Genomic DNA, 115,343 nt, shown 5'->3' on the forward strand with positions numbered 1-115,343 from the left:
AACCCCGGCAAGATCATCCTCGAAATGATCGAGGTCCAGACCGGCTCCTATCTCGGAGAAGACGACATCATCCGTATAACCGACGAATTCGGGAGAAGTTAGCGAATTACCGAACTGGCGACGCAATTCGATCGGTGCCGTCGTTTCCCGCATGGACGAAATTTCGGCAGTATTCCACATACGGAGCGCTGTTGGGACCGCCAAATCGCAACAGTCGGAAGTCTGGCTGAAACGCTTCGGCAGCCCCCAGTCAGACTTCCGCTTATCAGCCGCTATAGATGATCATCGCGCCTCGGAAACATGCGTCAGTCTCAAGACAGCCGAAACGACCGCGCTGATTGGGAGACGACACCTGCATGGTGAGTGTCGAGGTCATCGTTGAACTGCAGGAACGTGGTGCAGAAGCTCGTGCTCGGGGGGCTGGTTGGGAAGAGAACCCTTTTTTGAGAATAGTGGCTCTGCTCGGGACTTTCGATCAAACCAATCACTGGGAAGAAAAAAGGCAGGCCTGGCAGTTCGGATGGGCCATCGAAAATGCCTACCGGATCGCTTATTTCGACGATCGGGTTTCCTGAGAGGTTATTTGCGGACTATGCAACTCTGGATTCGAATTCACTCGCTGACATGAAGGCCCGCTGCTGTGGCCGAGCTGTATAGAATCTGTCTCACAGCATTGGGCGAAATGCGATCGTTGATCCCATCGATGCAGGCTTGAAGCGCATTTTCGTACGCTTCCCCAGCTCGAACTGGCCAAGAATCAGCCACAAATTCGATCGCATCTTCCACTGAACCTATAAAGATACACCCGTTACCCTCCCGATCAAATCGTAGAGGTCGGAACACTCTTTTGATAGAACTCGTCACATTACTGCTCCTCCATCCTATTAAATTGAAATTTGAACCGTTTGTTCCGCTCTCCACGCCTGAAAGATCGGCGATGGATCTTCATTGACGGATGATTGCCTTAATTTCTTTGTCGCTTTGTAAGGGGCTCAGCACCAAATCGACTAATATTTATTGTCATTTTTTCGAATCGGGCGGGACATGGCCTCTGGTTCAACGCGCGTTGTCGCTCGGGCGCTGTGGGGAACTGCTGTCGACCTGCTTTTTGATCCTCATTCAGAGGAGCATGAGAATTGTAGGGCGGTGCCGGAATTTGGGTGAACAGGCTATGGATGAGGCGGTGATTTTCACAGAGGCATATCCCTTTGAAATTGACAAGCAGGAGACGACAACGGTTATCGCGGGGACCGAAATCCATCGACATCGCATGAGACGCCCACCATGTCTTCAGTTCCGCGTCGGGCTGAAAGACGCAGGCCCGATGGTGTAGCGTCGGGTTCAGATGTCATCGACCATAATGCTGGGTGAATTTCATGGTGTCCTGCAGGTCGTCATCGGATGAGAGATATCCCCTTTATCAATTCATCATTCACGCGGGGGGTATGGTTCGTCATCGGCTGATCTGGCGCAGATATCCGACTTGACGATTGTGCGTGCTCATGTCTCGGCGGCCGGAGGTGAAGCGACCGACAAGAAGGTCCTCCATTGGGAAGTCTGATCTGCCCCTTACCACGATCTCCGCGATAACATCGCCGGGGCTGAAGCCGTGACCGGAAAAGTTGACGGCATGGAAGAGGCCGGCCTTGTCGAGGACGGCCCTATCACCGGAAGACCATCTTCGACATAGCCTTCGCAGCCGGACCATGTGCGGATCAAGACATGGTTTTCAGCGTCGGCTAGGCTCGTCACCCCGCACGATAGCATCCATCGGAATTCTCCAGAGGCTCTAAAACATCCTCCAGCTTGTCCGACCGGGGGGAGCGCTGTCGATCGAGTGCGGCCATTGACAGGTGGGGGAACAAGCTATTTTATTGCTCAGATGTCAGACCAATTTTTGCCTCATGAGTAAACTGTTGATCTCCGCGCTGCCGCCTGTCGATCGGGCCCGCCAAGTCGGCGAGGCGCTCGCCGATTACGTGGAGGGCGCTGATCTGAAGGCCGGCGACCGGTTGCCGGCCGAGCGGGAACTGATGGCGGCGCTTGGTGTCGGACGCTCGACCATCCGCGAAGCGATGCGCCGGTTCCAGGCGCTTGGGGTCATCGAATCGCGAAAGGGAAGCGGCAATTATCTGCTGAAGCCGATCTCCAAGCGCACGATCCACATGCCGCTGTCGCTCGATACGGCCAATCTTCGCGATGCGCTGTTGCAGACACTGCAGGTGCGCAGGGGGCTTGAATGCGAGGCCGGCATGGTCGCGGCGCGCATGCGGACTTCTGCTGATCTTAAGATCATCGAGGCGCGTCTTGAGGAAATGGAGCGGGTCCACCACGCCAAAGGCGCTTCGGGGCCCGAGGATCTGGCGTTTCATCTGGCTGTCTACGATGCCACTCACAATCCGCTCTTCCGTCAGTTGCTCGAACAGATGCGCGAAACCTTCGAGCGTTTCTGGAGCCATCCGTTCGAACGTTTCGACTTCGCCCGCCGGTCCTTTCCTTACCACCGGACCCTGTTTAACGCGATTGCCGCACAGGACCCGGAAGCGGCACGCAGCGAGACGCTGAAAATCCTCAAGATCGTCGAAGAAGATATCAAGGAAATGTCCAAATGAATGACGGCTTGGAACAGTTCGAGTTCGCCTCGCTGATCACCGCCCACGACGACGGCAATTACGCCGAGGCGGTGGTTCCCCCGATCTTTCAGACATCGCTCTTCACCTTCTCCAATTTCGACGACATGATCTCCGCCTATCGCGGCGAAAAAGTGCGGCCGATCTATACGCGTGGGCTCAATCCGACCGTGCGCGCATTCGAGGAGATGCTTGCAAAGCTCGAGGGTGCGGAAGATGCGCTCGGTTTTGCAAGCGGCATGGCGGCGATCTCGTCCGCTATACTCAGCTTCGTTGAGCCAGGCGACCGGATCGTTGCCGTCAAACACGTCTATCCCGATGCATTCCGGCTGTTCGGCACGATCCTCAAACGAATGAAGGTGGAGGTGACCTACGTCGATGGCCGTGATGAGGAAGCGGTTGCCAAGGCCCTGCCGGGCGCGAAGGTCTTTTACATGGAAAGCCCGACAAGCTGGGTGATGGAAGCTCACAATGTCGGTTCGCTTGCCGAGCTCGCAAGGAAGCACGGCGTGGTTTCGATGATCGACAACAGCTGGGCAAGTCCGTTCTTCCAGCGGCCGATCACGCTCGGCGTCGATCTCGTCATTCATTCGGCTTCGAAATATCTCGGCGGGCACAGCGACGTTGTCGCGGGCGTCGTCGCAGGTTCCAAGGAGATGATCGCCAGGCTAAAGGCCGAAGCCTATCCCTATCTGGGTGGCAAGCTTTCGCCTTTCGATGCGTGGCTCCTGATCCGCGGGCTTCGGACGCTGCCGATTCGCATGAAGGCGCATGAGGCAGCGGCACTCACCATTGCCCGCCGTCTTCAGGAACTCGACGTAGTGGGGCAGGTGTGTCATCCGGGTCTGGCGAACTGCCTTCCGGTGGGTCTCAACGGCACCTCGGGTCTGTTCTCGTTCATCTTCCGCGAGGGCGTCGATATCCGCGCCTTCACCGACCATCTCAAGCTCTTCAAGCTCGGCGTCAGCTGGGGCGGCCACGAAAGCCTGATCGTCCCGGGCGAAGTGGTGCTGCAGCAGAAGGCCCAGCCGAATTCCGCGCATGCCTTCGGCATCCATGCGCGGTCCGTGCGCCTCCATGTCGGCCTCGAGGGAACAGAGGCCCTGTGGAGCGATCTTCAGGAGGCGATTGCCGTCGCCTCCTAAAGCATCAACCGATAACAACTGGGAGAACGACAATGAAAACACTCATAACAACTGCGCTGTTCGCGACGTTGATGGCAGGCAGCGCGATGGCCGATACAACCCTTAAGTTGGTCGAGGTGATCACCAGCCCGGAACGCACCGAGACGCTGAAATCGATCGTCGGCAAGTTCGAGGCCGCCAATCCGGACGCCAAGGTCGAGATCATCTCGCTGCCTTGGAACGAAGCCTTCCAGAAGTTCGCGACCATGGTATCGGCAGGCGACACGCCCGACGTGATGGAGATGCCGGATACGTGGCTGTCGCTTTACGCCAACAACGGCATGCTCGAAAGCCTCGAGCCCTATCTGGCAAAATGGGAGCACACCAAGGAGCTGACGCCGAGGGCGCTCGAACTCGGCCGCGATGTCAACAAGACCGCCTATATGCTGCCCTACGGCTTTTATCTGCGGGCCATGTTCTACAATAAGAAGCTGCTTTCCGATGCCGGTGTTACAACGCCGCCGAAGACGATGGACGAGTTCACCAAGGCCTCCGAAGCGGTCTCCAAGCTGCCGGGCAAATACGGCTACTGCATGCGCGGCGGCCCGGGCGGTCTGAACGGCTGGATGATCTTCGCGGCCTCGATGGCCGGCGACAACACATATTTCAAAGAGGACGGCAGCTCGACCATGAACAGCGAAGGCTGGGCAAAGGGCATCGAGTGGATGGTCGATCTCTACAGACAAGGCTATGCGCCAAAGGACAGCGTCAACTGGGGCTTCAACGAAGTGGTCGCCGGCTTTTATTCCGGAACCTGCGCTTTCCTTGACCAGGATCCGGACGCGCTGATTGCGATTGCCGAGCGCATGAAGAAGGAGGATTTCGGGGTCATTCCGCTGCCGAAGGGGCCGGACGGCAAATCCTTTCCGACGATCGGCTATGCCGGCTGGTCGATGTTCTCGACGACCAAGAACAAGGATTTGTCCTGGAAGCTGATCGCAATGCTTGAAGGCAAGGAAGGCAATCTCGAATGGAACAAGAAGATCGGCGCCCTGCCGGCCTATACGTCCGCGGAAAAGGACCCATTTTACGCCGGTGATCAGTTCAAGGGCTGGTTCGAGGAACTCGCCGATCCGAACACGGTCCCGACCGTAATGCCGACCTATCTCGAGGAATTCGCCTTCTTCAAGGATTCGCTCGCAATCAAGACGTCCCAGCAGGCGCTTTTAGGGGACATCACCCCAAAGCAGCTGGCTGATCAATGGGCAGAATATCTGACCAAGGCGCAGCAGAAGCACCTCAAGAAATGAGACGAACTGCGAGACCGGCAGCGTCAACGACGGCCGGTCTTCCGCCAGATCAAGACGGCGAAAAGCCGCGAAGGGGAAATCTTGCCCATGATGATTGCTGCCGGCACCACGAAGGGACTTCCTGTCCGAAAGCCATGGTTGACGCGTTTGGCTGATGCCTCGGAGCCCTATCTCTACAGCGCGCCGTCGTTGATCCTCATCGTCGCGGTCATGCTGGTGCCGCTGGTCATCGGCATCTCCTACGCCTTCAGGGATATCCAACTCCTCAATCCCTTCTCGGGAGGGTTCATCGGCATCGAGCATTTCCGCGCCCTTTCCCAGGATGCGGCCTTTTACGGGGCATTGAAGAACACGCTTTGGTGGACGGGCGCTTCCGTCCTCCTGCAGTTTTTCTTCGGGCTCATCCTCGCCCTGCTACTGGACAAGCCGTTCTGGGGCCGGGGCCTCGTCCAGGCGCTGGTTTTCCTGCCCTGGGCGGTTCCCTCCTTCCTCGCCGGTCTGAACTGGGCCTGGCTCTTCAATCCGGTGATCGGACCGATACCGCACTGGCTTTTCGGGCTCGGCGTGATGTCCCAACCAGGCAACATCCTTTCTGATCCGCAATATGCGATGTGGGGGCCGATCGTTGCGAATGTCTGGTGGGGCATTCCATTTTTCGCCATCACCCTGCTTGCCGCCCTCCAGGCAATCCCACGCGATCTTTATGAAGCCGCATCGATCGACGGCGCCAACTGGTTCCAGCGGTTCTGTTCGATCACCCTACCGTTCCTTGCGCCGACGATCGCCATCACCGTATTGCTTCGCACAGTGTGGATCTCCAATTTTGCGGACCTGATCGTCGTGATGACCGGTGGTGGGCCTGCCGATCGGACCCAGATCGTCGCAAGCTATATCTTCACCCAGGCCTTCAAGGCGCTCGATTTCGGCTATGCATCGGCGATCGCGCTCGTGCTGCTCGTTCTTTTGCTCGCCTATTCGATGTTCATCATCCTGCTGCGGCAGACTTTGCTGAACAAGGATTGAACTCATGAAGCAATCCCTTCTGCTAATCGTCGCGCATCGCCTCGCGATCCTCTGCTATATCGTCCTTGCGCTTTTCCCGCTGTTCTGGCTGCTGAAAGTATCGGTGACGCCGAACGATCTTCTCTATTCCGAGGGCGTGCGGATGTGGCCCTCGCGCGCGACATTCGCCCATTATTCCTTTGTGCTGCGGCACAGTGCCTTTCCGACCTTCTTCAAGAACAGCCTGATCGTATCGGGATCGACTGCCGTGCTCGTGACGGGCTGCGCGTCGCTTTCGGGTTATGCGCTCTCCCGCTTCAGCTTTCGGGCGAAATACTGGATCGTCGCGCTGATGTTGCTGACCCAGATGTTTCCGCTGGTCATGCTGGTCGCGCCGATCTTCAAGATTCTGTCGCCGCTCGGCCTCACCAACAGCCTGACAGGACTGGTGGTGGTCTACACCGCGTTCAACGTGCCCTTTGCCACCTTCCTGATGCAGTCTTTCTTCGACGGCATCCCGAAGGAACTGGAGGAGGCGGCGATGATCGACGGGGCGACGAAGTTTACGGCCTTTCGGCAGATCATCCTGCCGCTTACGCTGCCCGGCATTGCCGCGACGCTCGGTTTCGTCTTCACTGCCGCCTGGAGCGAACTGCTTTTCGCGCTGATGCTGATCAACGGCAACAACGCGGCCACCTTCCCGGTCGGGCTCCTGACCTTCGTTTCGAAGTTCTCAGTCGACTTCGGTCAGATGATGGCTGCCGGCGTGCTGGCTCTCATCCCGGCCGCACTCTTCTTCCTTCTCATTCAGCGTTACCTCGTCCAGGGCCTGACGGCCGGCGCGGTCAAAGGGTAGTCAAATGGCATCCATTGAGATCGAAAAACTCGAAAAGTCCTACGGCCATGTCTCCGTGCTGCATGGCATCGACCTCGATATCCGCGACGGGGAGTTTGTCGTGCTGGTAGGCCCGTCGGGCTGCGGGAAGTCGACGCTGCTCAGAATGATCGCGGGGTTGGAGGACGTCAGCAGGGGCGAGATCCGCATTGCCGGCAACCGCGTCAACGACCTGCATCCAAAGGACAGGGACATTGCCATGGTGTTCCAGTCCTACGCGCTTTATCCGCATATGAATGTTGCGGGAAACATGAGCTACAGCCTGCGCCTGCGCAAGGCGACGAAGGAGAAGATCGGTGCGGCCGTTGCCGGCGCTGCCGCAAAGCTCGGCCTGGAGCCACTCCTCGAACGGCGGCCGAAAGCGCTCTCTGGCGGGCAGCGCCAACGCGTCGCGATGGGTCGCGCTATCGTTCGCCAGCCGAAAGCCTTTCTGTTCGATGAGCCCTTGTCCAACCTCGATGCCCGGCTGCGCGAGCAGATGCGCGCCGAAATCAAGAAGATGCATGCCGACCTTAAGGCGACCTCGATCTATGTGACCCATGATCAGATCGAGGCGATGACGCTCGCGGACCGCATCGTGGCCATGCATGGCGGTGTGGTGCAGCAGGTAGGCAGCCCTCTGGAGCTTTACGATCGCCCCGCGAACCTTTTCGTCGCCGGTTTTATAGGCTCGCCTGGAATGAATTTTCTCGACGTAACCTATCGTGGTGGTGCGCTCAGACTGAAGGATGGAAGCCGCGTTGCCGACAGCCCGCCTGTCGCCGTTCAGGAAGGAAGTGACCTGACGCTTGGCATTCGACCCGAGCACCTAACGATCACGACCGATAGCGGTGGGATATCGGCCGAGGTCGAGCTGGTGGAGCCGACTGGCTTTGGCATCATCGTGCATCTGACGTTGCACGGAATGCCGGTGAAGGTGTTCACGCTGGACCGACAAGCATTGGCAACCGGCGGGGAAATCAAAGTGTCTTTCCCGGTCCAGCACATTCATCTGTTTAACAATGAAGGTAGCCGGATCGGATAGCGGTCCGAGCGATGTTCCACGTCGAAAAGCGACTGCCGGAAGGTTCGGCTGGCTACTCTAGGGGAATTCCGGCAGCCTCAGCCAACCAAAGGTACACTCCAAACCTGAGACGGGTAGTGATCCGACCCACGCGCCCCCGGTCGGGTCATGCTACGCCGGCTTCATGGCTGGTGCGAACCCAATCCGGCAGCCAGTCGCCATGGGCGGCCAGAAGATCGTCGACCAGGGACCAGATCTGGTCGAGATCGAGTTCGGCCGCTGTATGGGGATCCATCATCGCCGCATGATAGATGTGCTCGCGATTTTGCGTCATCAGCGCTTGCACCGTCAGTTCCTGCACGCTGATATTGGTGCGCATCAGTGCCGTTAGCTGCGGCGGTAGTTCACCGACATAGGTCGGCTGGATGCCGGAGGCGTCGACAAGACAGGGAACTTCCGCCGCGCAGTTTGCCGGTAGGGAGGGAATACAGCCGTTGTTGCGCACATTGCCGTAGATCACCGAGGGTTCGCCGGTCCAGACGGAGTTGATGATCGAGGAAGCATATTCTTTCGAAGGGTTGACCTCGATTTTATCGGCGCTGCGATAGGCCGCGGCCTGATCTTTCCAGCGCTCTATCTGCTCTATGCAGCGTTTCGGATATTCATCGAGCGGTATGTCGAACCTTTCAATGAGGTCGTCGCGTCCCTCCTTGATGAAATAGGGGGTGTATTCCGCGAAATGTTCCGAACTTTCTGTGACGAAATAGCCGAGCCGCGTCAGCATCTCGTAGCGAACCTTGTTCGGGCAGCGTGTGTTCCGGCGCGGAAGATTGGACGCCGATAAGGGGTCAACATTCCGCGCCGATTGACATTCGGACGCATGCGCGCCCATCGCCATGGCTGAAACACCTAATGCTAAGCCGGCCAGAATGCCGATGTTTCGCAAACTGCTCATCGTCTCTCCCTCTTTTGCCGGAGCGCCGGTGGCTGCTCCATCTTCTCCGTACGATCGTGGCCAAGCCTCCGCGTGATGGACTTCCTCCCAAAGCTCCATCTCAGCCCATGCCCACGTCAGCATTTCACACGGCCTGCTTCAGTATCTCCTTTTCGGTGCACAGTTCATCGATGGAACGCACGCTGCGGCGAGCAGCACCAGCCCAGTCGCTGGTCTTCACGGTAGGGCGAGCAAGCCGTTCCTTGGCGGCAGGTACGGCATCGGCATATTGCGGCAGCCAACGGGCTTCAGCGACCACCATCTCGTCTACCATCTGCCACACCTCCTCCGGTGTGCAGACCGCGCCGACCAGCGGGTCATGCAGGACAGCGAGTTTCAAAAGTTCGATATCGCCATTGATGGCCGCATGCACCGACATGCGTTGTACATTGATGGAAGACGTGCATGTTGCCGCGCAGGCTTCCGGCAGGGTGATCCCGGAGACCATGTTGATGCCGAAGCGATCGACGAAGCCTGGCGACTCGATAATCGCGTCGTCTGGTAAATTGGTGATCACACCGTTGTTCTTGACGTTGAAATGGCCACGGTAGACCCGGCCGGTCTCCAGCGCCTCGATGATGTGGCTCGCGTGCTCATTGGAGCGTTTGGTCGGATCGATCGGCTTTTCGGCGGATGCGAGGAAGCTGGGAAACTCCGTTTCGAACCAGTTGCGGGTTTCGGTCGAATGGCGCAGATAGCCGCCGGTCTCTCCGTGAATCCAGTTGGACATGTCGATCCATCTGACGATGTCCTCGGGGCGCTTGCGATACCAGGGCAGGTATTCGGAAAGATGGCCATTGCTTTCCGTCGAGTAGATGCCGAAGCGCTTCAGCACGTCGATCCGAAGCTTCTCCTGCTGCGAATAGACGGGGTGCGCTTCGAAGGCGGAAATCAGTTCGTCTTTGCCGATTCTGCGGCCGTCGAGCCGCAGGTCGATAAACCATGTCTGGTGGTTGATGCCGGCGCAGACATAGTCGAGTTCCTTCAGCGATTTCGCGCACAGAACTTCGGCGATCTGTTCGGCACCATGCTGAACTCCATGGCAAAGTCCGATGGTTTCGACCTTGCCATATTCGATAGCGGCCCAGGTATTCATCGCCATCGGATTGGCGTAGTTCAGGAATCTGGCTCCGTTTTCGGCGACCTCGCGAATGTCCTTGCAGAAATCCAGGATGACCGGGATATTGCGCTGGCCGTAAAGAATGCCGCCGGCGCAGATTGTATCGCCCACGCACTGGTCGACGCCGTATTTCAGGGGAATGCGAATGTCTTCCGCATAGGCTTCCAGGCCGCCCACCCGAACACAACTGATGACATAGCGTGCGCCCTCCAAGGCCCGTCGCCGGTCCGTCGTTGCAGTGACTTTAGTCGGCAGCCGGTTGGAGACAACGACCTTGTCGAGGATAGCCTTGATCATCTCAAGATTGTGTTCGCTGATGTCGGTCAGGGCAAATTCTGCGTCCTGAAATTCCGGCACGCAGAGGATGTCCGTGAACAGCTTTTTGGTGAAGCCAACGCTGCCTGCTCCGATGATAGCGATTTTGAAACTCATGAGCCTCCACCTCGATTACATCCCATGCCGGAAAGAGGTCAGATGAAGGAGGACAGGCTGGATGACAGCGCATGTCGTCGAAAAGTGCCGAATTTACGGGCATCTCTCCTCCAGGCCGTGTCGTGGCCCGTGACCTTTTCCTCTTCCCGACGCAAGATTATGCGGATAAAACAGGTGCCGACCAGAGAAGGATTATGCTTTCGAGGGTAATTTTGTGCTGTCGAATTTGATTGCCAACGGACAGACGATGCGAACGGTGTCGCTGCCGCGCGGGCGCCAACGCCTGCATGTCATGCCCACCAGCACCGGCTATGAGGTCAGGGAGAATGAAATCTATGACTGGGACGGGCGCAGGCGCGGCCAGACGCCCTTCACCGTACTCCAGCACACGATTAGCGGCACGGGCAGGCTGCGCTACCAGAGCAGGAGTTACAGGCTGCAGGATGGCGACACGCTTCTGGTGCTGGTCCCGCACAACCATCGATATTGGCTGGAGAAAGGCGACCGCTGGGAGTATTTCTGGATCTCGATGAATGGCGAAGAGGCGCTGCGCATCCACAAGATGGTTCTGGCCTTGGCCGGTCCGGTTCTGCGGCTTCAGCCGGCCACGATCGATCATCTTGCCGATTGCAGTCTTCGATTGATTGAGGGCGCAACTCCGACACCGGGAGCCGCATCCGCTATCGCTTACGAAGCGGCGATGGCCCTTTACGACGATGTTTTCGGCTCGCCCGCCTTTGTCGCTGAGCAAAGTTTCATGCAGCCGGTGATCGACTACATCAATGCCAATCTGGAAAAGCCTCTTCCGGTGCGTGATTTGGCTGCCATCGTCGGCCTAAGTCGCGCGCATTTTTCTCGCAGCTTTTCCGAAAGCGAGGGAGTGCCGCCGGCCGAATATGTCGTGCAGCAGCGCCTGCAGCGGGCCGCAAAACTGCTCACCAAGGGAGATTTCCTCCCGGTGAAGGAGGTCTCGATGATGTGCGGCTTTCAGGATGCCAACTACTTCGCCAAGGTGTTCCGCCGCGTCTATGCCATCACGCCAACCGAATTCAGGACCACCGGCATGTATGCCAGCGTTGGAAAGCTGAGGTGATGGAATTGGGCGACGATCCAGTCGGCACAATCAAACGGATGAGCCAACAGCGGAAAGCCTGCGACGAGGACGAGGACGAGGTTTGGCCCCGGATTAACAGGCGTTGTTCGGCCCGCAGTCTGCATGCGGATCCGTGAAGATGCCGCTTCCGCTTCGTGCCACCTGACGGCCCTGTTCGCCGCCGAGGACGAGCTTTCGGCTTCCCCTCCTTCCGGGGGAATGTTCAAAGCCCCCGGAAAGACCGAGTGGGCTTGCCCCTTCGCGGTGGCAACCGCCGCCGCCAAAGCCAGAGCGCCACGGTTGGACGACAGCATGCTGCCGTCGAAAGGTGCGGCGACCGGTTTGCCGTCGACAGATGACAAACCGCTCAGCTGCAGGTTAAGATTGTTTATGGCCCACGTGGTCTCCGGGATCATTTCAATGGCTTGCATCACATCAGCCAAGCCAGTGCGAGTTTTTTGAGTTTGGTGGTGGACCAAATAACGTAAGCTTGATGCCACCTTTCAGTGTCAATGTGACATGAATCAATGGAAGTGATGCGTCGATAACCGATGCGTTTCGGTAGAGGGTCATGATGAGTGAAAATTCGAATGGCAACGGCAAGGTTGCATTAATTACCGGCGTCACCGGACAGGATGGGGCCTATCTTGCCGAACTGCTGCTAGACAAGGGCTACACCGTCCACGGCATCAAACGGCGCTCCTCAAGTTTCAACACCAATCGCATCGAGCATCTTTATGAAGATCCGCATGTCGAAAATCCGCGTTTCATCCTGCATTTCGGCGATATGACGGACTCGACCAATCTCATCCGCATCGTGCAGGAAGCCCAGCCGGATGAGATCTACAACCTCGCCGCCCAGAGCCACGTACAGGTCTCCTTCGAGACGCCGGAATACACTGCCAATGCCGACGGTATCGGCACCTTGCGCCTGCTGGAGGCGATCCGCCTTTTGGGTTTGACCAAGAAGACCCGCTTTTATCAGGCTTCCACCTCAGAGCTCTACGGCAAGGTGCAGGAAGTGCCGCAAAGCGAAACTACGCCGTTTTATCCGCGTTCGCCCTATGCCGCCGCCAAGCTTTACGCCTACTGGATCGTCGTGAACTACCGTGAGGCCTACGGGATGCACGCTTCGAATGGCATCCTGTTCAACCACGAAAGCCCGATCCGCGGCGAAACCTTCGTCACTCGCAAGATCACCCGCGCGGCGGCCGCCATTCATCTTGGTCTTCAGGATCGGCTTTATCTCGGCAATCTGGATGCCAAGCGCGACTGGGGGCATGCGCGTGAATATGTGCGCGGCATGTGGCTGATGCTGCAGCAGGACGAGCCGGACGATTACGTTCTGGCGACCGGCGAAACGCACACGGTGCGCTCCTTCGTGGAGAAAGCCTTTACCAAGGTCGGCATGCCGATCGAGTGGCGCGGAGAGGGCGTCGACGAAAAGGGGTATGACGCGACATCCGGTCAATGCGTGATCGAGATCGATCCGCGCTATTTCCGTCCGACCGAGGTCGACCTACTGATCGGCAATCCGGCCAGGGCGCATCAGAAGCTCGGCTGGAGGCATGAAACCAATCTCGACCAACTGGTTGCTGAAATGGTTCGGGAGGACTTGAAGGTGATGGCCCGCAACGTGCCGTCTGCGGGGGGCAACAAGGGGCTTGCCCATGCCTGAGGCGATCTATGGCCTTGCCGGTAAGAAAGTCTATGTTGCGGGACATCGCGGCATGGTCGGATCGGCGATTGTCCGCCGTTTGGCCTCTGAAGGCTGCACGATCCTGACGGCCACGCGCGCTGAGGTCGACCTGACGAGGCAGGAGGAGGTGGAGGTCTGGATGGAGAAGAACCGCCCGGATGCGATCTTCCTCGCCGCCGCAAAGGTCGGCGGCATCCTTGCCAACGATACCTATCCGGCCGATTTCCTCTACGACAACCTCATCCTCGAAGCGAACGTCATCCACGCGGCCCACCGGGTCGCGGTGGAGAAGCTGATGTTCCTCGGTTCATCCTGCATCTACCCGAAATTCGCCGACCAGCCGATTGTCGAGGAGGCATTGTTGACGGGCCCGCTGGAGCCCACCAATGAGTGGTATGCGATTGCCAAGATCGCCGGCATCAAGCTGTGCCAGGCCTATCGCAGGCAGCATGGTCGCGATTTCATCTCGGCCATGCCGACGAACCTTTATGGTCCCGGCGATAATTTCGATCTGAAATCGAGCCACGTCATGCCGGCACTCATCCGCAAGGTCCACGAAGCGAAGGTTAACGGGTTTCCTGAGATTACCCTTTGGGGCACCGGCACGCCGCGCCGTGAATTCCTGCATGTGGACGATTGCGCAGACGCCTGCGTCTATCTGATGAAGACCTATTCGGGCGACACGCACGTCAATGTGGGGTCTGGAGAGGACATCACCATCCTCGAACTGGCCGAACTCGTCTGCGAGATCGTCGGTTTCGAGGGGAAAATTGTCCACGATCGTTCCAAACCGGACGGTACGCCGCGCAAGCTGATGAGCGCCGAAAAGCTGCAGCGCCTGGGTTGGAAGCCGAGGATTGGGCTCAAGGACGGGGTTGCGGATGCCTACGGTGCGTTCCTGAAAGGCGCGTATCTGGTGCGTAAGCATGGAGATGCAGCGTAATGGCTGTGAGGCTGCAAACAGAAACCGCATCCAATTCGCCCGACAGCCCAGTTTAGGGTCGCCAAGCGAGCAGGTAAATTCAAAGGGCGTTGGCGCGTGATGAGGGACGCTTTTCTTGTATATCCTTTCGACTGAGCCGTCGGGTCCAGCAGGCGAGTTGCCGCGGCTCCGAACTCTGGCCGCGGTCCGGCGATAGTCGCTTGCTTCGTCATTGCGGCATTCATGCCAACCCTGGTGCTTGCGCGTCGGGACCTGGCGCTTTTCGGTAGCCCGCCTGAGGCGAAGAACCGCGAGGCCTAATTCCTCGCCTTGCGCCAACCTGCTGCGCGGGCTTCGTCCTCTGAGCAGAACCAGCGCTCGCCGTATCGCGGGCTGATCTTCGTCGCAGCGTAGTCCTCTTGGCCGGGGACGTGAAAGATGCGTTCCCGGCTATTGATGCTGATATTGCCCTTGATGTCGCATCCGCGTGCCGATGCGGCGACCGATCCTATAAGATCACCCGCGCCGTAGTATCCGACTGCGCCAATCATGAGAACACCGGCCAAAAGGCCAGGGACGGCCTTGGCAATCGAAAGGATGCGATTTTGCTTTTTCGGTTTCAAATGCTGGCGAGGGCTACGCATGAACATCCTCCAGTTCATGCATGGAAAGCGCATAGGGATTGATGGGCGGTTTCGCAGATCATTAAAAGACGCTGGGAATGCTGAATTGCGGCGACGATCGCGGCAATTCCGAGACTCGTTCACGACCTGTGACACCTTGCGTCCGGGAGGTGCGGTTAACTGCGGCCGGTATCTGATGGGAGGGCATACCCAACCGATGCGACAGGCGGTCCAGTGTAAGATCCGGATATCGGCAACGTTTTCACGTGCATTGCGGTATCGAGCATAGGTCATGCCCCGACGGTCTTCCCCAGCCGCAGGAAACCGGACAGGGGTCTCCAGCGAGGCCGCACGGCCCCGTTGCTCGCGCCAGCTCAGGAAACCCATCGCTGCCCTGGCATAGGCGTGACGGGTGTTCGGGTTGCGGGTTTGCGCGGTGAAGAATTCCAGGAGGCGGCTTCTGGCGCATGCTCTCAAATCAAATCTGAAATGTGACTATTTCAGTATCATCCTCAAGTCGCGTCTTACGTCTCGCCTTCCCGGATGCTTATCGGAGGAAACGAAAATATGAAATAAACTATTGTAAATAATCTTTTTTTTGTAATTTTAGATCGTCGCCCGTGGGATCTGTGTTGGGATTGCGGAAAAGACATATAATAAAATAAGTGACTTTCTCTGGATGAGTAAGTGAAATTGCGGTAAGGTTCGTCGCCTTGGAGATCATGTTGAACCGTCCGTTTTAAAACCACCATCGTGGAAACGACGGGCGATCAGCTTGCGGGTGAGGACTGCAGACATGGGGCAGCGACGCGAAAGAACGATTTACCTCCGGGTCACGACGGAGGAACATGCGGCTATTGCGCAGGCAGCCGCGCAAGCGAAACTGACTGTCGTCGACTTCACCCGATCGGTGGCTCTCAGCGGCGCCGGGGCCCAACCGTACTACACCGACGAAGATCGTCTGTTGCTCCTGTGTTTGCGAGAAGAGCTGCGGGCGGAAGGCTGCAATCTCACGCGGGTTTTGATTGCTCTCAACCGTGATGGGCGTTTCGCGGAGGCACCGTTCAAGGCCGATTTGTTGAAAATGCAACGCGTGATCGCGGCTCTGTGTGTGGAGCTGTCCGTTCGAGCGAAGAAGATTACCCCGCAATCAAGGAGGGATTGAAATGCCGGCTATCGATCAAAGCTTTCTCAATGAGTGGGTCAGCAGGCGTGAGGCGCTTAAAATTGAGCTTGCGGCCAATCAGGAAAGACGTTCGGAACTTGAGGAATGGTGGCGGCGTGCTCGCGGAGAAGTGCCGCCAGACTCGATGAGCATTTTTACCAAGAAAGGACAGCGCTTGAGCGCAAGGCGCACTGGGGGCAGGGCTGAACGCGGCATGCCTCAACGCTTTATCGGGCTCGCGCTCGGGGCCCAGCCCGCAGTCGTAAAGGTTTTGGGCTTTGGGGGCGGTGCCGGTGTCAAAAGGAAAATCAGCTATATTTCACGCGACGGTGAGGTGAAAATCGAAAACGAGCGGGGAGAAACGCGCAGCGGCAAAGATGCCGCCGATACGACGTCGCGAGAATGGCGACCGCTTTTAAGCGACCGGAAGGCGAGCCAGGATATCGGTTTATTTGAAATTGAGGTGGCGTGGCGGCCTGCGGCGGCGCGACCTGAGGATCTTGGCTTGGTTGTCGCCAGACAGGCATTCGCAGACAGGTCCTTCGCACTGGCTGCGACGCAGACCTCTGGGGCAACGCGAATTGAGGGACTGGTCGTGCTATTGTCTCCGACGGAAGGCCGCCTTGCGACCGACCGTCACGCGAGCAAGGTGATAAAGGCGAGGTTGATGGAAGCGTTCGCGAGGGAGGCGGAGGCACTAGAATTCCGGTTCACCGGACGTGGGCATGGCATGCAGTACGGGAGGTCGCAGCTTCAAGCCCTGGTGGAGACGCATCGTGATCTGGTTCATGACGAGCGGGGCAAGCCGATCGACGACATGAAAGCCGCAAGTGAGCTTGTCGAGCAAAGGTGGCAGGCAAAGCTTGGAAGCATTCGGCCCCGTGACACCATGCATCTCGTCGTCTCCGCTCACCATGGGACGGATCCAGCCCGGTTTGAAGACGCAGTCCGCGCGTTTTTGGCGCAGGATTTCGAAGGCCATCGCTATGTCTTTACTGTTCATGATCCGGTTCACGACCCGAAACCTCAGCTGGAGGGAGGAAGACGGCCGCATATTCATGTGCATGCCGTTGTGGCAACCCTGTCAGACTATGGCGACAGGTTGACGGTTTGGATTTCCGATTTCAGGCGGTGGCGCTTGACTTTGGCAGAGAAGGCCCGTGCACGCGGCCTCAATCTGGAAATGACCGACCGCCGCGACATGCTCACCGCACCGGCATATTCGAACAAACATGTACGACCGATCAACTACCTCGGACGCACGCAGTATGAGGGCACAAGCGTCAACGGCCAGCGCCGTTATAGCGCGAAACGCTGGGAGCTACCTTATTTACCTGCAAGTGAGCGTAGCCGTGCGTATAGTTCGATTGCGCAGCGGAACTGGCAGTTGTTGTCGACGGCAGGCTACACGGCACAAATCCAGCAGTTTGCAGGTTTGAAGCTCGCGCGCTTTCAGGATCTCGATCGACAATCGTTGGGCCATTCATCGCAGGCTGCGACACGTGGCGCAGTCGTGCCAGAGCAAATGGCAAGGTCGCGGGCCCGTGTCGAGCATGGCAACGATTGGCAGTCTCGAAGCGCAGATAGCAGGCCGATGAAGGAAGACGAAGGCGGGCGTTTTCGTGTGAAACACGACATGCGTGATTTGCCAGGTGCCGGATCCGAGGACATTGAACCGCGGCAAGAAAGGAACGCAAGCGCGATCGCAGGAGATCAGAGCCGCTCGCGAAATCCTCTCGCCAGAGAGCTGTGGGGGCCGTCAAAAGAGGCCGATCGAGCCGAGCCGTTCGGCAATCGGGTGAACGACGTCGGACATGTCGCCTTCGCGGCTATAAGGCGCTTCAGAGAGGTCGTCTTTCGCTCCAAAGCCGATGCCCAAGAAATCAACGTCCTTCGGCAAGACATCAAACGAGATCTTCAAAGCAAGATTATGAAGGCAGCGGAGATTCCCGGGGCCGAGGCGGGTTTTGGCTTGCACGCGGTAGCAAGCCCCGCTCATCGAGAGGCTGCACCTGCGGTCGCGAAAGACCACAGCATCGTGACGCCGGAGCGTGGAACGGCTGAGACCTCGGGAGTGAACAGGGATCGGGAAGAAAGGATTGCAGAAGCTTCCAAGTTTCAGATCTCTTCGCCTGTCCATGAACGACGCGCTCGCGATTTCGATCGTGATGAGTATGAAAGGTGAATGTCCATTTTCTGCACGTTCACTTGAGCCGGAACGACCGTCAATCTGCTCGGCTGCATGAAGCTCCGGAGGCGGTCGATATATTTCCAATATCGCCTGGAAATACCAGTTCATTCCGAACAGCCGTGTTAGTCTACCAGAACGTGTAGGGGCAGGAGCCGGTTGACGGCAAAAATCGAATGGCAGCAATGATTGATGAAAGCAGTTCATGGAGATCGCATATCGCCTGACAAATCGACGGAGGCCTATACCCGGCTCAAATCGGCGGTAACGAGCTACAGGTCTTTTCCTGGCACGTTCTTCAACATTCGGACGCTTGCCGAGCGCATGAAATTGAGCCCGACACCGATCCGCGAAGCGCTTATCCGGCTCGTTCATGAGGAGGTGATTGGTTTCGTTCCAGGCCGTGGCTACTATGTCAAACCGCTCGACATCGATGATCTGCGCGCCGATTACGAACTGACTTTCCTCATGCTGCGTTTCGCGATCGAAAAGAGCGCCAATCGGTTCGATCTTGACGATTTGCCGCCCGTTCCCACGCCCATTGACCTTCCGGGAGAAGTCGACTTGGCCGCCAACGCGTGCACCGTCTATATCGAGACCTTTTATGAACAAGTGGCTCTCTTGGCTGGCAACTTGCGTCTGGTGCGAGCCGTGCGGCAATTCAATGACCGCATAAGGCCCGTTCGGCTCTTTGCATTGCGGTCGATGCCGAGCCCAGGTGAAATACCAGCAGATCTGAGCCGCCTTGCTGCGGCCTTGGCAAGCGGCGAGCAAAAACGGGCGCTGGGGATGCTTGAAGAGCGATGCCAGGAGATGATTGCCGCTCTTCCGGATTTGGTGAAATCGCTCCACCTGCGCGCGCAGCACGTCCGGATGCCACTTGAGGACCTCGTCTAGTCGCCCGGCTATACAGGCACGAATTCTCCGCCATTGACGTCGATTACGGCGCCGTTGATAAAACTGGCGGCATCCGAGGCAAGGAAGTCGACAACGGCTGCGACTTCCTCCGGCCGACCCAGTCGGCCAGAGGGGATGCGCGTTCGCGCGGCGCAATTCTCCGGGCTATCTGCCGGACCTGTCATCTCCGTAAGGATGCGGCCAGGTGCAACGGTGTTTACGGTAATTCCCGCCGCGCCATATTCGGCCACCAGCGAGCGCGAGAGGCCGGCGAGTGCGGATTTCGACACCACATAGCCGGTTCCGGCAATGCGCGGCAAGGTGCGCCCCGCGACCGAGCCGATGAAGACAATTCGGCCAAAGCCGGTTGCCGACATCGCCGGTGCTGCGAGTTGGCAACAGACCATCGCGCCCGTCAGATTGACACGAAGCGTGTCGTTCCATTCCTCCAGTGCGATACGGCTGAACTCGGTCCGTCTGCCATTTGGCTTGGGCGACCAGCCGGCATTGCAGACGAGCACTTTCGGTTCCTCCCAAAGCGAAGTTACCTTGGCAAAGAACAGTCTCAGCGCATCAGGATCTCGAATGTCGACGGTGGCCGCGTGAACCCGATGGTTTCCGAAGTCCTGTGCAAGCGCACTGCCGGCTTGGCAGACCTTTTCGCGGCTCTGACTGAAGATGGCGACACGGTGTCCGCTTTCCAAAAGCTTTTGCGCGCAAGCAAAGCCGATCCCGCTGGTTCCACCCGTGACGATCGCCACGCGCCAGTGATCGCCTTGCGTCATGCCACGTCCTCCAGCTGAGCAAACAGTGACAGGGGTGGAAATGCATCGGGGCTGGTCATCACCTCAATCAACAACGGTCCGTCACCGTTAAAGGCGCGATCGAGCGCGGCGGAGAGGTCCGATCGTTCGTGAACGCGCACGGCCGCGCATCCGCAGGCTTCGGCAATTTTCGCGTGATCAACTGGATTGAGATGGCAGGCGCTGGTGAAGCGTCCGAATTTCACAGTCTCCGCGTGTTTTTGAAAGCCGAGGATCCCGTTATTGAGCAGGATGATGATCACGGGTAGATTGCAGCGAACCAGCGTTTCCAGTTCGGCCCAGCTATGGGCGAAGCCACCGTCACCGACGACGATTACGACGGGATGTTCGGGAACCGCTGCCTTGGCGCCGATGGCAAGCGGAAGTCCCCAGCCGAGGCCGGCAAGTCCTCTTGGACTGATAAAGCGCATGCCGCTTTTCAGGCTGCGCAACTGACCAACGATCCACATGGAAGAATAACTGGCGTCCGCTACGACGGTGGTGTCGGGGGTGAGGCGACTTTGCAGTTCCACCATGACAAGCTCGGGACGAAGAAGCGATTTGTTTGCGTCGAGGAGCAAGCGGCGATCGTCTTCAAAGCTTGCCCAAGCCGCTGCGATCAGGGCTTCGACGCGCTTTCGGTTTGCCTGGCGGCGATGGAGGTCCTGCCGTTCGAGAAAAGCACAAAGCGCCGACAGTGTCTCGCCGGCGTCGCCAACCAGGCGGATGGCCTCATAGGTGCGTCCGATCTCCTGGGGATCGACATCCACGTGAATGACGCTTGCCGTTTGAGGAATGAGGCGCCAGCTATCGGTGCCGTTCTGATTTGTGCGGGTGCCGACCAACAACACGAGATCGGCGTCATCGATGAGATCACGGCAATGGCGGCCCAGGGATCTTGGGCCGGTCAGCGTAATCACCCCGGCTGACAGCGGATGATGTTCGTCCACGGCACCTTTCCCCATGTTGGTCGTGAAGACGGGGAGGTTGGCAAGCTCTTGAAGCCCGGCAAGCGCTGTAACGGCCTGGCCGTTGTGGATACCTCCTCCCACGATTGCGATCGGCGCGCGGGCTGAGGCAATGCGTTCGGCCGCCTCCTGGATGAGGTTGTCATTGGGCCGGGTGAGATCCAGCGGAATCGATCCAAGACTTGAATTGCGGGCGAAACGTGCTGGCGGCGCTGGTTCGCGCAAGAGATCCGCGGGCAGGAGAAGCACAGCAGGGCCAGGTCGGCCGGATGCGGCAGCCGTGAAGGCCATGTCGACATAGTCATCGATCCGATCGGCGCTGATGACCCGCCGCACCCACTTGGCGCAGACGCGAAAAAGATCAAGGTGATCCAGTTCCTGGAAGGCGTTGCGATCGGCTTGGTTGCGCTCGACATCCTGGACGAGGGCAATGATGGGAACGCTGGCCTTCAAAGCTTCCGCAAGCGGTGGCACGAGTAGCGTTGCGGCGGGGCCATTTTGCGCCGCAACGACTGCAACGCGACCGTTGCGGCGCGCATAACCATCGGCCATGGCGCCGCCCATATTTTCCTGTCGATAGGCGATCTGGCGAATTCCGATCGCCTCGGCGGCGAGGATAACCGCAGAGGGCAGGCTTTGGGCGAAAATGACATCGACGCCGTGTCGTTTCAGAGCAAGTGCGATACGTTCGGCAACCGTCGGGATCGAAGGGGAATTCATGCTGCTAACTCCTCGCAAACGAGCGCCTTTTCGAAGGCATCGACGATAAGTTCGATTTCGGTGTCTCCCATCGCCGTCGAGAGGCTGGCTGCGGCGCCAAAGGGCAGGATAATTCCATGCTTTTTGAAATGGCGTCCGAGCTGGCGCATGGTATCGGCCTCGTTCCTGGAAAGATAAGCCTCCCGATATTCCCGCGGGGCCTGAAGCCTCGGATGCAGGCGAAACAGTGAAGCCGAACCGGTGATGCTGAAAGGCGCCTCGTATTTCGCAATCACTTGCCGCAAACGCGTGCGAAGGTGACCCCCGAGCCGTTCAAGCCGCTCGAACTGCTCGGGCGTCATGGCTCTCATGCTGGCAAGGCCGGCGACCATCGAAACGGGATTGGCGGAGAATGTGCCTGCCTGAGGCAATAGCGGCCGACCGCCCCGCCCGTCGAACACGGCCATGGCAGTCTTTTTTCCGCCGATCGCGCCGATCGGAAATCCGCCGCCGATTATTTTGCCCATGGCAATCAGATCGGCATCGAGCCCGAAGCGGGCCGATGCGCCGCTATAGCTTTGACGCAGATTAAGGACTTCGTCGGCAATAACGAGAATTCCATATTGTCGCGCGGTTTCGACCACTGCGGTCAGGAACGCTTCGTCTGGCTGCAGAAGTCCTGCGCGGCTTGGGACCGGGTCGATCAAAATGCAGGCCAACTGTTCGTGATGAGCTTTAATGCGGCGACGAGCACCGTCGGCGTCGTTGAAGCGAAGCAGAACAACGTCGTCGGTCACCGAACGCGGTTGACCTGGGTAACAGGGAACGCTGAAAGGCGCCTCGGGCGAGCCCCAGTTTTCGGGCGTTCCTGTTTGGCCGACTTCGGCCCAGTCATAGGCACCGTGATAGGCGCCCTCGATCTTGGCGATCGCGGGACGGCCTGTGGCGGCACGGGCCGCCTTGATTGCAAACATCACGGCTTCGGTGCCGGTATTGACAAACCGAACCTGTTCTACCGCCGGAATTCTTTCGCACAATAATTCGGCAAGATTGATCTCATGTACCGTCGGATTGGAAAAACAACTGCCATCCTTGAGCGTTCGGCTGACGGCCTCGACGACCGGCTCGAAGGCATGCCCATGGATGAGTGTCGTGAAATTGTTGTTGAGGTCGAGATAACCGTTGCCGTCGACGTCGTGGACATAGGCGCCTCGGCCCCAGCCCACGTAGTCGGGACGGGGATCGCGATCAACGGTGGCGCGATTGACGCCGTCTGGAATGACGACCCGCGCCCGTCGGTAAAGATCCTCCGAGATATGCGCCGGTGGTGTTTGAAGTATCGGTGTTCGTGTCGGCATGAGTTCCTCCGGGCCGGCGGCAGGCCAGCGACACCAAAAGGAAGCCAGATTTTCGATTTTGACGCAACAAAAAAATCGAATGCAGGTTATTTTTCCAAAAAGCGCTCAGAAAGGACGTGTCGCAACTGACGGTAGCCGTTACGAATATCGGTTTCGATGGCGGCGCGCACTTCGTGGGGGTCACCATGTCGCAGTCCCTCGATTGCTGCGCAGTGGTTGCTTACGCCGGACCGGGAGATGGCAAAGGCTGGGTAGAGGTCGTTGAAGGTGGCGCCGATGCGTAGCCACAATTGCTCGATCGTGGCGACCAGGATCGGCATGTTGGAGCGTTCGTAAAAGAAGAAATGAAACTCTTTGTTGGCCCATAGGGCTTCGGCATAGGCTTGCCTGTCTAGGGCCGCATTGATGCGATTTTGGATGGTTTCAAGCGCAGGAATCATATCCGAAGAGATTGCTGTTGCTCCCTTCTCGGCGGCAAGCCCTTCAAGCGCGAGGCGCATTTCTGTGACCTCGCGCAACTGTGAAAGCGTAAGGTTTGGGACGATGACCGTTTTGGGGCCGGCATAGACGAGCGCATGCTCAATCGCCAGGCGGTTCAATGCGTCGCGAGCCGGTGTGCTCGACAGTCCGAATTCCTGGGCGACCCTCCGCACCGTCAGTTTTTCTCCAGGACGGAACGATCCTCGAATCAACTTCTCCTTGAGGACTGTGTAGGCGTGATCGCCAAGGCCGACGCTTTTTCCGGACGCTCGTTCGAGAGATTCGTGTTTGTCACTCATGTCCTATTCGTCCCCTCAAACGATTTGAAATATTTTTGTTGCATCATGTTCATGATAAATGTATTCATCAATAAAATGCAGAAAACTATAAGTCTATCTGAGCGATAGTATGGTGAAATAAAAGTATAAAAATTCAATCCAGACGAGAATCTGATGGTGTTGCTTCGATATTTTGGAATGATGTCGTAATAAATTCGACAGTAAAACGTATGATATGAGTGTCTGTACTTGGACATGCTTGCGATGAGGAGGGTGATTTTGAAAGGTGAGACTGTAACTCTGGAAAAGATCGAGAAGAACTTTGCCGAGACGGCGGTTGTTCGCGATGTGTCGATTGCCGTCCAGGCAGGGGAATTCTTGTCGCTGTTGGGGCCGTCCGGCTCGGGAAAGACGACCCTGCTGATGATGATTGCGGGGTTTGAGGCACCTAATCGCGGGCGCATCAGTGTCGGGACGCGGGATATCACCTTCGAGGCTCCAAACAAGCGCGACGTGGGCATGGTGTTTCAAAGATATGCTCTGTTCCCGCACATGACGGTAGCACAGAACATCGCTTTTCCACTGCGAATGCGTCGCTGCAGCCGTGCGCAAGCGCGTGACCGGGTCGACGCGATGCTGGCGATGGTTCGACTGGAGGGGTTTGCCGACCGGTTGCCGCAGCAATTGTCTGGGGGCCAACAGCAGCGCGTCGCGGTCGCACGAGCGCTGGTCGCCGAGCCGCCGGTTCTCTTGATGGACGAGCCTTTGAGCGCGCTCGACAAGAAGCTGCGTGAAACCATGCAGCTTGAGATCAAGCGGATTCAAAAACGGCTTGGGGTCACGGTCGTCTATGTCACTCACGATCAGGAGGAGGCGCTGACGATGTCGGATCGCGTCGCAGTCATGGCCGACGGCGAATTGATGCAGGTCGGCGCTCCCATCGACCTTTACCATCGGCCGGCCAATGCGTTCGTGGCAGGCTTTATTGGCAAGATGAATTTCCTTGAGGGCGAATATATCGGCCATGATGGCGGCGAAGCGGTGATCCGCCTGTCGCAAACAGCCACTGTGAAATGCCCGACTTCCAGCGCGACGGCGGTGGTTGGTCAGCGCCTGACCGTTGCCATCCGTCCCGAGGACTTGTCCGTCCGTCCGAGCGGGGATGTGAGGCCAGGTGGCTTCAAAGGCAGAGTCGAGGCCGCGCTCTTCGTCGGCGCAGCCTATGTCGTTCTGGTTGCGATCGATGGGCGAGCAGGGGAGGTAGTCGAGGCTCGCCTACCGGCCAACGGCGGATCGCTGCCGCTTGTTCCTGGCGATATCGTCGACGTCTTCGCTGAACCGTCCGCCGTGCGGTTGTTTTCCCATCAGCAGAGGCAGGCGGCATGAAGAAGGCAAAGACCCATAAACTGCCCGTGCGGGCCGCAATATCATTCACGAAGTCCAAATCGTGGCGCCACTATCCGATCGGCTTGTCACTCATCCTGATTATTCCGCTTTGCCTGCTGCTCGGCTTCGGATTCGTCTATCCGGTCGGACGCCTATTGGGACAAAGCTTCTTTGCGCCCGATTTTGGCCTGGACAACTACCGCCGGCTTCTGGAAACGCCTCTTTATCTGCGCGTGCTTGGCCGGACCGTCATTGTCGCGCTGATCGTAATGGCGGCAAGCCTGGCGCTTGGCTATCCGGTGGCGCTTGCGATGGCAAGACTCAGACGCGATCTCGCAGGCGTGGTCATGGCCTGCGTGTTGCTGCCGCTTTGGACCTCGGCACTGGTGCGCTCCTATGCTTGGATCGTTATCCTGCAGCGACGCGGCTTGGTCAACGATGCGCTTTTGGGACTTGGCGTGATTTCCGAGCCGCTGAAGCTCATCTACACCGAGGGCGCCGTCATCCTGGCGATGACGCATGTGCTCGTGCCCTTCATGATCCTCCCGATTTTCGGTGCGATCCGGGCAATCCCGACCGAGCTCGTGCAGGCAGCCCGCAATCTCGGGGGAGGCCAGTTCACCGTGTTTGCCAGGATCCTGCTGCCGCTCAGTCTGCCCGGCATTTTCGCGGGCTGCCTGATGACCTTCATCCTCGCGCTCGGCTTTTACGTGACGCCGGCGCTTGTCGGCGGCCCAAGCAGCCTGCTGATGGCGACTTTGATCGGCCAGCAGACAACCGAGACGCTCGACTGGGGATTTGCCGGTGCGCTGTCGACTGTTCTGCTCTGCGTCACCCTTGTGATCGTCGTTTGCTTCCGCAAGGCACTTTCCAACAACAGGGGGATTTCCAATGTCGCCTGATCTGGAGTTTGCGCTCGCGACCCGCGAAATGGCCAACGAGGACAAAAGCTTGGTTTCTCGCAATAGCCGGTCGCTTTGGAAATGTCTCGGCGCGGTCACCGCAGGCTTTCTCATTTTGCTGATATTGCTCTTCTTGGTGCTGCCGATCGTCATCATCTTTCCCATGTCGTTCGGCAGCGCCAGCTACCTGGAGTTTCCGCCGCGCGGCCTGACACTGCGCTGGTATGGTCAATACCTGTCGGACCCCGACTGGCGTGCCGCCACTTTGTTCAGTCTGAAGATTGCGCTGGCGACGACGCTTTCGGCCACAATCATCGGAACGCTTGCCGCCATTGCCTTTGTGAGGGGCAGCTTCCCGGGCAAGGGCCTGTTTCAGGCCATTACCCTAAGCCCGATGATCATCCCCCACATCGTCATCGCAGTGGCCGTGTTTCTCGCGTTTGCGCCACTCAACCTGTCCGGCAGCTTTTTGGGCTTCCTGATCGCCCACACCATGCTTGCCGTGCCTTATGTCGTGCTCACCGTGGTTGCGGCCCTGCAGCGCTTCGACACGACGCTTGAGCTCGCAGCACTCAATTGCGGCGCCGGCCGCATCCGCACCTTCTTTTCGGTCGTCCTGCCCAACATCCGTGTCGGCGTTGCAAGCGGAGCCGTATTTGCCTTCCTGGCCTCCTTTGATGAGGCGACGGTCGCGTTTTTCCTCTCCGGCATCGAAGGCAAGACCATCACCCGCAAGATGTTCGAGGACATCGACTTCAATCTGACGCCGGTAATTGCCGCGGTGTCAGTGGTGCTCACCGTCACATCGCTGCTTGTGATGGGAGCGTTGCATGTCTTCAGTCGCAATCCAGTCCCTGCTCAGCGCTAACGAACCCAACGAAAGGGATTATTTCCATGCCGATCGCAACTGCTCACTCCTTTAGACCAACAAGTCACGTCGTCAGATCATTGCGCATGCATTTGAGATCTGTCGCCTGCCTGCTGGCTTTCACGATTGCCGCCGCTCAACCGTCTTTCGCCGACGAGCAGATCGTGATTGCCACGACCGGCGGTACTTGGGAACGTCAGATGCGCGAGCATTTCTTTGACCCCTTCACCAAAGAGACCGGAATAAAGGTCGTCACTGTCTCGGGCACCGGTGCGGAGAATGTAGCCCGCGTGAAGGCGATGGCGGCGACTGGCAAAGTCGAATGGGATCTTTATCAGGCAGGCGAGATCCAGGCCGCCTCCGAGCTGCACCGGTCCCTCAACGAAGACATGACGGCCTTTTGTAGCGACTATGTCACTGACAAGGATCTGCTTTCAGACGCTTGCAATCCATCCGGGGTCTTGTTCGGTTATGGCACCACGTTGATGGTCTACAACACGGAGAGTTTCCCGAAGGACGGTCCGGCGAACTGGAAGGACTTTTTCGACGTCGATCGATTTCCAGGCCCGCGGGCGCTGCCGAACTTCAACGATCCGTGGCGGGTGATGGCTGCGGCGCTGCTTGCCGATGGTGTGGAGCCCAAGGACCTGTTCCCGCTCGATATCGACCGAGCCCTCAAGAGGCTGAACGATTTAAGGCCCCATATAGGGCTGTGGTGGAAGACCGGTGACCAGTCGACCCAAGGGTTCAGGACAGGTGAATATGTGATCGGGCAGATATGGCAGACCCGCGCGGCCGCATTAAAGCAGGAAGGCCAGCCGCTCGCCTGGCGTCAGGACCAGGCCTTCCTGGTTGGTGACCGCTGGGCGTTGATCAAGAACGCGCCAAATCGCGACAACGCAATCCGTTTCCTGCGCTATTTCCTGGACCATCCGCAAGCGCAGGCCAAGGTCTGCGAGGCGCTGACATGCACACCCGCACGCTATTCGGCTGCCGCGGCCATGGGGGAGGCGGCTCGCGCCATGGTCCCGACATCGCCTGAAGTGTTCAGCCGGCTGATCAAGCCGGACGCGGCGTGGATCAATACCCATACGCAGCTTTTGATCGAGCGCTGGAACGAATGGAGCCAGCAATAGCGTCCGTTTCAGCACATCATGGGAGAAAGATGATGACATTGAAGCCTTTTCGAGTAGCCGTCGGTCGGCTCTATCACGAATCCAACCGCCTGAATCCGCAGCCTGCCGCGGAGGAGCAGTTCGAGATTGAGCGGGGTGAGCTGGTCTTGAATGCTTCCGGTTCGACCTTGGCGGGGATCGTCATGGAGCTTCAGGGCGAGGCGATGATCCTGCCGACCCTTTCGGTTGCCGCACCGCCAAGCGGGTTGATCGACGATGATTTTTACCAGCGGGTCGCGCAGGAGTTTTTAGACGAAATCGAGAGACTGAAGCCTGATGCGGTCGTCCTTGACCTGCATGGTGCCGGTGCCACGACGCGGCTTGCTGATCTTGAAGGCGACCTGCTCTTCAGACTGCGAGCGCTGGTCGGGCCGGCCGTGCCTGTTGGCATCGGTCTTGACCTGCATGCGCATCTCACCGATGCGATGTTGCGCAATACTGATGTGTGCATTGCCTGCAAGGAAAACCCGCATTCCGACGTGGTTGAATGCGGCGCGAAGGCTGCAAGACTGGTACTTCAAACGCTTCGAGGCTCGCTGTTTCCCGTGACGACGAGCGCTCGCGTGCCGATGATCTTGCCGGGAGCCGGAGAGACTGCATCTGGGCCGCTGGGAGAAATCCATGCCAAGGCCCGCGCGTTCCAAAAGGCTTTCCCGGAAGTTCTCGATGTTTCGATCTACAATGTCTTCCGCTACGCAGACGATCACCATATTGGCCAGGTGGTCACCGTGATGACAAATGGGCCCGAGCCCATTTCAGCGAAGATCGCAAAGGATCTGGCGGGAGATTTTTGGCGCTACCGGGAGCGGTTCGAGGATGAGCTCCTGTCGATCGATGAGGCCTTTTTGAGAGTTCGAAATGAGGCGCGGGAACGACCGTATGTCATGGCGGATATGGGGGATCGCATCCTTGCTGGCGCGCCGGGTGACAGCGTGATCCTCCTGTCGGCAGTGCTCGATGAGTTTGCCGATCTGAAGGGCGCATTGACGATGACCGATCCCGCCAGCGCCAGGGCTGCCATTGCTGCCGGCGTCGGATCGGTCGTGACGATGAAAGTTGGCGGGCAAATCACGCCGGGTTTTCGCCCGCGCGAGGTAACCGGGAAGGTATTGCATGTCAGCGACGGCAGCTTCACGCTGGCTGGTCCGTTTCATGGCGGCGAGGAAAGCTCGCTAGGCGAGACTGCCGTCCTGCTGATCGATGACCGCCTCTATCTGATATTGACGAGTAAGCCGGCCTTCAGTCACGATCCGGCGGTCTTCACCAGCCAGAGGATCGATATCGGCAGTCTCGATTTTGTCGTCGTGAAATCTGGCTATCATTTCACGATGAACTTTGCGGGCATTGCAACGCCTCTGCTCGTTTCGACGCCCGGTGTCGGTTATTACAGAAAGGGCGCATTCACCTATGAGAAGTCGCGCTTCTGGCCGGAACATGCCGTCGACCAACCTGAGATCAATGTGGCGATTTACGGTGGTGTCAGAATGGTGACGGATGAAGAGTGCAAGGCCGCCTAATGGAAGGGCGTCGTCATTCCAAGGGGAGGAGGTGACACGGGTCTCGACATGATTGCCGGCAGCAGGCGTCGCCGTGCCGGCAATCATGGGGTCGCTTATCAGGGCAAGGGAGACCGTTTAGACCTGCGTTTGCGATCCAAGGCCCGCAAAAGCGGGTCGTCGAAATTCCACAGCCGCCTTTGCGCGCAGCCAGGCTTAATGTCCACCCGACATCCCCTGTTGCCGCCATCAGTTAGACGATGTGCGCTGAGCGGAAATGCAGTACGAAGAGTGGGGGGGCGCAGTCAGACTTTTTCGCGCTCGCAGAAAGGGTTGTCCGCCCGCTTCATCTCATAAAACCTGAACGCAGTGCCGTTATGCTCGGTCATGCCGCGGTAGCTAAAGCCAAGATTTGCGGTCATCTTCTGCGATCGGATGTTCTCCGGCCGAATGACCGAGACAAGTCGGACGATCGGCAGACGCTCAAACGCATAAGCAATGATCGGCCCTAGACTTTCCAATGCAATCTTCTTGCCGGAGCTGAATCCAAAGAGACAGCAGCCGATTTCGACATCCTTGTCATCATAGTGTCTGAGACCTGCCCGACCAACGAATGTCAGATCGCCATTGCTTTCACGCAGGTAGAGCATCCAGAAGCCGTAGCCGTATCGCCGCCATTCATCGAGATAAAGGGACAGCCTTGCGTCGGATTCTTCGCGGGTCGGCGATCGACCTTGCATGATCAGTTCCACCACCAGCGGATCGCAATGCAGCCGATAAAGCGCGTCACCGTCCAGTACGCTGACGGGCCGCATGAACAGCCGGCGAGTTTCTATATTCACGGGCTTTCCTCCCTGCTTGCAGATGACTTAAGTCGGCTCGCTGTTCAGCGATCGCAGTGCCTCTTCGAGCGTTTCAGCAAGATATGCGATATCGGTCCCGGTCATCGGGGTTGAGAGGGCTCCAAGCCCGATCGATGACAAAAGAACCTTGCGCTCTCGCATACGCGCGACAACCGATCTCAGCCTGGGGTCATGGGCAGAGGCGAACGTATCGGCGTAGCTTGCGACTTGTTCGGGCCCGACAAACAGGCGGAAAAGCGATCCTTCGCCGGTGACCGTGCCCTTGATGCCGGCAGACGCGAATGCCTCGGCAATCAGGTTTCGGGCTTGCGCGCCAAGCACATTCAGCCGGTCGAGTTCTGATCGTGGTAGGGCCGTCATTGCCGCAAGTCCTGCAGCCATGCTGAGCGGGTTGGCGGTGAAGGTGCCCGAATGGATAACACGAGCGCGGTCCGCCCGAGTTGGATCAAATACCGCCATGATATCGGTGCGGCCGGCGACGGCGCCGATCGGCAGCCCGCCACCGATGATCTTGCCGATCGCGCAGAGATCGGGAAAGTTTGACTTGGCAACTGGAGCGCCGCCATAGCCGAGCCGGAAGCTTAAAACCTGGTCGAAGGTCAACAGGCTGGAATTCCTGAGCGTGAAATTTCTAAGAAAAGTGAGGTAGTCGGCGCTGATCGCAATGAGGCCGATGCGGGACGGCAAAGGGTCGACGACGATCGCCGCCAACCGATCCGCCGCGCTTTCGATAATCTTCCTCGTCCTTTCGATATCGTTGAACGGAATGATCAAACAATCCGAAAGGGCAGAGCGGGCGACACCTGAATGTTCGCCCTTCGGCGTCGGCCGTTCCGTCCCTGCAAGGGGAAGGGGCGTGACATTGGCTTCCACCACATCGTAATTGCCGTGATAGGCGCCGTCGCATTTGGCGATCAGGTCGCGGCCGGTGTAAGCGCGAGCGGCTTTGATCGCCATCATCACGGCTTCTGAACCGGTATTGGTGAAGCGGATCTGTTCGAAATAGGAGACCCTTTCGACAAGCAACTCGGCGAGTTCGATTTCGGCGACGGTTGGGCCGGCAAAGCTTAAGCCAAGGCCCGCCTGCCGGCGGATGGCATTGACGACTGAGGGATGGCCGTAGCCATGGATGAGGGTGGTAAAATTGTTCTGAAAATCGAGATAGCGCGTGCCGTCGACGTCGGTGACGTAGGCTCCGTTTCCGCAAACGAGGTAGGTTGGATGCGGCTTCTCGAAATTGGATGTGCGGGTGTTGCCGCCAGGCATGACCTTCAGCGCGCGCCGATAAGCGGCATGGGAAAGGCTCATCGTCATCCCCTTATCTCCTGGTCTTGCCGGAGAACCTCATCAAGTGCTTGGCAGAGCCCTTCGATTCCCTCTTTTGTGTGGCTTGCTGACAAGCAAAGGCGCAGGCCCGCTTCACCTTGCGGCACGGTTGGGAAAAAGACGGCGGACGTGTAAAACCCGCGATCGATCAGCGTTCGCGCTGCACTGATCGTAGTCGTTTCGTCGCCGATTTTGATAAAGCGGATCGGAAGCGGCAGTCCGCTCTGGTCGGTCTTGCAGAGGCGATCGAACTGCTCGATGTGTTCACCAAGAAAAATCTGCCGGCGTAAGAGTTCAGCAGTGCGATGTAATTTCGCTGAGGCAAGCGCGGCACCCACGCCTGCAAGATTGAGTGATGCGGAAAAGGCATGTGCAATCGCAAATCGGCGGAAAAGTTTTTCATGTTCGTTGCTGCCGAGCATCAAGAGACCGCCAGAGGCCCCGAAACCCTTGCCGAGTGAGGCGGCGATGATCGTCCGGTCACCAACGCCGCCTGGAACTTGCGAACGTACGAAGCCTTCGCCTTGGCGGCCGAAGAGCGAAACACCGTGGGCGTCATCGATATAGAGGAAAAGGCCATATCGCTGTTGAAGCGACAGAAGAGCCTCGAGCGGCGCCGCACCGCCCATCGAATAAACGCCGTCACAAATATAGGCGACGCAGGGGTTTTGCTTACAGATCTGCTCCAACATGGAAACGTCATTGTGATCGATGGTGATGACGGCGGTTTCTGCTGCAAGCGTCGCCTTGTGAAACGCGAGCGTCGCATGCGCGAAGCGGTCAAAGACCATCACCGGTTTTTTATTTCCGGTAAGATGGCCGGACGCGATGAGCGGGAGCGCGCTCATGTTTGCTGCGAGAACGCTCGAATAGGTGATGACGCGAGCCTGGAACAGATCGGCAAGCTCATTCTCAAGTGTGGTCAACAATGCAAAATTGAGACGGGTGCGAGCGCAGGACCAATGCAGGCTTTTGTATTGTGTCATGGCGTCGATTGCGCCGGCGACGATTTCGGGATGGTTGTCGAGACCGAGGTAGGAGCATCTTATGAAGTCGAGGACGCATTTATTCGATCCACCAAGGTCAATGGAAACGAACCTTTCTTTCATGGGCCTGGCGGACAGTCCCATGACGCCTGACTGATATGCGAGATCAAACTGCGGGCCGGCCTTGTCGATCATCGCGCGCGTGTTGCGGCTAGAGGTGACGGAGATACCAGCGCCTCTCTCCTGAATTGAATTCTCGGTCATCTCAGCCTCCAAATCAACTGACGCGAGCATAGTCGATGAGGTTCGAAGACTGAAATGATATTGATTTTATGTGGCTGATATATATTGAAAATATTCTGCGCCATCGACACTTAGCGAGCCGAAAAACAGGAGATATTCGAGCTTCCATGGGACAGAAAGATTGGCAGGAATTGCTCGCAGTGCTTGCAAAAATAATCTGAGAGTTTAAAAAGGAGTCGAGCAGCGCAGGCTGCTTGGGGCTTCGAATCCCCATAGGTCGGTCCGTGCCACCGGAAGGCAACACTCCTCTATGGTCGGGGAGCCTGCGGCGTATAAAACAGGCTTTGCCAAAGGCCGCAGGGGCTGAATCTATCGGCATTCGAACTCCCCGATCACCAGGTTTCGCGTAGCGGACATTGTCTGCTCCTGGAGGGAGTTGCCATGACATATGCAGTCGCTCGTCGGGCGCAGTGCCCATCGACAGGTCTGCCGGCCGAGGTTGGCGAGAGAACCATCGACCAGCTTATCGGTCAGCAGATTCGTTTAAGGCGAACGCACCTCGGCATGACGCAGGGAGCACTTGCTGAGCGATTGGGCATGTCGTTTCAACAGGTGCAGAAATATGAAACCGGCGCCAATCGCGTAACCTCGTCAACTCTGTACGAGATCAGCCTCATTCTGGAGGTTCCGGTCGAGTTCTTCTTTAGTGCGTTGCCGAATGCGGCGGGTGAGGGAAGTCACATGAGCCCGGAATGGGCAGCGCGGCTTGCCTATATTTCGACGGCGGAGGGGCAGCACCTCATCGACGCCTTTCAGGATCTTCCGATGCCCGTGCGGGCTAGTATCCTTGGAATGGTTCGCACCCTTGCAAGGATCGCTCCCACGGCGGGTGAACCCTGACCGCGCACGCCGAACCGGCCGCATAAGTGAGTTCTTTGCCCATTTCGCCGGCCCGGCCGGTGGAACGAAATTTTCTGTCTTTGAGTTCAGCGCCCCAAATAAATGTCGTGTCCCTGTAACGCTTTATTCGAGATTTGAGCTGGTAGGAGTTTTCTCATTCTGCGCTGGAGCGGGCTTGACCTATGCTCCGCCAGGCATGATTTTGAACGGAAGACGAATACGAGGGCGTAGGTTCTGGATTTGCAGATCGACCAGAACCGGCGACGGAGACAATGGATGCAAGTGTTCCCGTGACTGATAGCGAGGCCGTCGGGCATCTTCCGGAGCGCAAGCAGCGAGAGTTGGCACGCGCCTTGAAAATCATCTTCGAGGAATTCGAGGCGGCTCAGCAGTCGAAGCTTTCCGAAAAGAAGAAAGCCGGGCGGATCTTGAAGGTCATCCTCTTTGGTTCGCACGCCCGCGGCGACTGGGTGGAAGACCGTAAGAGCGGTTACAGGTCCGACTACGATATTCTCGTTGTCGCCAACCTGAAGAGCGTCGGGGAAGACAATGATCTATGGCAGGAGGTGTCCGATCATTTCCTGCGCGAGCTGACGATCACCAAGGAAATCGAGACGCCGGTCAACATCATCGTTCACACGCTGCAGGACGTGAACGACCAGCTGGCACGTGGAAGACCGTTCTTTATCGACATCATCCGCGACGGCATCATGCTCTACGAGAAGGAAGGGCATCCGTTTGTGACGCCAAAGCTGCTCAGCGAGGAAGAGGCGCGAAAGGAGGCACAGGGATATTTTGAAAAATGGTATTCGAGCGCCGAGAGGCGTCTGGAGCTCGCGAAGGAAGGACTCCGAAGGCAATATTGGAACGACGCAGCTTTCGACCTCCACCAGTCAACCGAGCGCCTCTATCACTGCGTCCTGCTCGTCCTTACCCTCTACTCGCCAAAGTCGCATCGCCTGAAATTCTTGCGCTCTTCGGCTGAGCGGATCGACGCGCGCCTGATCGAGGCGTGGCCGCGAGATACCAAGTTTGCCCGCCGCTGTTTCGAGCGGCTCGATCGCGCCTACGTCGATGCGCGATATTCGCCGCATTACGAGATCACGGAGGAAGAGCTTCGCTGGATCATCGAACGCATAGAGGTGCTTCAGAAGTTGGTTCGCCTCATCTGCGAAGAACGTCTCGCAAAGCGTTCATGATCTGCCAGATCCGCGGAAAGTCCAACGCCAGCCTCTCGCGGCGTCCGCAGTGCATGCGTAATCGGCCGGTGAGATTCCTATCATCGGGTGGCCGCTATGCCACGCCTCGTTCCTTAAACGCAGAGAGCCGCCGTTCGGTCGTCAAAAACTGCTCGAAGGCGGCCTCGCGTTTTTCGACGGGCGGAGGATTGCAGTGCTTTTGAGCGAACGTTCCATCGATGCGCGGTTTTGCGGCCCTATCGCCTTGGCGCTCGGAGCGGTCATTGGTACCGTTAATGCCAGAGCCCGAGAATGGTACGTTTTTAATTGTATATTAATCGTGTAGCGATCGTTTCTGACGGGTTGCTCGCCGCTCATTGCCGCGAGCAAATCGGCATGTTTATTAAATTTTTAGCAACGGCATTCTTCGCCCATTTCAGACTATTGCGTTAAATGGATTTCCTCCATGATTTCCTTTGTCGTCCGATTGAAGAGGCGCGCTCATTTTATAGTGAGGCGGCGGGACGCCGAAGGACGCGGGGAGTTCATTGGCACCGGTGCCTGCCGGAGGAAACAGGCACGTCAGCGACTGGGGATTTTGATCGCGGGTTTTTCGGTCGTCTTCTTCCTCATTGGCGCCCGGCTTGTTCAATATGGTATCGCTGATCCCTTAACCACCGCTTCGCTCGGCAGCCCTACCGTGGTGGCATCACGCCCCGACATAGTCGATCGCAACGGCGCACTTCTTGCGACTGACGTTAACATGGTATCGCTTTATGCGGACCCGCGGCGCATCATCGATGCGGACGAGGTCGTGGAGAAGCTCGCGCAGGTTATTCCGAATCTGGATTGGAGCGAAACACACAAACGGCTGCGTTCAGGGACTGCCTTCCAGTGGTTGAAGCGGCAACTGACGCCTCGGCAACAGGCGGCTGTTCTCGCGCTCGGCATCCCCGGCGTCGGGTTTCGTCCGGAGAAGCGGCGCTTCTATCCGGGGAATGCAACCGCGTCGCATATTCTAGGCCATGTGAACGTAGACAACCAGGGTCTCGCCGGCATGGAGCGATATCTGGACCAGCAAGGCTTGTCGGATCTCCGCGCTGCCGGAATGACAGGCGATACGCCGCTGGAGCCAGTTACACTTTCGATCGACATTCGTGTCCAGAACATCGTGCGTGAGGTGGCCGCTACGGCGATGATCGCCTACAAGGCCGAGGCCGCCGGTGCGGTCATTCTCGATGTCGACACCGGTGAAGTGCTCGCAATGGCCTCGGTGCCCGATTACGATCCGAACGAACCGTCGCGAACGCTTCCTGACGGAAACGTGGACAAGGAATACGAAAAGGGCTGGTTCAATCGGGTGAGCAATGCGACCTATGAGATGGGCTCGACATTCAAAAGCTTCACTTTGGCGATGGGACTAGACGAAGAGAAGATTACCTTGAATTCCGTTGTCGACGCATCCCGGCCGATCCAACTGGGCGGCTTCACGATCAGGGATTTCAAGGGCAAGAACCGGGCGCTGACAATCCCGGAAGTCTTCCAGTATTCATCAAACATCGGCACGGCCGCGATTGCCGATATGGTCGGCATCGAAGGGCATCAGCAATTTCTGGCAAAGCTCGGGCTCCTGTCAAAGATGAAAACCGAAATGCCCGGTGTCGCAACGCCGACCCAGCCGCGCACATGGAAGAAAATCAACTCCGTGACGATCTCGTTCGGCCATGGCGTGGCGACCACGCCGTTGCAGACGGCGGTCGCCGCCGCTTCATTGATCAACGGCGGAAGTCTTGTCCCTCCGACATTTCTTCGCCGTAGTCGCGAGCAGGCGAAACTGCTGTCGCGTACCGTCATAAAGGACAAAACCAGTGCGGACATGCGTTATCTTTACACCTGGAATGGCCTGAAAGGCTCCGGCCGGAGCGCCCAAGTCGAAGGATTCAACGTAGGTGGCAAAACGGGCACCGCCGACAAGGTGATCAATGGGCGGTACGCGAACGATATCAACTTCAATGCATTCGTCGCGGCATTTCCGATGGACAGGCCGAAATATGTGGTGCTTTCGATCATCGATGCTCCAAAGACAGGTGAGCATAGCGGCCGAACGGCAGCATCCACCGCCGCGCCTATGATCAAGTCGATTATCAGCCGCGCTGCGCCTCTTCTCGGCGTGCAGCCTCGTTTTGGTTCTCCAGACGCAAGATACTCTTTGTCGGACTACTGAATTCTTTAATCCTACAGCGGAAGATTTGCTCCGACATAACGAGTGTCCACCTATGGCCCCGCACGGCGGTCGGTAATGCCCCCTTTCGGTGACAGAGGCAGTTGTTCGCTCTGCCCGAAGCAGACATCGAATTGGTTTTGAGGCGATGGCATCTGTACGCCAGTTGTCACCGTTCGGCTCGTTGGCCATTGGCGGCATTCTACCCTTCCCATTCTGAAATTGTGTCGTTTGCGCATCACCTTCCGTCAGGTTGTGGTGAACGCTTGGCAATACCGAATTGCTCGGGTATAAACCGCTCACCGCTTAGGATCGAACAAAGGGAGGCGTTGAATGACAGTATCAATCGTCGAAAACCTCCCGTGCGGAATGACCCGACACTAGGTCATTTCCATTCGCGGCCCTCCTTGGGCGCGATCAGTGGTTTTCTCTTTTGTCACAGCCCGATGATTTGACGGGATTACTTCGTCTCCCGCGTGGGCTGTGCGCCTCTCAACTCTCGATTTGAGGACCGGCGCCGACACGGGCCGGGCTAAAGTCAATGACTCGCAAGAAGCTCGATTTTCGTGCCGACGCCTATCGCCAGGTGCTCGGCTTTGTTTTTCATCATTGGAGCTATCGACCTGTTTTCGTGGGCGCCATCATCGTGTTGGTGATCGCAAGCACGCTGGCCGAAGTCATGGTGCCAGTATTTTCCGGCCAGATCGTCGATGCCATTGCCGGCGGCGATGGAGCCGATCGTGCGCTCAGCGCCTTCGTCATCGTTGTCGTGCTGGGCCTGACCAGCGTGGCGCTGCGCTGGTTAATCTTCACCGGCATTATCCGGATGACGTTGCGCACCATGGCGGATGTGGTCAACAACGGCTTTTACAGGGTGCAGCGGTTCTCGACCGACTGGCACGCCAACAGCTTTGCCGGCTCGACAGTTCGCAAGATCACCCGCGGAATGTGGGCGCTCGACTCGCTTAACGACCTGCTGCTGGTCGCCCTGCTGCCGTCCATCGTCATGCTGGTCGGCGCGAGTATCGTACTCGGCAGCTATTGGCCGGTCATGGGGCTGATCGTGGGGGCGGGCTCGCTCATCTATGTTGGTGTCACCGTGGCGCTTTCCATGGGGTTCGTTTCGCCGGCCGCAAGACTTGCCAACGCCTGGGACACCAAGCTCGGCGGTGCGCTGGCGGACGCCATCAGCTGCAACGCAGTGGTCAAGGCCTTCGGCGCCGAGAAGCGCGAAGAGGCACGGCTGAGCCAGGTGTTGGCCAGATGGGACAGTCGCACGCGACGGACATGGAAGCGCGGCACTACGAGCGGCACGATCCAGGGTTTCATGATGGTCACAATGCAGGCGGGGATTTTGGGGACGGGCCTGATCATGTGGCGGCAGGGGCTGGCCACACCCGGTGACATCACGTTCGTGCTGGCAATGTTCTTCGTTCTGCAGGGCTATCTTCGCAACGTAGGCCAGGACATCCGTAACTTGCAGCGGGCCGTCAACGACATGGAAGAACTGGTGCTGCTCGACAAGATGCCGCTCGGCATTGAGGACAAGCCGCACGCCGTGCCGATCGAGATTGGCGCGGGCGAGATTGTCTTCGATCGCGTCACCTTTCAATACGGCGCTCATCCAAATCCTCTATACGAGGACTTTTCCGTCACCATCAAACCGGGCGAGCGCGTCGGTCTGGTGGGGCATTCGGGCTCGGGTAAGACAACCTTCGTCAAGCTCATTCAGCGTCTCTATGACGTAAATTCTGGCTCGATTCGTATCGATGGACAGGATGTCGCCGAGGTCATGCAATCGAGCCTGCGCGGCCAGATCGCCATCGTGCAGCAGGAGCCCATCCTGTTCCACCGGACGCTGGCGGAAAACATCGCTTATGGCAGGCCGAATGCTTCGCGGCGCGAAATCGAAAAGGCTGCGAAACAGGCCAATGCGCACGAGTTCATTATGGATCTTCCCAAGGGCTATGAGACGATGGTCGGCGAACGCGGGGTGAAGCTATCGGGGGGCGAGCGTCAGCGTGTCGCCATCGCCCGTGCCTTTCTCGCCGACGCGCCGGTGCTGATCCTGGACGAGGCGACATCGAGCCTTGATAGCGAGAGCGAAGTCCAGATCCAGCAGGCCATGGAACGCCTGATGGACGGCCGCACAACGCTGGTAATCGCCCATCGTCTCTCCACGGTGCGGGCGCTGGACCGGCTGCTGGTCTTCGACAAAGGCAAGATTGTCGAAGAAGGCGACCATCAGGCACTGATCCGGCTCAATAAGGGGATCTATCGCCGGTTGTTCGAGCGGCAGGCGCTGGAACTGACCAAGGGTCTGGTGGCGTAGGCCGACATCTCAACAAACGAAACGCCAGGGCCGACTCATCTGGCGTTTCCAACGCACTACAGCAAGATTGCGCCCTCTGAGCGGACGACATTCCCCTCTTCCACTTTAGGTCTACCTCAGCCGGAAACGCCCGCTTTCCACTGCCTGACGGATGGAATTGCAGGTTTCGTCAGCGCTCATGCCTGCCACCGACAGCAAATGGCCTTCCAGTACGCCCAAATTGGCGAACTGCTGGTGGAGCGCGGAAATTGGAATGGGATCGGAAAGGGAGGCGCCGCCTCGTTGGCGGCATCGTCTGATTGCCTCCTCCAGATCCGGACGAAGGACGATATAGTGCAGGACCGCTCCGATATTTCGGAACGCGTCTAAAAACCAGGGCCCAATGATGCCATCCACCAGCACGAAGTAGCCGCCCTTCGCATAGCGGGCAGCAGCTCCGGCCAGCACATCGATCACTGTTGTATTCTGGTCATGGGCCTCGGGATGCCACGGTGGAATCGAGCCTGCCTTGATGAAATGCCAGAAGTCGTCCGAATGCAGGTGGACCTTCGGGCTGCCGGGCAGGTGCGCGATGCTGTTCGCCGCGGTCGTTTTGCCTGAACCAGGTGTTCCGGTCAGGATAAGGATTTCTCCGGATATGAACATCTTACGCTCGTGGTCTGGTCTTCTAGCCGCATGGGACGGCCTTGTATGCGAACATGCCGCTACGCGCGACTCTACCTTGCAAAGAGACTCGCAGAGAATTATTGCCGTTGACAAATTTTAAGCCTAAAGGATTATACCGCAATAAACATGTCTAGTGGGTGAACCTCTTATGATCGGCGCTCGGTTCAGAGCGGCGCTGAGTGGAGTTATGGCGTTCGCCGGAGCGATCGCAGCACTCTCCTTCGGCTTGCTCGCTCTTTCAGTTATCCTAGACGTTCTCGGACGCAATCTCGGCCTTTTGAGTTGGCCGTGGCTTAACGAGGTCACCGAATATCTCATCACAGTCGGCACCTTCGCGGGAGCGCCCTGGGTCCTGCATCACAATGGGCATGTGAATGTGGACGTCTTGCTGCGGGTCGTGAGCAAGGACACAGCGTCGGCGATGATCAAGATCTGCTTCGTGGTCGGAATCGTCGTCTCGCTCGGCCTCACCTGGCTCGCCGTCGCCACTCTTCTCGACAGTTATAATGCCGGCTCCTTGGTCTTCAAAACCCTCGTTTTCCCGGAATGGTATCTGATGCTGCCGGTGATTTGGTGCTTTGGCCTCTGCGGTCTGGAGTTCCTTTCGAAGCTGCTGCAAGCAGGAGAGACCGTATGATCTGGTGGCAGACACTTCTTCTGCTGATTGGCCTACTTGCTCTACAATTTGCCATCGGTACACCGGTTGCATTCGCATTTCTCGGCGCAAACCTCGTGGGTGCATGGATATTCCTGGGCGGCGAAGCCGGCCTGATGCAATTGACGCGCAATGCCTCGCTCGCAGTGAACTCTTTTGCGCTTGCCCCGATTCCACTCTTCATTTTGATGGGTGAGCTGCTTTTCCATACGGGTCTTGCCTATAGGGCGATCGATGCGGTGGAGAAGCTACTCGTCAGACTTCCCGCGCGTCTGTCTTGCGTCTCCGTCGTGGGCGGAACGGCATTCGCTGCGCTTTCCGGTTCTTCGATTGCCAATACAGCGATGCTGGGCGGTACGCTGTCGCAGGAAATGATCAAGCGCGGCTATTCGACCACGCTTGCCCTCGGGCCGACGATGGCAGTGGGTGGTATCGCCGTCCTTATTCCGCCGTCGGCGCTCGCGGTCATGCTAGGATCGCTCTCGGGCATTTCCATATCCCAATTGCTGATCGGTGGGATCGTGCCCGGCCTCCTGATGGCGGTGTCGTTCCTGGCCTTCGTCATCATCGTGGCACAGATGGTCCCATCGTCGGCGCCGCGCGAAGATGTCAGAACGATCCCTCCGCTTAAAGAGCGGATCATGCCGTTCGTGCGTGATGTCCTACCGCTTTCGGGAATTTTCATTGCCGTTGTAGGCGGAATGCTTGCCGGTATCGCAACGCCCACGGAATCGGCGGCGCTGGGCTCGGCGGCCGCCTTGATCGCTACGATAGGCTATCGCACCCTGACCCCGGCCAACTTCATCAAGTCGATGGTCGAAACGGCCAAGGTTTCCATCTCGATCCTGTTCATCATCGTGGCGTCGACGACGTTCTCGCAGATTCTATCCTTTTCTGGGGCAACCACCGGCTTCATCGGGCTGATCGAAGCTTTCGACCCAAGCCCCGCCATTTTAGTGGCGATGATGCTGCTCATCATCCTGATCCTTGGCTGCTTCATAGATCAGATCTCGATCATGATGATTACGCTTCCTTTCTTCATGCCGCTGGCGCAAGCGGCGGGCGTTGAGCCGGTCTGGCTCGGCTTGATGATGCTGGTGGCCATTGAGCTTGGATTGCTGACGCCACCATTCGGTATCCTGCTGATGGTGATGCAGGGCGTTAGCCGCGATACGGCGCTCCCCAAGATCTACCGGGCTGCCGCACCTTTTATCCTTATCGAACTCGTCATTCTGGCACTCATGTTCATGGCACCGGACCTGACGCTTTTGCTGCCCAATCTTCTCAAATAGAAAACAAGGGAACCCTCCATGAGACAACGCGCACTGTCCGCTCTCTTTGCAATGATGGCCACTCTGAGCGCCGCCGTGCCCGCCGCGGCAGACGAGGTCGTGCTCCGGGCTATCTCCGCTTTTCAGAAGGGCACGACTTTTTTCACGCCTTTCGACGCCTTTGTTAAGAGCGTGAATGAGAACGGGAAGGGCAAAGTTCGCATCAACCTGGTTGGCGGTCCGGATGCCATGCCTCCCTTCGAGGTTGGCAACGCGCTTCGCGGCGGCGTAATCGACCTTGCCAACACGACTGCCGTCTATCACGCAAATCTGGTTCCGGAAGGTCTGGCGATGACGCTGACGGATCTGTCCATGGCCGACTTGCGTTCAAACGGCGGCTACGCCCTGCTGGACGAGATTCATATGAAAAAGGCCAATATCCACTGGTTGGGCCGGCTGGTTCAAAACATGAACTACCATATCTACATGTCGAAATATCCTGACAATCTGGAGTTCAAGGGTCTGAAGATCCGCTCGGCGCCGACCTACAAAGCCTTCTTTGACGGTCTTGGGATCGCTCCGATGCAAACGGCGGCCGGCGAAGTCTTCACCGCACTGGAGCGCGGCACGATTGATGGTTACGCTTGGCCGTCCGTCGGCGTGTTCGATCTCGGCTGGCAGGAGAAGACAGCAGCGCGTATTGATCCGGGCTTCTATCAGGTCGAGACAGGTATCTATATTAGCGGAAGCGCATGGAAGAAGCTGACCGCCGAGCAGAGGGCAGTTCTTGAGGAGGAAATGCTCAAGGCGGAAGCCGCGTCCGCTGCATACAGGGATATGGCGAAGGAAGAATTCAAGCGCCAAGAAAAGGCTGGAATTCGCACGTTCGCGCTCGACGACACCAAAGCCAAAGCTTTCACCGACATGGCTCAGGAAGAGGGGTGGAAGCCCGTCGTCGCCGCCAGCCCCGTTGAGGGCGCCAAGCTGCGTGAGTTGTTCGCCAAGTAAGCGAACGCCCAGAAAAAGGACGAGACATGGTTAATGCTCTCGTCCGGTAGCTGGATTGCTTTGGAAGGCAAGCCTCAGCTTCTCGGGAATACCGCCAGGCATAGGAAGGCAAGGGCTGCCGCGAGGCAGCTTGCCATAGGGAGCGGCCACCAACCCAAACTGAGGAAGTAGGCTGTGGCAGCGGTACCCGCGGCCGTGAAACCGAGAATCGCCGCCACGACCAATGCGGCGCCGCGAGAATGATCGCCCTTCGAGGCAAGGATGGCTTGATGGAAGCCGATCGGCCCCCGGATGCCAAATGCCCCGTTCGTCAGAATCCACAGGGGCACAAGTACGATGAGACCGCCACCGCCGGTTCCAACATTGGGAAAGCCAGTCTGGCGGTTTACGGCGGCTTGCGGCGCATAACGCACGACAATATTAAATAATTGATTTTTAGACAAAAATACTGTTTTTCTTGGTGTGCAGGCGATTGGCCGCCGAGTCCAAAATTACGCCGATTTACATCCGCGTGGCGACATGGTTGCGACACGGAAACGGATGAATGGCCACCGAGAAGATCACAAAACGGCTTGTTGACGGCTTGCGCCCAGAGGCGCGCCTTTACGCTGTTTACGATACCGAACTGAAGGGTTTCGGGGTGCGGGTCATGCCATCCGGCCTATGTCCCTATTTCATAGAATACCGGCCTGATGGTGGCGGACGCAATGTCACCAAGACCGATCCGTTCATAGTAACGAATGGTGTAGGCCGACAATCCCGAACTCTTTGCCAGCTCGCCAATCTTCATCAACGCCATTCTTTCGTCACGACGCCCAGAAAGCTACGGGTTAGAGTGTGCTCTAAGTCAATAGGGAAATGACCCGTTTTCGTGTCGCGAGAATGCAACCTTTCACGACCGCGTTTTCCGAGATATCTGATGCCCGTTTGGGGCCGACAGGCGCAATCCGCTCCGCCCCCCATGCCGGTCGTTCGCACCACCCGCATTAGTTCTTGGAAGCTGTCGGTCTGCTGTTCGAGCGGTCTCCGGAACGCGGCCGTTAGGTGACTTCGACAATGATAGAACGCCCAACAATGAGCCTCAGACAGCGTCAATAGCCTCGCAAGCATCCGTAGGACGAGCGTTTTCAGCGAACTCGTTTCGGTATCGGCGCGCCGATCTCCAACGGCCTCGGCATTTCGCTGCATTGTAGGAACAACAGAGACCGACTTCACGTTTTGAAATGAACGGTCACCGAAAATGAGTTCCCATTCTGTGCCAGTGCGGCCATGTCTTTGTGAAAGCTCGTATGAGCCATCGCTCGACGACACACGAATCAAAGAGCTGACAGCATGGAAAATCCGGTTGCACTGAATCGTCTTTCCGAGAACACGGTCTTCCGTAAAGGCGATGTTTTCGTACTCTTCGGCGAACTGTTCGGCCGCGGATACGCCACCGGCTTGCTCGAGGAAGCCAGACGCGCTGGAATGGAGATTGTGGGGATCACCGTCGGGCGGCGCGACGAGAACAACGCGCTGCGACCGCTCGATGCCGAGGAACTGTCTTCGGCGGAGGCTCAGCTGGGCGGCAGGATCATCAACATACCTCTTATGGCGGGTTTCGATCTCGATGCACCCGCAGACGGCCCAACTCCCACCGATCTGCTGGCAAAAATGACGCTTGAGAGCTGGGAACACGACAAGCTCGACTGGGACTATATCGGGCAATGCCGCGACATCGCCACTGCGCGTTTTACGGAGTCGCTTTCAAAAGTCATGACCGTTCTCGACGGAATGATCGCCGCTGGCCGCAATGTTTTCTTCGCCCACACAATGGCCGGGGGCATCCCGAAGGCGAAGGTATTCTTGGTCGTCGCCAATCGAATCTACAAGGGGACCGGAACCCGCCATATGTCGTCGCAGACCTTGCTCGACAGTGACCTGGGAAAACTCATCCTGCAGAATTTTGACGACGTCTCCGCAAACACCTTTCGCCATCTCATTGATTTCAGCGCTGCGATCCGCGAGCGCGTGGAAGCTTCTGGCGGTCAAATACGATATACGGCCTATGGTTACCACGGATCGGCGGTCCTCATTGACGGAAGCTATCGTTGGCAGACCTACACCAACTACACCCAGGGTTATGCGAAGATGCGGCTCGAAGGCATTGCAGAGGAAGCCTGGGCGACAGGGATCAAGGCAACTGTCTATAACTGTCCCGAAATCCGGACCAATTCGTCCGATGTGTTCACGGGTATCGAGCTGCCCCTGATACCGCTGCTGCTTGCGTTGAAGAAAGAGAACGGTGGCCAATGGGCAGACGAACAGTGGCAGGCCTGCCAGCAGCGTTTGGCCGACGGCTTAACCATGAAGGATGTTTTCCGGAAGATCACCGACATGCAGGCCAGCGAGGTCATGCGTCCGTTCTATGACTTTTCGGCATGGCCCATGGCAAACAGCCAGGCACAGGCCGATTTGACCATCGGCACGTCCAACGAGATCACCCAGATGCATCGGGATAGCAAGCTGATGATCAGCGACCTCCTGAGCGGTCTCGTTGTGAAGGCAACCGGACAGCTAATTTTTGGCGAATCTTCCGAACCCTCCGGTCCCGTCCTGTGGCTCAACCACGATATCGTGGCTCGGCGACTTAACGCTTCCCACCCGCATTCGAAGTCTCCCGCGCCGCTTATCGCGCGGGGAATGGAATCCTCGCACCTTGAGATGGCGTGAAGGCTTCCCAGCTTAGCTTGGAAGCTGGGTGTTTTGGCCATGAAACGACGAATCTTGCGACAGGAATGCGCCCGCATATCGGCCACAGAGACCGTCACCGTGCCCGCCTTAAAGCAGACATCGCGCCGGCAGCGGCGCCACCTCACGTGCGCGCCGAAAGTGCATGTTGTCTCTCGTTCAGAACGAATTTGCTTTCCATGTCGCAACGTCATCGTGCCGCTGAGATAACTTGTGAACTTCAAGGATGCGGCTTGTACTTTGACACCTCAGCCGCATGCAGCTACAGGCCATGACCTCCGGTGGTCAACGCGCTTGGCTCAGGCCCGAGCTACTCTCCTTTGTATCCTTTTTAGCAGCTCAACGGCCGTCAATTCAACCTTCGACCGGAAGCTTCCTCGAATACATGAACAGCGTCTATGTTTGGGCGCACGTGGATCAGATCGCCCACGCTGATGGCAGTATCACGAGGAAACTCCACCGTGAGCATACGCGCGTTGCCAGTTTCCAGGTAACCATAGGTCTGGCTGCCCAATCGCTCGGCTACGGCGAGTCTCCCGCCGAACCACGCCTCTTCTGGACTGCAGACGACCAGATCCTCGGGCCTGATTCCGAGGGTTGCGGCCCCGGCTCGCAATTGTTGTGCGGCCTCGTTCTCCAGCATGATGGCGCGGTCCTTCAGCCGAACTTTGACCTTCTCGCCATGGGTGACGAGTTCCGCGGAGAACGTATTCATTGTCGGACTACCGATGAAGCGGGCGACAAAGAGGCTGGCCGGACGGTGGTAAAGCTCCAGCGGAGGACCGATCTGTTCGACGCGCCCGGCATTCAGCACCACAATGCGATCCGCAAGCGTCATCGCCTCGACCTGGTCGTGTGTGACATAAACGGTGGTCGCCTTCATTCGATTGTGAAGTTTTGCGATCTCCAGCCGCATTTCTACCCGCAGTGCGGCGTCGAGATTTGAAAGTGGCTCATCGAAAAGGAAAGCGGAAGGCTCCCTCACGATGGCGCGGCCCATGGCGACACGCTGGCGCTGACCGCCGGAAAGCTGGGCAGGCCGCCGGTCAAGAAACGGCTGGATCCGAAGGATATCGGCCGCCTGCGCCACGCGCTGCTGGATGACGGCCTCGTCCGTCCCGCGCATCTTCAGCCCGAATGCCATATTCTCGAGCACACTCATGTGCGGATAAAGTGCATAGTCCTGAAACACCATCGCAATGTCTCTTTGAGACGGCGGTAGGGCGTTGACCATCTTTCCGCCGATCTCGAGGCGGCCTCCGGAAATATCCTCAAGCCCCGCGATCATTCGCAGCAGGGTGGATTTTCCGCAGCCGGAGGGACCTACCAGAACGAGGAACTCGCCGCTTTCGATCTCGATATCAATGTCGTGGATGACCTGCAGCGATCCGTAGGATTTCCGGATTTCCCTCAAGCTGATTGCAGTCACGGCATGCTCCTCCCGCAAGGTCTCTATCCGCTCTTGACGTTCATTATCGATATCAATATCAATAATTGGAGGGAAGATGATTGGCAACTCCGCGGAAGCAAATGACGTACTTTTCTGCCCAGTCGAATGCGCGAGACGCTAAGCCGGCAAAGTCGGCTGCCACCTTCAACGCGCTCAAGCGCGATATCATGCTGGGGGTGCTTCCGGCTGGAGCCGCTCTGACCGAGCTGGATCTTGCCGCCTATTTTTCCTGCAGTCAGGGAACGGTGCGTGAAGCGCTGCTGCAATTGCAGGAGGAGGGGCTTGTTCGCCGGCAGGGTCATCGCGGTACGCAGGTCTCCGAATGCACGGAAGCTGAAGCGGTGGAAATGTTCCGGGTGCGCCAGCAGATCGAGTGCAGTGGCATTCTGCGAGCATTGCAGATGCCCACACGCACGCTCGTTGCCGACTTGAAGGCTCTGTTCGACAAGATGTTGGAGGCGGCAGCGGTGGGCGACGAACTGAAACTGGCCTCGCTTGATCGGGATTTTCACCGTCGCCTGTTTCAAGACGCGCAGCTTCCCGCGCTCGACCCGATTCTGCACCGCTGCCTGGTGCACAATCACCGCTTCAAGATTTCACGCAGCACCAGCCCTCGCGATCTTGTCGCAACAGCACAGCGGCATGCCTCGATCATCGACGCTGTCGAGGCGGGGGATGTGGGAAGGGCGTCTGAGGCGCTGCGTCACCACATCGCGACGATCGTTGACCTTGGTCCCGATGTTTTCCCGGATGAACGTCAATGAACGCAGCGCCCGACATCTCCCTGCTTTCTGCCGATATGGCACGGCTTCTTAAGCGCGTCGAACGAGAAGTGAGGCCGCAACCTGATCCGACGCTGCTGTCCCCGTCAAAAGGAAGGGCGTTCACCCTTAAGAGCAATCGCCGCTGGAATGTCGATCTGCCCGAGATAGCCGCCGCTGGTGACGCCTGGATCGACGCGGATGAAAGTCTCGGGTCGGCGCGCGTTCGCCTGAAGGTTCTGGTGCCGCCGGGGCATCGGCCGGGCGCGATGATCTTCGTGCATGGCGGCGGTTTCGCATTCTGTAGTCCTGAGACGCACGAGCGATGCGCGCGCGTCCTAGCGGTTGAGACTGGCCTGCCGGTCTTGCTGCCGGACTATCGGCTCTCGCCGGAGCATCCCTATCCTGCGGGGTTGGTTGACGTTGTCGCAACGTTGCGATCGGCTTTTGCTGCAGCAAGAGTCTTCGGCGTTGAGGAAGGCCCACTGGTTATGGCAGGCGACTCCGCAGGCGCAAATCTTGCGCTCGCGGCGTTACTACACGAGCAACCTCGATCGAACGCCGTTGTGGCAGGCGCCTTGCTTTTCTACGGAACCTATGCAGCGTCCTTCCACACGCAGTCGTACCGTGATTTCGAACATGGACCGGGACTGACGACTGCAAAGATGCAGCGCTATTGGAACTGGTATACCGGCGATCGCGATGTTTCGCTCGATCCGCTGGCGTGTCCCCTAGTCGCCTCTGAAGAGGCACTGAAAGCGCTGCCGCCCCTTCATCTGACGGCCGCTGGCGTGGATCCTCTGCTCTCGGACAGCATCCTGCTGGACAAACGGCTCGAGGCTCTTGGGCGCAGCGATGCGCTGACAGTCGTGCCTGGTGTGACGCACGGCTTTCTGCAGAACACGATCGATCTTGCCGCGGCGCGGGAGGCGCTGGCGGCGGCAGGGAAGGCGGCAAAGGACATGATCGCCGGAACCCAAGCTTGATTTTCAGAGGAGGAGAGAATGAAAATGCTGAAGAAACTGGCCGTAGGCGCCGCCCTTGCGACCGCGCTCCTTGCAAGCACCGCATCCGCGGAAACCGTCCGGTTCTGGTATCATTTTGATAATCCGGAAAACCCGATGGACGATTTGGTAGCCAAATTCGAGGCTGACAATCCAGGCATCGAGATCGAAGCCGAAAACGTTCCTTGGAACAGCTACTACGATAATCTTTATACAGCCCTGGTCGGTGGAAATGCACCTGATGCGGCCATGGTGAAGCTGTTCGCCCAGCCGCGCCTCATCGAAATGGGGGCGCTGGAGCCAATTGGCGAGCAGGTCGAGACCTGGTCCGGCAAGGCAGACCTTCTCGACAACCTGCTGGAAATCAACAAGGGGCCGGACGGCCAGCAGTACTATCTGCCGATCCAGTACGTCGTACTCTATCTCTACTATCGGGCTGACTTGTTCGAACAGGCAGGCTTGAAGCCGCCGGCGACGTGCGACGAGTTCCGGGATGCAGCTATCAAACTGACCAAAGCGCCGGAGACCTACGGCTTCGGCCTGCGTGGCGGGAAGGGCGGCTGGGACCAGTGGGGGGCCTTCGTGTTGTCGCAGGGCGCAAAGCTGGAGCCAGGGGGGCTGACGACCCCTGAAGCGATCGCTGCCAATCAATGGTTGATCGACCTCTTCCAGAAGGACAAGGTTATCCCTCCGTCCGCGCCCAACGACGGCTTCCAGGAAATTACAGCCGCCTTCAAGAACGGTACGACTGCCATGACCATCCATCACATTGGCTCGTCCAATGACATGGTCAAGGCGCTCGGTGACAAGGTTTCGGCTGTCCCCGTTCCCGAGTGCGGTGGCGGACGCTGGACGTCCTATGGCGACGAGTCGCTGGCTATCTTCTCCTCTTCGCAGGTCAAGGATGCAGCATGGAAGTGGATCTCCTTCCTTGCGGAGGGGGAGAACAACGTCGCGTTCAACAAGGCAACGGGCCAGATGACTGTCACCAAGAGCGGATCCGAGAACTGGACCCTGCATGAGCGCCGGTTCGTAGACGCGACCGTGCAATCGCTGCCCTTCGCTGAAGTACTGCCGCAGAACACTGCCACGTCCGAATTCGTAAACACGGCCTGGCAGACGGCGATGCAGCAGGCGCTAACCGGGCAGATTACGTCAGAACAGATGATGCAGCAGCTCGAGGCGCTCTTCGCGCAGCAGTAACCTCCCAGAAGAGGGCGCGCTGCGCCCCCTTCGCCTCTCCCATTCGCCCGGCCCGAACATCAGGGCGGATGGGACCTTCCGAATGCCAACGGCCGGGAACGACCGAATGACCGCGACGACCGCCTCACCATCGAGCGCTGTGACCATCCCGACGCCTTGGAGCGTCCGACTGATGCCCTACATGCTGCTGGCGCCCGCGGTTCTCGTCACCGTGTTCATCGTCTTCTTTCCGATGGTGCAGGCGCTGGCCACCAGCTTCTATGATCTCATCCTCTGGAAGCCCAATGCCAGCCGCTTCGTCGGGTTTGGTAACTATGTGAAGCTGTTTGCCGATCCGGTGTTCTGGACCGCGCTTGGCAATACCGCCATCTGGATCGGCCTGACGGTGCCGCTTCAGATGGCCCTCGGTCTCCTGACCGCATTGTTGCTGAACCGGGAATTCCCGTGGCGCGGTCTGGCGCGCGGGCTCATCATCATACCCTGGGCGCTGCCGAGCGTGGTGATCGCCCTGATGTGGCGCTGGATCTACGACCCGAATACGGGTGTCTTGAACGATATTCTGATTTATCTTTCGGTCGTGCATTCTGCCGTGCCATGGCTTGCCGATCCCGATCTCGCTCTCTATGCGATCATCGCGACATTGACCTGGCAGGGCTTCCCCTTCTTCGCGGTCATGATCCTTGCGGGGCTGCAGGGGATCCCAAAGAGCCACTACGAGGCAGCTTCCATCGACGGCGCCTCGACCTGGCGGCAGTTCGTGCACATCACTCTGCCGGGTATTGCTCCGGTTCTGGCGACTGCCGGACTGCTTCGGGTCATCTGGGTAGCCAACTCCATGGACGTCATCTTCGTCATGACGGGCGGGGGACCGGGCTATGCCACCCATACCCTGCCGCTCTACGCCTTTGTGCGCGCCCGCCAGAACCTCGACTTCGGCTATGGCACGACCATCGCGGTCACATTTACCATCCTCCTCGGTGCAGTCGTCGCTCTCTATCTTGCCCGTACCATGCGCGAGGTAGAACGATGAACAAGCCCTCGACCTTCCGCCGCATCATTACAGTTGATCTGCCTGTATTGATTATTGTCCTCTTTGCAATGGCGCCCTTCGCTTGGATGGTGCTGACGTCGCTGACACCGACGCAGGCTCTGAATGCGACAGGCGTTTCAATCTCCCCTGCAGGCTGGAGTCTCGACAATTATATGCGTCTGCTGCAGCAGACTTCCTTCCTCGGCAACATGCTCGATAGCCTGATCATTGCTTGCGGTACGATGGCACTTGGGCTCGCTGTCGCTGTGACGGCTGCCTATGCCTTCTCGCGCTTCCGCTTTACCGGCCGCAAGCTCCTCATGTTGCAGTTTCTGCTGATCAACATGTTCCCGATCGTGCTGCTGATCCTGCCACTCTTTGTGCTGATGCGGAGGGTGGGCCTACTCGACACTCATTTCGGGCTGATCCTTGCCAATGCGACGGTTGCCATTCCCTTCGCGGTCTGGATGCTCACGAGCTATGTCGGCGCTATTCCGAAGAGCCTCGACGAGGCCGCGATGATTGACGGCTGTTCGCGGCTGACGGCGCTAAGGCGGGTCGTTCTGCCGCTCATGCTGCCGGGTATCATCTCGACGGGCATCTACATCTTCATCACCGCCTGGAATGAATATCTTTATGCGCTGACGCTGGGCGGAAGGAACGTTCGACCCGTCACGGTCGCAATCCAGACCCTCATCGGCGAATATCAGATCGAATGGGGCCTGCTTGCTGCGGGCGCCGTCGTCGGTGCCATGCCGGCCACCATCCTTTTCCTTCTCGTTCAGCGTCGCCTCATTGGCGGGATGACGCAGGGTGCGGTGAAGGGCTGAACCGAATAAAAAGAGGACAGATAATGAACCCAATCGGGTTGATCTCCATGCAATATGCGCGGCCATTCATGGCAGAGCATTTCTCTTTGTTGTCCGAGATGCGCGGACTTGGCTACGATTTCGTCGAGCTTCTTGTCCCGGAGCCGGGTGAGCTCGATCTGAAGGAGGCTCGCCAAGCGCTAGAGGGCGCACAGCTTGGCGTCGTGCTCGCCGCCCGCGTCAACCTGCAGCGCAACCTGTCGTCGGATGATCCGGCGGCCAGTCGCGCTGGCATCGACTACCTCAAGTATGCGGCCGATTGTGCCGCGGCTCTCGGCGCCACGATCGTCGGCGGTCCGCTCACCGGCAATCCGCTCGTCTTTGCCGGCCGGCCGCCGCAACCGGTCAGCGAGGAGGAGCGACATGCGCGAAAGGCCCGCTGCGTCGCCGGTCTGAAGGAAGCGGGCGATCATGCTGCCAGCCTTGGGGTGGTACTGGCGGTCGAGCCGCTCAACCGCTTCGAAAGCGACGTGCTTTGCACGACACAGCAGGCGATCGAGTTGCTCGACGCCGTGGATCATCCAGGCGTCCAGCTTATGCTCGACACGTTCCACATGCACATGGAAGAAGCCTCCATTGCCGAGGCGATCCGGCTGGGCGGACGGCGCGTCGTGCACTTCCAGGCCAATGAGAACCACCGCGGCTTCCCCGGTACCGGCGCGACGGATTGGGTCGATGTGTTCCGGGCGCTCCATGAGATCGGTTATGGAGGCCCGATATCGCTCGAACCCTTCCGCCGCAACGACGACCGCTTCGGCGTTCCCTTCGCGCAGTGGCGCGCGCCGCACGAGGACGAGAGCGAACGCCTTGCTGCGAGCGCCCAATTCATCAAGTCCCACATCCTGCTTACGGAATATCGTCGATGACTCTCAAGATCGGTTGGATCGGCTGCGGCGTCCACGCTACCCAGATGCTGCTTCCGCAGCTCGTTCGCCACGACGTACAGATTGTTGCGCTTTGCGACATTGACGGCAAACGTCTGGCATCTGCGGGACGGCAATTCGGCGTCTCGAACCTGACGAGCGACGCGGAGGAGCTCATACGGCGCTCCGATATCGACGCTGTCGGCATGGCCGTTGGCCCTGACCAGCACCTCCAGTTCGGCAAGATGGCATTGGAGCGGGGGCTTCCCGTCTTCATGGAAAAGCCGCCATCCGGCAGCGCCGCAGGTGCGCGGGAACTGCGTGTCGCCTCGGAGAAAACCGGCAAGCCGCTGCTTCTCGGCTTCATGAAGCGCTACTCAGCCGGAAACAAGATCGCGGCTAATATCCTGCGCTCGGGCCGTTTCGGAGAAATCTACGGCCTTACCGGCTACTACATGACCGCACCTGGGTATTTCGCGGGCAATGTCGACTATACCGGCTTCTTCCTGCATCACTGCGTGCACTATATGGACCTCGTTTCCTTCCTCGTCTCGCCAGTCACCAAGCTGACGGCCCGCAAGGTGGAGAAGGGCAGGGGCAAGGTGCTCTTCCATGTGAACTTTGATTTCGAATGCGGTGCTATCGGCACCATAGCAATGGGAACAGCACAATCGCGCGGAGCTCCCGTTGAGCGCATTGAGATCATGGGCGATCACCAGCGAATAGAGGTCGACAACGTCATCGAGGTGCGCTGGAACCGTAACCCGCCCTTCAAGGTCGACGATCCGGCTGCCACGCTTGACGATGCTGCTGACACACTGACTTGGAAACCCAACTTCACGGCGGCGGCGAACGAAGACCCAAAGGGTTACCACTCGTTGCTAGCCGACGTCATACCGGCACTGGCGGGACAGAAAACGCCGGCTCCGACGATCGCAGACGGTGTAGTTGCCATGGAGCGCCTTGAAGCATTGCGACGTGAGTTGGCCTTGTAGAGCTCTCGGTGAATACCGGAGACTCCGAACATCTGGGCTGCTGTAGCGTTGGCGTTTGCCGATACGAACTCGCCACTATAGAAGTTCGCTCCGCTCGAAAGCAAACAGTCAGGTGCGCCAAAGCCAGCAGCAGTCGCAGCGGCGATTATTCCGCTTCGCGCCTGCAACCTGGTCGTTCACAGTCAGAGCTGGGCGACCCGAAAGCTGCCCTGGGCCGCAGCGCCTAGCAGGGGTAACCAAGCGGACCGAGCCGCCGTTCGTCTAATCGTTCAGACTCTTTAGAACTTGTTGATAGAACGCGCCTTGTGCATTCTCAGCAGTAGACCTTACGCCCCATTCCCAATCCAAACTCAGTTTTCCTGCCGGGACCATTTGCCGCGCGATCTCAGCCGGTGTGGTTTCGTTGCTAGTTCCGTTCTCCCAGTCGTGAAAGGCTGATGAGTATCGAACGACCGCTCCGCTGATCGGCAAATCGAGCAACCCTCCCTCGGCAAAAAACATCAACCCGTCGCCCATTTCTTCCCCGATGAGTTTGAGCCTACGTCCCAAACGATGTTTGAGGATGGCTACAAACACTATCGCTGCCGAAAACGTGAATTTGTCGACAAGCACAACAACCTGCCTGCTTGCGTTTTCAGAGATGGCGTCGATCAAGGGCATCGTTTGAAGGAAGTCGCCACCGGTGTTTCCGCGAACGTCAATCAAGAGTTTTTTGTTCGAGCAGGTGCTTACACGTTCCGCTGCACCAGAGATGGCTTTTGGCAGCGCACTTTCGCTTGGATCGAAGAAACTCGGCAATAATATTGAAAGCCCAAGCCCCTGCCAGTCCTTAATCTCGACAAATCTCTCGGGTTCCCAGGCCGGATCAGCCTTGCCATGCTCGTTTCTCGGGTAGAGCATCGATGCAGGGACCGTGTGCCCGTTCTCCACTTTCAAGTCGGTTATCTGCCCATTCTCGTCTTTCACGCGATACTCAGTCGTATTCTCTTTTGAAGAAAAACCGAGGTGAGCTAATGCATACGGCCATGCGAGAAGAATCGGTCCGATGACCCGTTTCCTCTGGCGCGTTCCCGCCAGAAATTTCTCTGCGGCGGCTTCAATTTGGCCCAAAGGTGTGCCGTTGACCGCTATCAGCTCTCCTCTTGGCGCAGTTGTTTCTAGTGCCGTGTCAGTTAACTGCACCACCGTCCCGACGCTCACAAACCTCAGCGGGAGCACCGAGATGGAATCGTTCGGGATCAGCCGTGTGTGTCCGTTGTCGGGAAGTGCGAGTAGGCGCATCGCGGAAAACAGAAAGGCCTCTTTGGAGCCCTCCAAAGCGTATCGTCGAGTGTCACAAATGTAGCTGTCTATCATCGCCTGTTCGATCCGCCGAAAGCTGGGATCGGCTGGCAGGACAGTTTCTAGAATTTTCTCGAGGTCTTGCGTCAGGGACATGATTCACGGTGCGCATAGTTGCTCGTCGATGTCCAGATTGGGCTCGGTGTCACCCTTCGCCGCGCCCCGCTCGTAGGACAGCAATGCGCCCGCATGTCGGCCAAGGGGGACGTCATAATGCTTGCCTAAAGCAGACATCGCCCCGCGGCCGTGTCACGTTGCCTGCGCACAGATAGGAGACAATCCTCCGCTGCCAATGAAGATCGTATTCCGGCCCCATCGCGAACCTGCAGTTGATCTACAGCGCTCGTCAAAATCCGACGGACATGCGTGTGTTCCAAGCCGATAGGCTCCCCGAATGTCAATCCTGTGCGGTCGGGCGCACCACGATGCTGCCGATTTCGACGTCGCTGGGTTGTTCGATCGCGAAGGCTATCGCCCGTGCAATCGCATCAGGTGAAATGGCCAGCTCTTCCTTGCGCTTTAGGATGGCCGCTCTGATGTCCGGATCGGTTATGGCGGCATCTGCGAAGGTCGTGTCGATGAAACCCGGCGATATCTCCGTCACGCGCAGGTTTGGACCCGATTCCTGCCGTAGAGCTTCGGTGGCTGTCCGCAATGCATTCTTGGTCGCAGCGTAGACTCCCATCGTCGGCACGATTTTGATGCCAGCCGTCGATACGACGTTGATAACGTGCCCGCTGTCCTGACGACTGAACACCGGCAACGACGCAGCGATGCCGTAGAGCGCGCCCTTCAGGTTTACATCGATCATGGCGTCCCAGTCATCGACCTTGAGAGCGTCGAAACGCGATAGCGGCCCGACGCCCGCATTGTTGACGATGACGTCAAGCCGCCCGAAACGCTCGCAGGCAAGGTTGACCAGGGCGTCCAAATCCGCGCGTCTGGTGACGTCGGTTGTCAGATAAACGGCTTCGCCGCCCGCCGCTTCGATCTCCCCTGCCACAGCGGCGATCTCCGCTTCGCTTCGCGCACCGAGCACGAGACGCGCACCGCGCGCAGCAAGATGAATGGCGGTTGCCCGGCCGATGCCGCGGCCGGCTCCGGTGATGGCGACGATCTTATTCTCTATGGTCACGATATTGGCTCCATCTTCTGACTGAAAAGCCAGCCTATGCGAGGTGGGCCGGATGATCTATGCTCGAATAGCCATGTCTTTATCGCAATCCGCCGAAACCACTCCCGATCCGTTCTCTGAGGTTCTCGCGGCGCTCGGCACGCGGAGCGTTCGCGGGACCGGCCTCGAAGCGGCGGGAGAGTGGGCACTCGCCTTCGACGGGCGAGCGCGGTTGAAGTTCGTCGCCGTCACACGAGGCCGATGCTGGCTTCTTCTTCCGGATCATTTGCCGGAAGCACTTGTGGAAGGCGATGTCGTTCTCATCAGCAACACGCGCTACACGGTGGCGAGTGACCCGGCGGTCGAACCGATGGATGGAATGCCGCTCTACGCTCCGCCGGGGCAGGACTTGGTACGCCTAGGCGATGCAACCGAGACGGCCCTGATCGGCGGCGGCAGCGGCTTTGCCGATGGCAGCGCCGCGTTCGTTCTGGATGCGCTCCCGAAGTTTCTGCGCGTCGACCGGACATCGTCCACCACCGAGGCTGTTGCCAGGACGCTGAACGCTCTGAGGACGGAGGTCGCCCACGCGGAACTAGGTGGTTCGCTCGTCGCCGAGCGACTGGCGGAAATCCTGGTGATCGCAGCCATCCGCGCTTTCGTGGCCGCCAGCCCTACGACCAGTGTCGGCTGGGTCACCGCGCTGGCCGACTCACGGATCGGCAAGGCCCTCAGACTGTTGCACGGGGATGTCGCGCGCCGGTGGACAGTGCCAATGCTGGCGTCAGAGGTCGGCATGTCACGCTCGGCCTTTACACAGCGCTTCGCCGAGCGTGTCGGCCGCCCACCTCTCGACTATCTCACCCGCTGGCGCATGGTTCTGGCGCAGAGAAAGCTGAATGCGGGCCAGACCGTCGCGGCAGTTGCCGCCGCAGTAGGCTACAATTCGCAAAGCGCCTTTTCCCATGCCTTCAAGCGAACCTTTGGGCGTACGCCACGGTCGGATGGTTGTTGATTGGCTTTGCGATTGTTGTCGGGGCCATGGCTAATGTCCGATGTCGTCGCCCGTGGGTCAGGATTTTTTTGCCGCGCTTGTGTGCGACTGCTTTCATCGTCCTCACGCTGCAAGCGGGGACTGTTTTTCCACCCCATCTCAGTCATGGTGGGGCACTCCTTCAATTATCCCTTCTGGCCGACAGCGGAAATAATTACCGTTTAGCGCCTGCAAATCGGTCGGAAACGTCGTCATCGCGCAGGCCAGAGAGCGGACATAGCTCCGTGGGGACGCCGCGTCGCCGGTGCCCCATCAGCGGTCAAGCATGTTGCGAACGCGCTCGCATTCCGTCGCGTAGAGAATGCTGCGCAGAAGAGCTACGCCTCATTCGATATTGATTGAGGTCGATCAAGGATGGTTCGGTCTCGATCATCTAAGCTTTTGTGGAAGTGAGATTGTCATGGCCGAGACGCAGCAGATGTTGACCAACCCGACGCGCTATCTGTTCTTCACGGGGAAGGGCGGGGTCGGCAAGACGTCCCTAAGCTGTGCAAGCGCGATCACGCTTTGCGACGGCGGAAAGCAGGTGCTGCTGGTCAGCACTGACCCCGCATCCAATCTGGACGAAATGCTGGCGACGCTGCTCGGGGATACCCCCACCCCAGTCCCATCCGTACCCGGCCTCTACGCCATGAACATCAATCCGGAAGCGGCCGCCGAAGACTATCGCGAACGTGTATTGGCACAGATGGCAGCCAACGCTTCCGAGAGCGAACGGAACACAGTTCGGGAACAGCTTTCCGGAGCCTGCACGACAGAGATTGCGGCGTTCGATGCCTTTGTCGGACTCCTTACAGACGACATGTCGACCTTCGACCATATCATTTTCGACACCGCACCCACAGGTCACACGTTGCGGCTTCTCAGTCTTCCAAAGGCATGGACCGGCTTTCTTGAGGGTAATGACAGGGGCGCATCGTGCCTGGGTCCGCACTCGGGCCTGAAGATGCAGGAGGCGCGGTTCCGGGAGGCGCTTGCATGCCTGGGAGATGGGAAGCGCACCCGGATCGTCTTGGTTGCCCGTCCGGACTCGAGTGCTCTTCGCGAGGCTTCACGCACGTCGGGCGAACTGGCGGCCCTCGGGCTAAAGAACCAACTGCTCGCGATCAATGGGCGGTTTCGTGCGACTAAGCGCAACGATCCGATTGCAGTCGGGATTGAGCGATCACAGGATGCCGCGCTCTCAACGATGCCGGTTGAACTGTCCCGGCTGCCGAGCGAAGAGTTTCCGATGCTTCCCTTCGACATGGTGGGTCTTGATGCACTTCGGGCCTTGTTCGCACCTCAGTCGCAGGCGTCGACCATCTGGGAACCGGTGGCACCCGCCCAGGCCAACCTGCCGTCGCTTGCGAAATTGATTGACGAGATCGCCGGTGGCCGCAGGGGCTTGGTGATGGTGATGGGAAAGGGCGGCGTTGGAAAGACGACGGTCGCTGCGGCCCTTGCTGTCGGCCTGGTCGAACGCGGCCATGCCGTGCATTTGACGACTACTGATCCGGCGGCTCACCTGTCGTTCGTTGTCGAGGGAAATATGCGCGGTCTGACGGTCGACAGGCTTGATCCCGCCGCCGAAACCAAACGCTACATCGAGAAGATCATGTCGTCGCGCGGACGCGATCTCGACGAAGACGGTAAGGCGCTGCTCCGGGAAGACCTTGAATCTCCCTGCACGGAGGAAGTCGCTGTCTTCCACGCCTTCTCACGGATCGTGGCAGAGGCCCGCGACGCCTTTGTGGTCATCGACACCGCTCCGACGGGGCACACGCTTCTCCTGCTGGATGCGACGGGCGCTTATCATCGCCAGATGACACGACAGATGGAGACGGTCGGCCCTGGCCGGATCGTCACGCCACTGATGCGCCTTCAGGACCCCGAATATACGCGCGTCATCCTCGTTTCCCTTCCCGAAACGACGCCGGTCTCCGAAGCGGCGATGCTGCAGGAAGACCTGCGGCGAGCAAAGATCGAGCCTTACGGTTGGGTGGTCAACAGGACCATGGCGGCGAGTGGCACGCATGACCCGCTTTTGCAGTCGCGTTTTGCGGGAGAACGGATGCAGATCGACCGGATCACACGCAAATTGGCGAAACGAGCCTATATTCTGCCGTTCCAGGCTGTTCCCCCGGTTGGCATCGACGCTTTGAAACGGCTGTCCGGGCGGGAGTGAGACGACGAGCGCAAAGCTCGAATTAGGAAGCCGCGTCGAACCCATGGCGGTTCTCGTTACATCCCTTCCCGCGGCGGGCTGGAGGCGCTTGCGCCCTGAGGCTCTGCCTACCTAAAAGACATATTTAATATGTCCGCAGTTGGCCGACTGGGACCACATCGCCAGATGTTTGGATGTCCGCTCTCTCCCTTCCGCGCAGCGGGTTCGTTCCTCGGCCCCAAATCAGTCATTCCAGCCTTGCCAAGTTCTTGGCTCGCCTACGGTTCTGTCGCAGAGGAAATCTGTAATAACAGGGCGTTGGTCCTGGTCCTTTCAAATGCAAGCCTCACACCGAATGACGAGTCTCAGGTTCTGATCCTATCAAAAGCTTAAGTTGTTTGAGGCCTACCTTGCGTGTGAGGCAGCAGTCATTCAGGAGGTGTGGCGTTTCAACCAGGCAGGCGGATGTCCGTGAAAGCCGCCATCCAATGCCGTGCGGCAATTGCAGTTTCGTTCGCCGATCAGGCCGGAGATAGCGTCGATGAGGGTTTTCTCGATGAGATCGTGGAAGCCTTCCTTATAGTAGATTTCGTTCATGCTACCCGGTCCGAAATGCACCACGGCCGGGGCCATGCCGGCGCCGAAATTGATGACCGGCGCGATGGAGGCGAAGCACATTTCCGCCTCGCGGGCGAAGATCACTTCGGGGACCAGCGGCGTGCCGACAATATCGCCGCCTTCATGCGCATAGGCGCGGATTTCCGCCGGCGTCTCGAAGCGCGGGCCTTCGGTACAAACGAAGGTGCCACGTTCGATCACGCGGTTGCTGTGCCGGTTGGCGGCAGCGATCAGGTCGGCGCGCAGGCGCGGGCAGAAGGGGTCGGTGAAATCGACACGCACCCAGCATTCGCTTTCATCGAACAGCGACTGGGCGCGGGATTTCGTCTTGTCGAGGAAATCGTCGGAAACGACGATATCGCCCGGCCGGATCGCCGGGTTGACCGAGCCGATGGCGTTCTGGGAGATGATCGATTCTACGCCGAGCTCGCGCAGCGCCCAGATATTGGCGTGATAGTTGATCTTGTGGCTCGGTAGCGTCAGCTTCTCGCCGTAGCGCAAGATGACGGCGGATTGCCGTCCGCCGATATCGCCGATCAGCACTGGGGCGTCGCCCCAAGGGGTCGAGACCATTTCCAGCCGGCGGTCTTTCAGAAGGTTGTCGGAGGCGGCGCTGGTGATGAGCCCGACAGGTGCGTCCGTCATGGTCCTGATCCTTTATTATGCTTGATGTCTGTAATGTTCGTGAATGGATCGGCGGATGGCCGGTTCGTCGACATTGAGAAGCCGTCCGTCCTCGAAGATCATGCGGCCGGCCACCATGACGCCGCGCACATGCTGCGGCCCGGCATGGTAGACGATATCGGAGAGCACGCGTTCGGACGTCAGCCCGAGCGGATGGCTGACGTCGAGAACGACGAGGTCCGCTTCCTTGCCCGTTTCGATGCTGCCGATTTCCGCATCCCAGTTGAGAACGCGGGCGCCTTCGAGCGTCGCCATGGTAAAGGCGTCCCGCGCGCCCATGATCCGGCCGTCGAGGCTCGTCGCGCGCTGCAGGAGCACCGAGAGCTTCATTTCCTGGAAAAGATCAAGGCAGTTGTTGCTGAGCGTGCTGTCCGTGCCGAGCCCGACCGGCACGCCGCGCCTGCGCAATTCCGGCACCGGCGCGATGCCGCTCGCAAGCTTGGCATTGCTCGCCGGGTTGTGGGCGACGCCCGCACCGGTTCTGGCAAGGATGTCCATGTCGTTTTCGTCGACCCATACGCAATGGGCGAGCACCGCGCGGCTGTCCAGGACGCCGAGTCCGTTCAGCCAGACGGTCGGCGACTGGCCGTATTGCTCCATCACAATCTCGTTCTCGCGGCGGTTTTCCGCGACATGGATGACGAAGGGCAGGTCGAGGCGATCGGCCTCGCGCTTAACGTCCTTCAAAAGGGAAGGGGTGCAGCTATAGGGGGAATGGCCGCCGAGATAGAAGCGGGCAAGGCCGTTGCCCCGGTGCATCTCGATCGCTTCCAAGGTCTCCTCCAGGGCGAGCGGCCAGTTCGGCCGGCCGTTGCGGCGCAGTTCCGGCGAGTTTGCGAGCGCGCCGCTCAGCGACCGCATGCCGATCTCGCTTGCGACCGAGGCGAAGACGCCGGCGCCGTAGCGGGTGCAGTCGCAGGCGGTGGTGATGCCGTTCCTCACCATGTCCATAATCGCAAGATAACAGCCGCGCCGGTTGTCCGCGACGGTAAGGTGGGAGGTATGGGGTGCCAGCGCCGCGGCCCATTCGAAGAGGTTGCCCTCGTCGCAGCAGCCGCGATGGGTCGAAAGACCGCCATGCGCATGAGTATTGATCAGGCCGGGGATGACGACGCGTCCGCCGAGATCCCGTCTTGCGATGAGCTCCGCCTGCGGTGGCATCTCCGCCAGCGGGCCGGCCCAGACGACCTTGCTGCGGCCGATCAGGACGGCACCGTCCGGATGGAAACCGCCGGGCAGCCCGGTGCAGAGAAAGGCGTTGTGCAGAAGTGTCAACATTCTCAGACCTCCAGCAGGAAACGTCGGCCATCCAGCGTCAGGCTGACCTCGGCGCAAACGGAAGGGGCTGCGGCGACGCGGCCGTTTTCGATAGTCAGCGGACCGTCGTGACCCGGAACGACGATATTGGCCATGCCTACGATGCGGCGGATGCTGGCGCGGGCCATTTCCTCGTCGAAGGCGCCGGCGGGGGCGCCGGTTTCAATCTCGCCGCGATGTTTGATCGCGTCCTGGGCGAGGACCACACGTTTGTCGTCGACGGTCATCACCAGCGAGACATGGCCGCCGCTGTGTCCCGGCGTCGAAATCATCCTCACCCCCGGCAGCACTTCGAGTTCGCCGGAGACGAGGGTGAGTTGCGGGCTCCGCAACAGACTCTCGACCTGGAAGCGGGAGATGGCCGGGTCATCGAACCTGTGGTCCTGGACATAGGCGAATTCGCTTTCGTGAAGCACGATCTCCGACTTCGGGAAACATTCGACATTTGCGATATGGTCGAAATGGAGATGCGACAGGATGACGGTGCGGATATCGTGGCGGTCGATGCCACGCTCGGCGAGTGCCGCCATTAGGCCCGGGCGGTCGCCGCTGCCGCCGGTATCGAACAGCGCGTGACCTTCGCGCGTCTTCAGGAGAAGGATCGTGCTCCAGCCGAGGAAGCCGCGCGAACTGCGCCCCGGAAAGCCGGGCATCAGAATGTCGTAGGAAGCAGGGTTCGGCATCGATCAGCCCTCCATCTGCCTGAGCCGCGGATCGAGAAGGTCGCGCAGCCGGTCGCCGACGAGATTGGTGCCGACCACGGTGAAGAAGATGGCGAAGCCGGGAATAGTCGCGACCCACCAGGCATTGCCGATATAGTTGCGGCCTTCGGAGATCATCGTGCCCCAGGTCGGCGTTTCGGGCGGGACGCCGAGGCCGAGGAAGCTCAGCGAGGATTCGAACAGAATCATCTTGGCGACCAGCAGGCTGGAAATGACGATGACCGAGGACATCACATTGGGCAGTAGATGGCGCGTCAGGATGTGGGGAGAGGAAATCCCCATCATATACGCCGCCTGGATGAATTCCCGCTCACGCAGCACCAGGCATTCGGCGCGCACGACGCGCGCATATTGTACCCAGTTCGTCAGGCCGAGGATAGCGATGATGTTCCACAGGCTCGGTCCGACGACTGCGGCGACGGCGAGCGCCAGCACCAGGAAGGGAATGGCGAGCTGGATATCCGTCAGCATCATCAGCACGCGACCGGCATATTTGTCCTCGTAGCCGGCGATCAGCCCGAAGGTGACGCCGACGGCACCGGAGATAACGACCGAACTGACGCCGACCAGCATGGAGACGCGGGCGCCGACGACGATGCGGCTGAAGATGTCGCGGCCGAGCGCGTCGGTGCCGAACAGGTGGATGCCTTCGGAACCCTGCCAAAGCGGCGGCTTGAGGCGCTGAAGGATGTCCTGTGCGCTCGGATCGTAAGGTACGAACCAGGGGCCGAAGAGGGCCGCGAACAGCGCGACGAGAAGGATCGCGAGGCCGAAGGCGGCGAGACGGCTCGTCAGGTAACGGTTGAGAAATGCGCTCATTTGCCCGTCCTCAGACGCGGATCGAGCAGGCCGTAGGAGAGGTCGACCAGGAGATTGATGACGACGATGACGGCGGCCATGAACAGAACGAAGGCCTGCACCACGGTGAAATCGCGATTGGCGATCGCCTGGATCGCCAGCCGGCCAATGCCGGGATAGGCAAACACCTCCTCCGTGATCACCGCACCTCCGAGCAGCGCGCCAACCTGAAGCCCGATAACGGTCAGTGTCGGGATCGCAGCATTGCGCAGGGCGTGGGAAAGGAGAATGCGGCTTTCGCGCACGCCCTTTCCGCGGGCGGTGCGGACATAATCCGATTGCAGCACCTCGATCAGAGAGGAACGCAGCAGGCGGGTTATGATCGCAGTCGAATAGGTGGCGAGCACGATCGCCGGCATAACGAGGTTCTGCCAGCTTCCGCGGCCGGAAGGCGGCAGCATATGGAATGTTTCGGAAAAGAGCAGGATCAGCATGATTGCCAACCAGAAGGCCGGAAAGCTCTGGCCGATCAGCGAGATCAACAGGCTTGCGCGATCGATAATCGAGCCGCGATTGGCGGCGGCCAGAATGGCGAGCGGAACGGCGAGCACGATCGACAGCACGAAGGCGGCCCCGCCAAGCTGCAGCGTCGCCGGCACGCGTTCCAGCACGAGCTGCATCGCCGGCTGCTCGTATCGCAGCGACATGCCGAAATCGCCCCTGGTCGCGCGGCTGAGAAAATCCCAGTACTGGATGACCAGCGGCCGGTCGAAGCCCATCAGGTGACGAAAACGCTGGATGTCCTCGATCGAGGCCTCCGGCGGCAGGAAAAGCGCCGACGGATCGCCACCGATCCGGATCAAGAAAAACACGGCGACCGATACGCCGAGCAGCACGATGGCCGCGTAGAGCAATCGGGATATCAGAAAATTGGCCAAGACCTGCTTCGCTCCGTCAACGTTGGCATCCGCGGCCCGGCCGGAAGCCGGCCGCGGATGCCGTTTCTATCAGAAATGCGCCTTGCGCAGGTCGATCATGCCGTCCGGACGCGGTGTCCAGGTGAGCCTGGCGTCGAGGCCGTAGATCAGCGGCGGCTGGATCATCGGTAGATGCGGCGCATCCTCCTTGATGATGGCGGCCGCCTTCTCGTAGATCGACTTGCGTTCCGCCTGGTCGATCGTGCCTGCGCCGGCATCGAGCAGCTTGTCGAGCTCCGGATTGCTGTAATAGCTCTGGTATTCGCCCGTGTGCAGCAGCGGGTACCAGACGAGGTTCGGGTCGCGGCCGCTCCAGCCGGGGAAAGTGATGCCCTCACGGCCCTTCTTTTCCGAAACCTGACCCCAGACGCCCGGCTCGAGATATTGGATGTTCACCTTGATGCCGACCTTCGCGAGGAAACCGGCCGTCGCTTCTACGATCTCGCTGTCCTTCATGTAACGTCCCTTGCGGGTCATCAGTGGAACGGTGAAGCCGTCCTTGTAGCCGGCTTCGGCGAGCAGCGCCTTGGCCTTGGCCGGATCGTAGGGGTAGGGCTTCCAGGCCTGATCGTAACCGAAGGCGTTGGCCGGAAGAGTGAGCGCAATGCGGGTGCCCATGCCGTTCAGCAGCGCCTGCTGGATGGCATCGACATCAACGGCGTAGTTGATCGCCTGGCGGACATGCTTGTCCTTGAGCGGCGTGTCGCGGGTGATGTCGAAGGCCAGGAAATAGAGCGAGTCGCTGGCGACCGTCGAAATCTTGGTCTCGCCGCCGTCGAGCGAGGCCATGTCCTCCGGCGGCACATCGACGGCGATATCGACGCCACCGCTCTTCAGTTCGGCGATGCGAGTACGAGTTTCCTTGATAGGGCGGAAGATCACTTTTTCGACTGCTGGCTTGCCGCCCCAATAATCCGGATTGGCTTCGAGCACGACGCGCTCGTCCTTCTTCCACTCCACGAAACGGTAGGGGCCGGTGCCGACCGGCTTGGCAGCGAGATCGGCGCTGTTGTTTTGGGCGGTGTAGGACGGCGGCACGATCAGTGCCGGGAAGCTCGCCTCATACAGCGACAGCAGCATGGTCGGGAAAGGCTTGTCGGTCTTGATCTCGACCGTGTAGTCGTCGACCACCGTGACCGACTTGATTTGCGAGATGCGCGAGTAATAGGGCGCCTTGAAATTCGGATCGAGGGCGCGGTCGAGGGTATATTTCACCGCGGCCGCATTGAAGGGCTCGCCATTGTGGAATTTCACGCCTTCGCGCAGCTTGAAGCGCCAGGTCAGCGGATCGGGATTGCTCCAGGATGTCGCCAGCGCGGGAACGATGTCGCCCTTTTCGTTCTGGCTGACGAGACCGTCATAGATCTGGAAGAGGATATTGGCGGTCGGGAAGGCCGAATGTTTCGCCGGGTCCATCGAATATGCGTCGGCGGCCTGGGCGACCACGATCGTCGAGGCGTTCTGGGCCGAGGCGGCGAGCGGAAGAAGCGCGAGCGCGGCAGCACCCAGCGTGCCGGCCACAAAATGTCGTCTCAGGATATCTTTCATCTGTTCACCCTTTTCTGTTCTGCGATGGGCCGAGCGGCCCGTCGGATCTGTCGTCTTCCTCAAGCCTTCTTCCTCCCGGACGAACCCTTTACCAGAGCTATGGCCGCAAAGTGATCCAGGCGCCCGAGGCGCAGGACCATCATTTTACCTGCCCTTGCCGCGGGCAGTTCCGTGTGATCGTGAAGCGAGAGAGCGGTATCGGCATCGGTTTCCACCGAGACCTCGAACCCGGTGAGCGGCGTCAGTTCGGTCAGCCTCTTGGTCTGCGAGGCGGCGCCGTTGAGAAGATGCAGGACCATGCCGTCCGGATGGCCGTAAAGGATGGTCTCGACGGCACTCGATGCGGTCGTGCGGACGGGCGGCGGGCCGATCTTGGCCTCCACCAGCGCGCCGAGGATCCGGCGATATTCCGGCATCGAATAGCGGTGATAGAGCGCGCCGATGCGCCAGGGAAGCCAGATCGCCCGACCTTCGCCGAAGCTGCGCTCGATCAGACCGGGTTCGCTGCCGTCTCCTTCGACGGTCGTGAATTCCGGAGCGTTGTTCGCGAACGGGCCAATGATGCGGAGGTCGTCCTGCGTCTCGCCATCGCCGAAGGGTGCCCAGAACGGACCGGCGGCCGGGATATGCGGGATGCCGTCCACAACGCTCCCGAGGTCGGCCCGCCTCAGCGCGAAATAGGCGCCGACCACCGAGCGGGCCTCGCCGGGAAGGGCCGGCAGGCAGCGCAGGGCAGGCGTTTCCCGCCGTGTTCCTATGTCGGTTGCAGCTGCGAGATCGGCGGTGGCGACAATCTGGCCGCCCTGTTCGACATAGGCGTCGATCGCCGCCGCATCGGTATCGGACAGGCAATCTGCCGCCGGCAGGATCACAAGATCGAAACAGCCGAGCTCCATTGCATCGAGACCCGGGGCGACAACAACGGCGAAGGGATAACGCAGATCGGACAGCAATTCACAGGCGCCGCGGAATTCCGCGACATGGCCATTGCCGTTCGGCGCCCCGGCCATCCGGCCGGCGTCCTCGCCCCACAGCCGGCTGTGCTCGGAACGGACCACGGCGATGCGGGCGAGGCTCTTCAGGCCACGGTACCAATGGGCGTTCTTCTGTTGGTAGGCACCGAATTCCCGCAGCGCCGGAACGAAGCGTGCGTCTTTCTGCTCGAGCAGGCCGTTCACCGCCGGCGCCGTACTGGCGCCATGCGCCGCCGCCTGAACGAGGTTGTGGATCAGCCGCGCCTTCGGCATCGCCGACTGGCGGCTGGCGAAGACTTCCGACGTCGTCTGGATGAGGAGCGGCGGACGGCCGGGTTTCAGGGCGCCGGCCGTGAGCGCCTCTTCTGCGGCCCAGAGGTTCCAGATCGGCTGCGGATCGATCGGATTCGGCATCACGGGGTTGGATACCTGCGAGCCGATGATGTCGCTGACCTCGGCCATGCGACGGATGTTCCAGCCCTCATGGACGTGATGGTAGGGTACGATCGCCGCACCCGGATTGCGCTGCTGCACGAAACTGCGGACGCGGCCCATGTAATCGGCGAGGAAATCCTGCCGCCAGGCCTCATAGGCGGGTTCTCGACGGTCGGAAGCGGGAACGGGCTTGCCCGTCGCCGCCTGCACGATGCCCCTGCAGCGGCCGCAATAACAGCGCGGCACGTGCAGGTAGTTGAAGAAGAAGCCGTCCGCGGTGGGGTAGCGGCCGAGGATCTCGTCGAGGATCGAAAAGACCTGCGCTTGCCAGAACGGGCCGGTGGCGCAGATCTGCGGCATGGCCCAGACGCTGGTGACCGCGCCGTCCGGTTTGCGGACGAACCAGTCGGGGTGTTTCGCCTCCATGCCTTCGCGGCCCTTGGAAATGTCCATCCGCACCAGGACGCGAATGCCTTCCGCCTTGGCGGTATTCAGGAAGTCGCCGAGGAAATCTCCCTGCAAATGCGGGTTGATCGTCTGCGAGGCGAGTTTCGTCGGATACCAGGCGGAAAAACCGCCGCCCATAACGATGCAGGCATTGGCGCCGACGCTTCTGATCTCGCCGACGAGCTGGCCGACAGTCGATTTCGCGGCATCGGTCTCGCGCAACAGGTGCTGGAAAAAACGCAGCGGCTCTTCGGTCCAGGCCAAAGGTGAGGTCAATGGCATGCGCAGCCTCCTGCCCAAAGCTTGGCGTAGCGCTTCCGCATCCCGCGGATCGGCGCTTCCAGAACATGAGCTGCGGCCCGTGCGGCCGCGCCTTCGGTCCGCCGCCGGTCGGCGAAGACTTGGGCCTCGCTCCAGATCGCCGCCTCGTCGATCGCCGTGGCACGGCCGTTCGAAACGACGATGCGCCCGGCGATCATGACCCGGTCGATGGCGCTGCCGTTTTCTGACAGGACGAGCTGGCGAGGTGCATCGTTCAGCGGCCGAAATGCCGGTGCGTCCAGGCGGAAGAACGTGATGTCCGCATCGTATCCCGCTTCCAGGCGGCCTGTCGTCTTTAGGCCGATGGCATCGGCGCCGCCGGATGTGCCGAGCTTCAACGCGGTCTGCGGGCCGATCCAGTCTTCCTCGTCGTCGGACTTGAGATTGTGTAGGAGAGCGGCCCATTTCATCGTTTCGAGAAGATTGGCGCCGTCGTTGCAGCAGGCGCTGTCGGTGCCGAGCCCGACCCGAATGCCCCTGCCGAGCAGGTCGGGAAGCGGGCAATAGCCGCTGCCGAGCCGAGCGTTGGAGACCGGATTGTGGATGATCGTCGCATCGGCGGCGGCAATCCGCGCGGCATCGTCCGGCTCCAGCCAGATCGCGTGAACGAGATTGGTGCGCGGAGTCAGCAGGCCAAGGCCTTCGAGATGGGCGATCATGCCGCGGCCGTAAAGCTTCAGGCCCATCTCACGCTGCAGCCGGGTTTCGAGGATGTGGGTGTGCAGGAGTGTTTCGTGCCGCCGGCTGAAATCGGCCGCCGCGACAAGCAGTTTGTCCGAGCATCGCTGCGGACCGGATGGACCGATCGCGACGCTGATCCTGGCGTCCGCTTCGCCGTTCCAGCGGCGGAAAAAAGCGTCGACGATCGCCATCTGCTCGCAGGCGGGCACTGGAGGACGGCTTCCGTAGGAGGCAAGATCGAGGCCGACGAGGTTGCCGGCATCGAAGGGCAGGGTGTCGATAATGCTCCGGTCCGAAACGATCGGCGCGATCACCGCCCGCATGCCGCTGTCCCGCCAGGCCGAGGCGACGGCATCGAGCGCCCCGGCATCAATATCGGGTGAGATGCGCACGTGATCGAGGACGGCGGTCGTCCCGGACCGCATCATCTCGATCGCGCCGAGCATCGTCGAGATGTAGATCTCCTGATGGCTGCGTCTTTCACGCGCTGCGGAAGAGGTGAGCGACCAGAGTTCGAGCGGAAGGTCGCCGGCGATCCCCCGAGCCAGGTTGTCCGGTGAATGGCTGTGGCAGTTGACGAAGCCGGGCGTAGCGAGGAGGCGGGAAGCATCGATGAAATGTCGCCCGGCAGGGGCAGGCGTGCCTGCGGGATGCAGCGCTGCAATCCGGCCGCCCGCAACCTCGATCGACCACCGTTCCGTCTTGAAGCGGCCGGCGTCTTCCATCAGGCATAAAGTGTTTTCGAACCAGTATCCCGGCACAGATTTTCCATTCGATGCGTTCCCCGGCGCCTTTGGCATCCTTGGCCCTAGTGTTCCCAGCTAGCGGCGAAGGAAAATACGCAGTTTTGGAAAAAATCATTTTCCGGATAGAAACCCGGCGGATGGAGAGGAACGGCACGCAAATTGCTGCTGGAACCTGTCTGCTTGCGATTGCCCCTTTAATGCGTAAGCTGTCGATTAACGGCGCGTCACAATGCGCAAGATGTGAGCAGTGAACGAACCGAAGTGAACAGGTTCCAGGACATATTGTCATTCGTGCGGGTGGCCGAACTCGGCGGCTTCACCGCAGCTGCCAAGGCACTGTCATCCTCCACATCGGCGGTGACCAAGAGCGTGACCCGGCTCGAGGAAGGACTTGGCGTACAGCTTCTGCACCGCACCACCCGGCGCATGCATCTGACCGAATACGGGGCGGAATATTACGAGCGCTGCCGCCAGATCCTCATCGATCTTGATGAGGCGGAAGGCTCCATTCGTGAGGCAAATATCGCCCCCAGCGGGCCGGTCCGGATCGCGCTGCCGCCGTCCTTCGGCCGCATGACGGTCATTCCCGCGCTGCCGGAATTCTACGATCGTTATCCGAACGTCGTGCTGGACCTGTGCCTCAAGAGCCAGACAACGAATCCAATCGAAGGCGGCTTTGATCTTGTCGTGCATTCCGGCCGGCTGGCTGATTCCCGGCTGATCAACCGTATCCTGGTGCGCGGCGCCCAGAAGACGGTGGCAGCTCCGAGCTATATCGAGCGCTATGGCCGGCCGCAGACGCCGGCCGATCTCGTTCGGCACAACTGCATCACCGGCGCCTTCGGGCCAAACTGGCATTATCGCGGCAAGGACGGCAGCGAAGAGGTAATCCGCGTCTCAGGATGCCTGACGACAGACAGCGGCGACATTCTGCGCGAGGCGGCGATGACCGGTCTGGGGATATCTCAGGCGACATGGTGGCTGTTTCGCGAGGAGATGCAGCGGGGCCTTCTAGTGCCCGTGTTGGAGGACTACGAGATCGAAGCCGATCCAATCGCGATCGTCTTTCCCGCGAACCGCCGCACACCTGTAAAGGTGCGCGCTGTCGTTGATTTCCTTCTTAAAATTACAAGAGGTCACGCACCGTAGGTCCCAATCGCTCCAAGGCGAGTGGTCTCGCTTAAGTCTCGGTTGGTGGCTCAGGGCCACAAATGGTCTCTAAAATCTCAATCGTCATCTGCTGCGCTTGCGATGGTATCCTAAAGTATTTCGACTGGTACAGAAGCTTGGACATAACAGCCTCGGCGAGCCGGGCGTCCATCATACGTGCCGTTTTCAGGGCCCGTGCGCATGATTCCTTGAACGGAATGAGCGCCTCTACAAGGTAATCATGGCCTTCGCTCTCGCGGATGCAGGCAATATCGAACATGTCGCGTGGCTGCATTGAGGCCCCGCGATAGAAAATCTTTTTCGCAACGATCTCGGCTGGCGTCTCCAGGTAAACCTTCTGCCCTCGTATTTCTCTTTCCCTCGTGGGCTCAGACGTCAGGTGCGTTGCGACGATAAAGTCGATCTCTCCGATATCCTTGAACACGATTTTGAGCGCACGCGTTCCGTCGAAGGTATAAGCCTCGGGGTATATGTCGAGAGCAAAGCCCTGCGTTTGTGGATTGAGATAAGGCAGCACCTGAGGATCTTCGATGAAGATATCGACGTCGAAACTCTGCCGGTGGCCGATTTGAAGCATCAGCGCAGTGCCGCCACCGAAACTCCAGCTGTCGAGAACGGTGAACTTTGAATTAGCTTGGCTGATTATCTTCTGGGCCTGGTCAAAGAGCTCGGCCCAATGACTATTTTGAGATTGTGCCACTAGGCTGCTCGGGCGAGCGGCAGTTCGTATCCGGCCATATCGGAAAACCGTCGTGCAACGACAGAGGCATCAGCAAGGTTGACATGCATTTCATCGAGAAACGAATGCTGAAGGCTTTCGCTAACATCAGAAAAGAACGCAAATGCCGATGCGTCGTAATGGTCGGCGCTCGCCGGGTCGGCAATCTTCGACGCCAACTGCTCAGCCGAAAGGCTCGTCCCATAAGGGGCGTTTACCGTAGCCAACACTGTCGTAGTGACGAATGTCATCAATTTTCACCGCAGTTAATACATTGCCATATATAGCGTCTTGCGACGCGGGAGACAAGGAGCGAGCCGTTTGCCGGCATCCGTTCGTCTGGCTCGATTCGCTTCAACGGCAGGCCAGACATCGAACGACGGGGTCTCAGGCTCTACTCTCATCAACTGGAACGATTGTGAAATAGCGGGATCGTCGGTTCGAACCCATTCAAGAGCTAATCCATTCAGATGAACCTGACATCCCCTTGATTAGGAAAGACCGTACCAGGCGCCGCGGCCGGCACCGTGGAGGACGAGGTGCCCTTGATCCACGAGTGCCTTGAGATGATCCTTGATAGTGTAACGGCTTGCATCGGTGATCCGTGCAGCCTCCGCGACCGTGATCCGCCCGTGCTCGCGCGCCAACTCGAGCAATGTAACGGATAATTCCGGCATGTCGGCGAGGATAATACGCTCGCGCTCCATTTTATTCTCAAGCCGCGTCTTCTGCCGATGCAGGGCTCTCAAAAAGAACTCGATCCAGGGATTCCAGTCGGGATCGGCATTGCGGATCGTTCCCTGCGTGCGCCGAAGCGAGATGTAATAGCTCTCCTTGCTTTGCTCGATGATGCTTTCGAGCGAGCTGTAGGGGACGTAAGCGTAGCCGGCCCGCAGGAGCAACAAGGTGGTCAGAATACGCGATAGGCGGCCATTGCCATCCTGGAATGGATGGATTTCGAGGAAAACGACAACGAAGATCGCGACAACCAAAAGTGGATGGAGCCGCTTTTCTCGCCCTTGCTCATCTAGCCAGGCGATCAGTTCTCCCATTCGACGCGGCGTATCGAACGGTGATGCCGTTTCGAAAACTATGCCGAGGCTCTCGCCCTGTTCGTTAAACGCTTCCACGTTGTTGGAGAGGGTTTTGTAGGTGCCGCGATGCCGCTCGTCCTTTGTCGAATGCGCAAGAAGGTCGCGGTGGAGCTGACGGATATGATTCTCGGTGAACGAAATAGCTTCGTAAGCACTGAAGATGGTTTCCATCACCTCCGCATAGCCGGCAACCTCTTGCTCGTCACGTGTCGTAACCGACCCCAGGCGAATGTTTGCCAGCAGCTTTTCGACCTCTCGATCGGTGAGGCGTGCCCCTTCGATACGGGTGGAGGAACCGACGCTTTCGATCGTGGCGACACGCCGGAGGCCGGACAGCCGCTCAGGCGCGATCCGGCCGATCGCACGCCAAGCACCCTTGAATTCGTCGATTTCGGCGATCAGCGACAGGATCTCGGGCGTGATCCGGACGGTCGCCGTATTTAGAAATTCCATTTGCGCATCCATTCCCATCCAATTCCTGAGACGCTGTCATGCACTATTTATCCATCCATTTCCATCCAATTTTCACGAGAGAGTTCGTCAGATCCGTCAGTCATTAGCTAGATGACTGGCCATTCCTCACTCGAGCGGATCCAGACTTTTGCAGCGAGACGAGAGAAGATGTACGAGGGCGACAGCGATCAGCAACTCGAGACGGCCCTCCGATGTGATTGGCAAAGCACTGGCGACCGAGGACGAGGATTTCTAAATCTCTGACAGGTGTCGTTGCGCCTCACTCGGGTAAGCTAATGAGACAGGTTCACTATGCCTGGCTTCGTGCGTTGCCGGAGGCGAGTTCTGTCGAGGTCATTCAGCAGATTTTTGCCTGGGTCTTCCCAAAACAGCGCCCCTCGCTTGAGGGCGATCTTGCGGCATCCGCCGTTGAAAAACTGCTCAATCCCTGGCTTCGGTCGCATCTTCCGGCGGATGTCGGGACATTCTTGTTCACCGCATCGTTGAAGCTTTCGGCGATCCGAGAAATCAACGTGCTGAGTTTTGGGCATTGGTCACTCCCGCCCATCGCAAAGTGGTCGTCCGCTGGCTAGCAGGGGAGAGCATCGACGCCTTGCTGGCGATTATAACTAAATCGACGCAGACACATATGTGGCCCCCGCGTCACGTATTCTGGAAAGGCTTGTACGATAAGGGCTTCGTCGAGGAGGCATGGGTCGCCTTGTCTCCCGCCGCCATTCGCAATGCGGCAGTTATGTTCGAGGAGACTAAAGACCCTATCTACACCATGACGGGTAGCTAGATGGCGGGTGGGAACAGGAAGGACACCTGCCTTCTGATTATGCGAATTGGCCGTTACACTGTCATCGAGGGATCGCACGACTACCGAATCCACGTTTTTCAGTCAGATGATCCAGCTGCGCCTTTGTTCTATCAGGATACGTATGATGCTGAAAAAATAATCCTTCCGGCCAACCACAGTGATACCCGAATTCACGATGGTTATGGCCATTGGCAACGGTGGGTCGAGCAGCGGTTGTTACGATGAATTGTCGGCAATCTTGCTTACGGCAAGACAAGCACTGATCGTCATATCATGGATGGCTGCGTTGCAGCTGAAAGCTTCGGATTTCGCGCCGGCTTCTGGCTGGCTGGAAATGTAGTGTAGAGGATTGCCATCTGTCGCTTTTGCTCAGCTTGGTTGAGTATTTGGAGTATTTTTCAAACTTGAAAATGGTTTGAGAGTCATTTAATATACTCAGCATGGCTGAGCGATCTGCATCACTGTTAAACCGACTTGAGAGAGACCTTCCCGAAGGGCTGGTCGTGGATGCCGCTTGGCTGGAAGACCACGGCGTCGCCAGCAATCTGCGTGCCTACTACGTCAAGGCCGGCTGGCTGGAACAGCCGGTGCGCAGCGTCTATAAAAGGCCACGTGGCAGGCTAAGCTGGCAGCAAGTCGTTATCTCTCTTCAAACCCTGCTCTTGCGAACGCCGTTCTATGTCGGTGGGCGCACGGCATTGGAGCTACAGGGCTTTGCGCATTATCTCTCGCATGAGACCAAGACCGTTCACCTCTATGGTCCGGAAAAGCCGCCGACATGGTTGGACAAGCTGAACCTTCCTCAGCGCTTTGTCTATCACAACAGCGCGACCCTCTTCCGGAATGATCCGATCACGCAGGGGCTTGGCAGCCTTGCCTGGAATATCGCGGACGGAACAGGCCGCGATCTCACCCGCTTTCAGGGCGGCAGTCTGAAGTCGCTTCCATGGGGACAGTGGGATTGGCCCCTGACCCTTTCACAGCCCGAGCGCGCCTATCTCGAAATGCTCGATGAATTGCCGCGCCATGAGAGTTTCCATCAGGCCGACATGATCATGCAGAGTGCCGCAAATTTCAGTCCGAGACGGCTGCAGAAACTGCTGGTGGACTGTGACAGCGTCAAGGTGAAACGCCTGTTCTTCCTATTTGCGGATCGTCACCGCCATGCGTGGCTCAAGCGTCTGGACAAGGAGGCGATCCATCTGGGCAAGGGCAAACGCATGCTGGTCCCTGGTGGCCGGCTCGATCCTGTCTATCTGATCACCGTGCCGGAGGACCTTGATGCCGTTTCGTGACCAGTCCAGGCTCAGGTTCGGCTGCTCATGCGCCTTGTCCCCATCGTGACACGCGAAGCCTGTTTCGCGCTCAAGGGCGGAACGGCGATCAACCTCTTTGTACGCAACCTGCCGCGCCTCTCGGTTGATATCGATCTGATGTATCTGCCGGTGCACGACAGGCCGGAGGCATTGGCCGGGATCGATGCGGCCATGAAGCGCATCAAGGCGGCAGCTCTGGCGGAGCTGCCGGGCGCGCGCGTCACCGAAAACATTCACGATGGTGCGATCCTTCGCCTTCTCGTGATTGCGGAGGGCACGCAGGTCAAGATCGAAGTCTCTCCCGTATTGCGTGGCGTGGTTCATGAACCTTCCACCATTCCGGTCACCGAGGCGGTTGAAGAGGCGTTCGGCTTTGCGGAAACCAGCGTCGTATCTTTTGAAGACCTTTTTGCTGGCAAGCTGGTTGCAGCACTGGACCGGCAGCACCCGCGCGATCTCTTCGATGTGCAAGGTCTGCTCGCCCATGAAGGGCTGAGCGACGACCTGCGCGAAGAAACACCCGCTCTCTCGGCTTTTAACACCGGAAAGCAGGGATATTGGGAGCGTCAACTGGGTAGGGGAAGGACTGCAAGATAAAGCGAACCTGGGGTTCGCGCTCGCGTTGCTCGTAAGTTGTTGTCTGCACATTATTTTCCGAGCCGGAAAACGGGGAAGCGTCGCGATCCGCGATGTGAGATGAATTTTAGATCCGACTGATCTTCTTTGTGGTCCGTGATGATAGCGGCTAGTTTCCGCGAGGTGCGGTACGCGGAACTACGCGGGTTCAAGTCTTTTTACGTCCGCCTGCGATGACTGCCAAAAGCCGCTTGCCAGGCCGGGGATGGGGGTCGAACCTGCCGATATGGCAGATCGTGACGACGACAGTTTCCACATCAAACCGGGCCGACCGAAGAGCCGGGGCGGTCGCACCAGCCTGCATTCGAAACCGTTTCTCACACAGGTGAAGATCGCCGTGAGCAAGGCAGGCGGAAACCCCGACCGGATAGGCCGATCGTCGGGTAACGGCGGCGGGCGGTTCAATGCCCGGGGCGGTGGCGCAAAACTTGCGCCATCGTTTCCGAATGACGGTGGAGGATGGACGCGTGGTGGCAGCGGCACCCGGTTCCGCTCGCGGCGTGTTGTCGTCAAGGTGCGGGTGGTGAAGCTCGCCCCGCAACGGGGTCAGTCGCGTGGCTCGAAATTCCGAGCGGCGACGGCCAAGGCAGTCGATGCACACCTGGGCTATCTGGAACGCGATGGCGTGACGAAGAATGGCGAGAAGGGCCGGGTCTTTTCCGCGATTGAGGATGAGGCCGATGGAAAGGCGTTCGTCGAGCGCGGACGCGACGACCGGCATCAGTTCCGGTTCATCGTGGCACCCGAAGATGCAGTCGATATGGCGGACATGCGATCCTTCACTCGTGATCTCATGAAGCAGATGGAAAACGATCTGGATACCCGGCTGGATTGGATCGCTGTCGATCACCACAATACCGGTCACCCCACACTCATGTTATCGTGCGGGGCGTGCTGGACGATGGTCGCATCCTCAACATTGCCGGCGACTATATCGCGTATGGGGTCCGCCACCGGCCGAGGCACTGGTGACGCTGGAACTGGGCCAGCAGAGCGAGTTGGAGATCGCGGAAAAGCTGCGCCATGAGGTCGAGGCCGAACGCCTGATCCGTCTCGACAGGATGCTGATCGCGGAGAGCCAGGAACAGGGTATGATCGATCTGCGTCCGGATGGTTCCGACAGTTACACGGTCAGAGCCAACCGATCGTTAATGATCGACCGGGCCAAGCGGCTGGAGCGGTATGGTTTGGCGGATGAGATCGGCACGGGACGATGGACGATCCGCGACGATCCGGAACAGACGTTGCGTGCGCTTGGCGAGCGCCGCGATATCATCAAGACCACGCACCGGGCGCTGGAGGATCACGGCCTTGCCGAAGAGCGTGGTGCCCGCGATTGCATTACCCACGGCAAAAGCATCACCGAGCCTGTCGTCGGTCGGGTCCTGGCTAAGGGACTGTCAGGCGACGAGATGAGCGACCGGCTACATCTGGTCATCGACGGCGTGGACGGACATACCCATTATGTGGAGACAGCAGAGATCCACCGGCTGGACGATATCCAGCGCGGCCACATTATCTCGCTCGACCCGATCCCGCCCAAGTCCAAGCCCAGGGCATCGGACATCAACATCCTTGATCTTGCGGCAAACAACGATGGCATTTACCGGCCCACCGATCATCTGGAGCAGGCGAGGGCAAAGATCGAAAGGATCGGCGGCGATCCGGACGCCTTCATCCGCTCCCACGTCCGCCGCCTGGAAGCGCTACGCCGTGCCGGTCATGTCGAGCGGATCGACGCCGATCACTGGAAAGTCCCCAACGACCTCCCCGAACGCGGCATGGCCTATGATGCGCAAGACCGGGCCAAGTGGCCTGCTGCCGGTTTCGTGGACACCAAAACGGTGACCGAAACAGCAAGTTACTAACAATAGCTTGGGTTTCGCGGGTCTAGTCCGTTCAGGAACAAGGCACCATTCCCGCTGAGGTCGCGCAGGGTTTTTAGCCGTGATCAATGGTGTGCGAGGGCGGCGGGAGACAGTTCTGCCACTGTCGAGCAGCCGAGATGGCCGAGCGTCGTCCAGAATTCCCGCTGCAACAGTTCCAGCGTTCGCCGCACCCCGTTTTCGCCGTCGGCCGCAAGGCCGTAGGCAACGATGCGGCCAAGCGCCACGGCATCGGCGCCGAGTGCAATCGCGGCGGCGATGTCGCTTCCCCGGCGGACGCCGGAATCGAAGATCACAGGAACGTCCTTGCCTACCGCATCGCGGATCGCCGGCAGTGTTTCCAGTGTTGTCGGCGTGCGGTCGATCGTCCGGCCGCCGTAATTGGAGACATAGAGACCGACTGCACCGGCATCGAGCGAGGCCTTGGCGTCGCGCACGCTGGAGACCCCCTTGACGATGCAAGGAAGAGGAGCCTTCTTGATCACGCTGGCGGCCTGAGCCCAGCTCCAGCGCGGCCTGGTGAAATCCAGAAGCTCAGCAAGGGCTGCTGCGTCGGACTTGCCGGGACCGAAGTTCGACGGACCTTCCTCGCCGCGGATCGAAAACCGGTCCTCCATCATCCGCTCCCGCCACTGGCGTATCGGTGAATAGGTGACGCAGATATATTGATAGCCGGCTACCTTCGCTCGCTCGATCATCTCGAGCACGGCACCTTCATCCCCTACGAACGTCATCTGGAAAATGGATGCGACCGGCGAGGCTATCGCTACCTCCTCCAATGAATGGGCCGCCGCGACCGGCACCATCTGCTGGATGCCTGCCGACGCTGCGGCGCGGCCGATCGCCAGATGCCCTTCCGGATGGAATACGGCCTCGCCGCCGCCGAAGGGCGCGATGAAGGCGGGGAAGCTGAGGTCGAAGCCGAGGACTTTCGTGCGCGTGTCCGGATTGCTGATGCCGGCGAAAAGCGGCACCTCGAACCGGATGCGGTCGAAGACGGCGGTGTTTTCGCGTAGTGTCACCTCATCGCCGGTGCCACAGGAAAGATAGTTCCAGTCGACCTCCGAGAGCCGGCGTTGCGCATCCTTGTAGATGCCGCGCAACGTCGTGTATTTCTCGCGGGTCGCATAGCGATCGTCGATCCGGTTCGGCTTGTCCGTCATGTACGTTTTCCAGTCCGTGAAAGCGAACGTGCGGACCAAAATCCGCCCGTGCCATCGAGGTTATTTCTTGGCGGCGATCAGCACGATTTCTATAAGCCTTCTGGGATCGCCGAGATCGGCAACGCCGATCGTCGCACGCGACGGCAGATCGTCGCCGTCGAGCCATTCGAGCCAGGCCTCGTTCATCTCCTCCTTGCGCGACATGTCGGAGAGATAGATGCGCGCCGACAGGATGTGATGCTTGTCGGAGCCGCATTCGGCGAGTATCTCTTCGAGCTTGGCGCAGGTCTGTTGCGTCTGCTCCTTCATGCCGACGGAAATGTCGCTTGCGGCATGGCCGCCGAGATAAAGCACGCCGTTATGTTCGACGGCGCCGTGCATGATGCGGTGCTTGCGGTGACGTTTGATCATTATGAGTTCCTTTGACAAAGGGAAAGGGTGCCCGCCAGCTGGGGTCAGCCACGTCCTTGCGGGGCGTATCTGTCGAGCGGGATTTCGGCTTTCTGGCCGGTTACCAGCTTAGCGAGCTGGGCGCCTGCAAACGGACCGATCGTCAGGCCGCCGGCCCCAAGCCCGTTGCCGATCGTCAGGTTGGCGATATCGGGAACCCGACCGAGGGTCGGGTTCATCGTCTCGCCCGCCGGGCGAAAGCCGATGCGCGTTTCGATCAGCGTCGCATTGGCAAGACCTGGTGCGATATTGAGGCCGGCGGTGAGCACTTCCAACTCGCCGGCGGCGGTGACGCGGTAGTCGAAGCCGGTGTCGTTCTCGCGGGTCGCGCCGACGACCACGCGGGAATCGTCGAAGGCGAGCATGTAATGGCTGCTCATCGGCAGGACGACGGGCCATTTGGCCGTCGCCACGCCTGGCAGGCGCAGGTGGATGATCTGGCCTCTCTGCGGCTTAACGGGATGGATAAGCCCGAGCGGTCCAAGGATCTGGTAGGCCCAGGCACCGGCGGTCACGACGATTTCATCTGCTTCGATGACGGCGCCATTGCTGTCGAGGCAGCGGGCGCGATCGCCGTCGAGCGTCAGGGTGACATGTTCGCTGCGGAATCTTGCACCCATGGAGACGGCTGTGCGGACCATCGCGGCGGACAGCAGGCGCGCATCGACGCGGGCACCGCCGGAGATGTAGATTGCATCGAGATCCTCGCGCAGCGGCGGGAAGAGTGTACGCGCTTGCGTCGGGGTCAGGTGCCGGACATCGCCGGCCTCAGGCGCATCCTTGACCCGGCGCGCCACCCGTTCGGCCGCGGCATCGAATTCGGCGCGGTCCTCGGCGACCACCAGGGCACCGACCTTGCCGTAGCCTAGCTCGGTCTCGCCCTTCGCCTTCAGACCTTCGATGAGGCCGTCATAGAAGCGGGCGCCAGCGGCATACATCTTGTACCAGTCCGGCTCGTCGGCCTTGGTGGCCCAGGGGCAGACGATACCCGCACCGGCCATGGTGGCCTTGCCCTGATGGGCTTCGTCGACGATTTCCACCTCCACGCCCTCGCGGGCGAGATGGTAGGCGGCACTGGCGCCGAAAATGCCGGCGCCGATGATCAAGACACGCATTTCAAGAATCCCGTATGTTTTGACTTTGGGCCGGCGGATGCCATCGATTATCACCCGCCGGAATGCGAAGGCCTATTCGACTGTTACGCCGGAAAGGCGACTGGTGCCGAAGATCGCCGGCGCATAGCCTTTGACGGTCTTGGCGACGGCGGTGATCGTGTCGGCGCCGCCGAGGATGACGGCGGGCACTTCCGCGTGAAATTCCTCCTGAGCCTTTTTGTAGAGCTCGATGCGCTTGGCCCGATCGGTCACGGTGCCGGCCTCGTTCATCAGGCCAATGAATTCCTTGTCGCACCAGGCACCGATATTGGACGGGCTCGGCTTGCCGGAGGAATCGCACGTGAAGTAGTTGTTGGGGATCTGGCTCGGGTCCGGGAAATCGTAGATGCCGCCGAACATGCCAACCTCGGCCTCGCCGTTGCGGGCGCGGGTAATGTACTCGCCCCATTCGTATGAGACGACCTCGGCCTTGACGCCGATCTTGGCCCAGTCGGCCTGGATCATCTCGGCTGCGCGGCGGCCGTTCGGCATATAGGGACGCGAGACCGGGACGGCCCAGAGCTGGGTGGAGAACCCGTCGGGGAAACCGGCCTCCGTGAGCAGCTTCTTGGCGAGGTCCGGATCGTAACTATAGGCGCCGACATCCTTGTCGTGGCCCCAGAGCGACGGGGGAATGATCGCGCCGGTGACGGTGCCCATGCCGTCATAGACAAGGTCGACCAGTGGCTTCATGTTGATCGCATGCGCCAGAGCCTCACGGACGCGCTTGTCCTTGAACTTGTCCTGCCTGAAGTTGAAGGTGATGAAGCCGGTGGAGGCGACCGGCGTCTGGACGAGATTGAGATTAGGGCTTTTCCCGATCATCTCGCGGTCGGCGAGGTTCGGATAGAGTGCGATCTGGCACTCACCGGCCATGGCGCGCTGCAGGCGGACGGATGCATCCGCGCTGATCGCCATGACCACGCCGTCGAGCATTGGCGTGCGCGCCGGATTGTTGATCGCCGCACCCCAGGTGTCTTTGAAAGGCACGAGACGGACGACGGCATCCTGCTGATAGACCTGAAGCTGAAATGGCCCGGTGCCGATCGGTTCGCGGTCTATGAGTTCCTGTGTGCCGGCCTTGGAAAGCGTGGCGGCATATTCGGCGGAGGTGATTGCCAGCGACTGGTGCGCCATGATGCCGATGAAGGGAGCAAGCGGGCTCTTCAGAGTGAAGGCAACGGTGTAATCGTCGATCTTCTTTACCGATTCCAGCGCGTCGGCGAGCTTGGTGTTGAAGGTGATGAAGTTTCCGCCGTTGACCTTGGCATAGGGATGGTCGGGCTTCATCATCCGCTCGAAGGTGAACATCACGTCGTCGGCGTTGAACTCACGGGTAGGCGTGAACTTGTCGTTCGACTGCCACTTCACGCCCCGGCGCAGTTTGAACGTATAGGTGCGGGTATCGTCGGAGACGCTCCAGCTCTCGGCCAGCGCCGGCTCGATATCCGACGATCCGGCTTTCACGGAAACCAGGCCGTCATAGATCTGGCCGAGCACGTAGGAGGTCGTGCCGTTGCTGGTGAGCTGCGGATTGAAGACCTCAGGCGAGCCTTCGATGCAGACCGAGAGCATCGCGGCATTGGCCGGTGCGGCGGCCGTCAGGACCAGGATGGATAGGCCGAGGATTTTCTTCATATGTCGTCGTTCCCTTCTTCTTTCAGCCGCTTGCCGCGGCCTTGGCGTGATCAAGCTCCGGCCGGCCTCGAAGAAGCCGTCCGCCGGACCGGACCGGTCTGCAGAATGATTGTTTTGCGGAGTTCGGACGTCCCCTCACTCGTTCGAGTTTCGCCCGTTCACACCTTCACTTGCATGTTAAAGCGCTTCGGCAATATGATTGTCAAATAGCTTGTTCTCCCTTCATTATAACCAAAACTCATGTCGGAAAACTTGGCATGAGGGGATCCCGCCGGCCATGAACATCAGACAGCTTGAAGCCTTCCACACCACGATCGAAACCGGATCGGTGACCCTTGCCGGTGAAAGGCTCGGTATTTCCCAGCCGGCCGTCAGCAAACTGCTGCGCAGCCTGACCGAGGCTTGCGGCTTCCAGCTTTTCACACGCAGCGGCGGGCGCCTGGTGCCGACGCTGGAGGCGCGCATGCTGGCAGTAGAGGTGGAGCGGATGTTCTCCGGCGCCAAGCGAATCGCCCGGCTTGCGGAAGCCGTACGCAATCGAGAATGGGGCGAGGTGACGATCGCAGCGCCCCCGGCGCTTGCCACCCTCTACCTCTCCAACGCGCTTTCGCCTTTCCTTGCCGAACAGCCTGACATCCATTTCACGTTGCAGAGCAAGACGTCGCCTCGGATCGGCGAACTGGTGGCGGCCGGGCAGATCGATATCGGTCTGAGTGTCCTGCCCTTCGATCACCCGAATGTCAGCGCCGAAGTGATCATGCGTTTCAGCATGGTTTGCATCCTTCCCGCCGGACATCCGCTCACCGGGAAACAGGTGATCGAGATCGACGATCTTCGCAATGAGGCCTTCATCTCGCTCTTCCGCGACGACTGCTCGCTGATGACGATCGACCGGGCCTTTCAGCTCAAGGGCGTTCAAAAACGCAACCGCATCGAGGTGCCGCTGTCGGAAACTGCTTGCAGCTTCGTTGCCAACGGTGTCGGCGTATCGATCGTGCCGCCCTTCGTCGGGCTGGACTATCCAGAAGATCGCCTTGTCCGGCGGACACTGCTGCCGGAAACCTTCATGGATGTCTGGCTCTTGACGCCAAACGGGCGCCCGCTGTCGCTCGCCTCGCAGAAACTGGTGGACTTCATTCGTGCGGCCGTCGCGCCGTTCGACCAACGGGATGATACGCACCGAAGCTCACAATGAGGTATGCATGCGACGTTGGTCGCGGGATTTTCGCGGTCGCGTATGGTAGCATTATGTGATGGAGATCGACGAGGACAAAATCGACGACGCGGTGCTGGCGCTGTTGTGGCTGACGCTTCACGATGAGCGTCGCGCCTGGAAGGGTTTTGACTGGGCGACGACGGATCGCTTGCACCAGAAAGGGCTGATTGGCGATCCGATGAACAAGTCAAAGTCGCTGGTGCTGACGGACGAGGGGCTGCGTCGGTCGGAAGAGCTGTTTCACAAGCTGTTTACGCGGCAGCGGGTACTGCCGCCGTCTTGATCGCCCCACGGTAACAGGTCGTGCAGGCGGGAGGCGGACAAATCGGCGATGCGGGCAAGCACGTCCGCAGTCCACGCCGTGCAGGGGCTCTTTCCGCTGTAGCGAGGCGGCACCGGGTTGGCTGGTGACAGGGCACGATCGCGGAGCTGCGGTGTGTTTTCTGAATAGCTGTATTCTAACAGAGGCACTCGTAGAGCGCATTTGACCTGACGCTTTTGGCTGTCGCGTATAAGGTCACGAATCGAACGTGCCCTCCCACGCCGCCGAAAGCCTTTGCGCAGCCGGCGGTTCGTTCATCAAGGTATCAGAAGCCAAAGCTGACGCTTGCCCGTGCCATGCCTTCGGAGCATGTTAAATAACAGATGCACTACAGGACTATCATGGATGGAACGTCCTCGTCTGCTTCCGGAAAGATCTTTTCCAGCCTATGCTTACTTGCCCGGGCGGCAGCCACATCCGGTGCGGGATCCTGCGGGACATAGCTACCAGATCCAGCCTGTGCAAGTTATCCCATCGCTCGGGTCGGACGAGTTCGTGTGGGGCGAGGATCTCTTCAATCATGGCTACTACTGGGAAGCGCATGAGGCATGGGAGGGGCTTTGGCATCTTGCCGACAAAGAAAGCGCACTGCGCGCGTTGCTAAAGGGCCTTATCCTGCTTTCTGCCGCCGGGGTGAAGATCCGCGAAGGCAAACGGGCCGCAGCGAGACGTCATGCCGGGCGCGCAGCCGGGCTGCTTCGACAGTTGCCAGATCAAGCGTTTTCGGGTGAACTGGGCGTGTCGCCCGCACTGCTTGCCGATCTCGCCGAAGTCACCGCCGACGCCGCACCGCTTCCTCGAACTGCGGAAAACGGCAAACCTGAACCGGTGTTTGCGTTTTTCCTCGGGCGTGCATGAGAAATCCCTTCGACGGTGCCCAGCCTTTAATCTGATTTGGATGGATTAAATAACAGTCTTTAGCCTGATTTCGGCTTGAAGAACGTTGAGTTCGGATGCGCCAGATATCTTTATAGCGGAAGATCCAGCTGCGATGACATTTGCTCTGCGCCTTGCTCCAATGAAGACAATGTGACGCCGAGCAGCCGGATTCCCTTGCGGGCCGGAAAGACCGGCTGCAGCAAGAAGGCAACGATCTCCTCCAGCTCAAAAATCGATGTTAACGGAATCGGTACGGTCTTGCTGCGGGTGATCTGCTGAAAGTCCGAATATTTTACCTTCAGGGTTACGGTCTTGGCGCCGATCGAGTTCACCTCGCAATAGCTCCAGACCTTGTCGATCAGCGGCTGGATTCCTTCGCGCGCCGGCTCAAAGGCATGAACGTCTTCAACAAAGGTGTCCTCGGCGCCGACCGACTTTCGGACGCGATCCGGCTTGACCTCGCGATTGTCGATGCCCCTGGCGATGCCATAGAAGTAGGGGCCGGACTTGCCGAAGTGGTTGATCAGGAAATCAAGTTCCTTTCCAAACAGATCGGCGCCAGTCTCGATGCCGAGACGGTGCATCTTCTCGGCCGTGGCGGGACCCACGCCATGAAACTTCTTGACCGGTAAGCCCTGCACAAAGGCTGGACCATTCTTTGGCGTGATGACCGCCTGGCCGTTCGGCTTGTTGAGATCGCTCGCCATCTTGGCGAGAAACTTATTGTAGCTGATCCCTGCGGACGCATTCAGACCGGTCGCCGCCTTAATTTTCGCCCGGATTTTCGTGGCGATCTCGGTTGCGATCTCCATTCCCTTGAGGTTTTCGGTGACGTCGAGATAGGCTTCATCCAGTGAGAGCGGCTCGATCATCGGGGTGTATTCAGCGAAGATTTCCCGGATCTGCATCGAGACGGCGCGATAGACGTCGAAGCGCGGTCGAACGAAGATCAGCTCGGGGCATTTGCGCTTGGCTGTCACCGACGGCATGGCCGAATGGACGCCGAACTTGCGCGCCTCGTAGCTGGCCGCGGCCACGACGCCGCGGGCAGCCGAGCCCCCGACGGCGACCGGCTTGCCTCGAAGCTCCGGATTGTCGCGTTGCTCGACCGAGGCATAAAACGCGTCCATGTCGATATGGAGAATCTTACGTGGCCGGTTGGCGTGCTCGTTCTGGTCCATGGGGCTCAGTCTTCGTCACAGGAGGATAGCTTCTCCATCAGCCATGGGAAATAGGTGTCGCATCGGTCGCCTTCCGCTGTATTCATCCTCTCGCAGCCCACCGTCATGCGTCGCCTAAGTCCCGCGAAGCTGACACCGGCTGCGAAGGCCTTTACCAGCCGTGTCCGCGCGTGTCCGCCGCGACGCCGACACACCCGGCAGTCGAGCTTGATGACCGGCTCTCGCAGATCCACCCTTGAGCTTCCTGCGCCACGATCTCGCCCGGAAGAGGATCGCCACCTGCAGCGACGCGACGAGGGCGCGAGACGGCCAGTAGTTGACGGCGGCCGGCCTGGTTCTGGTGCGGCAGATGCCGGGCTCTGCCAAGGGGTTCATCTTCGTGACGATCGAGGACGAGATTGGCGTCGCCAATGTCGTGGTCTGGCCAAAGCTCTTCGAGAAGTCGCGCCGCGTTCTTCTCAGCTCCAGCATGCTGGGGATCCACGGCAGGATCCAAAGGGAAGGGAAGGGAAGGTGGTGCACCTCGTGGCCCAGCAACTGTTCGATCTGTCGGCAGACCTATCGAGCTTGGCGGATCGTGATGGCACCTTCCGCCCGCCGACCGGCCGCGGCAACGAATTCGTCCATGGTTCGCCAGGGATGCCCGATCCCCGCGGAAGGCCGCCAGCGCCGGTCAGGTCGAAAGACATCTTCGAGCCAGATCGTTATATCGGCACGCTGAAGATCAAGAGCCGGAATTTTCAGTGACGGAAGCGGCGCTTCCAGCTCGATCAAACCACGCCGACGTTTTCGGCCTTCGATTTTCCGGTCTTGCGGTCCTGGCCGAGATCATAGCTTACTTTCTGCCCCTCTCTCAAAGAGCCACCTCGTTGTAGAGCGGAGACATGCACGAAGACATCAGCCCCGCCATTGTCTGGAGTGATGAAACCAAAGCCCTTGTCTTCATTGAAAAATTTAACAGTTCCAGTCGGCATGAAAGCTCCTGATCGCTTGGCGGCAGCTTGCCGCGCGGCGACCTTATCGCCCATTCGATTAGCCATCAATAGCCTGTCGATTCCGCGGCCGATCGATTATTGAGCTGAGTTGGAGCGGAAAAGGATCCATCACTTGCACGAAGCGCGCGCCCAAGCGCAGCGCTCGGTATGGACGCGACGTCGGGCACGAGCAACGCCTTCGCCACCAAGGCAATGTTTCCCACCAACAAAAAAGGCCGGGGCGAAACCGCACCGACCTTCCTCATCATCGCTTACCCACCAGTGCCAGTACATCCGTGGTCAAAAGTCTCGAAGCGATGGCAGCGATTGCGAGCGGCGAATTCACCAGCGCTCATCAGCAATGCCGATCACAGTCATATAGGCAGTCATTGTGTTCAAAACAAGTTTGCCGGCGATCAAGCCCTCTATGCGGCCAAGTTGAATGGCCGGGACAGGGGGGCGCGTAGCGTAGAGCGCACATCGGCGCGGCCAGAAGCTGCCGGAAAGGAACTCAGAGATCGCAGGCGTCTATGACGCCCTCGACTTTCTTGAAAATGAACGGCCGCTGCGGCAGGGAGAGCGCCATGACCGCGCGGTGAACATCTGCCGGCGCGCACTTAACCGCATCGTACCGGCCGTCATAGCGCGCGAGGCTTTCATGGCAGTCTACCTGGCTGCCGGGATGCCGGCTGTCATGGCTACTTGGCAGGTGAAACCAGGTTCCCGACCGGCCCGAACGGTACGTATGGCCGCCATCTGATCACGCGCCGACGACCCCTCCCTCGGCGGGGTCTCCTTCTGAAATCTCTCTCCGATGGCTTGGGTTATTCACCTCGTCCACGGCGGGCCGCTCTTCCGCCTGCTCGTCTTCGGTCGTGGTCGTTGATGGGGAGTACTCCGCCTGGGCGCGAAACACTCGAGAGCGCTCCTGCAGCAGGGCGACATAGCGCTGGCGCATCTCCTGGACGCTGATCTCTCCCGCGATCCACACTTCGACGATCGTCATATATTCCGGGTCATCGTCGATCGGCGTTCCCCGAGCGAGTGCTCTCGCCATGACACGCTCTGCGATTGATCTTCGCGTTTGTTCCGTCGTCACGGCCCCCTCCGACTCGGGCTGTTCATTAGCCATGGCTGATTAGCAATCCCTTCACGCGCATACCACTTGAAATCGAAAACTTCGACCACATCTATACTTCACCTCCCGTATCGATGGCCTCCTGCTCGACGATCGTCGTCGGCGTTCGAGGCCGTCCGGGTTCGGAAGAAAGGGCGCTCCCCCGCCGGGTTGAGCGCCCTTTCTGTTTTCGAAGCCGGCAATGTCATCGTGGAACCTGTAGCTCCTGCGCTGCATTCCGCTTTCTAGACATCTTTCGAGAGCAGCAATGGCCAGCGACAAGCTTTCGACCTACAGATCCAAGCGCGATTTTCAGAAGAGCGCCGAGCCGAGCGGCGAGAAACAGATTACCCGTAGCAACCGCCGGCGCATCATCATTCAGAAACATGACGCCACCGCCTGCATGACGATCTGTGCCCAGAGTTCGATGGCGTCTTGACGTGCTTCTGGCGATGGAGCCGAACTATATTGACCGAAGCCCCTCGATCTCTCGCCGTTGCTTTCGGAATCGGGGGGCGGATGCCTCGAAATTTGCAGTCAACTCAAGGGCGAGAATGCGGTTGGGAGCAAGAAACGGCTTTCCTGGTGGACAAGGAACGGAAGAATCTTAGGCACGAACGCCTGCCACGCGGCATCGGCTCCCAACTTTGCGCGCTGCGCGGAACGATGACCGAAATCCTCGTAGGCCCAAATGAAAACAACAGAATTCAGCGTGCCGCTTTCGGTCGTCCAGCATCCGACCAGTTTGGCATATTGCGTTATGATGCCAAGCCCCTCGGCTTCGTATACCTTCAAGAAGGTACCGGTGGTGCCTGGGGTTACTTGATAGATGCGCTGCTCATAAATCATTAGCGACGTCCTTCTCCTGGAGACCGGCTCGATATGTTTCGGTGGAAGCCTGTCTCTGACAATGCACAGTGGACAGTAATTCGTCAATTGACGATAAAATAGGCTCGATTTATCGCTGCGGCCTTGCTCGTGCTAAGAAAGGGCGAGAATCACGATGCATTTATCGCGGGGAGCGACGGTCTGTTGAAAGCCAAGTCCACCAATCTGCGAGGCAACCAGGCTGTTGCCAAGAAACCTGGTGCCCCGAAGAAAAAGGGAAAACGTCTGCCCTATATGGAGCGACGCGCCCAGATCCTGGAGAAGGCTACGGAACTGTTCTCCGAGTATGGACTGACGGCGCAAACCCGCGCCCTGGCGGCTGACTGTGGCATTTCCCAACGTCTTCTGTATCGTTTCTTCCCGACCAAGGAGGATTTGCTGAGAGAGGTCTACGATACGGCGATCCTCGGTCCTTTTCAGGCCGTCTGGTTTGCTGAACTTAGCGACCGTTCGCGGCCTATGCACGACCGGCTGTGCGATTTCTATAACGAATATCTGGACGCGGTGCTCGTCCGGCGCTGGCTGCGTCTTTTCCTGTACTCTTCGCTGGCAGAAGCGGATATGGCACCGAACTATATTTCATCGATCATCACGAAGCTCATGGAGACGATCGTGGCGGAAGCTGCCCATGAGCGGGGCAGGCCCCTCAACGTCAAACCGGAGGCGATCCACGAGATCGGCTGGATCATCCACGGTGCGATATCACACTACGGGATTCGCCGGCACATCTACCACGCGAGCCAGGTCATCCCGCAGGAGCAGGTCGTCGAGATGCATGTCAGCCTGTTCTTGAGCGGTTTCGACGCGATGATTGCCCAGTACGCGAAAATCGAGGCCTGATTTTTCCTTGCCGTTTTGCACGACGGTCGGTTTATTTTATTGAAGTCGTCAGTTGACGACTTATTCAGACGTTGTTAGCTTTTCTCCGTGAGGCCGACGGCTTCCGCGGCCTTGAGCCGGTTACGCAACGCAGTTGCGCATTCGAGGGGATAAAAAGATGAAAACTGGATTAGGGCGCGCCTTCGGACGGCGCGAATTTCTCAAGGCTTCGGCCTTGGTCGGTGGCGCCGCGCTGGCTCTGCCGGGCGTGGCTGCGCGTGCTGCAGGTAGTAACATCAACCTGCAGACCTGGTCGGCTGCGGTCGATCTGGTCAAGAGCCATGTCGCCGCATTCGAAAAGGCGACGGGGTTGACCGTCGATTACGCGAATGCGCCATGGGCACAGTATCCCGATGCTATGGTCACGAAATTTGCCGGCGGCGCCCCCTTGGACGTCCTGTGGGTTTCGGACGGCTGGCTGCCGCAATGGGCCGACGCCAACTGGATCGCCCCGATCGACGGATTCGACAATCTGATGGCCTATAATGGCGACGCCGAACCGTTTTGTACGGATTCGATGACCTATAACGGACGCCAGTACGGTCTGACCTATTATACCGACTACATGGGCTTCCTGTACGATGCCGATAAGCTCTCCGCGGCGGGCTTTTCTGCGCCGCCGACGAGCTGGGACGAAGTCGTGGAGCAGTCGCTGGTGATGAAGCAGAAAGGCCTGTCCGATTTTCCGCTGATGCTGGCCCTGGCCAAGGAAAGCTGGCTCATCGAGTTCATGTCGGCAATGGTCTTCTCTCAGGGCGGCGCCTTCACCGACGACAAGGGCAATTCGATCATGCAGGAGGCAAAAGGTGGCGCCCTGACGACCCTCCAGTGGATCGTTGATGCGGTCAACAAGCATAAGATCGTCTCCTCCGCCTGCCTGGAAACGGGCGAGCTCAATGGCCTCAAGGCGTTCGCGGCCGGCAACCATGCCTTTGCACTGCTGCCGAAATATCGCCTGGCCATGCTTAACGATCCGGCTCAGTCGAAGATTGCGGGTCGCGCCAAGCAGGCGCTGATGCCGCAGGGCAAGGACGGGTCGCACGCGACGGTCGGCTGGATGCGTTTCCATGGCATGTCGACGCAGGCTGCCGCCGACAAGGCCCGTGCCGAAAACGCCGCGAAGCTGATCGAATGGTTTGGTGGCAAGGCGGATGGCGAATACAAATTCCAGAAGCTGCTTTTCCTCGATCTGGGTTCGAGTTTCGGCGTCAAGCCGCTGTTCCAGGATGCCGACGTGCGCGCCGCCTACAACAAATATGGCGATGTGGAACTGATCCAGAAACAGCAGGCGCTCGCCCGCAAGAAGGACGTGATAACGCCCTGGTTCGGCGACTGGAACGAGGTCAACGGCTCCGCGTGGCAGTCGGCGGTTCTCGGCAATGCCTCGGCCGCTGATGCGCTGAAGAAGTCGGGGAAGGAGTGGGACGATCTCAAGTCCCAGTCCTGATAACATCGACAGATAGTCTTCCTGGCCGGGTCGCCGGCCGGGAAGCGGGATCTGGGGCACCGTATCTGGTTTGGGGACACGTTTCGGGCGAAGCGCGATCAGGTCTAGGCGGGATCGATCTCAGTTGGCTCATCGATATCGGAATCTGGTGGAACTTCTCGACATGTCAAATACGGCAGGCGGAATAGGCGCGAAGGTGATGCGGCGTTTTACGTATGACGACCGTACAGCACTTGTTTTCATCGCGCCGGTTATGGCGGTCCTCGCGCTGGTGGCGGTTTTCCCGATTGGCTATTCTTTCTATATCAGCCTCTTCCAGATCAAGTTGACGCGTCCCAACCGGACGCCGTTCGTGTGGCTGGACAACTATATTCAGCTGTTCGGCGATGATCTTTTCTGGACCGCGGTGTTGAGGACCGTCACCTTCACCGTGATGTCCGTCACGGCGATAACGGTGCTGGCGCTCCTGGCCGCTCTGCTCCTCAACGAGAAATTCCCTGGACGGCGATTGGTCAGCACGATCCTATTGGTCCCCTGGGCCATTCCCTATGTCGCCGACGCCCTGATGTGGAAGTGGATCTACGATTCCGGCTACGGCGCGCTCAACGGCTTGCTCTACCAGCTCGGCTTTATCGACAAATACGTGGTCTGGCTCGGTGACCAGCAAAAAACGCTGCCTTTGATCGCCAATGCCTTCGTCTGGAAAGAAGTCCCCCTGGCAACGATCCTGCTGCTGGTATCGCTGAAATCCATTCCACAGGATCTCTACAATGCGGCCCGCGTCGATGGGGCGCCGCTCCTGCAGCGTTTCCTTCATGTAACGCTGCCTTCCATGCGCACGGGTTTCATGCTGGTCATCCTCTACGAGACGATGATCGCCATCCGGCATTTCGATCTGTTCTTCGTTCTGACCGAAGGCGGTCCCGGCACGGCCTCCCATGTGCTGTCGTGGGAAATTTACATCGAGACGTTCCGCAACCTGTCCTTCGGCTCAGGTGCAGCGATGTCCTACGTCTTGGCATTGGTGACCTTTGCTCTCGCCTACTTCGTCATCAAGATTCTCGGCAGGAGTGTGTAAATGGCCAGCCTTCACGACATCCCGGACGACGGGAGCCGGGCCGGGCGACCCGTCGCGCCGCGCTCGATCAACTACAAGCGGCGCGGTGAGATCTTCAGATGGCTCCACCGCGGTGTCATATTCGCCGGCTCGCTTGCCATCATGCTGGTCGTCCTGATGCCTGTCGCATGGCTGGTTTCATCCTCGCTGCAGACCGAAGCCGAGATCGTTTCGGTGCCGCCGCACTGGATACCGGACGAACCGACGCTCAGGAATTTCAAGGCGATCTTTGCGGCCGACGAAGGTCCAGTGAGCTATGAGACCCGCAACAGGCAGGACCCGGCCTCGGGAAGCTTCATCCCGTCGACGGCCAAAAACCTGCTGCCGGCTATGTTCAACAGCTTCGCCGTCGCAACCTTGGTTGTCGTGTTGAACCTGCTGGTCGGCCTTCCCGCGGCCTATGCGATGGCGAAGATCCGCTTCTGGGGGCGGACGGGGTCCGTCTATTTCATCCTCGCGACCCGCGTCATTCCCGATATCGCCCTCGTCGTCCCTTTCTTCCTCGTCATCAGGAACCTCGGGCTGCTCGATAGCATCCTGTCGCTCGTCGTCACCTATCTGGCGATCACCGTACCGTTTACGGTGTTCATCCTGATCCAGTATTTCGAAAGCCTGCCGGACGAGCTCGACAAGGCGGCTCGCGTCGATGGATGCTCACGCCTACAGACGTTGACGCATGTCTATCTGCCGTTGTCACTGCCTTCCATTGTAGCGGTGATCCTATTCGCATTCCTGACCAGCTGGAACGAGTTCCTCCTGGCGCTGATGTTCACCCAGACGGTCTCTTCTCAGACGCTGCCGATCGTCCTGGCGTCGTTCACGTCCGATTTCACCATAAGCTTCTCGTTCATCAACGCGGCGGGTCTTCTTGCGATCGTGCCGCCGGTAATCATCGCCATCGTCTTTGAACGTTACATCGTCTCCGGCCTCACAGCCGGCGCCGTGAAAGGGTAACAGGGAGTTTGCCAGTGGCTCGCATCGAATTTGAAAATGCCTCCAAGCGTTATCCGAACGGTTATGTCGCTCTCGAAAATCTCAACCTCGAGATCAAGGACAAGGAATTCGTGGTTCTGCTCGGCCCCTCCGGCTGCGGCAAATCCACTACGCTGAACATGATCGCCGGCCTGGAGGAGGTGACCGAGGGTAACCTGTATTTCGATGACGAAACAGTCAACTTCACGCCTCCTCACCACCGCGACGTGGCCATGGTGTTCCAAAGCTATGCGCTTTATCCGCACAAGACGGTCTACGAGAACATTGCGTTCGGCCTGGTCATGCGCAGGCACCCCAGGGACGACATCGATCGCCGGGTGAGGGATGCGGCACAGCGCCTGGAGATCACCTCTCTCTTAGACAGGCGCCCGGGCCAGTTGTCGGGCGGCCAGCGCCAGCGCGTGGCGCTCGGCCGGGCCATGGTGCGTCGCCCTGCCGTGTTCCTGATGGACGAGCCGCTGTCGAACCTCGATGCGGCGCTACGCATTTCGATGCGGGCGGAAATCAAGGAACTGCATCGTTCGATGCAGACGACCTTCGTCTATGTCACCCATGATCAGGCCGAAGCATTGACGCTGGCCGACAGGATTGTCGTCATGCGCAACGGACGCGTGCAGCAGATCGGAACGCCAGACGAGATCTACGAACATCCCGCCAATACCTTCGTCGCCTCGTTCCTCGGAAGCCCGCCCATCAACTATCTCGCCGGCGAGTTGGTGGTTGAAGGGCGCAAGGTCACCTTCGTGCGAGGCGGAATAAGGTTGTCGTTCGCGCCGGAACGGGCAAGCCAGCTTCTGGCACATAATGGCCGCAAGGTGAAGCTTGGCATTCGCGCCGAGGATGTCGACGAACGGGATGCACCCGCAGACGGCGAAGTCATTGCAGGCACCGTAGCCTCCGTCCTTCCGGTCGGTTCCGATCAGTTCCTCGGCATGAAAGTCGAGGGCGAGGAACTCTTCTTCCGCGTCAACAAAGATATGCGCCACAATTACGGCGACGTGATCAAACTGTCGGCGAACGCCAACAGGCTGCATATCTTCGATGCGGCGAGCGAAATGAGCCTGATCGGATGATAGAATGAAACCCGCATCATTCGACTACCATCGGCCGCAGACGCTCGATGCTGCGCTGGGTTTGCTCGCCCGTTTCGGAGAACGGGCAAAGCCCATCGCCGGCGGCCAGAGCTTCGGTCCGATGCTGAACATGAGGCTCGCTCGTCCCGAGCACCTGATCGACCTGAACGATCTGGTCGAGCTCGATTTCATCAGGGTTTCGGAAGCCATGTTGGAAGTGGGCGCGATGACCCGGCACCATCGGGTGGCGACCGCACCGGAGGCGGCAAGATCGCATCCGTTGCTGGCGGCAGCGGCCGCGACGATCGGCCACTACGCAATTCGTCACCGTGGCACGCTTGGCGGCAGCCTGGCCCATGCCGATCCGGCCGCGCAGATGCCGCTCGTCGCGGTGATCAGCGGCGCGCGATTGGTCTTGCAAGGACTTTCCGGACGGCGGGAAATCGCTGCGAGCGATTTCTTCAAATCGGTAATGACAGTCGATCTCGCAGAGGGCGAGCTCGTGACCTCGGTTCTCTATCCACGCCTGCCGATCAATGCCGGCTGGGCATTTGAGTTGTTCAGCCGCCGTCGCGGCGATTTCGCCGTGGTCGCCGTCGCGGTGCTCCTGACGCTCGATGACGCCGGCAGGCTGGAGGACCTGCACGTTGCGCTCGGGGGTGTCGCGCCCGTGCCCCTCCGGCTCGACCTGTCGGCAGTCGCTCCTTCCGGCGTGATTCCGGATGACACTTGGATCGAGGCCGTCTCTGAATTCGCGGCGCAATCGATCGCGCCTGAAGACACCGTGCAAATTCCCGCGGTCTTTCGTCGCGAGGTGACTGCGTCCCTGACGCAAAAGGCGCTCGCGACGTCGTTGGCGCGTTCGCGGAAGGCGTCGGCATGAGCGTCGCGCGGATGATTTCGCTCACGGTGAATGGTGAAACCCTGGAGGCGACGGTAGAACCTCGCAAATTGCTCGCCGACGTGTTGCGCGAGGATTTCGGGCTCACCGGGACGCATGTCGGCTGCGAACACGGCGTTTGCGGGGCTTGTACGGTGCTGATCGACGATCAACCGGCACGCGCCTGCCTGACCTATGCCATCCAGATGGAAGGGCACGAGATCACGACGATCGAGGCCGTCGGAGGGACAGATTTAAGCCCGCTGCAGCGGGCGTTGCATGAGGAGCACGGACTTCAGTGCGGCTTTTGCACACCCGGGATCATCATGACCTTCGAAGCCTTCCTTCGTGATACGCCCGATCCTAGCGAGGACGACGTGCGCGACGTCCTGTCGGGTAATCTGTGCCGCTGCACGGGCTATCAGAACATCGTTGCCGCCGTTTTGAAGGCGGCAAGAACTATTCGCGAGGAGCGGCCGTGAGCGAAATGGAGGGCTTCCACTATATCGGCAAACCGCTGGCGCGAAAGGAAGACAAGCGTCTCGTCACTGGGCGGGGGCGTTTTGTTGATGACATCGTGGTCCCCGGCGCTCTGCACGCATGCTTCGTGCGCTCGCCGCATGCCCACGCGCGCATCCTGAAGATTTCAACGGAGGCGGCGTGCGATCTGTCCGGCGTAATCGGCGTCTTTACCGGGGAAGACCTCGACAGATGGACAAACCGGTTGCGGGTGGCGCCGCCGATCGAGGGCCTCCATCCGACTGAGATTTCGACGTTGCCGATCGATAAGGTCAGGTTTCACGGCGATCCGGTGGCCGTTGTGGTAGCGAAGGACCGGTACGTCGCCGAGGACGCCACCGAACTTGTTGACGTCGAATACGAACTGCTGCCGGCGATCGCCTCGCTGGAAAATGCGCTTGTCGGCAATGCGGTCCTAGTCGATGAGACGCTGCCTTCCAATCTCGTTTCGCATCAGAGCTTTTCCGCTGGAAATGTCGATCGGCGCCGCAAGGAGGCACATACGGTCGTCGAGGCTTCGTTCTACCAGCATCGCCAGACCCACGTGCCTATGGAAACGCGGGGCTGTGTGGCTGTCTGGGACGCCGGGCGGGAGCACCTTACTTTCCATACCGGCAGTCAGGTCGTGCATCCGCTGCGCAGCCAGCTTGCGGTCCGCCTTGGACTTTCCGAAAGCCAGGTGGCCGTCATATCCCTCGATGTCGGAGGCGGCTTCGGACAGAAGATCGCCCTTTACCGGGAGGAACTGACGGTCGCCGCCCTGGCGCGTCATCTGAGCCGTCCGGTGCGCTGGCGCGAGGACCGGAGCGAGAACCTCATGGCAGCAAGCCACGCGCGCGAAAACTTCTGCCGCACGCGTGCGTCGGTCACGGCGGAAGGGCGAATTCTCGGACTGGAACTCGAAATCACTGAGGATTTCGGAGCCTATTGTTTCTATCCGGCCAACTATATGTCACGCGTCGTAGCGATGATCCTGACCGGTCCGTACCGGATCGAGGACTATGCTTTCGACGTCAAGATCGCACTGACGAACAAGTGCGGGAACGGCCCGATGCGGGCACCCATGTCCATCACGAGTTGGGTGATGGACGGAACGATCGACGCCGTCGCGCGGCAGCTCGGTCTCGACCCCGTCGATGTCCGTCGGACAAACATGATCGGGACGGAAGATCTGCCCTATCGAATGCCGACGGGCGAATTACTGGAGGACATCACACCGGCAGAGACACTGCGCAGTGTGATCGATGCCGTCGGCTACGACGCCTTCCGCAATCGCCAGCGGGCTTTGCGGAATGAGGGACGTTATATCGGGCTCGGGCTTTGCACGGTCGTGGAATCCACCACCTACGGCTCCGCGTTCTACAAATCGACCGGCATTCCCGGCTCGGGGCACGAGGCCGCGTGGGTCAGGATCGAACCGAGCGGGGTCGTCAACGCCTCGGTTGGGCTTGGCGCAACAGGCCAGGGCTATGAGACGGCGATGTCGCAGGCAGTGGCCGAGGGATTGGGCGTTGACCCCTCCTGCATTCGGATTCATATCGGCAATACCGATGTGGCTCCCTACGGCATGGGCAGCCGTGGCGCGAGGGGCGGCACGGCGGGCGGCGGTTCGCTGTATCTGTGCGCGCAAAAAGCACGCGGACATGTGTTGCGGATCGCCGCGCACGAGCTCGGCCTGAATTCGGCATCCGATCTTCGTCTCCTGGCCGGCCGGGTGGAAAGGCTCCTCAATGGCGTATGGAGCGCAACGGGGATCAGCCTCGCCGACATCGCCAGGACAGCCTATCTCGATCCGACAAACCTGCCGGATGGGGTCGCGCCGGGGCTTGATTTCTCGCTGACCTACGATCCCCCGCCGATGACCTATTCCAACTCTTCGCACGCCTGCGAAGTCGAGGTGGATATCCGCACCGGGATGCTCAGCATCTCCCGTTACGTGGTTTCGGAGGATTGCGGGACCGTTATCAACCCGATCGTCGTGCGTGGCCAGCAGCAGGGTGCCATCGCTATGGGACTGAGCGGGGCCATGCTTGAGGAAGTCGTCTACGACGAGAACGGGCAAAATCTCTCCGCCACGTTCGCCGACTACCTGGTGGCGACGGCCTGTGAACTGCCGAACTTCGAAATTCTCCACAACCACACGCCGAACAAGCGTACGCCGGCCGGCATCAAAGGCATGGCCGAAGGCGGTGTGATGGGATCGATCGCGTCGTTGACCAATGCCGTCAACGACGCGCTGGCGCCATTCGGCGTCGTGGCGAACCGCCAGCCGCTTTCCCCGCAATATCTGCGGTCATTGTTGCGCGAGCGCATGTGAGCCCGCCTGGCTGAAAGGACAGAACTGAAATGAACAGTACAGATAGCAGGAAAAAAGTCGGCTTCGTCGGCCTGGGAATCATGGGGCGCAGCATGGCGGGCCACATTCTCGACGGCGGGCATGAGCTGCATGTCTACAACAGGACAAAAGGCAAAGGAGCCGAATTGGTTGCCAAGGGCGCCGTCTGGCACGACAGCGCAGGAGAGGTGGCGGCGGCGTGCGACATCCTTGTCACCATCGTCGGTTATCCCAAGGATGTCGAGGAAACCTATCTCGGCGCCGGCGGGATCGTAGAGAGGGCAAAAGCGGGGGCGGTGCTCATCGACATGACCACTTCCAGCCCTACGCTCGCCGTCGAGATTGCGGCGAAAGCGGCGCAAAAAGGCGTTATGACGCTCGATGCGCCAGTCTCCGGGGGGGGCCTCGGTGCGAAGGCGGGCAAACTTTCGATCATGGTCGGGGGGGACGACGCCGCGTTCAACGTCGCTCTGCCCGTCCTCAGGCTGATGGGCGAAAACATCGTCCTGCAAGGTGGGCCGGGGGCGGGACAGCACACGAAGATGAGCAACCAGATCGCCATCGCTTCAACCATGCTCGCCGTCAGCGAGAGTCTCGCCTATGCCAAGGCGTCCGGGCTCGATGCAGGACGGGTCCTGTCTTCGATCGGAACCGGAGCCGCGTCCAGCTTCGCCTTGAATGTCCTCGGCCCGAAGATGCTGGCCGACGACTATGCTCCCGGCTTCTACGTGCATCACTTCATCAAGGATATGTCGATCGCCATCGCTGAAGCAGAGCGGATGAAGCTCGACCTGCCGGGCCTCGCGCTGGCCAAGCGGCTCTATGAGACGCTCGCGTCGAGCGGATTCGGTGAGGAGGGAACGCAGGCGATCTACAGGCTCTACGAACAGCACGCCGGGAAATAGGAAACGGCAATGGAATTTGTTGGCGAACATGTCATCCCTGCGCCGATCGACAAGGTATGGGTTGGGCTGAACGATCCGGAAACCCTCCGGCGCAGCATTCCGGGCTGTTCTGAGATGCAGCAGACCGGAGACAGGGAATTCACGGCATCGGTGGTCGCGAAAGTCGGACCGGTTTCCGCCACGTTCAAGGGTAAGGTGGAACTGAGCGACCTCGATCCGCCCTTCGGCTATATACTATCGGGGCGAGGTCAGGGAGGCCCGGCAGGCTTTGCGAAAGGCTCGGCGAGGATCAGGCTGACGCCACAGGGAGACCGCACGCTACTCGCCTATGTTGCCGATGTCGACATCGGCGGCAAACTTGCAAGCGTCGGGGGGAGGCTGATCCAGAGCATCGCAAAGAAAAATGCGGAGGATTTCTTTTCCAGTTTTTCCGCCGTGCTTTCCGGCGGAACGGGCCAGACCGGCGAGCAGCCGAATGGTTCTTCCGACGGGCATGAGCACTCGCCCCCAGGCCCGCCATCGGCGAACACTCACATACCGTTGATCGACCGGATCGCCTGGTTGCTGGTCGGTATGGCAATCGGCGTGGCGGGTACGCTCGTGTCGGGAGTCACGCAATGAATACTACAGACTGCATCAAGTCCTTGGAGCCGAAGCTGATCGAATGGCGCCGCCAATTGCACGAGTACCCGGAAACGGCCTTTGAAGAGCATCGGACTGCGGCCTTCATTGCAGAAAAATTACGGGATGCCGGCCTGGAGGTATACGAAGGGATCGGGCGCACGGGCGTTGTCGGCGTATTGCGCAACGGGGAAGGGCCCTCTGTTGCATTGCGGGCCGATATCGACGCTCTCGACATCGCCGAGGCGACGGGTTTGCCCTATGCCTCGAAGGTGCCCGGCAAAATGCACGCCTGCGGTCATGACGGCCATACCGCGATGCTGCTCGGCGCCGCCCGTCTGATGGCGGCCAATCCTCCCCGCGGAACGGTCGTTTTCATCTTTCAGCCAGCGGAGGAGAACCATGGCGGCGCCCAGGTCATGATCGAGGACGGCTTGTTCGATCGCTTCCCGGCAGACCGCGTCTTCGGGATGCACAACTGGCCCGGTCTGCCGGTAGGCACATTTGCAATCCATCCCGGCCCGATGATGGCGGCCCAGGACAATTTCGAACTGAAGATCATCGGAAAGGGCGCCCATGCCGGCATGCCGCATCAGGGGATCGACCCGATCCTTGTCGCCGGCCAGATCAATACGGCCTGGCAGGCAATCGTCAGCCGCACGCTGAGCCCGGCAGATGCAGCGGTGATCAGTATTACGCAGATCCACGCAGGCGATACCTGGAACATCATTCCGGACACGGTATTAATTCGGGGCACGGCGCGGTCGCTGACGCCGGAGGTGCGCGACCGGCTTGAGGCCGAGATGGCGCATCGCGCGCGGCTGGTGGCGGAGACTTTCGGCGCTCGAGCGGAGTTGGATTATCAGAGGCGTTATCCGGCGACGATCAACACAGAGGCGGAAACCGACATTGCCAGGGCGGCTGCGCAAACCGTGTCCAACGAGGGTTTTGTTTATCACGATATGCCGGCGAGCATGGGAGCGGAAGACTTTTCGTTCATGCTTCGGAAGAAACCGGGGGCCTACATCTGGATCGGAAATGGCAGCGCGGACTGTGGGCGGAATCTCCATAGTCCGGGTTATGACTTCAACGACGAGGCTCTCACGCTCGGCGTTCACTACTGGATGCAAGTCGCCCATCGTGCGCTTGCACTCAATAGTCTCGTTTCCTGACCGGACCGTGCTCCTCGGATCTTGTCGCAAAGCAGCCGGAGCCGATGCTCGGCATCGTCATGTCTGGATGGCGCCCGCTTGGCAAGGTGACTTCCGAGATGGTTGAGGTTGGCGGGTCGGGTGCAAGTATGTCTCCGGTCCGTAAGCGCGGTTTGATCATTGCGATGTCGGGCATCCCAACGCTCACCGGGCTCTTGCGGGTCATACAGACCGGCCGGATCATTTTCTTCCGGGCTCCACTTGGGGGGAGGCGCTCATCATGAGCGCGAAGCCGAAGTGAGGTTAACCGCGTCTTGGTAGCTGGCGGTTGTGGCCGGAACGGGCTTGTGTGGGAGATATTCGACCTGCGGTACCCGTGGAATGTTGGCCTGCGAATAAGCTTCCGCCGATTTGAACGGCTGCGTTTGAAAAAAGCGGAGTTTCTCCGCCAAGATCGGGCGTTGCCCTTCGATGAGGAGGATCATCCTATCCTCCGGCATTTGTCGGATTTCCTGAGGCATCATCAGATCACGATCTCGGATCTGTTCGACCTTGGTCCGTCGCGGTAAACCGAAAAATTCGATCGTTCGCGATTCCGATTGATAGCGGATTGTGCGTTTGCCGAGCGCCCGCGACGCGTATTCAGCCGTCGCCTGGTCGTTGGCGCCGAGGATGAGCTGATAGCCGCAATTGCCAAGCAGGGAGTGACGCGAGGTCTCGCCATAGATTTCATCGAGGTTCTTCAAATCCTGGATGATGAAGGCGAGTTTGATGTTATAGCCGGCAACATAAGGCAGCTTCATCATGATCTCATCCATCCGCCTCAACTGACGGAACTCGTCGAGGAGGAAATAGACCGGCAGCGAATTCTGATTGTGCTCGAGCGTGAGAATATCCATGGCCTGTTGCACGAACAAAGTAAGGAGGGGGCGCAACAGCGTGATATCCCTCAGACTTGGCGCTAGATAAATGGAGATCGGCCGATGCTTCATGGCATGCAAGTTCATGTCGGTAACGCGTGTCGCTGCAACCACCCGTTCATTCTTGAAGGGGCGCATGGCCTTTTGGATATCGAGAAGAGCGGACGCAGCGGCGCGATCGGAAAGCGCGATAAAGGAATTGAAGCTCTCCATCGTGAACTTAGAAAGGCCAGGTTCTTTCTCGTTGACGCATTTCATCAACTCCTGAAGATTGAGGCCTGTATTGAAAAAGGAATTGACCTCTGTGAGATTGCGACGGTCTTTATAAAACGGGCTTTCCAGTACATAGCTGATGACGCCGGCAAGCGCCTGTTGCGCGGTCGCTTGCCAGATCGAATTTTCAGAGTCGATATTTTCAGGGATGAGTATGTTGGCGATGTTTTGAATGTCGGCGGTGCGGTCACCGCGTTCTGTGCGAACGAAATCGAGGGGGTTGTAGCAGTTTGTCGTTACCGCCCCCGGTGCGAACAGAAATACTTCGCTGCCGTCTCGACGACGATATCCGGCGGTTGCCCTGAAAATCTCACCTTTCAGATCGGTGACGATCATCGAACCTTGGTGCATCAGGGCATTGGGAATGACGTAACCTGCACCTTTGCCGGAGCGTGTCGGGCCGATAATGACGTGGTGCCGGTCGTCCTTGACCCTTAGAATTCTTGATCCCAGCCGGCCGAAGATATGGCCCTTTTTGCGAAACCATTTGCCACGTCGAAGCGAAGTCCTGTCCTGAAATGCCGCGTCGCCCAAAGGGTTCGTGGTCGGCTTTGGACCAAGATGGGCCATGAGACCGGCGACCAGCGTGGCTGGCACCGCTGCCCAAAGTGCGACTTTCTGTAGGATAGGATCGGTCGGATAGGACCAGAACTGCTGGATCGGCGAAAAGGGATTGCTCGTGATCGTGGCCTTGAGAATCCGTCCATCCTCGTAGAAAAGCAGAAGCCCCAGGCCGTAGGCGAGCAGCCAGACAAGCAATGCGATCGCGGCGCAGAAACACAAGTAGAAGCTTTGGAACTGTCTGATCACGGCTCGTCTCGCGCAAAGAAAATCTCAGAGACGCTCCGCTTGCCGCCTTCGCGGCGCAACTGGATGACGACCGGAATGACCATCCGGATGTAGGACATGAGATCGTGCTTTAAGAAGCCTGAAGAGATACCGGCCTGCTGGATCATCATCGCAAGCTGTTCGTAGGCGCCCAAGGGTGTATCGGCATGGACCGTGGACATGCTGCCGGGATGACCGGTGTTGATGGCGCGAAGGAAGGAAAACGCTTCACTTCCGCGAATTTCGCCCATGAACAGCCGATCGGGGCGCATGCGCAATGAGGCTTCGAGCAAACTTTGGATCGATACATCGGCCGTACCCTGGTCACCTTTTGAGGCAACCAGGTGGACCGTGTTCGGCTGGGGAGGGAAAAGTTCTCGTGTGTCTTCGAGCGTGATGATCCGCTCATGTTGGGGGACACTCTTCAGGCAGGCGTTGAGGAATGTCGTTTTGCCGGAGGACGTGCCGCCGCTGATCAGGATGGAGACCCGCTGACTGATGGCCGTATGAATGAAGTCGTAAATCCTGTTTGCTCGCAGATGCCCAACCAGCGTGTGATCGAGGTCGCTGAGGCCGCCGACGGCAACCGACACCTTGTCCAGCGAGCCGTTGTCCCGATATTCCTCGAGCGTAAAATCATTGATCACCTGTTTGCGGATAGAGACCGAACCGCCGCCGGATGCAGCCGGCGGCAAGACGATCTGGATGCGTTCGCCGGTCGGTAGTGAGGCGCTGAGGATCGGCTTGGTACGGCTGACAAACTGGTCGGTCGCCGCTGCAACCCGCTCGCCTATATTCTGGATTTCGTCAGCCGTTAGGCTGCTGATGTGATGATGCTCCATATATTCGGCACCACGCCGCTCGATATAGACATGGCCAGGCCCGTTGACGGCAATCTCCATGACCGCCGGATCGTCAAGGAACGGCCGGAGCGGTTCGAGGGCGCGATTGAGGAAATAATAACGATCGCGCCTGGTCGACATGACATTACCTGTCGTGACGTTCACGTCGGATCTCCTTCATTGCTTCGGTGATCGGATCGTCATAAAGGGCGCTGAAGTCGAGGTCTTGGCGCACATAGACAAAGATGCGCTCGCCTTGAGGAACATTGATCGTCGGCGCGATGCGCAGGTTTTCCGAAAGAACGGTATTCGCCATATTGCTGAAGGTCTCAGCGATGGTTTCTCGCGCGAGCTCCGCGCCACGCTCTGCGTCATCGCCGTTGCCAGAAGCCCGTTCGCTGCCGTATCCCGTCAGATAGCTTGCGCCAGCACCGACGATCGACAACATGATCGAGGCGCCGAACCGTTCACGGAACTTGTTGTCGACATGGCCGGTCAACCCAGACCTTCCCAGCCCGTCGGCGCCGATTGAATCAAGTCTGACGGAGACGCCATCGTCGCGGATGAGACGGGTCCAGATGACAAAAATGCGCTTTTGACCACGCGTGATCTCTGACTGGTATTCTCCAATGAGGCGCGTGCCGGTCGGGATTAGGATGCGTCGACCGTCGAAAGAATAGACGTCTTGTGACGTAATGGCCCTGATTTGGCCGGGCAGATCGCTATTAATCGCCGTTTCCAAAATGCCGGGGATCAACGTTCCTTCGGTAATCATGGCATCGATCCGCTCGATCCGGCGGGCCTTGGCGCTACGGCTGGCCAGATTGGAGGCTGCATTGAGATATTTGCTGTTGCGATCGGCGCCGGCGACCGTCACGCCTGAGCTGCCTTCGTCGCGGAGACTACGACCATCATTGCCGCCGACGATGTCATCCATTGCAATCAGCTTTGACATGTAGCGTTTCGGAAAAGCCTCCTCGGCAGGCGAGGGGGGCATTGGCGGCTGAGCCACCTCTTTCGGCGGAGGTACGTCAAAGGTCGTCGTCTCGGGAGGCGGTTTTTCCGGGGGAGCGGGTGGCGGCAGATTGATGACAGGCTGCTCGGGAGCGGGCGAGGGCTTTTCTGTTTCCCTCAGAAAGGACGGCGGCCTGAAGGTCGTCGTCTGAAATTCCTCGTCACTCTGGATGTTTTCGGTGTTTTTTTCGCCGGAGGTTGTGACGACGAAGTACGCGGTGGCAATCCCGCCCAGAAACAGGGCTATTGCTCCAAGCCTTTGGTCTCGTCGAGCGTTTCGATCCTTGACCGGCGTGTCGTCGGCCACGGCCATCGCCTCTAGTTCCGGGCTTAACTTCATCAGTTGCCGCTCCTTCGCCGCTTCGTCGCATTCCTGTCCAAAGCCGGCCCGAAAAAATCAGGGTTCGGGGCGCCGAAGTCAGGCCTTTTAAGATTGAAGATGCAGGTCCATTGGTTGCCGTCGCGAAGCGTGTATTGCGTGGCGATACCGTCGACGACGATGTAATCGCCCTCTTTACGGAAGTTGCGCAGGGTCTCGGAGAAATCGGATTGGACGGCAAAGATCGCGGGGACAGCCTTTTCAAACCGAAAGAAGGTCTTCTTGCCGTCATCAAAGACCATGCTGGGTTTCAGGGCCGGATCGCCGGAAAACGAATAATCGATATTGATGTTTGCCCTGTCGATATTGGCGATATTGGGATAGGCGGCCCGATCCTTGGCCTCCTGGCGCAATCGCGCGTTCAGGTCCTTGTCGGGATAGACGAAGCGAATGGCAAACACCTGCTTACCATCGTCCGGAGCGTGATCATTGAGCTCGAGGAAATAGATCCTCTTGGTCGTTACGATGTTCATGTTGGTGTCGACGTTTCGTGCGATGGGCTTTACGAAGAGGATGTTGCCCTTTTCTGAGGGGGCGATCTGCCAGCTGTCGGTATCTCCAAGCGAGATCGTTTCGAATTCCTCATCCTCGTCGAAGATAATCATGGTGGAGATGCCGTAGGTTGCGGGCACTTCCAGCACGTTGTTCGCCTGATAGACGACACTTGTAACGCGCCGGTCGAGCGATCCTGGCCGTGGCGCCTGACTTGCGAACGCCTCCACCGTGATGAGGACTGCTAGAGCCGGGAGAAGAAGCAACCTCATTGTCCGGCATCTCCTGGCGTGACCGTTTCCTGGTCGCGACGGTAGTCATAGACTTGGAAGCCCAACGGATTTTCGAAGCGCCACGCATTGGTTGCTGGCGATTCCGTATAGCGATAGCGGACAACGGAAATGTAGTGGCGGGTGATCTGACCCGTGTCCGATTTCTCCGTCGTGGAAAACCGAACGAGGGCGGTGCTGGGGTTTGAGAAGGTGACGGACTTGAGGTCGACGGTGACTTTTTTATCCTTGCCGTAGATTTTCGCGGGATTGTCCGGGTTTGCCGCGCTATAAAGCTCTTGGAGTTCGCGCGCGGCGTCATTGGTGGAAAGCAGCGCCGCGATGCCGAAATTTTCGGTCACCGCAAAGGGATCGTACCCCTCGCGGGATCGGATGTAGCGCACGACATTGGCCTGAGTGATGGCTTGCAGATCGGTTAGTTTGACCGATTTGGTAAGGCCGGATTTGACCTCCAGATAGCCTGTATTCTTGTCGACCTCGATGATATAGGGCTCGAAGCTCTTAAGTGGCACCAGCAGGATGAGTGCTGTCAGTGATAGCAGCGTGATGGTGCCGAAGACCATGGTGATGAACCAGGCGATCGCTCGCGATCGCTTGGCGCTCTTCAAGATTTCCTGTTCCCAGCGGTCGCCATCCTGAAAATAGCTTTCAAGAGCAGCATCATGCGATTTGCTCATTCGCGCGCATCCTTAAAGACACTTCCCTCGAACAGTTCACTCAATTTGGCAGGCTGTTGCTGCTGATTCGGTTCTGCATCGCTCGGGCGGTGGCATTTCGAATATTTGCCCTCATGGTTTCCATGGTCCGCGTCCTTGCTTGCATGCCATGATCGCCGATCGTGCCTGCCAAGGAGCGAGCCGCGCCGAACGTCGCTTTCGGGACGGTCACTCCCGCCAGATGTCCGGCCTCACGCGCGATCCTGCCGATACCGGCCGCAATGCCACCGGTGATGCCCTGGGCGAGTATCTGAATGTTGAACAGGACGAATGCACCCGCGCAGCAGAGCAAAAGAAAGGCGGAGATATCGCTGAGTTGAAGGCGCCTCTGGGCTGCGGCATTCGTCACCTTTGTCAACTCCGGGTCCATTGCCGCAATGAGGAAGGCTGCAACCACGTAGACGAAGAGGGGAATGAGGGCATACATCAGTACCTGCTGAAACCAAGCAGCGCCAAGGCCGCGGGAACGTTCAAAGAGCATGCAGGCGATGAAGATGGGAGCGGTGCCAATCAGCATCCACATCATCACTTTGGCAAGCAGCAGGATCGCCAGCGCCACGGCGATGAAAACGCCGACGCAAAGCATGATCAGAAAGCCGACCATGGATGGCAGGATGGAGAAGTAGCCTGATTGTTCGGCGAATGCGGAAGCCGCCTCGTTGGCCGTCTTCCAGATTAAGGACAACCCATTCGTGGGTTCGGTGATGCCGGTTCCGGTTGCGGTCAAGATCGCGCGGCCAACCTCTTCAGGCGTATCGCTCAGCCAGGCATAAAAGAGGCTATTGAAATTCTCCCACTTGCTGACGAGGGTCAGGATGACCAACATGCGCACGACGCGGCCGATGATCTCGCTGACGCTGACGCGCGCCGTTCCCATGACGAGTTGCAGACCGTAGTAGCTCACATAGACGACAAACAGGATTGTCAGCAGCGGCATCAGTTGTTGACCAACGATACCGAAGGCGTCTTCGGAAAAGTTTGCTCCTGTTTGTTCGACTCTTTCAAGAACGTCCCCGAGGAAATCGTGCATGGTCTCCGACCTTTTCTATTTTACCAACACCGCATCGATGGCCGTCAGGGCGGCAGCCGAGGTGTCGCTGTTGACCCGGGTCATCGGTCCACATTCCCGTCTCGGATCGGGAGCCAAACGGGTCAGGTGCTTCGGTCTTTTGCAAGGTGCGGTCTTTTCTTTGTAGGCAGTACCGCAACTGACAAGACCGACCGAAACCATGAAAAAAAGAAATACCTTGCCGCTCATGGTGCATTACTCGTCACTATAGCTGAGCGCTTTTTGGGAGTTCGAGATATCCGTGAGCCGGCGTTGATTATCTGCCTGCAGCGAGGACACTGCGCCGTTCATGACGCCAATCAGCTCGTTGATGGTCAGGCCCGCTTCGACCTGAAGCTGGGTGTTTTGGTCGATCGAGCCTTTGATGTCCTTGGCCTGGCCGATGCTGGAGCCGGCCTGTTCGAATGATGCGCGGCGGGTCTGAACGGCTTTTTGGGAACCGGTAACGAGTGCGGCGACGCCGAGCACCGTCTTCACCATCTCCTCATAGGACTTGTCGCCGGAAAACGAACTGCCTTCCTTGCCGGAGAGGGTCCTTACCAGTTCAAGGCTGTTGAGAAATGTGGTTGCGATCTGCGAGACGTCTCCGCTTACGCTCCCAAAGTTTGCGACTCCACCCGATAACAATTTGTCGAATGAAGGCATCTGCGATGCGCTGAAGCCATTGCCGACCGCGAGGTTTTGCATGCGGTTTGCGTCACCGGCGCGGTCGCCGGTCATAGCGTCGAGTGTTTCTTCGGTTGTTTTCAGGACTTGCCTGTTCGTCTCCAAGATCTCGCCCGTCGTCTGGGCGGTTCTTCTCGCGATATCGAGATTTGCGTTGTCGATCACTGGCACCTGAGCAAACGCGGTGGATGCAGCCGGCAGTAAACATGCGATGAATAGGAATTTCTTCATGGTCGTTTTCCTCATTCAGCGTTCAAGATCAGCGCTATATCGGCCTCGCGTTCGCGCCTCTGTGCGCAGGCCTTTCGGTTCGGCTCCATTCAAGCCCTTGTCGGAGATTGCAGACGCCACCCGAGACGCGATCTTTAACCTCTTCACCATTTTGGGCGATGCCAAAAGCAGGGTTGACGCGACCGATAACGGGCACTTGTGGCATCGCCGGACCGGAGACACCGACTGCCAGCGATAGGTTTAGAAGCCACAAGAGACGACCTTGCTTCATTCGCCTGTCTCCCATCCGCAGAACCGGGCAAGCCAATGTTCTGGTTGTTCGCCATAGCGTTCGCGCAAGCGCGCGCATTCCTCGATCGTTTCCTTGCGCCCGGAAAGCACTTTGATGAGCTCGGGCATTGCGGTGAGATCAAGCCTAGCGATGACAGAGTCATTGCCGTGCTTGATCAGGAAGGCTCGCTTTTCAGGGGGTGTCGTTTTGATGAAGCTGAATTCCTTCATCGTCAGACCAAAGCGTTTTATGTAGCTTTCCTCGTCGGCCCGCGGGTTCGGAAAGTGGATGTGGGTCGCCGCCTGCTCGATCAGCGTATGGGAGGCTTTTGCTTTGGCGATATCGGCTGCAGATTGTGTCCCGAAGCCGACAATGCCGTTCAGCTTTCGGATGGTCTTCATCTTGTCAACGATGAAGTTGCTGAAAGTTTCGTCCATTAGGAGCTGCCAGCCCTCATCCATGAAGAACATGGCGGGGTTTCCGTCGAGCAGTTCATCGAGGCGGTGGTAAAGATACATCAGCGCCGGTGTACGCAGTTCCTCGTTGGCGAGGATGTGGGTCATATCGAAACCGAAGACGCGATGTGACGAGAAAGAAAGTACGTCTTCTGCGGCATTAAAGAGCCATGCCTTTTCGCCGTCGATCCAAGCGCGAAGGCGAGAACAAAGATCGTTGGCGTTGGCCCGCGACCGGCCCGAGAGAAGGTCTGCCAAATTTGAAAGATTTCGTTCCGATCTCGGCTCCTGCATCAGGCGGGGGATCGCTTGCTCTAGCGTATCTTCGTCTTCCTGGCTGAGCGCACTGTCATCACCAGATCGCAGCATCGCCTTGACGAGCCGCAGTAAAAATTCGCGGTTGGTTCCGGTGTTTTCCAGCTGGAGCGGGTTGAAACCTGTCGGTGTTCCGGGCGACAATACCTCATAGGAGCCGCCGATCGCCCTGACAAATATTTCGGCGCCATGATCTTTGTCGAAGAATGCGGCTTTTGGTGTGGGCGAGACCCGCATCGCCTGGGCCAACAGGAATGTCAAAGCAACCGTCTTGCCCGATCCGGTCGGTCCCGTGACAAGGAAGTGGCCGATGTCACGACGATGGAAATTGAACCAATAAGGTGTTTGCGATGTCGTCTCGAGAATGGTGATCGGCCTACCCCAATGGGTATGATCAGCCTCTCCCGTTGCGAGATTGTGCATCGATGACAGGCCGGAAAAATTCGCGCTCGACAGCATTGCCTTGCGGGCGATGTAAGCGTGGTTTCCCGGCAGTTGCGCCCAAAAAGCCGCTTCGAGGTTGAGATCCTCTCTCAGCCAATTGATGTTCATGTTTGTCAGACTGGCGCCGAGTTCTGTCACGCTGCGGCTGACACCTTCCAGATCGCGAGACAGACAAAGAAGCGAAAGATGATGGAAACCAAATACGGCTTCCTGGTTCATCAGGCTATTGAGCGCGTAGTCGATGTCTTGTTCAACCGCACTGCCGGAACCGTCCGACGCCCGGATCTGCCGCTGCAGCCGACTGATCCGCTCCTGTGCAATCGGCTTGTCGACTATGGTGAAGGATTGGGTGAGGATGAATTCGTGGTTCACCTGCAACAGGCCGTCCAGTAAACCCGGGCCGGTGAACGGGGGATATTCCTTGATAGACAGCATCGCTCCGTAGCGTGTGTCTTCATCGATGGCTGCTTGAGCCTGCATCGTTCGCTTGGCGAAATGCAACCGCGACGTGCCGACAAAGCCGTAGATTCCCATCCGCGGCAGACGCATCTTTCGCGGTATTCCACAGGTCAGGATCGTGTTGAAGAATTCGCAAGGCTCGGAGTAAGGCTCGACAATTGCCGCGTTTAACTGCTCTTCGTTTCCCGCCGGGTCATCATCGCGCTTCCGATAGGCAATACCGAGTGTGCGCGCGCCGTACTTGGTCAGATCCTGCACGAGGTTTCCGATGAGTTCCTCGAGCTCAGTGACATCATCGCGGGTGTATTTTAGCCCGGCACCTCGATCTGCCCGTGCGAATATCCGTTTAATGGAATCGCCAACGCCGAGGACGCCACGCATTCCCGACTGCACAATGGTGAGATAGATCTCGTTTCGAAACATGCGCTTGTGACGCAACTGCTCCATATAGCGGGAATTTAGAAGATCGCAGTATGGATTGTCGAACGTGCCGCCGATTTGCGCTTCGACTTCTCGACGCACGACCGTAGACCACAGCGAATAACGGCTGGAGCCGAGGGCGCGGATCATCGTGTTTTGGACTATAGCGCGCATGTTGAGTTCTGCCTGATCTTCCGTCTGAAAAAACAAGCCGTGCAGTCTGATGACGCTTAAGAGGGAGCCATTCTCCAGCCCGATCACCGTATCGGATACATGCCGCAGATATGGGATATGCCGAGACATGGGCCGCTCGCGGCCGGAAAACCGACCAAGACCGAGCTCCTGGCGGATCACTTTCCGCATGGCTATGGTCCGTACGAATTCGTGCCCCAAAGGTGCTTGTTAGGCGTTCGGGGAGTTTTGCGGAAGGCCACCTGCAGCACGTCGAGGATTTTGCTGTCGCGGGCGCAAAGCGAAAACAAGACGAGATAGGTGACAGGTGCGATCAAGAGTGCCAGCAGGTCGTTCGTCGCCAACCAGCCAATGACGGTAATGCCAAAGGTGACGACGACCGCCATATAGGGCACACCCCAAAGTGTCGGCGGCCTGGTCAAGCCTATGACAAGCGGAGTGAAAGTCGGTCCTTCACGCTCAAACCCGGTCATTGGTCATTGTCCGACGGCTGATATCATTTGATCGACGATGGCAGGTGCGCCAAACACCAGCCCGATTCCAATGACGACCGCGCCCGCCGTGAACCAGGAAAGGCGGCCTGCAAACGCGAGGAAGCCGAGACCGATGACCGCAATGATCGCCAGAAGCCGGCCGAAGGGGCCGGTAATGAAGTCGACGATCATCTGAACCGCCGTTTCTAACGGCGCAAATGCTCCACCACCATTTGTCTGAGCCAGGGCAGCGTCTGGAGCTATGACCTGAACAGCGGCGATGACGCCTATCAGGGTCGTAAGCTTCAGCACCCGCAATCCGATGTTCTGCCATTCGTGTTCCACCGAGTTTCTCCTTCAAAAATGCATCACTCCGCCGACAAATTGGCGGCGTTGTTGCACAGCGATAACGCCAGCCTCGTTGCCGGGAGCTGGGCCTTCGATTGGGGTTTGCAGGACGCGCATCGGGCCTGTCTTTGCCGACGGCATCGGCAGACCAAGTTGGTAGTTGATGACTTTTGCGAGGTATCTGACGGTTTCAGCAAAGGGTGGAATGCCCGCGTGTTCGTAGACGCGCCGCTCGCCGCTGTTGTAGGCGGCCGCGACGAGAAGGGGGTTCTGAAACTCGTCGAAGAGCACCCGCAGGTATCTCATCGCACCGTCGATGTTTTGGGCGGGGTCGCAGATATCGTGAACGCCGAAACGAACCGCAGTATCGGGCATCAACTGCATCGGGCCACGCGCACCTTTTGGTGAATTGCGCCGCCTGTCGAAGTCGCTCTCGGCCCAGGCGATTGCTTCTGCAAAGACCTCATCGACCTGATGACGTTTGGCAGATTGAATCACCAGGCGCCTGACACTTTCCGGCGTAAGCGGTGAGGGCGCGCATTCATCAGTCTTTCGCGCAATTGTGGCGGGAGGTGCTTTTTTTGAGCTGTCAGGCCTCTGACGCGATGTAGCGATTTTAGTATCGTAGTAAATTCTGTTCGGCCATGGTGGTGTCGCCGATTTTGCATGGGGAAAGTAATGAAATAAGTTAATTTCGTTTTTCGGTGTTTCATGTGCTGTTCGCGGTCCTGATCTCAGCTCCGGTGTTTCATCGAAGCTTGCCTGCGAAATCCTCCTGCGCCCCAAGGCGTCCGATGATGAAGGCTCCTCCAAAGCAGGAAGATCGATTTCATAAGAATTTGAAATTCCATTTATTTTGTCAGATTCATCTCTTGCTTTCGCCTCCCCTTCGATGATCATCAAGGTCACCAGAAGAGTGGTCAACCTAGGGATTTTCAGTCGGGAAAGTTCACCATAAGTGTGCATCGATTCCCTCTTATCACTGGCTGAGCATTCTCGACGACTGAATGCTCTTGGAGTGGAATAATACGAAATACGTATAGGTCTACAGGGAATCTGGTTGATTTCAACCCCTTTAGATAAAATAACGATACGAGTTAAGTCATGGAGGTAGATGATGAGACGTGGAATTTATGCAGCGCTTGGCATTTGCGTGCTCGCGGCGCCTGCTTTCGCCGCGCAACCGGTCAATGAGGGCTATGTTCGATCCCTGACGGTATCGGGGAAAATCGTCCTTGTGATGGAATATTACGACGGGCGTGGTGAGGTGGCTGAGCGCAAGGGTTATGCGACCACGAATGCCTTCGAAGCGCTGTCGGCGACCGACTTTCGTGTCACTGGCGACACTGTGGTGCGCCTTTACGGCGTTGAGCCGTGCGAGGGCGAAATGGTCAGTCGGCGGGATGGGTTCATAGGACGTTGCCGCGACTATGCGCAAGAACAGCTGCAAGTCATGCTGAACAATCCGAAGGTGATATTCTGCCGGGCGTTTATCAGCGAGCGGAAGTCGCCGGTTCACAATGCAACCTGTTATGGCTACTACTATTTTCCGGGCAGTCTCGACACTGTCGAAATGTTCGAAGAACAGCTTGTGTCGCTTGGCGCCCTTCGTCTCTCGACAAAGCCCGATGGTACTTTGGCTCGCCCGGATCTGTCGAAAGCCGAAGAGATTGGCAAAAAGGCGTCGTTCGGCATGTGGGCAGATCCGAGGGTGAGGGGGCGATGACCGCCCAATTGCGACGATGCGGTCCTTTGGTGGTGCGATCCGATTTGAGTGTTGCGGCGGATAAAAATTCAGGAAACCGGGTCGGTTCGCGTCTCGATCGTTTCGGCGTGCGCCCGCATCGGCCGCGCATGTTCGCCTGGCCGGAAAGAGTATCACAAGGGCGATCGGTGTCGGCGATATCGTTCATGAGACAGAGCCCGGGGGGGAGAAGAACGGTTCAACCGAATGGCAAATTGTTGCAGCATCAAGGGGTATCCCTGTGGCCAGTACGTAGCCCGCCAGATGCGTGAGCTTTTGCAACGCCTCGCGCCTGTCGGCCGGCTGCCATGCAATAATTTGATTGCAAACCAGGCGTTCTTCCAGCTCAAGCTCGTCGAAGAACGAATGTACTCGAACCGTCTCGCCTCGCCGCCTTAACTCCAGCAGCAGCGTGCGATGACGTGAGAGGAGAGTGGTGAGGTCTTGAGGAACCTCGTAGTCGTCCATGATGGCTCCCTCGATTATTATTCCGTTCACACAAAGCGGAAAGCTCGCTTCTGGTCATAAGAAGCGTTGTTGATGTATGAGGATAAGAAACAATGGCGGGCCATCTTTCATGACAAGCAGAGTAGACAAACACATCCAAGAGAAGGGTCTCGTCGAACATAAAGGTCCCGAAGCCGACAAGCCGGTTTACCGATGCCCTGGATATGAGGGGATCGCGGAGTTTTCCGAACTTGATAACCGAATTGCGGACGCGCTCAGGCAGGCGCGAGAACGCACCGGGCTCACGCATGCTGATGTCGCACCTCTGCTTGCGCTTCATCCTCAAGTCTATGGGCGATACGAGCGCAACGAAACGAAGATGACCGTGACCAGGCTCATTCATCTGAGCGAGCTTCTGGATTTTTCGCCAATCGATGTCATCATGGCTGCTGCGCCTTATCGGTTTGGAAAGACAAAAGACGAAGCCGACAGACGTCGCGAACTGATCAAGATCGTTGAGGCGCTGCCGGCCGACGCTGTGAATTCCTTGCTGTTGCTGGTCGATGCGATGATCAAGGTGCGATCAGCGGACGTTGCAAATGGCGGCTGATTGGATGTGGGCCCACCTCAACGAAAGAGATCTTGCACGCCAAACGGTGTAGATCGGCGGACATTGTCACTGCAGCTCGCAAACGCAAGGAACATCGAGACAAAGCCCAAAGCGGTCGTCTGTTGACATCGTTGCGGGCGCCTTTCCGCAGCTTTCACTTGTCAAGGCGCCATGCCCAGGGAGGTCGCTTCCTGATGAATATCGCAGCCGAAGCCCTTCCATGAGGTTTCGTTATAGTCCTGCGCCTCCGATTTCCATCATCGTTATTCAGCTTCGGCCCAACTGCCTGAACTTTCTTCCGCGCGATGGTTGGCATCCGTGATTGCAAAGGATCGCGCTCGGCGCGACGGCACGGAAAGCAGGGACTGATCTATACCATAGGCCTTGCGGTGCTGTTGAAGCAGACGAAAAGAGGGGTAGGCTGCAATGACCATGACCGGTTCTCCCTCATAAAGTACGG

General features: G+C 58.8%; 105 protein-coding genes and 9 pseudogenes (1 of these 114 running past the window's edge). 61 read left to right on the top strand and 53 right to left on the bottom strand.

Annotation, left to right across the window (positions count from 1 at the left end; all coding sequences use genetic code 11):
• Together J2046_RS12405 and J2046_RS12410 are read left to right on the top strand one after the other, a co-directional pair.
• The coding region (locus J2046_RS12405) for a hypothetical protein (RefSeq protein ID WP_210052795.1) at positions 1-102 on the top strand (102 nt) is incomplete at its 5' end.
• 254 nt (positions 103-356) lie between these two features.
• Complete coding sequence (locus J2046_RS12410; protein ID WP_210052197.1) at positions 357-575, top strand: CrpP-related protein; 219 nt, start codon at positions 357-359, stop codon at positions 573-575.
• Positions 576-612: 37 nt separating this feature from the next.
• Here the strand turns inward: J2046_RS12410 and J2046_RS34315 are convergent, their stop codons facing one another.
• Positions 613-921 carry a DUF982 domain-containing protein gene (locus J2046_RS34315; RefSeq protein WP_411828492.1) on the bottom strand — a complete coding sequence of 103 codons (309 nt, stop codon included), beginning with the start codon at positions 919-921 and terminating at the stop codon, positions 613-615.
• Between the two features lie 983 nt (positions 922-1,904).
• On the opposite strand from J2046_RS34315, the gene J2046_RS12420 reads away from it, so the two are divergent.
• From J2046_RS12420 to J2046_RS12445, 6 genes are all read left to right on the top strand, one after another.
• On the top strand, positions 1,905-2,612 hold the full coding sequence (locus tag J2046_RS12420; RefSeq protein ID WP_210052200.1) for a FadR/GntR family transcriptional regulator: 708 nt from the start codon (positions 1,905-1,907) through the stop codon (positions 2,610-2,612).
• Positions 2,609-3,775 (top strand): PLP-dependent transferase, encoded by a 1,167-nt coding sequence (locus tag J2046_RS12425; RefSeq protein ID WP_210052202.1) that lies wholly within the window; start codon positions 2,609-2,611, stop codon positions 3,773-3,775. The genes J2046_RS12420 and J2046_RS12425 overlap by 4 nt, the downstream gene beginning before the upstream one ends.
• A 32-nt stretch (positions 3,776-3,807) precedes the next feature.
• Positions 3,808-5,064: an ABC transporter substrate-binding protein gene (locus tag J2046_RS12430; RefSeq protein ID WP_210052205.1), complete on the top strand. Its 1,257-nt coding sequence runs from the start codon at positions 3,808-3,810 to the stop codon at positions 5,062-5,064.
• Positions 5,065-5,151: 87 nt separating this feature from the next.
• Positions 5,152-6,087 carry a carbohydrate ABC transporter permease gene (locus tag J2046_RS12435; protein ID WP_210052207.1) on the top strand — a complete coding sequence of 312 codons (936 nt, stop codon included), beginning with the start codon at positions 5,152-5,154 and terminating at the stop codon, positions 6,085-6,087.
• A 4-nt stretch (positions 6,088-6,091) separates the two neighbouring features.
• On the top strand, positions 6,092-6,922 hold the full coding sequence (locus J2046_RS12440; RefSeq protein WP_210052209.1) for a carbohydrate ABC transporter permease: 831 nt from the start codon (positions 6,092-6,094) through the stop codon (positions 6,920-6,922).
• A gap of 4 nt (positions 6,923-6,926) precedes the next feature.
• A complete protein-coding gene (locus J2046_RS12445) occupies positions 6,927-7,985 on the top strand; it encodes an ABC transporter ATP-binding protein (RefSeq protein ID WP_210052211.1) in 1,059 nt (352 codons plus the stop codon).
• Positions 7,986-8,130: 145 nt separating this feature from the next.
• Here the strand turns inward: J2046_RS12445 and J2046_RS12450 are convergent.
• Positions 8,131-8,790, bottom strand: a pseudogene (locus tag J2046_RS12450) (family 4 glycosyl hydrolase); the annotation flags it as partial.
• A gap of 253 nt (positions 8,791-9,043) precedes the next feature.
• Positions 9,044-10,510, bottom strand: coding sequence for an alpha-glucosidase/alpha-galactosidase (gene melA / locus J2046_RS12455; RefSeq protein WP_210052213.1), 1,467 nt, complete (start codon positions 10,508-10,510; stop codon positions 9,044-9,046).
• A gap of 214 nt (positions 10,511-10,724) precedes the next feature.
• Between melA and J2046_RS12460 the strand changes: the two genes are divergently transcribed.
• A complete protein-coding gene (locus J2046_RS12460; RefSeq protein WP_210052215.1) occupies positions 10,725-11,603 on the top strand; it encodes an AraC family transcriptional regulator in 879 nt (292 codons plus the stop codon).
• Here J2046_RS12460 and J2046_RS12465 read toward each other — a convergent pair.
• Complete coding sequence (locus J2046_RS12465) at positions 11,537-12,046, bottom strand: hypothetical protein (RefSeq protein WP_210052217.1); 510 nt, start codon at positions 12,044-12,046, stop codon at positions 11,537-11,539. The genes J2046_RS12460 and J2046_RS12465 overlap by 67 nt on opposite strands.
• Before the next feature lie 131 nt (positions 12,047-12,177).
• Between J2046_RS12465 and gmd the strand changes: the two genes are divergently transcribed.
• Positions 12,178-13,281 (top strand): GDP-mannose 4,6-dehydratase, encoded by a 1,104-nt coding sequence (gene gmd, locus J2046_RS12470; RefSeq protein WP_411828493.1) that lies wholly within the window; start codon positions 12,178-12,180, stop codon positions 13,279-13,281.
• On the top strand, positions 13,274-14,245 hold the full coding sequence (gene fcl, locus J2046_RS12475; protein WP_210052219.1) for a GDP-L-fucose synthase: 972 nt from the start codon (positions 13,274-13,276) through the stop codon (positions 14,243-14,245). The genes gmd and fcl overlap by 8 nt, the downstream gene beginning before the upstream one ends.
• A gap of 296 nt (positions 14,246-14,541) precedes the next feature.
• Here the strand turns inward: fcl and J2046_RS12480 are convergent, their stop codons facing one another.
• Positions 14,542-14,868 (bottom strand): sunset domain-containing protein, encoded by a 327-nt coding sequence (locus J2046_RS12480; RefSeq protein ID WP_210052221.1) that lies wholly within the window; start codon positions 14,866-14,868, stop codon positions 14,542-14,544.
• A gap of 775 nt (positions 14,869-15,643) precedes the next feature.
• Between J2046_RS12480 and J2046_RS12485 the strand changes: the two genes are divergently transcribed.
• From J2046_RS12485 to J2046_RS12495, 3 genes are all read left to right on the top strand, one after another.
• Positions 15,644-16,012, top strand: coding sequence for a plasmid mobilization protein (locus J2046_RS12485; RefSeq protein ID WP_210052223.1), 369 nt, complete (start codon positions 15,644-15,646; stop codon positions 16,010-16,012).
• Between the two features lies 1 nt (position 16,013).
• Positions 16,014-18,197: a relaxase/mobilization nuclease domain-containing protein gene (locus J2046_RS12490; RefSeq protein WP_210052225.1), complete on the top strand. Its 2,184-nt coding sequence runs from the start codon at positions 16,014-16,016 to the stop codon at positions 18,195-18,197.
• A 195-nt stretch (positions 18,198-18,392) separates the two neighbouring features.
• Positions 18,393-19,097 carry a GntR family transcriptional regulator gene (locus J2046_RS12495; RefSeq protein ID WP_210052227.1) on the top strand — a complete coding sequence of 235 codons (705 nt, stop codon included), beginning with the start codon at positions 18,393-18,395 and terminating at the stop codon, positions 19,095-19,097.
• Between the two features lie 8 nt (positions 19,098-19,105).
• Here the strand turns inward: J2046_RS12495 and fabG are convergent, their stop codons facing one another.
• The 4 genes from fabG to J2046_RS12515 all read right to left on the bottom strand — a co-directional run bounded on the left by fabG (position 19,106) and on the right by J2046_RS12515 (position 23,704).
• Positions 19,106-19,882 carry a 3-oxoacyl-ACP reductase FabG gene (fabG, locus tag J2046_RS12500; protein WP_210052229.1) on the bottom strand — a complete coding sequence of 259 codons (777 nt, stop codon included), beginning with the start codon at positions 19,880-19,882 and terminating at the stop codon, positions 19,106-19,108.
• Positions 19,879-21,588, bottom strand: coding sequence for an acetolactate synthase catalytic subunit (locus J2046_RS12505; RefSeq protein ID WP_210052230.1), 1,710 nt, complete (start codon positions 21,586-21,588; stop codon positions 19,879-19,881). The genes fabG and J2046_RS12505 overlap by 4 nt, the downstream gene beginning before the upstream one ends.
• Positions 21,585-22,925: an aspartate aminotransferase family protein gene (locus J2046_RS12510; RefSeq protein WP_210052232.1), complete on the bottom strand. Its 1,341-nt coding sequence runs from the start codon at positions 22,923-22,925 to the stop codon at positions 21,585-21,587. Before J2046_RS12510 ends, J2046_RS12505 begins: the two co-directional genes overlap by 4 nt.
• Positions 22,926-23,011: 86 nt before the next feature.
• Complete coding sequence (locus J2046_RS12515; protein ID WP_210052235.1) at positions 23,012-23,704, bottom strand: GntR family transcriptional regulator; 693 nt, start codon at positions 23,702-23,704, stop codon at positions 23,012-23,014.
• Between the two features lie 258 nt (positions 23,705-23,962).
• Between J2046_RS12515 and J2046_RS12520 the strand changes: the two genes are divergently transcribed.
• From J2046_RS12520 to J2046_RS12540, 5 genes are all read left to right on the top strand, one after another.
• A complete protein-coding gene (locus J2046_RS12520) occupies positions 23,963-25,069 on the top strand; it encodes an ABC transporter ATP-binding protein (RefSeq protein WP_210052237.1) in 1,107 nt (368 codons plus the stop codon).
• A complete protein-coding gene (locus J2046_RS12525; RefSeq protein ID WP_210052239.1) occupies positions 25,066-25,971 on the top strand; it encodes an ABC transporter permease in 906 nt (301 codons plus the stop codon). The genes J2046_RS12520 and J2046_RS12525 overlap by 4 nt, the downstream gene beginning before the upstream one ends.
• Positions 25,961-26,839: an ABC transporter permease gene (locus J2046_RS12530; RefSeq protein ID WP_233469737.1), complete on the top strand. Its 879-nt coding sequence runs from the start codon at positions 25,961-25,963 to the stop codon at positions 26,837-26,839. The genes J2046_RS12525 and J2046_RS12530 overlap by 11 nt, the downstream gene beginning before the upstream one ends.
• Before the next feature lie 86 nt (positions 26,840-26,925).
• Complete coding sequence (locus J2046_RS12535) at positions 26,926-27,975, top strand: ABC transporter substrate-binding protein (protein WP_210052241.1); 1,050 nt, start codon at positions 26,926-26,928, stop codon at positions 27,973-27,975.
• Positions 27,976-28,007: 32 nt separating this feature from the next.
• Positions 28,008-29,531, top strand: a complete 1,524-nt coding sequence (locus tag J2046_RS12540; protein ID WP_210052243.1) for a M81 family metallopeptidase — start codon at positions 28,008-28,010, stop codon at positions 29,529-29,531.
• A 284-nt stretch (positions 29,532-29,815) separates the two neighbouring features.
• Here J2046_RS12540 and J2046_RS12545 read toward each other — a convergent pair whose 3' ends face one another.
• Genes J2046_RS12545 through J2046_RS12555 form a run of 3 tightly spaced genes read right to left on the bottom strand, consistent with a single transcriptional unit; the run spans position 29,816 to position 32,949 of the window.
• Entirely contained in the window at positions 29,816-30,352 is a 537-nt protein-coding gene (locus J2046_RS12545; protein WP_210052244.1) for a GNAT family N-acetyltransferase, read from the bottom strand.
• A 27-nt stretch (positions 30,353-30,379) separates the two neighbouring features.
• Entirely contained in the window at positions 30,380-31,687 is a 1,308-nt protein-coding gene (locus J2046_RS12550) for an aspartate aminotransferase family protein (RefSeq protein ID WP_210052246.1), read from the bottom strand.
• Positions 31,684-32,949, bottom strand: a complete 1,266-nt coding sequence (locus tag J2046_RS12555; RefSeq protein WP_210052249.1) for an 8-amino-7-oxononanoate synthase family protein — start codon at positions 32,947-32,949, stop codon at positions 31,684-31,686. The genes J2046_RS12550 and J2046_RS12555 overlap by 4 nt, the downstream gene beginning before the upstream one ends.
• Before the next feature lie 420 nt (positions 32,950-33,369).
• Here J2046_RS12555 and J2046_RS12560 point away from each other — a divergent pair, with 420 nt between their 5' ends.
• From J2046_RS12560 to J2046_RS12575, 4 genes are all read left to right on the top strand, one after another.
• Positions 33,370-33,828 (top strand): helix-turn-helix domain-containing protein, encoded by a 459-nt coding sequence (locus J2046_RS12560; RefSeq protein ID WP_210052251.1) that lies wholly within the window; start codon positions 33,370-33,372, stop codon positions 33,826-33,828.
• 272 nt (positions 33,829-34,100) lie between these two features.
• The gene (locus J2046_RS12565) at positions 34,101-35,027 is read left to right on the top strand and encodes a HEPN domain-containing protein (RefSeq protein WP_210052253.1); all 927 of its coding nucleotides are present in this window, start codon (positions 34,101-34,103) and stop codon (positions 35,025-35,027) included.
• Positions 35,028-35,472: 445 nt separating this feature from the next.
• Entirely contained in the window at positions 35,473-37,230 is a 1,758-nt protein-coding gene (locus J2046_RS12570) for a peptidoglycan D,D-transpeptidase FtsI family protein (protein ID WP_210052254.1), read from the top strand.
• Between the two features lie 538 nt (positions 37,231-37,768).
• Positions 37,769-39,559, top strand: coding sequence for an ABC transporter ATP-binding protein (locus J2046_RS12575; RefSeq protein WP_210052256.1), 1,791 nt, complete (start codon positions 37,769-37,771; stop codon positions 39,557-39,559).
• Between the two features lie 111 nt (positions 39,560-39,670).
• Here the strand turns inward: J2046_RS12575 and J2046_RS12580 are convergent, their stop codons facing one another.
• Positions 39,671-40,204, bottom strand: coding sequence for an AAA family ATPase (locus J2046_RS12580; RefSeq protein ID WP_210052258.1), 534 nt, complete (start codon positions 40,202-40,204; stop codon positions 39,671-39,673).
• Positions 40,205-40,412: 208 nt separating this feature from the next.
• On the opposite strand from J2046_RS12580, the gene J2046_RS12585 reads away from it, so the two are divergent.
• Genes J2046_RS12585 through dctP form a run of 3 tightly spaced genes read left to right on the top strand, consistent with a single transcriptional unit; the run spans position 40,413 to position 43,159 of the window.
• Positions 40,413-40,862, top strand: coding sequence for a TRAP transporter small permease (locus J2046_RS12585; RefSeq protein WP_210052259.1), 450 nt, complete (start codon positions 40,413-40,415; stop codon positions 40,860-40,862).
• Positions 40,859-42,172, top strand: a complete 1,314-nt coding sequence (locus tag J2046_RS12590) for a TRAP transporter large permease (RefSeq protein ID WP_210052262.1) — start codon at positions 40,859-40,861, stop codon at positions 42,170-42,172. The genes J2046_RS12585 and J2046_RS12590 overlap by 4 nt, the downstream gene beginning before the upstream one ends.
• 18 nt (positions 42,173-42,190) lie before the next feature.
• Complete coding sequence (dctP, locus tag J2046_RS12595) at positions 42,191-43,159, top strand: TRAP transporter substrate-binding protein DctP (RefSeq protein WP_210052264.1); 969 nt, start codon at positions 42,191-42,193, stop codon at positions 43,157-43,159.
• A gap of 74 nt (positions 43,160-43,233) precedes the next feature.
• On the opposite strand, the pseudogene J2046_RS12600 reads toward dctP, so the two are convergent.
• Positions 43,234-43,512 (bottom strand): annotated as a pseudogene (locus J2046_RS12600) (MFS transporter); the annotation flags it as partial.
• Positions 43,513-43,874: 362 nt separating this feature from the next.
• Positions 43,875-43,949, bottom strand: a pseudogene (locus J2046_RS12605) (MerR family DNA-binding transcriptional regulator); the annotation flags it as partial.
• A gap of 542 nt (positions 43,950-44,491) precedes the next feature.
• Here J2046_RS12605 and J2046_RS12610 point away from each other — a divergent pair.
• The gene (locus tag J2046_RS12610; protein ID WP_210052266.1) at positions 44,492-45,871 is read left to right on the top strand and encodes an enoyl ACP reductase FabMG family protein; all 1,380 of its coding nucleotides are present in this window, start codon (positions 44,492-44,494) and stop codon (positions 45,869-45,871) included.
• A 367-nt stretch (positions 45,872-46,238) separates the two neighbouring features.
• Here J2046_RS12610 and J2046_RS12615 read toward each other — a convergent pair whose 3' ends face one another.
• A complete protein-coding gene (locus J2046_RS12615) occupies positions 46,239-47,318 on the bottom strand; it encodes an ABC transporter ATP-binding protein (protein ID WP_210052799.1) in 1,080 nt (359 codons plus the stop codon).
• Positions 47,319-47,419: 101 nt separating this feature from the next.
• Between J2046_RS12615 and J2046_RS12620 the strand changes: the two genes are divergently transcribed.
• From J2046_RS12620 to J2046_RS12650, 7 genes are all read left to right on the top strand, one after another.
• Positions 47,420-48,103 carry a GntR family transcriptional regulator gene (locus J2046_RS12620; protein ID WP_210052268.1) on the top strand — a complete coding sequence of 228 codons (684 nt, stop codon included), beginning with the start codon at positions 47,420-47,422 and terminating at the stop codon, positions 48,101-48,103.
• Positions 48,100-49,086, top strand: coding sequence for an alpha/beta hydrolase fold domain-containing protein (locus tag J2046_RS12625; RefSeq protein ID WP_210052269.1), 987 nt, complete (start codon positions 48,100-48,102; stop codon positions 49,084-49,086). Before J2046_RS12620 ends, J2046_RS12625 begins: the two co-directional genes overlap by 4 nt.
• Before the next feature lie 18 nt (positions 49,087-49,104).
• Complete coding sequence (locus J2046_RS12630) at positions 49,105-50,307, top strand: ABC transporter substrate-binding protein (protein ID WP_210052271.1); 1,203 nt, start codon at positions 49,105-49,107, stop codon at positions 50,305-50,307.
• A 106-nt stretch (positions 50,308-50,413) separates the two neighbouring features.
• The gene (locus J2046_RS12635) at positions 50,414-51,337 is read left to right on the top strand and encodes a carbohydrate ABC transporter permease (RefSeq protein WP_210052273.1); all 924 of its coding nucleotides are present in this window, start codon (positions 50,414-50,416) and stop codon (positions 51,335-51,337) included.
• Positions 51,334-52,167: a carbohydrate ABC transporter permease gene (locus J2046_RS12640; protein ID WP_210052275.1), complete on the top strand. Its 834-nt coding sequence runs from the start codon at positions 51,334-51,336 to the stop codon at positions 52,165-52,167. The genes J2046_RS12635 and J2046_RS12640 overlap by 4 nt, the downstream gene beginning before the upstream one ends.
• 23 nt (positions 52,168-52,190) lie before the next feature.
• Positions 52,191-53,072 (top strand): sugar phosphate isomerase/epimerase family protein, encoded by an 882-nt coding sequence (locus tag J2046_RS12645; protein WP_210052277.1) that lies wholly within the window; start codon positions 52,191-52,193, stop codon positions 53,070-53,072.
• The gene (locus J2046_RS12650; RefSeq protein WP_210052279.1) at positions 53,069-54,064 is read left to right on the top strand and encodes a Gfo/Idh/MocA family protein; all 996 of its coding nucleotides are present in this window, start codon (positions 53,069-53,071) and stop codon (positions 54,062-54,064) included. Before J2046_RS12645 ends, J2046_RS12650 begins: the two co-directional genes overlap by 4 nt.
• Before the next feature lie 261 nt (positions 54,065-54,325).
• On the opposite strand, the gene J2046_RS12655 is transcribed toward J2046_RS12650, so the two are convergent.
• Positions 54,326-55,501, bottom strand: coding sequence for a S41 family peptidase (locus J2046_RS12655; RefSeq protein ID WP_210052281.1), 1,176 nt, complete (start codon positions 55,499-55,501; stop codon positions 54,326-54,328).
• 301 nt (positions 55,502-55,802) lie between these two features.
• On the bottom strand, positions 55,803-56,540 hold the full coding sequence (locus J2046_RS12660) for an SDR family oxidoreductase (RefSeq protein WP_411828494.1): 738 nt from the start codon (positions 56,538-56,540) through the stop codon (positions 55,803-55,805).
• Positions 56,541-56,592: 52 nt separating this feature from the next.
• Here J2046_RS12660 and J2046_RS12665 point away from each other — a divergent pair, with 52 nt between their 5' ends.
• The gene (locus J2046_RS12665) at positions 56,593-57,534 is read left to right on the top strand and encodes an AraC family transcriptional regulator (RefSeq protein ID WP_233469740.1); all 942 of its coding nucleotides are present in this window, start codon (positions 56,593-56,595) and stop codon (positions 57,532-57,534) included.
• A gap of 439 nt (positions 57,535-57,973) precedes the next feature.
• On the top strand, positions 57,974-59,740 hold the full coding sequence (gene arsA / locus J2046_RS12670; RefSeq protein ID WP_210052283.1) for an arsenical pump-driving ATPase: 1,767 nt from the start codon (positions 57,974-57,976) through the stop codon (positions 59,738-59,740).
• 411 nt (positions 59,741-60,151) lie between these two features.
• Here the strand turns inward: arsA and J2046_RS12675 are convergent, their stop codons facing one another.
• The 8 genes from J2046_RS12675 to J2046_RS12710 all read right to left on the bottom strand — a co-directional run bounded on the left by J2046_RS12675 (position 60,152) and on the right by J2046_RS12710 (position 70,002).
• Positions 60,152-60,982: a phosphorylase family protein gene (locus tag J2046_RS12675; protein WP_210052285.1), complete on the bottom strand. Its 831-nt coding sequence runs from the start codon at positions 60,980-60,982 to the stop codon at positions 60,152-60,154.
• A gap of 15 nt (positions 60,983-60,997) precedes the next feature.
• Positions 60,998-62,299 (bottom strand): amidohydrolase family protein, encoded by a 1,302-nt coding sequence (locus J2046_RS12680; protein ID WP_210052287.1) that lies wholly within the window; start codon positions 62,297-62,299, stop codon positions 60,998-61,000.
• A gap of 2 nt (positions 62,300-62,301) precedes the next feature.
• Complete coding sequence (locus J2046_RS12685) at positions 62,302-63,021, bottom strand: MBL fold metallo-hydrolase (protein ID WP_210052289.1); 720 nt, start codon at positions 63,019-63,021, stop codon at positions 62,302-62,304.
• A gap of 3 nt (positions 63,022-63,024) precedes the next feature.
• Positions 63,025-63,879: an ABC transporter permease gene (locus J2046_RS12690; RefSeq protein WP_210052291.1), complete on the bottom strand. Its 855-nt coding sequence runs from the start codon at positions 63,877-63,879 to the stop codon at positions 63,025-63,027.
• A complete protein-coding gene (locus tag J2046_RS12695; RefSeq protein WP_037156221.1) occupies positions 63,876-64,796 on the bottom strand; it encodes an ABC transporter permease in 921 nt (306 codons plus the stop codon). Before J2046_RS12695 ends, J2046_RS12690 begins: the two co-directional genes overlap by 4 nt.
• Positions 64,797-64,865: 69 nt before the next feature.
• A complete protein-coding gene (locus tag J2046_RS12700) occupies positions 64,866-66,446 on the bottom strand; it encodes an ABC transporter substrate-binding protein (RefSeq protein ID WP_210052293.1) in 1,581 nt (526 codons plus the stop codon).
• Positions 66,443-68,521, bottom strand: a complete 2,079-nt coding sequence (locus J2046_RS12705; RefSeq protein ID WP_210052295.1) for an alpha-amylase family protein — start codon at positions 68,519-68,521, stop codon at positions 66,443-66,445. Before J2046_RS12705 ends, J2046_RS12700 begins: the two co-directional genes overlap by 4 nt.
• Entirely contained in the window at positions 68,512-70,002 is a 1,491-nt protein-coding gene (locus J2046_RS12710; protein ID WP_210052297.1) for an amidohydrolase family protein, read from the bottom strand. The genes J2046_RS12705 and J2046_RS12710 overlap by 10 nt, the downstream gene beginning before the upstream one ends.
• A gap of 246 nt (positions 70,003-70,248) precedes the next feature.
• Here J2046_RS12710 and J2046_RS12715 point away from each other — a divergent pair, with 246 nt between their 5' ends.
• Complete coding sequence (locus J2046_RS12715) at positions 70,249-71,136, top strand: LysR family transcriptional regulator (RefSeq protein ID WP_037156219.1); 888 nt, start codon at positions 70,249-70,251, stop codon at positions 71,134-71,136.
• Positions 71,137-71,167: 31 nt separating this feature from the next.
• Here the strand turns inward: J2046_RS12715 and J2046_RS12720 are convergent, their stop codons facing one another.
• From J2046_RS12720 to J2046_RS12730, 3 genes are all read right to left on the bottom strand, one after another.
• The gene (locus tag J2046_RS12720; protein ID WP_210052299.1) at positions 71,168-71,857 is read right to left on the bottom strand and encodes a nucleotidyl transferase AbiEii/AbiGii toxin family protein; all 690 of its coding nucleotides are present in this window, start codon (positions 71,855-71,857) and stop codon (positions 71,168-71,170) included.
• On the bottom strand, positions 71,857-72,126 hold the full coding sequence (locus tag J2046_RS12725; protein ID WP_037156217.1) for a hypothetical protein: 270 nt from the start codon (positions 72,124-72,126) through the stop codon (positions 71,857-71,859). Before J2046_RS12725 ends, J2046_RS12720 begins: the two co-directional genes overlap by 1 nt.
• A 240-nt stretch (positions 72,127-72,366) precedes the next feature.
• A complete protein-coding gene (locus J2046_RS12730; RefSeq protein ID WP_233469741.1) occupies positions 72,367-73,422 on the bottom strand; it encodes a Fic family protein in 1,056 nt (351 codons plus the stop codon).
• A gap of 296 nt (positions 73,423-73,718) precedes the next feature.
• On the opposite strand from J2046_RS12730, the gene J2046_RS33820 reads away from it, so the two are divergent.
• The 4 genes and pseudogenes from J2046_RS33820 to J2046_RS12750 form a co-directional block, all read left to right on the top strand.
• Complete coding sequence (locus tag J2046_RS33820) at positions 73,719-74,015, top strand: hypothetical protein (protein ID WP_233469742.1); 297 nt, start codon at positions 73,719-73,721, stop codon at positions 74,013-74,015.
• Positions 73,922-74,470: pseudogene (locus J2046_RS34320) on the top strand (EH signature domain-containing protein). The gene J2046_RS33820 and the pseudogene J2046_RS34320 overlap by 94 nt, the downstream one beginning before the upstream one ends.
• Before the next feature lie 215 nt (positions 74,471-74,685).
• Positions 74,686-75,540 (top strand): type IV toxin-antitoxin system AbiEi family antitoxin domain-containing protein, encoded by an 855-nt coding sequence (locus J2046_RS12745; RefSeq protein ID WP_210052305.1) that lies wholly within the window; start codon positions 74,686-74,688, stop codon positions 75,538-75,540.
• Positions 75,527-76,074 (top strand): annotated as a pseudogene (locus J2046_RS12750) (nucleotidyl transferase AbiEii/AbiGii toxin family protein); the annotation flags it as partial. The gene J2046_RS12745 and the pseudogene J2046_RS12750, both read left to right, overlap by 14 nt.
• A 271-nt stretch (positions 76,075-76,345) precedes the next feature.
• On the opposite strand, the gene J2046_RS33825 reads toward J2046_RS12750, so the two are convergent.
• Positions 76,346-77,062: a hypothetical protein gene (locus J2046_RS33825; RefSeq protein WP_233469743.1), complete on the bottom strand. Its 717-nt coding sequence runs from the start codon at positions 77,060-77,062 to the stop codon at positions 76,346-76,348.
• Between the two features lie 103 nt (positions 77,063-77,165).
• Here J2046_RS33825 and J2046_RS33830 point away from each other — a divergent pair, with 103 nt between their 5' ends.
• Positions 77,166-78,065: a DUF3363 domain-containing protein gene (locus tag J2046_RS33830; RefSeq protein WP_325169754.1), complete on the top strand. Its 900-nt coding sequence runs from the start codon at positions 77,166-77,168 to the stop codon at positions 78,063-78,065.
• A gap of 83 nt (positions 78,066-78,148) precedes the next feature.
• On the opposite strand, the gene J2046_RS12760 is transcribed toward J2046_RS33830, so the two are convergent.
• From J2046_RS12760 to J2046_RS12775, 4 genes are all read right to left on the bottom strand, one after another.
• Positions 78,149-79,246 (bottom strand): alpha-hydroxy acid oxidase, encoded by a 1,098-nt coding sequence (locus J2046_RS12760; RefSeq protein ID WP_210052309.1) that lies wholly within the window; start codon positions 79,244-79,246, stop codon positions 78,149-78,151.
• Between the two features lie 60 nt (positions 79,247-79,306).
• Entirely contained in the window at positions 79,307-79,657 is a 351-nt protein-coding gene (locus tag J2046_RS12765; protein WP_037156213.1) for a RidA family protein, read from the bottom strand.
• A 44-nt stretch (positions 79,658-79,701) separates the two neighbouring features.
• On the bottom strand, positions 79,702-80,811 hold the full coding sequence (locus J2046_RS12770) for an NAD(P)/FAD-dependent oxidoreductase (protein WP_210052311.1): 1,110 nt from the start codon (positions 80,809-80,811) through the stop codon (positions 79,702-79,704).
• Positions 80,812-80,883: 72 nt separating this feature from the next.
• Positions 80,884-82,488: an ABC transporter substrate-binding protein gene (locus J2046_RS12775; protein WP_210052313.1), complete on the bottom strand. Its 1,605-nt coding sequence runs from the start codon at positions 82,486-82,488 to the stop codon at positions 80,884-80,886.
• A gap of 277 nt (positions 82,489-82,765) precedes the next feature.
• Here J2046_RS12775 and J2046_RS12780 point away from each other — a divergent pair, with 277 nt between their 5' ends.
• The 3 genes from J2046_RS12780 (at position 82,766) to J2046_RS12790 (ending at position 84,884) form a co-directional block, all read left to right on the top strand.
• Complete coding sequence (locus J2046_RS12780; protein ID WP_210052315.1) at positions 82,766-83,683, top strand: LysR family transcriptional regulator; 918 nt, start codon at positions 82,766-82,768, stop codon at positions 83,681-83,683.
• Between the two features lie 58 nt (positions 83,684-83,741).
• The gene (locus tag J2046_RS12785) at positions 83,742-83,987 is read left to right on the top strand and encodes a DUF6429 family protein (RefSeq protein WP_210052317.1); all 246 of its coding nucleotides are present in this window, start codon (positions 83,742-83,744) and stop codon (positions 83,985-83,987) included.
• Between the two features lie 534 nt (positions 83,988-84,521).
• A complete protein-coding gene (locus J2046_RS12790; protein WP_325169755.1) occupies positions 84,522-84,884 on the top strand; it encodes a DUF309 domain-containing protein in 363 nt (120 codons plus the stop codon).
• A gap of 110 nt (positions 84,885-84,994) precedes the next feature.
• Here the strand turns inward: J2046_RS12790 and dinB are convergent, their stop codons facing one another.
• Positions 84,995-86,086 carry a DNA polymerase IV gene (gene dinB, locus J2046_RS12795; RefSeq protein ID WP_210052321.1) on the bottom strand — a complete coding sequence of 364 codons (1,092 nt, stop codon included), beginning with the start codon at positions 86,084-86,086 and terminating at the stop codon, positions 84,995-84,997.
• A 5-nt stretch (positions 86,087-86,091) separates the two neighbouring features.
• Positions 86,092-86,319: a hypothetical protein gene (locus J2046_RS12800; RefSeq protein ID WP_210052323.1), complete on the bottom strand. Its 228-nt coding sequence runs from the start codon at positions 86,317-86,319 to the stop codon at positions 86,092-86,094.
• Between J2046_RS12800 and J2046_RS12805 the strand changes: the two are divergent.
• Positions 86,307-86,833 (top strand): annotated as a pseudogene (locus J2046_RS12805) (OB-fold nucleic acid binding domain-containing protein); the annotation flags it as partial. The gene J2046_RS12800 and the pseudogene J2046_RS12805 overlap by 13 nt on opposite strands.
• Before the next feature lie 23 nt (positions 86,834-86,856).
• Here J2046_RS12805 and J2046_RS12810 read toward each other — a convergent pair.
• Positions 86,857-87,060, bottom strand: coding sequence for a cold-shock protein (locus J2046_RS12810; protein ID WP_037156255.1), 204 nt, complete (start codon positions 87,058-87,060; stop codon positions 86,857-86,859).
• A gap of 523 nt (positions 87,061-87,583) precedes the next feature.
• Here J2046_RS12810 and J2046_RS12815 point away from each other — a divergent pair.
• Positions 87,584-87,820 (top strand): annotated as a pseudogene (locus J2046_RS12815) (DUF982 domain-containing protein); the annotation flags it as partial.
• Here the strand turns inward: J2046_RS12815 and J2046_RS12820 are convergent.
• Positions 87,821-88,159 carry a hypothetical protein gene (locus J2046_RS12820; RefSeq protein WP_210052325.1) on the bottom strand — a complete coding sequence of 113 codons (339 nt, stop codon included), beginning with the start codon at positions 88,157-88,159 and terminating at the stop codon, positions 87,821-87,823.
• 286 nt (positions 88,160-88,445) lie between these two features.
• Between J2046_RS12820 and J2046_RS12825 the strand changes: the two are divergent.
• A pseudogene (locus J2046_RS12825) lies at positions 88,446-88,642 on the top strand (hypothetical protein); the annotation flags it as partial.
• Between the two features lie 72 nt (positions 88,643-88,714).
• Here J2046_RS12825 and J2046_RS12830 read toward each other — a convergent pair.
• Entirely contained in the window at positions 88,715-89,026 is a 312-nt protein-coding gene (locus J2046_RS12830) for an NIPSNAP family protein (RefSeq protein WP_210052808.1), read from the bottom strand.
• 183 nt (positions 89,027-89,209) lie between these two features.
• Here J2046_RS12830 and J2046_RS12835 point away from each other — a divergent pair, with 183 nt between their 5' ends.
• The 11 genes from J2046_RS12835 (at position 89,210) to J2046_RS12885 (ending at position 101,006) form a co-directional block, all read left to right on the top strand.
• Positions 89,210-89,905 carry a TetR/AcrR family transcriptional regulator gene (locus J2046_RS12835; RefSeq protein ID WP_210052326.1) on the top strand — a complete coding sequence of 232 codons (696 nt, stop codon included), beginning with the start codon at positions 89,210-89,212 and terminating at the stop codon, positions 89,903-89,905.
• Positions 89,906-90,062: 157 nt separating this feature from the next.
• Positions 90,063-91,391, top strand: a complete 1,329-nt coding sequence (locus J2046_RS12840) for an extracellular solute-binding protein (RefSeq protein ID WP_210052328.1) — start codon at positions 90,063-90,065, stop codon at positions 91,389-91,391.
• Between the two features lie 163 nt (positions 91,392-91,554).
• Positions 91,555-92,469: a carbohydrate ABC transporter permease gene (locus J2046_RS12845; protein ID WP_210052329.1), complete on the top strand. Its 915-nt coding sequence runs from the start codon at positions 91,555-91,557 to the stop codon at positions 92,467-92,469.
• A complete protein-coding gene (locus J2046_RS12850; protein WP_210052330.1) occupies positions 92,470-93,462 on the top strand; it encodes a carbohydrate ABC transporter permease in 993 nt (330 codons plus the stop codon). It begins immediately after the preceding gene.
• A 14-nt stretch (positions 93,463-93,476) separates the two neighbouring features.
• A complete protein-coding gene (locus J2046_RS12855) occupies positions 93,477-94,574 on the top strand; it encodes an ABC transporter ATP-binding protein (RefSeq protein ID WP_210052332.1) in 1,098 nt (365 codons plus the stop codon).
• A 4-nt stretch (positions 94,575-94,578) separates the two neighbouring features.
• The gene (locus J2046_RS12860) at positions 94,579-95,457 is read left to right on the top strand and encodes an FAD binding domain-containing protein (RefSeq protein ID WP_210052336.1); all 879 of its coding nucleotides are present in this window, start codon (positions 94,579-94,581) and stop codon (positions 95,455-95,457) included.
• Positions 95,454-95,936 (top strand): (2Fe-2S)-binding protein, encoded by a 483-nt coding sequence (locus J2046_RS12865; RefSeq protein ID WP_210052338.1) that lies wholly within the window; start codon positions 95,454-95,456, stop codon positions 95,934-95,936. Before J2046_RS12860 ends, J2046_RS12865 begins: the two co-directional genes overlap by 4 nt.
• Before the next feature lie 5 nt (positions 95,937-95,941).
• On the top strand, positions 95,942-98,290 hold the full coding sequence (locus J2046_RS12870; protein ID WP_233469766.1) for a xanthine dehydrogenase family protein molybdopterin-binding subunit: 2,349 nt from the start codon (positions 95,942-95,944) through the stop codon (positions 98,288-98,290).
• Between the two features lie 29 nt (positions 98,291-98,319).
• A complete protein-coding gene (locus J2046_RS12875; protein WP_210052341.1) occupies positions 98,320-99,213 on the top strand; it encodes an NAD(P)-dependent oxidoreductase in 894 nt (297 codons plus the stop codon).
• 9 nt (positions 99,214-99,222) lie between these two features.
• On the top strand, positions 99,223-99,834 hold the full coding sequence (locus J2046_RS12880; protein ID WP_210052344.1) for a CoxG family protein: 612 nt from the start codon (positions 99,223-99,225) through the stop codon (positions 99,832-99,834).
• A complete protein-coding gene (locus tag J2046_RS12885) occupies positions 99,831-101,006 on the top strand; it encodes a M20 aminoacylase family protein (protein WP_210052348.1) in 1,176 nt (391 codons plus the stop codon). Before J2046_RS12880 ends, J2046_RS12885 begins: the two co-directional genes overlap by 4 nt.
• A 296-nt stretch (positions 101,007-101,302) precedes the next feature.
• Here the strand turns inward: J2046_RS12885 and J2046_RS12890 are convergent.
• From J2046_RS12890 to J2046_RS12945, 12 genes and pseudogenes are all read right to left on the bottom strand, one after another.
• Positions 101,303-102,988 (bottom strand): annotated as a pseudogene (locus J2046_RS12890) (type IV secretory system conjugative DNA transfer family protein); the annotation flags it as partial.
• Positions 102,985-104,013, bottom strand: a complete 1,029-nt coding sequence (gene virB11 / locus J2046_RS12895; protein ID WP_210052350.1) for a P-type DNA transfer ATPase VirB11 — start codon at positions 104,011-104,013, stop codon at positions 102,985-102,987. The pseudogene J2046_RS12890 and the gene virB11, both read right to left, overlap by 4 nt.
• Positions 103,994-105,202 carry a type IV secretion system protein VirB10 gene (gene virB10 / locus J2046_RS12900; protein ID WP_210052352.1) on the bottom strand — a complete coding sequence of 403 codons (1,209 nt, stop codon included), beginning with the start codon at positions 105,200-105,202 and terminating at the stop codon, positions 103,994-103,996. Before virB10 ends, virB11 begins: the two co-directional genes overlap by 20 nt.
• Positions 105,202-106,005 (bottom strand): TrbG/VirB9 family P-type conjugative transfer protein, encoded by an 804-nt coding sequence (locus tag J2046_RS12905; protein WP_210052354.1) that lies wholly within the window; start codon positions 106,003-106,005, stop codon positions 105,202-105,204. The genes virB10 and J2046_RS12905 overlap by 1 nt, the downstream gene beginning before the upstream one ends.
• Positions 106,002-106,700, bottom strand: a complete 699-nt coding sequence (locus J2046_RS12910) for a VirB8 family type IV secretion system protein (protein ID WP_210052356.1) — start codon at positions 106,698-106,700, stop codon at positions 106,002-106,004. Before J2046_RS12910 ends, J2046_RS12905 begins: the two co-directional genes overlap by 4 nt.
• 40 nt (positions 106,701-106,740) lie before the next feature.
• Positions 106,741-107,769, bottom strand: a complete 1,029-nt coding sequence (locus J2046_RS12915) for a TrbL/VirB6 family protein (RefSeq protein WP_210052358.1) — start codon at positions 107,767-107,769, stop codon at positions 106,741-106,743.
• A 15-nt stretch (positions 107,770-107,784) separates the two neighbouring features.
• On the bottom strand, positions 107,785-107,997 hold the full coding sequence (locus J2046_RS12920; protein WP_210052360.1) for a hypothetical protein: 213 nt from the start codon (positions 107,995-107,997) through the stop codon (positions 107,785-107,787).
• Positions 107,998-108,003: 6 nt separating this feature from the next.
• The gene (locus J2046_RS12925; RefSeq protein WP_210052362.1) at positions 108,004-108,705 is read right to left on the bottom strand and encodes a type IV secretion system protein; all 702 of its coding nucleotides are present in this window, start codon (positions 108,703-108,705) and stop codon (positions 108,004-108,006) included.
• 267 nt (positions 108,706-108,972) lie between these two features.
• Entirely contained in the window at positions 108,973-111,432 is a 2,460-nt protein-coding gene (locus J2046_RS12930; protein WP_210052364.1) for a VirB4 family type IV secretion/conjugal transfer ATPase, read from the bottom strand.
• Between the two features lie 2 nt (positions 111,433-111,434).
• Entirely contained in the window at positions 111,435-111,734 is a 300-nt protein-coding gene (locus tag J2046_RS12935; RefSeq protein ID WP_210052366.1) for a VirB3 family type IV secretion system protein, read from the bottom strand.
• Positions 111,735-111,737: 3 nt separating this feature from the next.
• Positions 111,738-112,046, bottom strand: coding sequence for a TrbC/VirB2 family type IV secretion system protein (locus J2046_RS12940; RefSeq protein ID WP_411828499.1), 309 nt, complete (start codon positions 112,044-112,046; stop codon positions 111,738-111,740).
• A gap of 45 nt (positions 112,047-112,091) precedes the next feature.
• A complete protein-coding gene (locus J2046_RS12945) occupies positions 112,092-112,982 on the bottom strand; it encodes a lytic transglycosylase domain-containing protein (RefSeq protein ID WP_210052370.1) in 891 nt (296 codons plus the stop codon).
• A gap of 217 nt (positions 112,983-113,199) precedes the next feature.
• Between J2046_RS12945 and J2046_RS12950 the strand changes: the two genes are divergently transcribed.
• Positions 113,200-113,808 carry a hypothetical protein gene (locus J2046_RS12950; RefSeq protein WP_210052372.1) on the top strand — a complete coding sequence of 203 codons (609 nt, stop codon included), beginning with the start codon at positions 113,200-113,202 and terminating at the stop codon, positions 113,806-113,808.
• Between the two features lie 183 nt (positions 113,809-113,991).
• On the opposite strand, the gene J2046_RS12955 is transcribed toward J2046_RS12950, so the two are convergent.
• Entirely contained in the window at positions 113,992-114,294 is a 303-nt protein-coding gene (locus J2046_RS12955) for a hypothetical protein (RefSeq protein ID WP_210052374.1), read from the bottom strand.
• 109 nt (positions 114,295-114,403) lie between these two features.
• Between J2046_RS12955 and J2046_RS12960 the strand changes: the two genes are divergently transcribed.
• Positions 114,404-114,883 carry a helix-turn-helix domain-containing protein gene (locus J2046_RS12960; RefSeq protein ID WP_210052376.1) on the top strand — a complete coding sequence of 160 codons (480 nt, stop codon included), beginning with the start codon at positions 114,404-114,406 and terminating at the stop codon, positions 114,881-114,883.
• A 263-nt stretch (positions 114,884-115,146) separates the two neighbouring features.
• On the opposite strand, the gene J2046_RS12965 is transcribed toward J2046_RS12960, so the two are convergent.
• On the bottom strand, positions 115,147-115,343 hold the end of the coding sequence (locus J2046_RS12965; protein WP_210052378.1) for an acyl-homoserine-lactone synthase. 487 nt of this gene lie beyond the right edge of the window; the window shows 197 of its 684 coding nt (coding positions 488-684); its start codon lies beyond the right edge, outside the window; it ends in the stop codon at positions 115,147-115,149.

The organism is Neorhizobium petrolearium, from assembly GCF_017873175.1.
Taxonomy (GTDB): domain Bacteria; phylum Pseudomonadota; class Alphaproteobacteria; order Rhizobiales; family Rhizobiaceae; genus Neorhizobium; species Neorhizobium petrolearium.

Excerpts from the sequence above, each read along its gene's own strand:
- J2046_RS12410 (WP_210052197.1), top strand. The coding sequence starts at position 357 with ATGGTGAGTGTCGAGGTCATCGTTGAACTGCAGGAACGTGGTGCAGAA.
- J2046_RS12420 (WP_210052200.1), top strand. The coding sequence starts at position 1,905 with ATGAGTAAACTGTTGATCTCCGCGCTGCCGCCTGTCGATCGGGCCCGC.
- J2046_RS12425 (WP_210052202.1), top strand. The coding sequence starts at position 2,609 with ATGAATGACGGCTTGGAACAGTTCGAGTTCGCCTCGCTGATCACCGCC.
- J2046_RS12430 (WP_210052205.1), top strand. The coding sequence starts at position 3,808 with ATGAAAACACTCATAACAACTGCGCTGTTCGCGACGTTGATGGCAGGC.
- J2046_RS12435 (WP_210052207.1), top strand. The coding sequence starts at position 5,152 with ATGATGATTGCTGCCGGCACCACGAAGGGACTTCCTGTCCGAAAGCCA.
- J2046_RS12440 (WP_210052209.1), top strand. The coding sequence starts at position 6,092 with ATGAAGCAATCCCTTCTGCTAATCGTCGCGCATCGCCTCGCGATCCTC.
- J2046_RS12445 (WP_210052211.1), top strand. The coding sequence starts at position 6,927 with ATGGCATCCATTGAGATCGAAAAACTCGAAAAGTCCTACGGCCATGTC.
- melA (WP_210052213.1), bottom strand. The coding sequence starts at position 10,510 with ATGAGTTTCAAAATCGCTATCATCGGAGCAGGCAGCGTTGGCTTCACC.
- gmd (WP_411828493.1), top strand. The coding sequence starts at position 12,178 with ATGAGTGAAAATTCGAATGGCAACGGCAAGGTTGCATTAATTACCGGC.
- fcl (WP_210052219.1), top strand. The coding sequence starts at position 13,274 with ATGCCTGAGGCGATCTATGGCCTTGCCGGTAAGAAAGTCTATGTTGCG.
- J2046_RS12480 (WP_210052221.1), bottom strand. The coding sequence starts at position 14,868 with ATGCGTAGCCCTCGCCAGCATTTGAAACCGAAAAAGCAAAATCGCATC.
- J2046_RS12485 (WP_210052223.1), top strand. The coding sequence starts at position 15,644 with ATGGGGCAGCGACGCGAAAGAACGATTTACCTCCGGGTCACGACGGAG.
- J2046_RS12490 (WP_210052225.1), top strand. The coding sequence starts at position 16,014 with ATGCCGGCTATCGATCAAAGCTTTCTCAATGAGTGGGTCAGCAGGCGT.
- J2046_RS12495 (WP_210052227.1), top strand. The coding sequence starts at position 18,393 with ATGAAAGCAGTTCATGGAGATCGCATATCGCCTGACAAATCGACGGAG.
- fabG (WP_210052229.1), bottom strand. The coding sequence starts at position 19,882 with ATGACGCAAGGCGATCACTGGCGCGTGGCGATCGTCACGGGTGGAACC.
- J2046_RS12505 (WP_210052230.1), bottom strand. The coding sequence starts at position 21,588 with ATGAATTCCCCTTCGATCCCGACGGTTGCCGAACGTATCGCACTTGCT.
- J2046_RS12510 (WP_210052232.1), bottom strand. The coding sequence starts at position 22,925 with ATGCCGACACGAACACCGATACTTCAAACACCACCGGCGCATATCTCG.
- J2046_RS12515 (WP_210052235.1), bottom strand. The coding sequence starts at position 23,704 with ATGAGTGACAAACACGAATCTCTCGAACGAGCGTCCGGAAAAAGCGTC.
- J2046_RS12525 (WP_210052239.1), top strand. The coding sequence starts at position 25,066 with ATGAAGAAGGCAAAGACCCATAAACTGCCCGTGCGGGCCGCAATATCA.
- J2046_RS12530 (WP_233469737.1), top strand. The coding sequence starts at position 25,961 with ATGTCGCCTGATCTGGAGTTTGCGCTCGCGACCCGCGAAATGGCCAAC.
- J2046_RS12535 (WP_210052241.1), top strand. The coding sequence starts at position 26,926 with ATGCATTTGAGATCTGTCGCCTGCCTGCTGGCTTTCACGATTGCCGCC.
- J2046_RS12540 (WP_210052243.1), top strand. The coding sequence starts at position 28,008 with ATGACATTGAAGCCTTTTCGAGTAGCCGTCGGTCGGCTCTATCACGAA.
- J2046_RS12550 (WP_210052246.1), bottom strand. The coding sequence starts at position 31,687 with ATGACGATGAGCCTTTCCCATGCCGCTTATCGGCGCGCGCTGAAGGTC.
- J2046_RS12555 (WP_210052249.1), bottom strand. The coding sequence starts at position 32,949 with ATGACCGAGAATTCAATTCAGGAGAGAGGCGCTGGTATCTCCGTCACC.
- J2046_RS12560 (WP_210052251.1), top strand. The coding sequence starts at position 33,370 with ATGACATATGCAGTCGCTCGTCGGGCGCAGTGCCCATCGACAGGTCTG.
- J2046_RS12565 (WP_210052253.1), top strand. The coding sequence starts at position 34,101 with ATGGATGCAAGTGTTCCCGTGACTGATAGCGAGGCCGTCGGGCATCTT.
- J2046_RS12570 (WP_210052254.1), top strand. The coding sequence starts at position 35,473 with ATGATTTCCTTTGTCGTCCGATTGAAGAGGCGCGCTCATTTTATAGTG.
- J2046_RS12575 (WP_210052256.1), top strand. The coding sequence starts at position 37,769 with ATGACTCGCAAGAAGCTCGATTTTCGTGCCGACGCCTATCGCCAGGTG.
- J2046_RS12580 (WP_210052258.1), bottom strand. The coding sequence starts at position 40,204 with ATGTTCATATCCGGAGAAATCCTTATCCTGACCGGAACACCTGGTTCA.
- J2046_RS12585 (WP_210052259.1), top strand. The coding sequence starts at position 40,413 with ATGGCGTTCGCCGGAGCGATCGCAGCACTCTCCTTCGGCTTGCTCGCT.
- J2046_RS12590 (WP_210052262.1), top strand. The coding sequence starts at position 40,859 with ATGATCTGGTGGCAGACACTTCTTCTGCTGATTGGCCTACTTGCTCTA.
- dctP (WP_210052264.1), top strand. The coding sequence starts at position 42,191 with ATGAGACAACGCGCACTGTCCGCTCTCTTTGCAATGATGGCCACTCTG.
- J2046_RS12610 (WP_210052266.1), top strand. The coding sequence starts at position 44,492 with ATGGAAAATCCGGTTGCACTGAATCGTCTTTCCGAGAACACGGTCTTC.
- J2046_RS12620 (WP_210052268.1), top strand. The coding sequence starts at position 47,420 with ATGACGTACTTTTCTGCCCAGTCGAATGCGCGAGACGCTAAGCCGGCA.
- J2046_RS12625 (WP_210052269.1), top strand. The coding sequence starts at position 48,100 with ATGAACGCAGCGCCCGACATCTCCCTGCTTTCTGCCGATATGGCACGG.
- J2046_RS12630 (WP_210052271.1), top strand. The coding sequence starts at position 49,105 with ATGAAAATGCTGAAGAAACTGGCCGTAGGCGCCGCCCTTGCGACCGCG.
- J2046_RS12635 (WP_210052273.1), top strand. The coding sequence starts at position 50,414 with ATGACCGCGACGACCGCCTCACCATCGAGCGCTGTGACCATCCCGACG.
- J2046_RS12640 (WP_210052275.1), top strand. The coding sequence starts at position 51,334 with ATGAACAAGCCCTCGACCTTCCGCCGCATCATTACAGTTGATCTGCCT.
- J2046_RS12645 (WP_210052277.1), top strand. The coding sequence starts at position 52,191 with ATGAACCCAATCGGGTTGATCTCCATGCAATATGCGCGGCCATTCATG.
- J2046_RS12650 (WP_210052279.1), top strand. The coding sequence starts at position 53,069 with ATGACTCTCAAGATCGGTTGGATCGGCTGCGGCGTCCACGCTACCCAG.
- J2046_RS12655 (WP_210052281.1), bottom strand. The coding sequence starts at position 55,501 with ATGTCCCTGACGCAAGACCTCGAGAAAATTCTAGAAACTGTCCTGCCA.
- J2046_RS12665 (WP_233469740.1), top strand. The coding sequence starts at position 56,593 with ATGATCTATGCTCGAATAGCCATGTCTTTATCGCAATCCGCCGAAACC.
- arsA (WP_210052283.1), top strand. The coding sequence starts at position 57,974 with ATGGCCGAGACGCAGCAGATGTTGACCAACCCGACGCGCTATCTGTTC.
- J2046_RS12675 (WP_210052285.1), bottom strand. The coding sequence starts at position 60,982 with ATGACGGACGCACCTGTCGGGCTCATCACCAGCGCCGCCTCCGACAAC.
- J2046_RS12680 (WP_210052287.1), bottom strand. The coding sequence starts at position 62,299 with ATGTTGACACTTCTGCACAACGCCTTTCTCTGCACCGGGCTGCCCGGC.
- J2046_RS12685 (WP_210052289.1), bottom strand. The coding sequence starts at position 63,021 with ATGCCGAACCCTGCTTCCTACGACATTCTGATGCCCGGCTTTCCGGGG.
- J2046_RS12690 (WP_210052291.1), bottom strand. The coding sequence starts at position 63,879 with ATGAGCGCATTTCTCAACCGTTACCTGACGAGCCGTCTCGCCGCCTTC.
- J2046_RS12705 (WP_210052295.1), bottom strand. The coding sequence starts at position 68,521 with ATGCCATTGACCTCACCTTTGGCCTGGACCGAAGAGCCGCTGCGTTTT.
- J2046_RS12725 (WP_037156217.1), bottom strand. The coding sequence starts at position 72,126 with ATGACATTCGTCACTACGACAGTGTTGGCTACGGTAAACGCCCCTTAT.
- J2046_RS12730 (WP_233469741.1), bottom strand. The coding sequence starts at position 73,422 with ATGGAATTTCTAAATACGGCGACCGTCCGGATCACGCCCGAGATCCTG.
- J2046_RS33820 (WP_233469742.1), top strand. The coding sequence starts at position 73,719 with ATGAGACAGGTTCACTATGCCTGGCTTCGTGCGTTGCCGGAGGCGAGT.
- J2046_RS12745 (WP_210052305.1), top strand. The coding sequence starts at position 74,686 with ATGGCTGAGCGATCTGCATCACTGTTAAACCGACTTGAGAGAGACCTT.
- J2046_RS12760 (WP_210052309.1), bottom strand. The coding sequence starts at position 79,246 with ATGACGGACAAGCCGAACCGGATCGACGATCGCTATGCGACCCGCGAG.
- J2046_RS12765 (WP_037156213.1), bottom strand. The coding sequence starts at position 79,657 with ATGATCAAACGTCACCGCAAGCACCGCATCATGCACGGCGCCGTCGAA.
- J2046_RS12770 (WP_210052311.1), bottom strand. The coding sequence starts at position 80,811 with ATGCGTGTCTTGATCATCGGCGCCGGCATTTTCGGCGCCAGTGCCGCC.
- J2046_RS12775 (WP_210052313.1), bottom strand. The coding sequence starts at position 82,488 with ATGAAGAAAATCCTCGGCCTATCCATCCTGGTCCTGACGGCCGCCGCA.
- J2046_RS12780 (WP_210052315.1), top strand. The coding sequence starts at position 82,766 with ATGAACATCAGACAGCTTGAAGCCTTCCACACCACGATCGAAACCGGA.
- J2046_RS12785 (WP_210052317.1), top strand. The coding sequence starts at position 83,742 with ATGGAGATCGACGAGGACAAAATCGACGACGCGGTGCTGGCGCTGTTG.
- dinB (WP_210052321.1), bottom strand. The coding sequence starts at position 86,086 with ATGGACCAGAACGAGCACGCCAACCGGCCACGTAAGATTCTCCATATC.
- J2046_RS12810 (WP_037156255.1), bottom strand. The coding sequence starts at position 87,060 with ATGCCGACTGGAACTGTTAAATTTTTCAATGAAGACAAGGGCTTTGGT.
- J2046_RS12830 (WP_210052808.1), bottom strand. The coding sequence starts at position 89,026 with ATGATTTATGAGCAGCGCATCTATCAAGTAACCCCAGGCACCACCGGT.
- J2046_RS12840 (WP_210052328.1), top strand. The coding sequence starts at position 90,063 with ATGAAAACTGGATTAGGGCGCGCCTTCGGACGGCGCGAATTTCTCAAG.
- J2046_RS12845 (WP_210052329.1), top strand. The coding sequence starts at position 91,555 with ATGTCAAATACGGCAGGCGGAATAGGCGCGAAGGTGATGCGGCGTTTT.
- J2046_RS12850 (WP_210052330.1), top strand. The coding sequence starts at position 92,470 with ATGGCCAGCCTTCACGACATCCCGGACGACGGGAGCCGGGCCGGGCGA.
- J2046_RS12860 (WP_210052336.1), top strand. The coding sequence starts at position 94,579 with ATGAAACCCGCATCATTCGACTACCATCGGCCGCAGACGCTCGATGCT.
- J2046_RS12865 (WP_210052338.1), top strand. The coding sequence starts at position 95,454 with ATGAGCGTCGCGCGGATGATTTCGCTCACGGTGAATGGTGAAACCCTG.
- J2046_RS12870 (WP_233469766.1), top strand. The coding sequence starts at position 95,942 with ATGGAGGGCTTCCACTATATCGGCAAACCGCTGGCGCGAAAGGAAGAC.
- J2046_RS12875 (WP_210052341.1), top strand. The coding sequence starts at position 98,320 with ATGAACAGTACAGATAGCAGGAAAAAAGTCGGCTTCGTCGGCCTGGGA.
- J2046_RS12880 (WP_210052344.1), top strand. The coding sequence starts at position 99,223 with ATGGAATTTGTTGGCGAACATGTCATCCCTGCGCCGATCGACAAGGTA.
- J2046_RS12885 (WP_210052348.1), top strand. The coding sequence starts at position 99,831 with ATGAATACTACAGACTGCATCAAGTCCTTGGAGCCGAAGCTGATCGAA.
- virB10 (WP_210052352.1), bottom strand. The coding sequence starts at position 105,202 with ATGAAGTTAAGCCCGGAACTAGAGGCGATGGCCGTGGCCGACGACACG.
- J2046_RS12905 (WP_210052354.1), bottom strand. The coding sequence starts at position 106,005 with ATGAGGTTGCTTCTTCTCCCGGCTCTAGCAGTCCTCATCACGGTGGAG.
- J2046_RS12910 (WP_210052356.1), bottom strand. The coding sequence starts at position 106,700 with ATGAGCAAATCGCATGATGCTGCTCTTGAAAGCTATTTTCAGGATGGC.
- J2046_RS12915 (WP_210052358.1), bottom strand. The coding sequence starts at position 107,769 with ATGCACGATTTCCTCGGGGACGTTCTTGAAAGAGTCGAACAAACAGGA.
- J2046_RS12920 (WP_210052360.1), bottom strand. The coding sequence starts at position 107,997 with ATGAGCGGCAAGGTATTTCTTTTTTTCATGGTTTCGGTCGGTCTTGTC.
- J2046_RS12925 (WP_210052362.1), bottom strand. The coding sequence starts at position 108,705 with ATGAAGAAATTCCTATTCATCGCATGTTTACTGCCGGCTGCATCCACC.
- J2046_RS12930 (WP_210052364.1), bottom strand. The coding sequence starts at position 111,432 with ATGCGGAAAGTGATCCGCCAGGAGCTCGGTCTTGGTCGGTTTTCCGGC.
- J2046_RS12935 (WP_210052366.1), bottom strand. The coding sequence starts at position 111,734 with ATGACCGGGTTTGAGCGTGAAGGACCGACTTTCACTCCGCTTGTCATA.
- J2046_RS12945 (WP_210052370.1), bottom strand. The coding sequence starts at position 112,982 with ATGATCATCGAAGGGGAGGCGAAAGCAAGAGATGAATCTGACAAAATA.
- J2046_RS12950 (WP_210052372.1), top strand. The coding sequence starts at position 113,200 with ATGAGACGTGGAATTTATGCAGCGCTTGGCATTTGCGTGCTCGCGGCG.
- J2046_RS12955 (WP_210052374.1), bottom strand. The coding sequence starts at position 114,294 with ATGGACGACTACGAGGTTCCTCAAGACCTCACCACTCTCCTCTCACGT.
- J2046_RS12960 (WP_210052376.1), top strand. The coding sequence starts at position 114,404 with ATGACAAGCAGAGTAGACAAACACATCCAAGAGAAGGGTCTCGTCGAA.